The following is a 115343-nucleotide window of genomic DNA, read 5'->3' as shown; positions in this document are numbered from 1 at the left end:
CGACGATTTCCGGTGTCAGGCCGTAGCCATACTCAAAACGGTTCGGCACCAGGTAGTCGACATGAGCGGCGCCCAGCAGGCGCAATCCCAACACGCCCACGGTGCTGGCGGTCGCGCCATCGGCGTCGAAGTCGCCGACGATCAGAATCCGCTGCCGCTGCTCCAGCGCCGTCACCAGCAAATCCACGGCGGCATCGATGCCTTTGAGCTGCTGGAACGGAATCAGCCGCGCCAGGCTCTTGTCCAGTTCAGCCTCGGTGAGCACGCCCCGCGCCGCGTACAGGCGGGTCAGCAGCGGTGGCAGATCACCGAGAAATGGCAGAGTGGCAGGCAGTTGGCGAGGATCGATACGCATGGGGTGACGGAGGCTTCTCTTGAATACGTGGGATTAATCGGGTGTCGGCGCAGGATCAGCCGCGCTCACCTTGCAGCCATTGCAACTGGACTTCGTGCTGACCACGGTCGTCGGTCACGAAAATCGTCCCTTCGCTGATCATCACGTCCCACTTGATAACGCGTGGCATGTCCTTGGCCAGGGTTTCCAGGACTTCCTGCGGCACGGCGGCGATGTTGACGTTTTTCAGGGTTTTGATCGCCGGGATCACTTTGGTTTCCCAGACACGCAGGCTGCCGTAGGCCAGCAGGCTGGTGCGTTCGGTGCGACGCGAGCACCAGGTCAGGCGATCGGCATCTGGCTGACCGACTTCGATCCAGTGCAGGACACGGTCGTCCAGGCTCTTTTCCCACAGAGCGGGTTCATCCACGTCTGACAGACCACGACCAAATGACAGCTGCTCGTTGTACCAGAAGGCGTAGGCCAGCAGCCGCACGGTCATGCGCTCTTCGGTTTCCGAAGGGTGACGGGCGATGGTCTGCTTCACAGTCTGGTAAACGCTGCGGTCGAGGTCGGTGAGGTTCAGTTCAAACTTGTAGGTCGTGGACGGCTGGGCCATGAACGGGCTTCTTGATACGAGGAAAGGCGGCAAGTCTAACCGATGCTGTAGGCAATCAACGAATTGAAGGCGATGAACCTTGGTCGTCTGACGTTCGGCTATGTTAAAACGCTGTATCCGCTCAGCCTTTGTCCTACAGGATCCCGCATGCCGCTTACAGGAAAACCGCTCTCAGGTTTGAAAGTCATTGAATTGGGTACGCTGATCGCCGGGCCGTTTGCCTCACGCATTTGCGGCGAGTTTGGCGCTGAAGTGATCAAGATCGAATCCCCCGACGGCGGCGATCCGTTGCGTAAATGGCGAAAACTGTACGAAGGCACCTCGCTGTGGTGGTTCGTTCAGGCGCGCAACAAAAAATCCCTGACACTGAACCTGAAACACCCTGACGGCCTGGCGATTCTGAAAAAGTTGCTGGGCGAAGCCGACATCCTGATCGAGAATTTCCGCCCTGGCGTGCTGGAAAAACTGGGCCTCGGCTGGGAGACCTTGCACGCGCTGAACCCGAAACTGGTGATGGTGCGTCTCTCCGGCTTCGGTCAGACCGGGCCGATGAAAGACCAGCCAGGTTTTGGCGCGGTTGGCGAATCCATGGGCGGTTTGCGCTATATCACCGGTTTCGAAGACCGACCACCGGTACGCACCGGGATTTCCATCGGCGACTCGATCGCGGCGCTCTGGGGCGTGATCGGCGCACTGATGGCCCTGCGTCATCGCGAAGTGAACGGCGGTCTCGGCCAAGTGGTCGACGTGGCGCTGTACGAAGCGATCTTTGCCATGATGGAAAGCATGGTGCCGGAGTTCGATGTGTTTGGTTTCATTCGCGAACGCACCGGCAACATCATGCCGGGCATCACGCCCTCCTCGATCCACACCAGCGCCGACGGCAAACATGTGCAGATCGGCGCCAACGGCGATGCGATTTTCAAACGGTTCATGCTGATCATCGGCCGCGAAGACCTGGCCAATGACCCGGTGCTGGCCAGCAATGACGGGCGTGACAGCCGTCGCGACGAAATTTATGGCGTGATCGATCGCTGGGTCAACTCACTGCCGCTGGACACGGTTATCGAACAGCTGAATCAGGCCGACGTTCCGGCCAGCCGGATCTTCAGTGCCGAAGACATGTTCAGCGATCCGCAGTACCTGGCCCGGGAAATGTTCCTGCAGGCCAAGCTTCCGGACGGCAAAGATTTCAAGATGCCGGGAATCGTGCCGAAACTCTCAGAGACACCCGGCACTTCGCAATGGGTTGGGCCGCAACTGGGCGAGCACAACGCACAGGTACTCCAGGAACTTGGCTATGACGCGACGCAGATCGCACAACTGCGCAAAGACGGAGCTATCTGGGCTGAGGCGCCTGCTTGCGTTGCCCTTTACACCTCGCACGTCGTCCGACGCGCGGGTGACAGGCGCGTTGCTGTTGATATTTCTGCTCGGCGGCCTGGTCTCATCGGCGATGGCACAACCCAGGAAACCCTGGTCTGGTTGATGCGAGATCTACCGCCCCTGACCATTTTCGAAGGACCGAAAAAAGGCCAGGGCGTCATCGATCAACTGTTGCCCCTATTGATCGCCGGCATGCCGCAATACGAACACACCGTGATGCGGGTCAATCGCGCTCGCGGCCTGCAAATGCTCCACGAGCCTTCCCTGACCTGCGATGCGGCGTTGAACTGGAGCAAGGAGCGTGAAAGCTGGATCGCATTTTCCCTCCCGGTTTTTCGGGCCATGAGCAATGGTTTGGCGGTCAGACGGATAGATCAACCGGTGCTGGAGCCCTTTATTCGGGACGGTGAAGTAGACCTGGCGGCCCTGCTGGCCAGTGGTCGCGAGAAGTTGGGGATTATTGCCGAGCGCAACTACGGCGAATACCTCGATGCATTGCTCAAACAAGCACCGCCCGGTGCGTTGACGTTGCACTACGGAAACGACGCCTTGGGCAGTCTGTTGCAAATGCAACGCCTGGGGCGCTTGCGACTGTTGTTGGGCTACCGCCCGGAAATCCGCTATCAGGCCCAACAGCAAGGAATAGCGGAAGATGAATTGCAGTTTTATCCGATTCGCGGCACCGGCAAATACCTCTCCGGCTACATCGGTTGCACCGACACTCCCAAGGGTCGGCAGGCCATCGTCGAGATCAACCAATTGCTGCGCAAAATGCCGCGCGATCATTTGAGCGAGGCCTATGCGGCCTGGCTCGATCCGGAAAGTCGCGGCGCCTATCTGGAAGATACCCGGGCCTTTTTCGAGCATCAGGCCGGGCAGTGATAAATCGCAGGCAAAAAGAAACCCCGAGCAGTGGGGAGACAACTCGGGGTTAAACGTGGCCTACATAAAGACCCGTAACAGCAAGCGACAAGCACCGGAGCACAATGCTTGATCCTGCTGCTGTAGGGTCTGACTGATCTGTGCGCAGGAAGGTTCCCACAGATGTCACTTCAATTTCGGCTAGCCAGCATTTTGTCCTGAGCGGCATTGCGCAATGCCGCGATAACGCAAGGCTCCAGCCGTCCTTCGGCAATGAGCACGTCGCGGTGCAAGCCGTCGACGACGTCGGTCAGCAGACGTTTGTCGGTCAACTGAGCCTGATTGAAGGCTCGTTCGACGCATCAATGACGCCGATCGCATTTTTCAGTGTTACCAGGCATTCGCCATGGGCACCCGACGGGGACAGCGTGACCTGATACGGGCTCAGCGCTTCACCGAGCAACAGACTGATACTTTCCATCTCGATCACCACTCAATAGTCCGAAAACAAAGTGCCTGGGGCGTGCTCACAATTAGTGACCACTGGCCCGAGTAGAAAGTTCTGGATTCCAGTGTACACGCGCGTCGGCGCCTCTGGTTGTTAGAGCATGCACGGCAAAGATGACAGGGAAAAAACAAGCGCATCACCCGTCGCGGCTCCGCCCCCTGTCCGTCCAGCCGCCCAACAAACCACGCAATTGGCCATCGGCGCTATAGAACGGCACCGTCCACTGGTAGATATCCCTGATACCGTTCTTGAACTGCAATTGACGCTCGCTGAACCGCGCCTGCGCGTACTCAATTGGCTGATGAACTCGGCATGCAAACGTTCAGCAGTCGCTTTGGGCAAGACATCCAGTTCAATCAACTGTCGGCCCTGAATCTGCTCGAAACGGGTCGCCAGGCTCTCCTCGTAACTTTTGTTGCACATGATCAAACGCCCTTCCAGATCACGCACAAACATCGGATCGGGCATGGCATCCATCAAGGCGTGCTGAAAGGCGAGTTGGTCGCCGAGGCTTTTCTCCGCTTCCAGCCGTTTCTTGATCAACACCGTGAAGCGACGACTCCACAGCAACGACAGCAAGCCAAACAGACTGACGAAGACCACTCCCCAGCAACCCCACTGGCTTAGCCGCTGCCATACAGTGGGCGCGTGCACCGGGCTGATACCGTCGAGCCACTTCAAACGAATGGCGCGCAACTCGGCAGGCGGAAAAGCTTCGAGCGCTTTGTTGAGGATACTCAACAATTGCGCCTGGCCTTTGCGGACCGCCAGGTAATCGGGGTCCCACTTTCCCTCCAGGGTATGCCACACCTTAAGCTGTCCCGCGGGATAGAGATGCGCACCGATTTCGTTTTCGATGGTGGCATACGCTTCACCGCTCTCGACCAGCGCCCGGCCTTCGGCATAGGTTTTCACCGAGCGCAACACGATCGCCGGATGGTCACGACGAATCGTCGCCTCCAGCGCATGCCTGGCCGGTAGCACCAGCACCCGTTTTGCCATTTGATCCAGAGACTCAACGACAGGCATCCCCGCGCGCCCGATCAGCACCCAGCCAGCGCCCCCGAACGAGTGACTGAAATCCATAAACGTCTTGCGCTCGTCATTCATTGCCAGCGTCGTGGTCATGTCCGCGGCTCCACTTTCCAGACGCCCCATCAACTGATCAGTGGAAAACGTCTCTTCGTGAACAAATTGCAAGCCTGTCATGGCGCTGATGCGGTTGAGCAAATCGTTGTTCAAGCCGCTCCATTGACCGAGCTCATCCTTGAACAGATACAGCGGGTACTGCGCCGACGCGACAATCACCCGAGGGTGTGCAGCAATCCATTCACGTTCTTGGGCATCGAGCTCGATCATCGCTCTGACGGCAGGCTCCGCGGACTGCGGCACTGCCAATTGCGCTGCTGTTGCCCCTTGAGCAAAACCCAGGGCAATGAGTAAAAACATCCAGCACACGGCTGGTTTTAATCCTTTGAAAAACTGCATCACCACTTCCTTGCTGTTCAACTCGTCTGTCCGTCATAGGCGGCTCTTCATTAACGAAGTGGGACAAGTGTGGCATGCAGAAACGAGAAAGCCCGTCAGGAGACGGGCTTCAAAATGTGACAGCTTTTAGCGCTTACAAGGGTTTACCACGGTTGCCATGCTGACTGACAAAGGCCTGTACAGCTTTCAGGTCGTTCGGCAACACGGTGCAACGCTCATCTCGCTCAAACAAATCAGAAAGATGCAGGGAGCTCTGGCGCTTTTCCTACGCCAGCCTTCTCCACCGCGTCCGGGAATTTGACCGGATGGGCCGTCCCCAGAATCACCATTGGAATATCCAGGCTACGACGGCACTCGCGCGCAGCTTTCACGCCGATGGCCGTGTGCGGGTCCAGCAATTCGCCGGTCTGCTCGTACACTTCGGCGATGGTTTCGCAGGTTTGTGCATCATCCACAGCCAGCGAATCAAACAGCTTGCGGGCTTCGGTCCAGCGCTCCTCTTCAACGCTGAAACCGCCACCCTGTTTGAAGCTGTCCATCAGGCCGGCAATGGCTGCACCGTTGCGACCGTGCAGGTCAAACAGCAGGCGTTCGAAGTTCGACGACACCATGATGTCCATCGACGGTGACAGCGTGGCGTGCAGGGTTTCCTTGACGTACTGATTACCGCTCATGAAGCGGTGCAGGATGTCGTTGCGGTTGGTAGCGACGATCAACTGGTTGATCGGCAGGCCCATGTTGCGCGCCAGGTAACCGGCGAAGATGTCGCCGAAGTTGCCGGTCGGCACCGAGAACGATACCGAACGCGCCGGGCCACCCAGCTGCAGCGCTGCGTGGAAGTAGTAAACGATCTGGGCCATGATCCGCGCCCAGTTGATCGAGTTCACCGCCACCAGACGTGTGCCTTTGAGGAAGCTCTGGTCAGCGAAGCTCGCCTTGACCATTTCCTGGCAGTCATCGAAGTTGCCTTCGATGGCGATGTTATGGATGTTCTCGCCGAAGATAGTGGTCATCTGGCGACGCTGCACTTCCGACACGCGGTTATGCGGGTGCAGGATGAAGATGTCGACGTTTTCGCAGTGCTTGCAGCCTTCGATGGCGGCCGAACCGGTGTCGCCGGAAGTAGCGCCGACAATCACCACGCGCTCACCGCGCTTTTCCAGCACGTAGTCGAGCAAACGACCGAGCAGTTGCAGGGCGAAATCCTTGAAGGCCAGGGTCGGGCCGTGGAACAGTTCCAACACCCATTCATTGCCGTTCAGCTGACGCAACGGTGCCACGGCGTTGTGCGAGAACACACCGTAGGTTTCTTCAAGGATCTTTTTGAAATCGGCGTCGGGAATGCTGCCGGTAACAAACGGGCGCATGACGCGGAAAGCCAGCTCGTGATACGGCAGGCCGGCCCAGGAGGCAATTTCTTCCTGGGTGAAACGTGGCAGGTTTTCCGGGACGTACAGACCGCCGTCGGTGGCAAGACCTGCCAGCAGGACGTCTTCGAAATTCAGGGCCGGTGCCTGGCCGCGGGTACTGATGTAACGCATGACTGACTCCAATGGACAGTGTTCGTAGTGCGCGGCCCGCAAGCGGGCCCGGTCAACGATATCGGCTTAGTTCAGGTGCTCGACGCGGATCCGTACAACCGGACCGACGACGCCCGCCAGGGCTTCGAGAGCGGCGATCGCATCGTTGATGTGCTGTTCCAGCACGCGATGGGTCAGCAGGATCATCGGCACCAGGCCGTCGTGTTCCTCGGCTTCCTTCTGCATGATCGACTCGATGTTGATGCCGCGCTCCGACAGGATGCTCGCCACCTGGGCCAACACGCCCGGATGGTCCTTGGCCTGAATGCGCAGGTAGTAGGCGCTTTCGCAGGCTTCGATCGGCAGGATCGGGTGAGCCGACAGCGAGTCCGGCTGGAAGGCCAGATGCGGCACGCGGTTTTCCGGGTCGGACGTCATGGCGCGAACCACGTCCACCAGGTCAGCGATCACGGACGACGCCGTTGGCTCCATGCCGGCGCCAGCACCGTAGAACAAGGTCGAACCGGCAGCGTCGCCGTTGACCATGACCGCGTTCATCACGCCGTTGACGTTGGCGATCAGGCGATCAGCCGGGATCAGCGTCGGGTGTACGCGCAGTTCGATACCGCTGGCGGTGCTGCGTGCAACGCCCAGGTGCTTGATGCGGTAGCCCAGCGCTTCGGCATAGTTCACGTCAGCGGTGGTCAGCTTGGTGATGCCTTCGGTGTAAGCCTTGTCGAACTGCAGCGGGATACCGAACGCGATGGACGCCAGGATCGTCAGCTTGTGGGCTGCGTCGATGCCTTCAACGTCGAACGTCGGGTCAGCTTCGGCGTAACCCAGGGCTTGCGCCTCGGCCAGCACGTCTTCGAAGGTGCGACCCTTCTCGCGCATTTCGGTGAGGATGAAGTTGCCGGTGCCATTGATGATCCCGGCGACCCAGTTGATACGGTTGGCGGACAGGCCTTCACGGATCGCCTTGATCACCGGAATGCCACCGGCCACCGCCGCTTCGAACGCCACGATCACGCCTTTCTCACGTGCCTTGGCAAAAATTTCATTACCGTGAACGGCAATCAATGCCTTGTTCGCGGTGACCACATGCTTGCCATTCTCGATGGCCTTGAGTACCAGCTCGCGGGCAACGGTATAGCCGCCCATCAGCTCTATAACGATGTCGATCTCAGGGTTCGTGGCCACTTCGAAGACATCGTTGGTAATCGCAATACCGGTCGTCTGGAACTGAGGCTTTGGCGTGCGCATGGCAATTTGTGCCACTTCGATTCCACGCCCGGCACGACGAGCAATTTCCTCGGCGTTGCGCTGAAGTACGTTGAAGGTACCGCCACCGACGGTTCCTAACCCACAGATGCCTACTTTGACCGGTTTCACTGTGAACTCCCCATAAAACGGCCGACGCAAGGTCGGCCGTGAAAACAACCGCGTGCTCGCGGTTCTCTATTAATGGCCCGGCGATGTGGCTGCCGGACCATGATCGTCAATGGCTGACCGTGACGATGCGAATTTACTTCGCGCCCAGTGCCAGTTTGGCGACTTGTGGCGCCGGCTGGTAGCCCGGAATGACCTGACCGTCGGCCAAAACGATGGCCGGTGTACCGTTCACGCCGATCGACTGACCGAGGGCGAACTGCTTGGAAACCGGGTTATCGCACTTGGCGGCCTTGATTTCCTTGCCATCGACCATTTTGTCCATGGCCGCTTTCTTGTCCTTGGAGCACCAGACCGCTTGCAGCTGTTCGTCACCCGGCGAACCCAGGCCCTGGCGTGGGAACGCAACGTAGCGCACTTCAATGCCGCGCTTGTTCAGCTCAGGCACTTCGGCGTGCAGTTTGTGGCAGTACGGGCAGGTGGTGTCGGTAAATACGGTGATGTGCGACTTGGTTTCGCCAATGGCCGGGTAGACCACGGTTTCAGCCACAGGAATGTCGTTGACCAGTTTGGAAATACCCAGGCGCTCGGTCTTCTCGGTCAGGTTGACCGGTTTGCCATCCTTGAGCTGGAACAGGTAGCCCTGAACGACATACTGGCCGTCGGCGCTGGCATACAGCACACGGCTGCCCTTGAGTTTGACTTCGTACATCCCTGGCAACGGGCTGGCCGTAATGGTTTCGACGGGCACGTCGAGCTGGAGGTTTTCCAGGCTTTTACGAATGGCTTTGTCGGCCGCGTCATCGGCGACGGCAAAGGTGCTGACCAACGCAATGGCGGCGGCGGCGAAAATCTGGGTCAGACGCATGAGAACTCCTGAAGGCGGACAAATGGGACGATCAGAACGCCCGTGCCGAAACACCGGGTCATAAACGCCCATCGTGCAAACCGGCAAAGCCTACCACATAAGGTCCGTGTGGCCGAATGCGCCTGTCGTAAGTCATCTCACTCACCGTGCACGACGCTTTTATGTAGCAGCTGGCGAAGCCTGCGGCTACACAGTCCTGTGTTAACCGCGCGGGTGATGTTTGGCGTGCAGGTCTTGCAAGCGCGCCCGGGCTACATGAGTGTAGATCTGGGTGGTGGACAAATCGCTGTGGCCCAGCAGCATTTGCACCACCCGCAAGTCGGCACCATGGTTGAGCAGGTGCGTGGCGAAGGCATGGCGCAACGTGTGCGGCGACAGCGACTTGCCGATCCCGGCGACCTTGGCCTGGTGCTTGATGCGGTGCCAGAAGGTCTGGCGGGTCATTTGCTCGCCACGCAGACTCGGGAACAGCACATCGCTGGGGCGCCCGCCGAGCAGTTCGCCACGGGCATCGCGCATGTAGCGCTCAACCCAGACAATCGCTTCCTCCCCCATCGGCACCAATCGTTCCTTGCTGCCCTTGCCCATCACCCGCAACACGCCTTGACGCAAGTTGACTTGCTCCAGGGTCAGACTGATCAACTCGGTCACCCGCAAGCCACAGGCATACAGCACTTCGAGCATGGCGCGGTCACGCTGGCCGATCGCTTCGCTCAAGTCCGGCGCCTTGAGCAAGGCTTCAACGTCGGCTTCCGACAGGGATTTAGGCAAAGGCCTGCCCAACTGAGGCATGTCGACGCGCAAGGTCGGATCGACAGCGATCAACTTTTCCCGCAGCAGATAGCGATAAAAGCCACGCACACCCGAGAGAAATCGCGCGGTGGAACGGGGTTTGTAGTTCTGCTCCAAGCGCCAGGCCAGATGATCGAGGATCAGCTCACGACCGGCGTTGATCAGCTCCAGATCCTTCTCCTGCAGCCAACCGTTGAACAGGGCCAGGTCGCTGCGATAAGCATCGCGGGTATTGTCGGAAAGACCTTTCTCCAGCCACAGGGCGTCGAGAAACTGGTCTATCAGCGGATGATCGATAGCAGGCATGGGCGCTCTAGGCACACAGTCTCGGGACTGCGCGCGAAAAAAGGTGAACTGTAAAAATGGCCGCTAGTCTTTCATAGCCCGCCACTTCAAGGAACAGGAGCTTCAATGAGCGAACAGCAGATTCTGTTGGTTTTTGGCGGTATCGGTGCGGCAGCGTTGGGCTGCCAATGGTTGGCCTGGCGCCTCAAGTTACCGGCGATTCTGTTTCTATTGTTGACCGGGATTCTGGTCGGGCCGGTTCTGGGTCTGCTCGACCCGCTGGAAATGTTCGGACCATTGCTGATGCCGCTGGTATCGCTGGCGGTGGCACTGATCCTGTTTGAAGGCAGCCTGACCCTGCACCTTTCAGAATGGCGCGAGATTGGCCGCGTGGTGCATCGACTGGTCACCATCGGCGCGCTCTCGACCTGGTGGTCATCGCCGTCGCGACCCATTACTTGCTGGGTTTCGACTGGTTGCTCGCCATACTCTTCGGCAGCTTGACGCTGGTCACCGGCCCCACGGTGATCGTGCCGATGTTGCGCGTAGTGCGGCCGAAAGCCTCGATCGCCAACATCCTACGCTGGGAAGGCATCGTCATCGACCCGATTGGTGCCCTGCTCGCCGTGGTGGTTTACAGCTTTATCATCGCCCGCGCCTCGGGTGATGGCTGGAGCCAAAGCCTGCTGACTTTCGGTGGCGTGATTGTGTGCGGCAGCTTATGCGGGATCGCCGGGGGCTGGGTGCTCGGCACGATCATCCGACGCCAATGGCTGCCCGAATACCTGCACAACCTGGCAGCGCTCGCGGCGGTGCTGGGGATTTTCATTGCGGCCAATGAAGTCATGAACGAATCCGGATTGCTGGCGGTGACGTTGATGGGGATGTGGCTGGCCAACATGAAGGGCGTGGATGTGCGCGACATCCTGCACTTCAAGGAGAACCTCAGTGTGCTGCTGATCTCCGGGCTATTCATTCTGCTGGCCGCGCGGCTGGACTTGAACGCCTTGATTGCACTGGGGCCGCTGGTGCTGATTCTGCTGCTGATCATTCAGTTGATTGCCCGGCCATTGAACGTGATGCTTTCCACGGCGGGTTCAAGCCTGAGCTGGCGTGAACGTGCGCTGCTGGCCTGGATCGCACCGAGAGGGATTGTGGCGGCGGCGGTCTCGGCGATTTTCGCGATTCGTCTGGATGAAGCCGGCCATGAAGGTGCCTTGCTGCTGGTGCCGCTGACGTTTGCTGTGATCATCGGCACGGTGGTACTGCAAAGTGCCACGGCTCGACCGTTAGCCCGGTTATTGAAAGTCGCTGAACCAGCGCCCAGCGGCTTCCTCATCGTCGGCGCCAACGGCCCGGCGCGAACCGTGGGCAAAGCCTTGCAACAACTGGGCAGTCGAGTACTGCTGACGGATTCAAGTTGGGAGAACATTCGGGCGGCGCGAATGGACGGTCTGCCCACCTACTTCGGCAATCCGGCATCACAGCATGCCGATGCTCATCTGGATCTGGTTGGCCTGGGGCATTTGCTGACCCTGTCACCTTCGGGCGAATTGAACACGGTGGCGACCATGCGCTTTCGTCATGACTTTGGTCATCAGCGCATGTTCGGCGTAGCCAGCGGCCAGGACAGCCGCCGCACCGACAAGCATCGGGCGAGCCGCAAGCATCGTGGGCGCTTGCTCGGCAGCGAGGGAATGACCTACGGCAAACTGGCCAGTCTGCTCAGCCAGGGCGCCGAGCTCTACAGCACGCATCTGACAGAGGAATTTGATTTGGAAGACTACCGGGAACTGCACGGGGATCGGGCAACGTTGTTGTTCATCCGCGATGCCAGCGGATGGGTGCATGTGGTGACGCCTGGCAGTTCGCTGAAACCTTCGGCGGGGTGGACGCTGCTCGCGCTGATTCAGCCAGACACCGTCTGCGCCTGAGAAATCGCAGGCAACAAAAAAGCAGCCCGCAGGCTGCTTTTTTTGCATCGGAAGCTGGACTTAAGCCAGTTTTTCCTTGATGCGAGCTGCTTTACCGGACAGGTCACGCAGGTAGTACAGCTTGGCTTTACGTACGTCACCGCGACGTTTAACGGCCATGCTGTCGATTTGCGGGCTGTAGGTCTGGAAAGTACGCTCTACGCCAACACCGTTGGAGATTTTACGAACGGTGAATGCACTGTTTACGCCGCGGTTACGCTTGGCGATTACAACGCCTTCGAACGCTTGCAGACGTGCACGGTCGCCTTCCTTCACTTTCACCTGAACGACAATGGTGTCGCCCGGGGCAAAGGTAGGGATTTCTTTGGTCATCTGCTCTGCTTCGAGTGCAAGGATGATTTTGTTAGTCATGCTGTGCTCCTAAGGTAAATCAACGGATTTACCATCGATACGTTGTTAACTATCGTCCCGCTCGCGGATGTATTCCTCGAGCAGCTTCTTCTCTTCTCCAGAAAGCGAGCGGCTTTCCAGAAGATCGGCGCGTCGTTCAAAGGTCCTACCAAGGGACTGCTGTAAACGCCAACGCCGGATGTGCGCGTGATTGCCACTTAGCAATACGTCGGGAACACGCTGATCCGCATACACCTCCGGTCGGGTGTAGTGCGGGCAATCCAGCAAACCATCCGTAAAGGAATCTTCCTCGGCGGAGTCCGCATGCCCTAAAGCTCCAGGCAGCAGTCGTGTAACCGCATCGATCAGGACCATCGCCGGCAGCTCGCCGCCAGACAGTACATAGTCGCCAATCGACCACTCTTCATCGACATGAGCTTCAATAAAACGCTCGTCAATGCCTTCATAGCGGCCGGCAATCAGGATCAATGCATCCAGATTCGCCAACTCGCGCACCGCCGACTGAGTCAGTTGACGGCCTTGGGGGGACAGGTAAATTACCTTCGCCGCCTCCCCCGGCTGCTGCCTTGGCCTGAACCAGTGCATCTTCCAGGGGCTTGATCTTCATCACCATGCCCGGACCACCGCCAAATGGGCGATCATCCACAGTGTGATGTCGATCCGTCGTGTAGTCTCGCGGGTTCCAACAGGTGAGCTGCAACAGCCCCTGTTTCACCGCCCGACTGGTGATGCCGTACTCGCTGATGGCGGAGAACATCTCGGGAAACAAACTGATCACTTCTACGCGCAAGTTAGTCACGCTTAGAAATCCGCGTCCCAATCCACCTTCATCTCGCCTGCGGCCAGGTCGACAGCCAACACGCATTGCTCCGTATAGGGCAACAGACGTTCGCGATCATCCAGGCTGCCAGCGCAAGGCTTGACCACCATGACATCGTTCGAGCCAGTCTCTAACAGGTGATCGATCTTCCCGAACAATTGCCCGAGTGTGTCGATAACCTTGAGACCTTCCAGCTGGTACCAGTAGTACTCGCCGTCGGTCAGTTCAGGGAACAGGTTGCGCGGCACGCAGATCTCATAACCGGCCAGAAGACGAGCTTCTTCGCGATCATCGAGATCCTTGAGCTTTGCGACCAGGAATTTGTCATTCCCGCGTCCGCTGACCAGCTCTACCTGCTTTACATTACCGTCACGCTTGAGCGTCCAGGTTTTGTATTCCAGCAGGTTTTTAATTGGATCAGTAAAGGAGTACACCTTCACTTCGCCGCGAACGCCATGAACAGAATAAATTTTGCCAATAACGATCAAATCATCGGCAACAGCTGGCGTCGCGTTCATATTGCTCAGGCCGCAGCCTTAGCAGATTCCTTCAACAACTGAGCAACACGCTCAGAAGGTTGTGCACCAACGCTCAGCCAGTAGGCTACGCGCTCTTGGTTCACGGACAGACGGACTTCTTGACCACGAGCAACAGGGTTGAAGAAACCAACCTGTTCCTTGTGCGAACCGTCGCGCGGGTTGCGGCTGTCGGTTACGGTCAAGTGGTAAAACGGGCGCTTTTTGGAGCCGCCAAGGGCAAGACGGATTGTTAGCATGTGAACATCGTTCCTGTAGTCGGTGCTGCAAATCTAAAGGCACAGCGGGCATAGGTGCCTGAAAGGCCGCATATTCTAAGGAATATCCGGACTTTTGCAAATGACTTTTTCCGGCGGCCTATCGGACGCCATCCAGATTTGCTATAGAGCCGTCGTTGAAAACGGCCGGTCAGCTCCCGCCAAGTGCGGGTTTGCTGGAGATCCCGCATCCTTGCGGGTCTGCGCCGGTGCGATGACCGGCGCGGATTCTTTACATCTTCGGCATGCCGCCGCCGGGCAACATACCGCCCATGCCGCGCATCATTTTGGCCATTCCGCCTTTCGCGGAGAATTTCTTCATCATCTTCTGCATCTGCTTGTGCTGCTTGATCAAGCGACCGATGTCCTGCACCTGAGTGCCGGAACCCATGGCGATCCGGCGTTTGCGCGAACCACTGATCATCTCAGGGTCGCGGCGCTCGGCCGGGGTCATGGAGTTGATGATGGCTTCCATCTGCTTGAATTGCTTCTCTGCCGCACCCTGGGCGTTGCCCATCTGCGCCAGATTCACGCCGCCCATGTTCGGCAGCTTGTCCATGAGCCCGCCGAGGCCGCCCATGTTCTTCATTTGTTGCAACTGATCGCGGAAGTCTTCGAGGTCGAAGCCCTTACCCTTCTTCAGTTTCTTGGCCAGTTTGTCGGCCTTGTCCTTGTCGAGGGTCGCTTCGGCCTGTTCGATCAGGCTGAGCACGTCGCCCATGCCGAGGATGCGTGAAGCAATACGCTCAGGGTGGAACGGATCGAGCGCTTCGCTCTTCTCGCCCATACCGATGAACTTGATCGGCTTGCCGGTGATGGCGCGAACCGACAGGGCGGCACCGCCACGGGCATCGCCGTCGACCTTGGTCAGGATCACACCGGTCAGCGGCAGCGCATCGCCGAAGGCCTTGGCCGTGTTGGCGGCATCCTGGCCGGTCATGGCGTCAACCACGAACAGGGTTTCAACCGGGTTGATCGCGGCGTGCAGCGCCTTGATCTCGCCCATCATCTCTTCGTCGATGTGCAGGCGACCGGCGGTATCGACGATAACCACATCAATGAACTTAAGCTTTGCTTCTTTTATAGCCGCTTGCGCGATGTCGACCGGCTTCTGGCTCAGGTCGGACGGGAAGAAGGTAACGCCGACTTCACCCGCGAGCATTTCCAGCTGCTTGATCGCCGCCGGACGGTAAACGTCCGCGGACACGACCATGACCGACTTCTTCTTGCGCTCCTTTAGGAAGCGCGCAAGTTTGCCGGCGGTGGTGGTTTTACCCGCGCCCTGCAAGCCGGCCATCAGGATCACGGCGGGTGGAACGGCGCTCAGGTTCAGGTCTTCGTTGGCTGCGCCCATCAGGCTTTCGAGCTCGGCCTGGACGATCTTCACAAAGGCCTGGCCCGGCGTCAGGCTGCGCGACACCTCGGTGCCGACAGCGCGCTCCTTGACCGAGTTGACGAAGTCTTTGACCACGGGCAAGGCGACGTCAGCTTCGAGCAACGCCATGCGCACTTCACGCAGGGTGTCTTTGATGTTGTCTTCGGTCAGCTTGGCCTTGCCGGTGACATGGCGCAGCGTCTGCGAGAGACGGTCGGTTAAGTTTTCAAACATTGCGCGATCCTTTCAGGCCCTGTGTAGACCGGGATAATGGCGGCCCAGACCGGAATAAACATGTGCTCGGCGAGCCTGCGGCGTGGGCAGGTCGCGGATTATAGCGAAGACTGCGTCTGGCGGACACCTCGCACTTTCGTGCCGCGGGGGTTCTATGCCAAACTCAGCGCCTTTCGGGCCTGCCTAACAGGATTTATGCTCCCCTTGTCACCCAGTTTGCTTACTACCCTCGCCGCCGCCTGCTTATATGCCGCTGCGACTCTTTATCAGGGCTCTCGTCTGGCCACCGGCGCCAAGGCGAACAAGCGCCTGCTGGTCACGCTCGGCGTGCTGGCCGTCCTGGCTCACAGCGCCAGCCTGTTCACCCATCTGCTGACGCCGATCGGCCTGGGCCTGGATTTTTTCAGCGCCGCCAGCCTGATTGCCGCAGCGGTCATCGCACTGACCCTGCTGGCCTGTTCACGGATCCCGGTGGAAAACCTGCTTATATTGCTGTTCCCGCTGGGGGCCGCGACCGTGTTGCTGGCGCAGCTCGCCCCGGCCGGCACCGTACAGGTCATCGACGAAGAACCGGGCATCCTCGCCCATATTCTCTTGTCGATACTCGCTTACGGCATGTTTACCATTGCGGTGTTCCAGTCGTTGTTGCTGCTGGTTCAGGACCATCAGCTCAAGCACAAACATCCGTCAGGGCTGATCAAGAACTTCCCGCCGCTGCAAACCATGGAAAGCCTGCTGTTCGGTTTCCTGTGGGCTGGCTGGACCCTGCTATCGTTGTCGTTGATCTCCGGCTGGTTGTTTGTCGACAACCTGTTCGCCCAGCATCTGGTGCATAAAACCTTGCTGGCGTGCCTGGCCTGGGTTGTCTTCAGCGTTCTGTTGTGGGGCCGTAACCGCCTCGGTTGGCGCGGCCACAAGGCGATTCGCTGGACCCTCGCCGGTTTCTGCCTGCTGATGCTGGCGTATTTCGGCAGCAAGCTGGTTCGTGAATACATCCTGCATATCTGACGAGCGGCATTAATGGACGACTTGCCCATAGGGCCGATGCTCGCGGTATTGGCCCTGCTGATTTTATGGTCGGGGCTGTTTACCGCTATCGAAGTGGCACACCAGCATTTGCTGGCCCAGCGGACCGCATCGCGCTCGAGCGACAAACCGGTGGCGAAGCTGAGCTTTCCACTCAACAGCCTGATCTTCTGTAATACCCTGTGCCGCGCGCTGGTCATGGTCATCAGCACCTTGCTGGCGATCTTCACCTGGTCGGCCAATGGTCCGTGGGCTGCCTGCATCGGCGCCGGCGCCGCGCTGCTGATATTCGCTGACTACCTGCCACGCACCCTCGCCACTCGCTATCCGGACGCCGTGCTGAACCTGGGCAACACCTTGCTCGGCGCGCCCCTGAAAATCATCTACCCGCTCGCCTGGATGCTCAATGGCATCAGCCAGTTGCTGATGCGACCGTTCGCCCGCAAAGTCAAAGTGGTGCAGCAGAGCGAAGACGAAATGCCCACGGATCGCCATGACGATCAGGACCACGGCGTCTGCCGCCCGCATCCACTGTCCGGCATCCACGCGCTGGACAACATCACGGTCAACGACATTCTGGTGCCGCGCAGCGACGTCGACGGCATCAACCTCGACGACCCGATTGAAGAAATCATCGAGCAGTTGCGTCATAACAAGCGCACGCGCCTGCCGGTATTCCACAGCGATATCAACCAGGTCGAAGCCGTCCTCAACACCCGGCACATCCGTCACTTGCTAGGCGATGCAAGCTTGACCCTGGATGCGCTGATGGCGGCCAGCCACGACCCTTATTTCGTACCGGAAAGCACGCCGCTGCAGCTGCAGCTGCTGAATTTCCACAAGCAGCAGCGACGCTTGGGCATGGTGGTCGACGAGTACGGCGAAGTGCTCGGTATCGTGACCCTGGAAGACATTCTTGAAGAGATTGTCGGCGAGTTCGAAAGCCAACACAGCCTGAAGAATCCGCACATTCATCCACAGGCCGACGGGCGCCTGGTGATCGAAGGGGCGGCATCGATTCGCGAACTGAACAAGAGCCTGGGCTGGCATTTACCCAGCGATGGTCCAAAAACCCTTAACGGGTTGGTGACCGAGGCCCTGGAGACCATTCCGGACAGCGCCGTATGCCTGAAGATCGGACGCTATCGCCTGGAGATTCTGGAAACCGAAGATAACCGTGTCACGCGGGTGCTGATCTGGCATACCAGCTCAGTGCCAGCAATCCTCTAGCCTCAACCCCTGTAGCAGCTGCCGAAGGCAGCGTCCGGCTGCGCAGCAGTCGTAATACCGGACAATGCGGTGTTTCAGGGCGTCCGCGTGTACAGGGTTTACGACTGCTGCGTAGCCGGACGCAGCCTTCGGCAGCAGCTACAAGGATTTGCGCTTGTTTGATCGTTAGCAGCCTTCCTATAATCGAGTCGCTTACCCAAGCCCCGCCTTACTCCAGTGCTACCCGCACTCTGCGTTAAGCCCACATCCCTGGGTGTTCGACCATAATAACTCGCTCCACTGGGGCACATGACTGTCAGGGATAACCGCATGACGACCAGCACGACTTACACCCAAACCACACCTGCACAACCGACCAACTCCGCCACCCGCGTGGCCACCGCGAGTTTCATCGGTACCGCCATCGAGTTTTACGACTTCTACGTCTATGCCACGGCGGCCGCACTGGTGATCGGTCCGGTGTTCTTTCCGCAGACCTCCGGCACCGCGCAAATGCTGTCGGCATTCCTAACTTTCGGCATCGCCTTTCTTGCACGACCACTGGGCTCAGCGCTGTTCGGCCACTTCGGTGACCGTATCGGCCGAAAATCGACACTCGTTGCCTCGCTGCTGTTGATGGGCGTCTGCACCACGTTGATCGGCGTGTTGCCGGGCTACGACAGCATCGGTGCCTGGGCGCCGATCCTGCTTTGTGTGCTGCGCTTCGGCCAAGGCCTGGGACTGGGCGGCGAATGGGGGGGCGCGGCGTTGCTGGCGACCGAGAATGCCCCCAAGGGCAAACGCGCCTGGTTCGGCATGTTTCCGCAGCTTGGCCCTTCGATTGGCTTTCTGGCGGCGAACGGCCTGTTCCTGACACTGGCCATGACCCTGAACGACGAGCAATTCCGCTCGTGGGGCTGGCGCATTCCGTTCCTGCTCAGCGCCGCACTGGTCATGGTCGGCCTGTATGTGCGTCTCAAACTCCACGAAACCCCGGTGTTCGCCAATGCCATGGCCCGCCAGGAAAGGGTGAAGATCCCGCTGATCGAGTTGCTCAGCCAATACTGGGCGCCGATGCTGTTGGGTGCCGGCTCGATGGTCGTGTGCTACGCGCTGTTCTACATCTCGACCGTGTTTTCGCTGAGTTATGGCGTGTCGACCCTCGGCTATACCCGTGAAACCTTCCTCGCCTTGCTGTGCTTCGCAGTGCTGTTCATGGCGGCAGCCACCCCACTGTCGGCGTGGGCCAGCGACCGTTACGGACGCAAGCCAGTGCTGATCATCGGCGGTGTGCTGGCGATTCTGTCGGGGTTCTTGATGGAGCCGCTACTGACCCACGGTTCGACCTGGGGCGTGGCATTGTTCCTGTGCATCGAGCTGTTTCTGATGGGCGTGACGTTTGCGCCGATGGGTGCGCTGTTGCCTGAGCTGTTTCCGACTCACGTTCGCTACACCGGCGCATCGGCAGCGTACAACCTGGGCGGGATCGTCGGAGCCTCGGCGGCACCGTTCTTCGCACAGAAACTGGTGGCGATGGGGGGACTGAGTTATGTCGGCGGGTATGTGTCGGGGGCGGCGGTGCTGAGCTTGATTGCGGTGCTGTGCCTGAAGGAAACGCGTCACAACGATTTGAATCGGGTGGCCTGATAGTCAGTCATCGTCGGAACGCCGCCTGGAGCAAGCCCGGCGCCCACAGGAACCGCATTCTTTCTGACGGAATGCGATCTCTGTGGGAGCCGGGCTTGCCCGCGATGGCCTCGCCTCGGTTACAGCTCTACAACAACAGCCTGAGAAGCACGAGTCGCCTTGGCGCGAGCCGCTTCAATCGACTCATCACGCGCCAACGCCACACCCATCCGGCGCTGACCGTTCACTTCTGGCTTGCCAAACAAACGCAACGCCGTGTCCGGCTCGCTCAACGCAGCACCCAGGTTAGCGAAAGCGGTCTGGGTCGACTGCCCTTCCACCAGAATCACCGCAGAAGCCGAAGGACCGAACTGACGGATCAATGGGACCGGCAGGCCCAGAATTGCCCGTGCGTGCAGCGCGAACTGCGACAGGTCCTGGGAAATCAAGGTGACGAGGCCCGTGTCATGCGGACGCGGCGACACTTCGCTGAACCACACCTGATCGCCTTTGATGAACAACTCGACGCCGAAAATCCCACGACCGCCCAAGGCTTCAGTCACGGCTTTGGCAACACGCTCGGACTCAGCCAGGGCAACCGGGCTCATGGCTTGTGGCTGCCAGGATTCCTGATAGTCGCCTTTCTCCTGACGGTGACCGACTGGCGCGCAGAACGTGGTGCCGCCCACATGACGCACGGTCAGCAGGGTAATTTCGTAGTCAAAGTCGATGAACCCTTCGATGATCACCCGACCTTTGCCGGCACGACCGCCTTCTTGCGCGTAATCCCAAGCGGTCTTCACGTCATCAGCGCTACGCAGCAGGCTCTGGCCTTTACCCGACGAGCTCATGACCGGTTTGACCACACAAGGGAAACCGAGGTCTTCGACCGCTTTGCTGTAGTCCTCGAAGGTATCGGCGAAGTGGTACGGCGAAGTCGGCAGGTCCAGCTCTTCGGCGGCCAGGCGACGGATACCCTCGCGGTTCATGGTCAGCTGTGCAGCACGAGCGGTCGGGATCACGGTGAAGCCTTCGGCTTCCAGTTCGACCAGGGTGGCCGTGGCGATGGCTTCGATTTCCGGCACGATGAAGTGCGGCTTCTCGGCTTCGATCACTGCACGCAGGGCGGCGCCGTCGAGCATGTTGATCACATGGCTGCGATGGGCGACTTGCATGGCGGGTGCATTGGCGTAGCGATCCACGGCAATCACTTCAACGCCCAGGCGTTGCAGCTCGATCACCACTTCCTTGCCCAACTCACCACAGCCACACAGCAATACGCGGGTCGCGGTTGGCGACAATGGAGTTCCGATACGGGTCATCTCAGGTCCTCAAGAAGCGGATCATCGAGGGATGCGCCACGCGCTTCCCATGGGGAGAAAGCGCGGCATTTTACATGAACCAGAGGGTTTGGCTTCAGCTGACGACGGCCTGTTTGCGCAAGCGCCAGGCCATGATCAGCCACACGGCGGTCACGCCCGCGAACTTCGAGCCCATGGCCGTGAGGATCACGGCCGGGGTGAAGGCGTCGATCATGCCGAAGAAGATGAAAGTATCGAGGGGAATGCTCAGCGCCGAACTTATCCACAGGCGGTCGTGCAGCGGGCGCTTGGTGATGCTGAACACCAGCCAGTCGATGCACTCGGACACGGCAAACGCCGTGGCGCTGGCCAAGGCAATGGACGGATCGGAGGTGACATAGGACAGGACCAGCGCCGCCAGCATCGCGGCGATGGCGCCGTGACCGAAACGGGTCTGCACCATGTCGCGCAACACGAACACCAGACCACCCCAGGCCGACCAGATGATGTCCAGGTGCGGAGCGGTGGAAAAGGCGTAGTTGATCAGCACGACGCTGCTGATGTAAGCGATCAGGAAGAGCATGGGGCGTGGGGATACCTGTCAATTTGGCGCACAGATTACTTCAGCCCTGCCCAACAACCAAACCCGAACACGAACCTGTAGCAGCTGGCGCAGCCTGCGTCCGACTGCGAAGCAGTCGTAAAAACAGGCCATCGAGTCATTCAGGCAAACCTCACGCTCAGGATCTACGACTGCTACGCAGCCGAACGTCCGAACGCGGCCCGAGCCTTCGGCAGCTGCTACAGGTCCGGGGTTTTACCGATCATCCAGACCAGCCCGCTGGACTTGGCCCGTTCATGACACAACCCCAACACCGCGCGGCGCTCGTCGTTGGTCATCCGGCTCCAGCGGGTAATCTCTTCCACCGTGCGCTGGCACCCGGTGCAAATATCATCCTCGTCCAACGCGCAAATGTTCACGCAGGGCGATTGCACCGGTCGTTCAGTGGCGCTCATTCTTCCTGCTCGACCAGATCACGGGCATAGCGTTGCGAGTTATGCACATAGTGAGCGGCGCTGGCCTCCAGCATCTTTTTCTGCGGCTCAGTCAATTCCCGCACCACTTTGCCCGGCGAGCCCATGACCAGCGAGCCGTCCGGGATTTCCTTGCCTTCGCCGATCAGCGAATTGGCGCCAATGATGCAGTTTTTGCCGATTTTCGCGCCGTTGAGAATCACGGCATTAATACCGATCAAGCTGTAGTCACCCACGGTGCAACCGTGAAGCATGGCATTGTGGCCGATGGTCACGCCGGTGCCGATGGTCAGCGGGAAGCCCATGTCGGTGTGCATCACGGTGCCGTCCTGGACGTTGCTGTTCTTGCCGATCAGGATCAGTTCGTTGTCGCCGCGCAGTACGGCGTTGAACCAGACATTGGCACCCTCTTCCAGTTTGACCTTGCCCACCAGTACGGCATTGGGTGCGACCCAGCTCTGCGGGTGGGTTTCGACGCGGGCGTCGCCCAGGCGATACTTCATCTTGTTGTCCTCAAGGCCAGGCAGGCTTATGCACAGCACGGTTCACGCCATACGAACGATGGCTTCAGGTGTTGATAAAACTCTTGGGCGGTTGATGCAGGCTGATTTTCGCGTCATAGAGCAGATTGATCAACTCGACGATCATAATCGCCGTGAGGCCCCAGATTTTGTATTCGCCATACCGATAGCTCGGAACGTACCAGCTACGGCCCTGGTAATCGATGCGATGGGTGTGTTCGCGCGGGTCCTTGCGGAAAAACTCGAGCGGCACGCTAAAGACGGCGGCGATCTCGGCATCGTTGGCCCGGTACTCGACAAAATCCGGAATCACCCCGACATAGGGTGTGACCTTGATACCGTGCAGGGAGATCAGCGGGCTAAGCGGGCCGATCACTTCAACCAGACCCGGCGGCAAGCCAATTTCTTCTTCAGCCTCACGTAGCGCGGTGAAAATCAGGTCGGGGTCCTCGGGATCGCGACGACCACCGGGAAAGGCCACTTCGCCACCATGGGTCGAGAGCCCGCTGGCGCGCAGGGTCAGAACCAGTTCCGGCTCATCACTGCGAGTGATGGGCACCAGTACCGCGGCTTCCGGGAAACGCTTGTCGGTTTCCAGTGTGCGAGGGGTGTGGTTACTAACTCGATGCAGTAGCTCGTCCAGCATGAGACTTCTCGATTTATTCGCTACTTTGCATCATGCACCAATCGAACCGAGCGCCCAACCCCATAACCATTGCATGTCGCTAAACGACAACTTGCCGACAGACACCGCCGCACGCCAAGATAGGCGCAGCATTCAGGAACCCAAGCATGAAATTTTGCAGTCAGTGCGGCAACCCGGTGACCCAGCGCATTCCCGAAGGCGATTCGCGCCTGCGATTTGTCTGCGACAGCTGTCAGGCGATTCACTACCAGAACCCCAATATCGTCGCTGGCTGTGTCGCGACCTGGGGCTCGAAAGTGTTGCTGTGTCGACGTGCCATCGAGCCACGACTCGGTTACTGGACCCTTCCAGCCGGCTTCATGGAAAACGGTGAAACCATCGAGCAGGCGGCTATTCGCGAAACCGCCGAAGAAGCCTGTGCGCGGGTGCGCAACCTGAAGATCTATACGCTGATCGACGTACCCCACATCAGCCAGGTGCATGTATTCTTTCGCGCAGAGCTGGCGGACCTGGACTTTTCTGCCGGTCCGGAGAGCCTGGAGGTGCAGCTTTTCGATGAAGCCGACATCCCTTGGTCCGAGCTGGCTTTCCGCACAGTGGGCCGTACCCTAGAATGCTTCTTCGCTGACCGACGGACCGAGGTCTACCCCGTGCGTTCCGAGTCGATCCCGCCGCTCGCTCAGCCTGCCAATACTTAAAAAACACCTATAACTAAAAATAGCCGACACCTCCTAGGGATATCGTTTCAATGCGCTGGTTGCTTGCCCTGTTTTGCTTGTCGTTCGTCACGGTATCCCAGGCTTCTGCCGCGGGAACCCTGAACGGCAAAGCCATCGATAAAATTCTGGTCATCAAGTCCACCCACCAATTGCAATTGATCAATGACGGCCAGCCGCTCAAGACCTATCGCATTTCCCTGGGTAAACGCCCCAAGGGACCGAAGCTGATGGAGGGCGACAAACGCACCCCGGAAGGCTTCTACTGGGTGGATTGGCGCAAGACCAGCGACAATTTCAACCTGGCGATGCACATCTCCTACCCGAACATCAGCGACTCTGCGCGCGCTCGACGCGAAGGCGTCGCACCGGGTGGCATGATCATGATCCACGGAACTCCAGACACTGAAGACACCCCTGAAGACCTGTTCCACACCCTGGACTGGACCGACGGCTGCATTGCCATGCGCAACATGGACATGCGTGAAGTCTGGAACCTGGTGCCGGACGGCACGATGATCGAAATCCGCCCGTAATCCGTACCCTCAGTAGAAGCGCTGCATCCATCAATTCGCAGACAATAAAAAACCCGCTGAAATCGCTTTCAGCGGGTTTTTCGTTTAAGCGCTTGAAGGATCAGAAATCCTCCAGCCGCCACACCTCATAAGCCGGCGTCTCGTAGGGATGGCTCTCTTTCAGCGCCAACACCACCGCCCGAATCAACTCATCGCTGACCACCAGCTCAACCTTCCATTCCTCAACCTGCTCGACCTGCCCCGCTTCGCCAATGAACGGCTGACTACCATCCAACGGGCGAAACTGGCCGAGGCCGAGCACTTGCCAGGCGCAATGGTCGTAAGCGCCGATCCGTCCGCCACCGGCGGCGAATACGGCACTCTTCACGTCTTCGACGTGACTGGCTGGAACAAAAAAACTGAGTTTGTACACAGCTGTCAGTTAACCCGCTTTTAGTTTACCCAGACCCGAGCGTTACGGAACATACGCATCCAAGGTGCGTCTTCGTTCCAGTCTTCCGAACGCCACGAGTTCTGCACGGCGCGGAACACACGTTCCGGGTGCGGCATCATGATCGTTACGCGACCGTCGCGGCTGGTCAAACCGGTGATCCCGCGCGGCGAGCCGTTCGGGTTGGCCGGGTATTTTTCGGTGACCTTGCCGTGGTTGTCGACGAAACGCATCGCCACGCAACCCGACAGATCGGCTTCCAGCAGTGCTTCTTCGCTGGCGAACTCGGCATGGCCTTCGCCGTGAGCGATGGCGATCGGCATGCGCGAACCGGCCATGCCTTGCAGGAAGATCGAGTTCGACTCCTGGACCTGAACCATGGCCACGCGTGCTTCGAACTGCTCGGAGCGGTTACGCACGAAGTGCGGCCAGAACTCGCTGCCCGGGATCAGTTCGTGCAGGTTGGACATCATCTGGCAACCGTTGCACACGCCGAGGGTGAAGCTGTCGGTACGTTCGAAGAAACCCTGGAACGCATCGCGAGCACGGCTGTTGAACAGTGCGGACTTGGCCCAGCCTTCGCCGGCGCCGAGTACGTCGCCGTAGGAGAAACCACCGCACGCCACCAGACCTTTGAACTCGTTCAGGTCGACACGGCCGGCCAGAATGTCGCTCATGTGCACGTCGATCGCGTTGAAACCTGCGCGGTCGAACGCGGCCGCCATTTCCACCTGACCGTTGACGCCCTGCTCACGCAGCACGGCAACCTGTGGGCGGATGCCTTTCTTGATGTAAGGCGCGGCGACGTCCTGGTTGACGTCGAAGCTGAGCTTGACGCTCAGGCCCGGGTTTTCTTCTTCCAGCAGCACGTCGAACTCTTGCTCGGCGCAGTCGGCGTTATCACGCAGACGCTGGATCTGGTAGCTGGTTTCGGCCCACTGACGTTGCAGCAGACGACGCTGACCTTCGAACACGGTGTCGCCGTTGAAGGTGATGCTGATCTGGCCGTTGTTCATCGGCTGACCGATCACCGACACGCAGTCGCCCAAGCCAGCCGCGCTGAACTGCGCAAGGATGTCCGGGGTCGAGTCCTGACGAACCTGAATCACAGCGCCCAGCTCTTCGTTGAACAGGATCGCCGCGATGTCGGCGGAAGTTTCCGCCAGGCCGTCGAGGTTCAGGCTCAGGCCGCAGTGGCCGGCGAAGGCCATTTCCACCACGCTGGTCAGCAGACCACCGTCGGAACGGTCGTGGTAAGCCAGCAGGTGACCGTCGGCGTTGAGGCCCTGGATCACGGCGAAGAAGGCCTTGAGGTCTTCGGCATCGTCCACGTCCGGCGCTTGCGAACCGAGCTTGCCGTGAACCTGAGCCAGGATCGAGGCGCCCATGCGGTTCTGGCCACGGCCCAGATCGATCAGGATCAGGTCAGTGGTGCCCTTGTTCATGCGCAGTTCCGGCGTCAGGGTCTGACGGATGTCAGCCACAGGCGCGAAACCGGTCACGATCAGGGACATTGGCGAGGTCACGGTCTTGTCGACGCCTTCATCGCTCCAGCGTGTGGCCATGGACATGGAGTCCTTGCCCACCGGAATGGTGATGCCCAGCTCAGGGCACAGTTCCATGCCGACCGCTTTCACGGTGTCGTACAGACGCGCGTCTTCGCCCGGGTGACCGGCAGCGGACATCCAGTTGGCCGACAGTTTGATGTCGGAAATCTTGTTGATGCGCGAAGCCGCGATGTTGGTCAGGGTTTCGCCAATGGCCATGCGGCCCGACGCCGGAGCGTTCAGCAATGCCAGCGGAGTACGCTCGCCCATCGCCATGGCTTCACCGGTGTAAACGTCGAAGCTGGTGGCGGTGACGGCAACGTCAGCCACCGGAACCTGCCACGGGCCAACCATCTGGTCACGGGCCACAAGGCCGGTGATGGTGCGGTCGCCGATGGTGATCAGGAAGCTTTTGCTCGCCACGGCCGGGTGATGCAGAACGCGCTCGACGCAGTCGGCAATCGCCAGCGTCGACGGATCGAAGTCATCGCCCAGTTCGCTTTCGCGAACGGCCGAGCGGTGCATGCGCGGCGCTTTGCCCAGCAACACTTCCAGTGGCATGTCCACCGGGCTGTTGCCGAAGTGGCTATCCGTGACAGTCAGTTGCGGTTCGGCAGTGGCTTCGCCGACGACGGCGAACGGGCAACGCTCGCGTTCGCAGATCGCTTTGAAACGCTCGAAGTCAGCCGGGCCGACTGCCAGAACGTAGCGCTCCTGGGATTCGTTACTCCAGATTTCGTGCGGGGCCATGCCCGGCTCGTCGTTTGGAATGTTGCGCAATTCGAAACGGCCACCACGGTCGCCGTCGTTGACCAGTTCCGGGAAGGCGTTGGACAGACCGCCTGCGCCCACGTCGTGGATGAAGCTGATCGGGTTCTTGTCACCCAACTGCCAGCAACGGTCGATCACTTCCTGGCAACGGCGCTCCATCTCAGGGTTTTCGCGCTGTACGGAAGCGAAGTCCAGGTCAGCCGAGCTGGTGCCCGTGGCCATGGAGGAAGCAGCGCCGCCGCCCAGGCCGATCAGCATTGCCGGGCCACCCAGCACGATCAGCTTGGAGCCAACGATGATTTCGCCTTTCTGCACGTGTTCGGCACGGATGTTACCCATGCCGCCGGCCAGCATGATCGGCTTGTGGTAACCGCGAACTTCGTCGCCACGCGGGGTGGTGATCGATTGTTCGAAGGTACGGAAGTAACCGGTGAGGGCCGGACGACCGAATTCGTTGTTGAACGCGGCGCCACCCAGTGGGCCTTCGATCATGATGTCCAGCGCGGTCACGATGCGCTCAGGCTTGCCGTATGGCACTTCCCACGGCTGTTCGAAACCCGGGATTTGCAGGTTGGACACGGTGAAACCGGTCAGGCCAGCCTTTGGCTTGGCACCACGGCCGGTCGCGCCTTCGTCACGAATCTCGCCGCCACTGCCGGTGGATGCGCCCGGGAACGGGGCAATCGCAGTCGGGTGGTTGTGAGTTTCGACTTTCATCAGGATGTGCACCGGTTCCTGCACCGCGCCGTACTGGCGGGTTTCAGGGTCCGGGAAGAAACGGCCGGCAACGTTACCGACGATCACCGAAGCGTTGTCCTTATAAGCCGACAGAACGCCTTCGCTGTGCATCTGGTAAGTGTTCTTGATCATGCCGAACAGGCTTTTTTCCTGGCTCTGACCGTCGATGTCCCAACTGGCGTTGAAAATCTTGTGACGGCAGTGCTCGGAGTTCGCCTGGGCGAACATCATCAGTTCGATGTCATGCGGGTTGCGCTTCAAGCCGACGAAGGCGTTGACCAGGTAGTCGATTTCGTCTTCGGCCAGGGCCAGGCCCAGCTCGGTGTTGGCTTTTTCCAGCGCGGCGCGACCGCCACCCAGCACGTCGATCGCTGTCAGCGGTTTCGGTTCGGCGTGGCTGAACAGGCCGGCGGCTTGTTCAAGGTTGGCCAGAACGATTTGCGTCATGCGGTCGTGCAGGGCATCACTGATCAGTTGGGCCTGGGCGTCGCTGAATTGGCCGGCGACGTAGAACGCGATACCGCGCTCCAGACGCTGGATCTTGCCCAGGCCACAGTTGCGGGCGATGTCGCTCGCTTTACTGGACCATGGCGAGATGGTGCCGAAACGCGGCAACACCAGGAACAGACGACCGGTCGGCTCTTGTACCGGAACACTTGGGCCGTACTTCAGAAGGCGCGCGAGCACCTGCTGTTCGTCGCCGGTCAGGACGCCGGTAACTTCGGCGAAGTGAGCGAATTCAGCATACAAGCCGCTGACAGCCGGGACCTTCTGGCTCAGTTGCTCAAGGAGTTTGCTGTGGCGAAAGGCAGAAAGGGCAGGAGCGCCGCGCAGGATCAACATCTTCGGGACAGCCTCGGGAAGGGGTGTGCTTTGAGGCCGTGCATTCTAGCCTAAACCGCCCGCGACATCACCCGAAACGGTACGGGTGGCTGCACCCGGGTGTCGGACCGTAGATCCGGGTCTGCAAATGGCGCTTAAAAAGGGTTATTTTTTCTGTCACAAAATGCGCTGCGGACCCATTCCTGCGGGCTCTGGAGCCGTTTTCAATTGCCTAGCAGACAAGCCCTTCGCTGTCGAGATATGGCGGCCGTGGTCCTTTGCGTATACTGCGCAGATGTTTTCCCCAATGGCTTTGCGTCCGCGGTACGCCAAATGGCTGATCGCAACCGGACTCTTCCTGGTGCTCAGTGGATGTGTTGATAAACCCAACACGCTGGAGCGCGTAAAGGAGGATGGCGTGCTGCGGGTGGTTACCCGAAACAGTCCCGCCACCTACTTCCAGGATCGCAACGGTGAAACCGGCTTCGAATACGAGCTGGTGAAGCGCTTCGCCGACGATCTGGGGGTGGAGCTCAAGATCGAGACCGCCGACAACCTCGACGACCTGTTCAATCAGGTGGGCACGCCTAACGGCCCGGTGTTGGCGGCTGCCGGCCTGGTCAGCAGCGAGGCACGCAAAAAGCAGGTCAGGTTTTCCCACTCTTACCTGGAGGTCACCCCACAGGTCATCTACCGCAACGGTCAGTCACGGCCAACTGATGCGGGTGATCTGGTCGGCAAGAAGATCATGGTGCTCAAGGGCAGCACCCACGCCGAGCAGCTGGCTGCGCTTAAACAGAAATATCCCGGCATTGAATACGAAGAGTCCGACGCGGTTGAAGTGGTCGACCTGTTGCGCATGGTCGATGAAGGTCAAATCGACCTGACGCTGGTCGACTCCAATGAAGTGGCGATGAACCAGGTGTACTTCACCAACATTCGCGTCGCCTTCGACCTCGGCGACGCCAGCAACCAGAGCTGGGCGGTGGCCGCCGGCGAAGACAACAGCCTGCTCAACGAGATCAACGCCTACCTCGACAAGGTGCAGAAAAACGGCACCCTGCAACGCCTGAAAGACCGCTACTACGGGCATGTCGATGTACTCGGCTACATGGGCGCCACTACGTTCGCCCAACACCTGCAACAGCGGTTGCCCAAGTACGAGCAGCACTTCAAGGCATACGCCAAGAAAGAAAAAGTCGACTGGCGCCTGCTGGCGGCGATCGGCTATCAGGAATCGTTGTGGCAACCGGCAGTCACATCCAAGACCGGCGTGCGCGGCCTGATGATGCTGACCCAGAACACCGCGCAAGCCATGGGCGTGTCCAACCGCCTGGACCCCAAGCAAAGCATCATGGGCGGCGCCAAGTACCTGGCCTACATGAAGGATCAACTGGACGAGTCGATTCAGGAACCAGACCGCACATGGTTTGCCCTCGCGGCCTATAACGTTGGCAGCGGTCACCTGGATGACGCGCGCAAACTGGCGGCGAAGGAAGGGCTGAACCCGGACAAGTGGCTGGACGTGAAGAAAATCCTGCCACGCCTGTCAGAGAAGAAGTGGTACAGCAAAACCCGTTACGGCTACGCCCGTGGCGGCGAGCCGGTGCATTTCGTGGCGAACATCCGTCGTTACTACGACATCCTGACTTGGGTCACGCAGCCTCAGCTTGAAGGTGACCAAGTGGCTGAGGGCAAACTGCTTGTGCCTGGGATCGACAAGACCAAGCCTGCTCAAGAGCCTGCGCCGCTTTAACTATCACCAAAATACAATGTGGGAGCGGGCTTGCCCGCGATAGCAGAGTGTCAGTTAACGATTCTATTGACTGACACGACGCCATCGCGGGCAAGCCCGCTCCCACAGGGTTTTGTGTTTGCTCTTTAAGCTTTGCGGCGGCCAGGATCAACGCTTTCATCTCCGACACCGCCGACTTGAAGCCGACGAACAACGCATGCGCCACGAGCGCGTGGCCGATGTTCAGCTCATTGATGCCTTTGATTGCCGCCACCGCTTCCACGTTGTGGTAGTGCAGACCGTGCCCGGCGTTGACGATCAAACCCTGAGCCAGGCCAAACGCGACACCGTCAGCCACACGCTTGAGTTCCTCAGCCACATCCGTCGGCGTCTCGGCATCGGCGTAACGACCGGTGTGCAGTTCGATGGCGGGGGCACCGACGCGGCGTGAAGCTTCGATCTGCCGCTCATCAGCGTCGATGAACAGCGACACCTCACAGCCAATCTTGGACAGGCGATCGACGGCCGCTTTAATTCGCGCTTCCTGCCCTGCTACGTCGAGGCCACCTTCGGTGGTCAGTTCCTGACGAGTTTCCGGGACCAGGCAAATGTGCGCCGGACGGATGCGCTCGGCGAACACCATCATTTCTTCGGTGACGCCCATTTCGAAGTTCATGCGGGTTTGCAGAACGTCCTTGAGCACCAGAACGTCGCGCTCCTGGATGTGCCGACGGTCTTCGCGCAAATGCACGGTGATACCGTCAGCGCCCGCCTCCTCCGCATCCAGCGCTGCCTTGACCGGGTCCGGATAGCGAGTACCCCGAGCCTGACGCAGGGTGGCAACATGGTCGATGTTCACGCCAAGAAGAATGCGATTGCTGGTGGTCACGGAAGCGCTCCTGAAGAAGGGAAATTCGGTGCACAGCATACGGGGAGACTACGGCTTGCGAAACAACTCGCGACTGACCAGCGGACGACCGCCCAGATGGACAGCAAGCGCCTGACGCATCAAACGCTTGGCCGCTGACAGTGCGCCGGGGGCGGACCAGTCGGCGTCGGCCATGGCCAGCAGTTCGGTGCCATTGAACAGACCGGGTTGCAGCAGGTAGACCCGTTCCAGGCCCGCGTCCACCTGCAGACGGTAGAGCCCGTCCGGGGCAATAGGCTCGCCATGGAGGTCAGTGGTCAGTGCAAAACCGTAACCGAGATCGTCCAGCAAGCGCCATTCGAAGGAGCGCAACAACGGCTCCAGCGGACGACCCTCCGCTAACGCCAGCAACGTCGCAGCATAGTGATCGAACACAGCGGGATGAGGGTCTTCGGCGGGCAGCAGACGAATCAATAGCTCATTGAGATAGAGGCCACTGAACAGCGCCTCGCCATTGAGCCAGGTCGATACACCGGCGCTTTCCATGCGACCGACATTCTTCAACTCCCCCTCCCACGGAACTCGACCTCCAGCGGCACGAATGGCCGCGCCAACGTCCCGGCCTTGCCCCGCGCACTGCGCAACACCGCCCGCAGCCGACCTTGCGGCGTGAGGAAATCCACCAACGCACTGCTTTCGCGGTAGGCGCGGGAGTGGAGAACGTAGGCGAGTTGGCCGATGGGAGGGTGTGACATGGACGTCAGGGTTCTCTGTGAGCGAGCGCAATTTTACAAACAACCAAAACCAATGTGGGAGCGGGCTTGCCCGCGATGGCGGACTCACATTCAACATCTCTGCCGAACATTACATCCTCATCGCGGGCAAGCCCGCTCCCACAAGGTTCTACGGTGTCTCAGCAACCGAGACGTTACAGGTCGCCGTAACCCAACGAACGCAACGCGCGCTCGTCATCGGACCAGCCGCCTTTCACTTTGACCCAGAGGTTGAGCATGATCTTGGAGTCGAACAACAGTTCCATGTCCTTGCGCGCCTCGGTGCCGATGCGCTTGATGCGCTCGCCCTTGTCACCAATGATGATTTTCTTCTGGCCGTCACGCTCAACGAGGATCAAGGCATGAATGTGCAGGGTCTTGCCCTGCTGCTTGAACTCTTCGATTTCGACGGTGATCTGGTACGGCAGCTCGGCACCCATCTGGCGCATGATCTTCTCGCGCACCAGTTCTGCGGCGAGGAAACGGCTGCTGCGGTCAGTGATCTGGTCCTCCGGGAAGAAGTGATCGTTTTCCGGCAGATGCTCGGCGATCACGCGCTCCAGCGTTTCAAGGTTGTGCCCGTGCTGGGCCGAGATCGGCATGATCTGCGCGTTCGGCAGCTGTTCCTGCAACCAGGTCAGGTGCGGCATCAACTCGGACTTGTCTTCGATACGGTCGGTCTTGTTCAGCGCCACGATCAGCGGGCCGGTCACGTATTGGACGCGCTCGAGGACCATCTGGTCTTCGTCGGTCCACTTGGTGCGGTCAACCACGAAGATCACCACGTCGACGTCTTTCAACGCCGCCGAAGCGGTCTTGTTCATGTAGCGGTTCAGCGCCTTTTCGCCGCCCTTGTGCATGCCCGGGGTATCGACGTAGATCGCCTGCACGGCACCTTCGGTCTTGATCCCCAGCATGTTGTGACGGGTGGTTTGCGGCTTGCGCGAGGTGATTGCCAGCTTCTGACCCAGGATGTGGTTCAGCAGCGTGGACTTGCCCACGTTGGGACGGCCGACGATGGCAACATAGCCACAGCGAGTTGCGGTTGTATCAGTCATTGCCATTCTCCACACCCAGGGCAATCAGTGCTGCGGCGGCCGCTACCTGTTCGGCAATACGACGACTCACACCCTGACCTCGGCTTTTTTCGTTCAGTAAGGTGATTTCGCATTCGACGAAGAACGTCCGGCAATGCGGTTCACCCTGGATATCCACCACTTCGTAACGCGGCAGCTCACAGCCACGCGATTGCAGGAATTCCTGCAGGCGGGTCTTTGGATCTTTGTTGGTGTCGACCAGCGTCAAGCCCTCGAACTCCCCGGCCAGCCAGGCCAGTACGCGCTCACGCGCCACGTCCATGCCGGCGTCCAGGTAGATCGCACCAATCAGCGCTTCCAGGGCATCGGCCAGAATCGACTCGCGACGGAAACCGCCACTTTTCAACTCACCGGAACCCAGGCGCAGGTATTCACCCAGATCAAAACCACGGGCCAGTACGGCCAGGGTCTCACCTTTCACCAAGCGTGCGCGCAAACGCGACAGCTGGCCTTCGCGGGCCAGCGGGAAGCGATCGAACAGCGCCTCGCCTGCGACGAAGTTGAGGATGGCATCACCGAGGAATTCCAGGCGTTCGTTGTTGCGCCCGGCAAAGCTGCGGTGAGTCAGGGCCAGGACCATCAGTTCCTGATCCTTGAAGGTGTAGCCGAGCTGACGCTCTAGACGGCTTAAGGAGACGCTCACGGTTTACCCACGCTGAGTTCGTGGTTGGATTCCACCGCCATCGCCGAGAGTCGACGCAGGCCTGGGACAATTAACGCTGTGTTCAAAAATAACGTCCTGAATATCATTGGCTTCATGCTTCCGGCCCCGAAATCTATCGGTTCCAAAAATGCATTCGGCGCTGTGTTCAACAGCGCCGTGTGTGATTACTTGATCAGGCCAACCCGCGAAAAATTCGGCAGGTGACTGAGTTTAGGTTCCGGCCAGCTCATCCAGACTGCGAAGGCCTTGCCGACGATATTCTTGTCGGGAACCATGCCCAGCAGATCCTTGGGAATAGTTGGATCATCCCAATAGCGACTGTCATTGGAGTTGTCGCGGTTGTCACCCATCATGAAGTAGTGCCCGGCAGGCACGGTCCACGAATGGTCCGGTGTTGCGCGATAGCGGCTCATTTCCTTGCGGATCAGGTGCTCGGCAACGCCGAGTTTTTCCTTATAGAGCTCAGCGCTACCCAGCGTTCCCGGCTCGGAGCCGACCATTTGTTCGGCAATCGATTCGCCGTTGACGAACAGACGCTTGTCAGCAGTGTAGCGAATCTTGTCACCCGGCAGGCCCACTACACGCTTGATGTAGTTGACGTTCGGATCGCTCGGGTAACGGAACACCATCACATCGCCGCGCTGTGGATCACCGACTTCGATGACTTTCTTGTCGATCACCGGCAGGCGGATCCCGTAAGAAAACTTGTTCACCAGAATGAAGTCGCCAACGTCCAGGGTCGGTTTCATCGAGCCGGAAGGAATCTGGAACGGCTCCACCAGGAACGAACGCAGGACCAGCACGATGAACAACACCGGGAAGAACGACTTGCCGTATTCGACCAGCATCGGCTCTTTGTTCAGTTTCTCGACCACCTGCACATCAGGCTGGCTGACGCTACCCTGATAGGAGGCAATGGCGGCACGCCGACGCGGGGCCAGCAAAACCAGATCAAGCAACGCCAACAAGCCGCAGACGAACACGGCGATGACCAGCAACAGCGGGAAATTTAGTGACATAGGACCTAACTATCCAACCTGAGCACTGCAAGGAAGGCTTCTTGTGGAATTTCCACGTTGCCGACTTGCTTCATGCGTTTTTTACCGGCCTTTTGCTTTTCCAGCAGCTTTTTCTTACGGCTGACGTCACCACCGTAGCATTTGGCCAATACGTTCTTTCTCAGCGCCTTGACGGTTGTCCGCGCCACAATCTGCCCGCCAATGGCGGCCTGGATTGCCACGTCGAACATCTGCCGAGGAATCAGTTCCTTCATCTTCTCGGTCAACTGGCGACCTTTGTAGTGCGAGTTGTCACGGTGCACGATCAGCGCCAGGGCGTCGACCTTGTCACCGTTGATCAGCACATCCAGTTTCACCAGGCTGGCCGATTGATAACGATCGAAATGGTAGTCCAGCGAAGCATAGCCGCGACTGGTGGACTTCAGACGGTCGAAGAAGTCCAGCACCACTTCGTTCATCGGCAGGTCGTAGGTCACTTGTACCTGGGAGCCGAGGAACAGCATGTCGACCTGTACGCCGCGTTTCTCGATGCACAGGGTAATGACGTTGCCCAGGTGCTCTTGCGGCACAAGAATATTGGCCCGCACGATCGGTTCGCGCATGTCTTCAATCGAGGACAGGTCCGGGAGTTTCGACGGGTTATCGACGTAGATCGTCTCGCCGGTCTTGAGCAGCAGCTCGAAGATTACCGTCGGCGCCGTGGTGATCAGGTCCAGGTTGTACTCGCGCTCCAGGCGCTCCTGGATGATTTCCATGTGCAGCATGCCGAGGAACCCGCAACGGAAACCGAAGCCCAGAGCATCAGAACTTTCCGGGGTGTACTGCAGGGACGAGTCGTTGAGCGTGAGCTTTTGCAGGGCTTCACGGAAATCTTCGAAGTCGTCGGAGCTGACCGGGAACAGACCGGCGTAAACCTGCGGCTGGATACGTTCGAAGCCTGGTAGTACATCAACGTCCGGCGTCGAGCTCAAGGTCAGGGTGTCGCCCACTGGCGCGCCGTGAATGTCCTTGATGCTGGCGATGATGAAGCCCACTTCACCGGCCTTCAGGTCAACGGTAGGGGTGTGTTTCGGGTTGAATACACCGACGCTGTCCACCAGGTGGATCTTGCCGGTGGATTTGACCAGGATCTTGTCGCCCTTCTTCACACGCCCGTGGCGCACGCGTACCAGGGAAACAACGCCCAGGTAGTTGTCGAACCAGGAATCGATGATCAACGCTTGCAGCGGATCTTCGTAGTTGCCAGTCGGCGCAGGAATGGTGGCGACCAGACGCTCGAGCACTTCGTCGACGCCCAGACCGGTCTTGGCCGAGCACTCGACCGCATCGGTAGCGTCGATGCCAATGATTTTTTCGATTTCTTCTTTAACGCGATCCGGATCGGCCTGCGGCAGGTCGATCTTGTTCAGGACTGGCATGACTTCCAGGCCCTGCTCGATCGCCGTGTAGCAGTTGGCAACCGACTGCGCTTCAACGCCCTGACCGGCATCGACCACCAGCAATGCACCTTCACAGGCCGCCAGCGACCGGCTGACTTCGTAGGTGAAGTCAACGTGGCCGGGGGTGTCAATGAAGTTCAGCTGATACTTGATGCCATCGCGAGCGGTGTAATAAAGGGTAACGCTATGGGCCTTGATGGTGATCCCGCGTTCACGTTCCAGGTCCATGGAGTCCAGCACCTGGGCCTCCATTTCGCGCTCGGCAAGGCCACCGCACATTTGAATGAAGCGGTCGGCCAGCGTCGACTTGCCATGGTCAATGTGGGCGATGATGGAGAAATTGCGGATATGACTCAAATCACTCACGGATCAACACTCAAAAAGGCTGCAGGCATAGCCCGCCGAAAAATAGCCGGGAATTGTACCTGATCCACGGTGCAAGCGTCACGTTCACAGGTCAGACGGCAGGTAACAAAAACGCCCCGGTCTTGCGACAGGGGCGTTTCTTCATGACAGGCAACGACAGGAGAGGCCCGTAATCAACCGGCCCGGCGCAACAGCCAGACACCGGCCAGGGCACAGACACCGGCCGGGATCAGCACCGCAAACAGCGGCGAGAAACCGAACACCAGGCTCGAAGGCCCCAGCAAATCCTGGACGATACGGAAGGTGAACCCCACCAGTACGCCGGTGAATACTCGCTGACCGAGGGTCACCGAGCGCAAAGGACCGAAGATGAATGAGATCGCCATCAGGACCAGCGCGGCGGTGACCAACGGCTGCAATACCTTGACCCAAAACGCCAGCCAGTAACGGCCGTTGCTCAAGCCCTGGTCTGCCAGGTAGTGGATGTAACCCCACAGGCCGGAGATCGACAGCGACTCTGGCGCCATGACCACGGTATCCAACAACTGCGGGCTCAGGGCGATTTCCCAGCGCTCGACCGGCGTCGTCACCACTTCGGTGCTTTTTTCATGGAACACCGTGGTCGTGACGTCGGATAGCTGCCAGTGATCCTTGTCGAACTCGGCACGCTTGGCGAAGCTCGATGACAGCATGTGCCGCTCGTTATCAAAGCGATACCGCGTCACGCCATACAGCAGGCCGTTGGGCTGCACGGAGTTGACGTGAATGAACTCCTCGCCCTGGCGATGCCACAGGCCGTGCTTGGCGCTTTGCGCATCGCCGCTGCCTTGAGCCAGCGAGCGATTGGCCTGAGCCGTCACTTCGGTGGCCGGCGCGACGTATTCTCCGATCAGCACGCCTACGGCCATCAGGATCAGCATCGGTTTCATGACCGCCCAGACGATCCGGCCGATCGACACGCCAGCGGCGCGCATGATGGTCAGCTCACTGTTGCTGGCCAGGCTGCCCAGACCAATCAGGCATCCGATCAGCGCGGCCATTGGCAACATGTCGTAAAGACGGCGCGGCGCCGTCAGAAAGACGTAACTGGCAGCATCAAGCAAGGTGTAGGTATCGCTGATTTCCCCCATCTCATCGATGAAGGCGAACAGTGTCGCCAGGCCGAGAATGATCCCCAGTACGGCCAGAATGGCCATGAACACGCTGCTACCGATGTAGCGATCGAGCTTAACCACGAGCCACCTCCAACGCGCTGCGGCGACTCGCCATTTTCAAGCGCAACGGCTCCCAGTACAGCAACCCGAGACCAATGATCAGGAACAACCCGTGAACCCACCACAACCCCAGGGCAGCCGGAATCTTGCCCTTATCAAGGGCACCGCGGGCGGCAATCAGGATGGTCAGGTAAGCCATATAAAGAAGAATCGCCGGCAGCAACTTGAGGAAGCGACCCTGGCGCGGATTGACTCGCGCCAACGGCACCGCCATCAGAGTCACAATGAAAACCAGCAACGGCAGGGACAGCCGCCATTGCAGCTCAGCGCGCAAGCGAGTGTCGTCGCTGCCCATCAATGAACGGGTAGACATTGCATCACGGTCGGTTACTTCGTCGCTGACGTCCGGTTTTGGCAGCAGCACGCCATATTCGTCGTATTTGATCGCACGATAGTCAGCCTGCCCCGGATTACCGTCGTAGCGATAACCGTTGTCGAGAATCAGGTAGCGGTTGCCGTCCGGGCGGATTTCCTGACGGCCTTTTTCAGCCACCAGCACGGAAATCCCGCGATCCTTCTGGTCAGAGTTGGTGTTTTTTTGCGAAATAAACACGCCGCCCAGTTTGATGCGGTCATCTGTCAGCGTTTCGGTGTAGGTCACGCGGGTTCCGTCACGCAGGGCCTGGAAGCGACCCGGCTCGAGGGTGTCGAACTCCGTCAGCGCGTCCTGCTTGTTCAGCAGCAACTGGAACTGATTGGCACCTTGTGGCGCCAGGCTCAGGCTCAACCACGCCACCACCAGCGCAACCAGCGTGGCCGGAAACAGCGTCATGGCGAGCAGACGCTGCTGACTCATACCGGTAGCCGACAGCACCGTCATTTCGCTTTCAAGGTACAGGCGACCGTACGCCAGCAAGATCCCGAGAAACAGGCCCAGAGGCAGGATCAACTGCAGGAAGCCTGGCAGACGGAATCCCATGATCAGGAACAGAGAGCCGGGATCCAGCAGGCCAGCGGCCGCTTGTGCGAGGTATTTGATAAAGCGACCGCTCATGATGATGACCAGCAGCACGGCGCTGACGGCGCTCAAGGTCAACAGGACTTCGCGGGATAGATAACGGAAGACAATCAAACCAGACACTCCAGGGTTGTCAGGCTAAGGCGGCCAAACAAGCAAACGTATCAGGCGACCCACAGGACAGGGCCGCCGAAAAAGATGGCGCATTATCCTGTGATTGAGTGCGCCTGTCACTGCGCATGCTCAAGCTGGCGGTCAATGCGTTGAAGATCGTACAACCGAGGGTTGTCAGGCGCAGGGAGCGAGGTTCAAACTGCGGCCTTTGTCGCAGGCCGTGACCTGCGTCTTCCATCTATATAAGCAAGCGTCTGTGCGTCGCCGTTTTGCCCACGCACGTTGACCATTATTCAGGGACCCGGACATGGAACTGGTTGTAAAAAGCGTTAGCCCAGAAACGTTGAAGACCGCCACTCTGGTCGTCGCCGTCGGCGAAGGCCGCAAACTCGGTGTCGTGGCCAAACAACTGGACGAATTGAGCGGCGGTGCGATCAGCGCTGTACTCAAGCGTGGCGACCTCGCCGGCAAAGTCGGCCAGAGCCTGTTGCTGCACAGCCTGCCGAACCTGAAGGCCGAGCGCGTTCTGTTGGTAGGCGTGGGCAAGGACGAAGAACTGGGCGACCGCCCGTTCCGCAAAATCATTGCCGGCGTACTCAACACCCTCAAAGGCCTGGGCGGCAGCGATGCGGTACTGGCCCTGGATGAAGTCGTGGTCAAAGGCCGCGACAGCTACGGCAAGACCCGCTTGCTGGCGGAAACCCTGGTGGACGGCGAATACAGCTTCGACCAGTTCAAGAGCCAGAAAGCCGAACCCCGCGCCCTGAAGAAAGTCACCTTGCTGACCATCAAGGCTGCACAGGCTGAAGTCGAGCGCGCCGTGGCCCACGCCACTGCCATCGCCAACGGCATGGCCTTCACCCGTAACCTGGGCAACCTGCCGCCAAACATCTGCCACCCGACGTTCCTCGGCGAACAGGCCAAGAACCTCGGTAAAGAATTCAAGACCCTGAAAGTCGAAGTCCTTGATGAAAAGAAGATCAAGGAACTGGGCATGGGTTCGTTCTACGCCGTCGGCCAGGGCAGCGCCCAGCCACCGCGCCTGATCGTCATGCAATACAACGGCGGCAAGAAATCCGAGAAGCCATACGCGCTGGTCGGCAAAGGCATCACCTTTGACACGGGCGGCATCAGCCTCAAGCCTGGCTTGGGCATGGATGAAATGAAGTACGACATGGGCGGCGCCGCCAGCGTATTCGGTACCCTGCGCGCCGTGCTTGAGCTGAAACTGCCGATCAACCTGGTGTGCATTCTGGCCTGCGCCGAGAACATGCCGAGCGGCAACGCTTCGCGCCCGGGCGACATCGTCACCACCATGAGCGGCCAAACCGTGGAAATCCTCAACACCGACGCCGAAGGCCGTCTGGTGCTGTGCGACGCGCTGACCTACTCCGAGCGTTTCAAGCCACAAGCGGTGATCGATATCGCCACCCTGACCGGCGCTTGCGTCGTTGCCCTGGGCGCCCACACCTCGGGCCTGCTGGGCAACAACGACGAACTGATCGGCCAATTGCTCAGCGCCGGCAAGGCTGCCGACGACCGCGCCTGGCAACTGCCGCTGTTCGATGAATACCAGGAGCAACTGGACAGCCCGTTCGCCGACATCGCCAACATTGGCGGCCCGAAAGCCGGGACCATCACCGCTGCCTGCTTCCTGTCGCGCTTCACCAAGAACCTGAACTGGGCACACCTGGATATCGCCGGCACCGCATGGACCAGCGGCGGCAAGGACAAGGGCGCCACTGGCCGTCCGGTTCCATTGCTGACCCAATACCTGCTGGACCGCGCCAAAGCCTGAAACCGATGACCCTGAACGGCGTCACTTTAGGGTGACGCCGGTCAAGGCTCAGGAACCGCAATGACCAAAGTCGACTTCTATATCCTGCCCAGCGCCGATCCTTCGGCTCGGCTGGATTTCGCCTGCAAGCTCACCGAAAAAGCCTGGCGCATGGGCCACCGCATTTACTTGCACTGCAGCGATGCCGCCCAGCGCGAGGAGCTCGATGCACGTTTGTGGGCATTCAAGGGCGAAAGCTTCGTGCCTCATGGTCCTGCCGAAAGCGAACCGCAGAGTTTGATTGTGCTGGGGCTTGGCGATGACTGCGGTCAGCACCAGGATCTACTGGTCAATCTCGATCTGAAAGTGCCGGCATTCGCCAACAAATTCGCCCGCGTGGCGGAAGTGGTGGTGGAAGAGCCGACGATTCGTGCGGCTGCGCGGGAGAGTTTCCGTTTCTACCGCGAACAGGGCTATCCTCTGCAAGACCACCGTTTACAGCGACTCTGAGCATTCCGATGGACACTCCGAAACCGCAACAACAGTCCGCGCACCTGCTGGACGACCTCGAGTCGATCCGCCAACTGCTCGGCGATGACAACCTGCAACCACCGCTGCTGACCGACACGGTCGTTGACGGTGACCAGGAGCAGATTCCCATGTTGTTCGAATCTGTCGACAACGCGCCACAGCCCGTCGAACCCCCTTCACCGCCAGCCGCAGCCGCGCAACCATCACCGCCCCCGAGCAAAGGTCCCGACGCCCTGCTGCATCTGGACAGCGAATTGCGCGCTGCCGCGCTGTTGATCATGCAGGACGTGATCGACGACTTCGCCCCGCACATCGAAACCGAAATCAAACGCCGGCTGGATGCGCGGATGGAACGGTTGCTGAGCCAGTACGAATAACACCACCATTCCAATGTGGGAGCGGGCTTGCTCGCGAAAGCGGTTTCACATTCAGCATCGTTGCTGACTGGAAGACCGTATTCGCGAGCAAGCCCGCTCCCACATTGGATCTATGGTGCTGCTGGTGGTCAGGTTCATCCCGCGATCAACTCGCCCTCTGCCCCTTGCCCCGCTATACTTGCCGGCTTTTCCTGAATAAATGCCAATAGGGTCCCGCCGCGCATGGATAAGACCTACCAGCCGCACGCCATTGAAGCTTCCTGGTACAACACCTGGGAGTCAGAGAATTACTTCGCCCCGCAAGGCGCGGGCGAGTCCTACACCATCATGATCCCGCCGCCGAACGTCACCGGCAGCCTGCACATGGGTCACGGCTTCAACAACGCGATCATGGACGCCCTGATCCGTTTCCGCCGCATGCAGGGTCGCAACACCCTGTGGCAGCCGGGCACCGACCACGCCGGTATCGCCACCCAAATGCTGGTGGAACGCCAACTCGAAGCTCAAGGCCAGAATCGTCACGATCTGGGCCGCGAGAAGTTCCTAGAGAAAGTCTGGGAGTGGAAAGATCAGTCCGGCGGCAACATCAGCCGTCAGATCCGCCGCCTCGGCTCGTCCGTGGATTGGAGCCGTGAGCGCTTCACCATGGACGACGGCCTCTCGGAAGCCGTAAAAGAAGCCTTCGTACGCCTGCACGAAGACGGTTTGATCTACCGCGGCAAGCGTCTGGTCAACTGGGACACCAAGCTGCACACCGCGATTTCCGACCTTGAAGTGGAAAACCACGACGAGAAAGGTTTCCTGTGGAACCTCAAATACCCGCTGGCCGACGGCGTAAAAACCGCGGAAGGCAATGACTTTCTGATCGTCGCGACCACTCGCCCGGAAACCATGCTCGGCGACGCCGCCGTGGCCGTTAACCCGAACGACGAACGCTACAAAGCCCTGATCGGCAAATTTGTCGAGCTGCCTCTGGTTGGCCGCCGCATTCCGATCATCGCCGACGATTACTGCGACCCTGAATTCGGCACCGGCTGCGTGAAAATCACCCCGGCCCACGATTTCAACGACTACGAAGTCGGCAAACGCCACAACCTGCCGCTGCTGAACATCTTCGACAAGAACGCGGCCGTACTGCCGGCCTGCCAGGTGTTCAACCTCGACGGCACGCTGAACGACAGCATCGACGGCAAGATCCCGGCCGAGTACGCCGGCCTCGACCGTTTCGAAGCGCGCAAGCAAATCGTTGCTGCATTCGACGCTGCAGGCCTGCTGGTCAGCGTCAACGATCACGCCCTGAAAGTGCCGAAAGGCGACCGTTCCGGCACCATCATCGAGCCGTGGCTGACCGACCAGTGGTACGTGTCGACTAAGCCATTGGCCGAGCCGGCCATCGCCGCCGTTGAAGACGGCCGCATCGCCTTCGTGCCAAAACAGTACGAGAACATGTACTTCTCGTGGATGCGTGACATCCAGGATTGGTGCATCAGCCGTCAGCTGTGGTGGGGCCACCGGATTCCGGCCTGGTACGACGAGTCGGGCAAAGTCTACGTCGGTCGCGACGAAGCCGAAGTTCGCGCCAAGAACAACCTCGGTCCGGACGTTGTACTGCAACAGGACAACGACGTTCTCGACACCTGGTTCAGCTCGGGGTTGTGGACCTTCTCCACACTCGGCTGGCCTGAGCAGACCGAATTCCTGAAGAAATTCCACTCCACCGACGTGCTGGTGACGGGCTTCGACATCATTTTCTTCTGGGTTGCCCGGATGATCATGCTCACCATGCACTTGGTGAAAAACGAAGACGGCACACCACAGGTTCCGTTCAAGACCGTCTATGTTCACGGCCTAGTGCGTGATGGCCAAGGCCAGAAAATGTCCAAGTCCAAGGGCAACGTCCTGGACCCACTGGACATCATCGACGGCATCGAGCTGGAAGAGCTGGTGCAGAAACGCACCTCCGGCATGATGCAGCCGAAACTGGCGAAGAAGATCGAGAAGCAGACCCGCGAGGAGTTCGCCGACGGCATCGCCAGCTATGGCACCGACGCCCTGCGTTTCACCTTCTGCTCGCTGGCGTCCACCGGTCGTGACATCAAGTTCGACATGGGCCGCGTTGAAGGCTATCGCAACTTCTGCAACAAGATCTGGAACGCCGCGCGCTATGTTCTGGACAAGGGCGAAGACTGCGGCCAGAACGGCGAAGCCTTTGAGCTGTCCCTGGCGGATCGCTGGATCATTTCGCAGTTGCAACGCACCGAAGCCGAAGTGACCCGTCAACTCGACCAGTTCCGCTTCGACCTGGCGGCACAAGCCTTGTACGAGTTCATCTGGAACCAGTATTGCGACTGGTACCTGGAACTCTCCAAGCCTGTGTTGTGGGACGAGAACGCACCGGTCGAACGCCAGCGTGGCACCCGTCGCACGCTGGTTCGGGTACTGGAAGTTGCGTTGCGCCTGGCGCACCCGTTCATGCCATTCATCACCGAAGAAATCTGGCAGCGCCTGGCGCCGCTGGCCGGTATCGAAGGCAAGACGATCATGCTGCAACCTTGGCCAGTGGCTAACGAAGCACGCATTGATCAGGCCGCCGAAGATGACATCGAATGGCTCAAGGGCTTGATGCTCGGCACGCGCAACATCCGTGGCGAAATGAACATTGGCCCAGGCAAGCCGCTGCCATTGTTCCTGAAGAATGTCAGCGCCGAAGACCAGCGTCGCCTCACCGAGAACGATGCCCTGCTGAAGAAACTGGCGCGTCTCGAATCGATCACTGTTCTGGCTGCCGGCGAAGAAGCACCGCTGTCCGCCACGGCACTGGTTGGCGAGATGGAAGTGCTGGTACCAATGGCCGGCCTCATCGACAAAGGTGCGGAACTGGCGCGTCTGGACAAGGAAATCCAGCGTTTGCAAGGTGAAGTGCAACGCGTCGGCGGCAAGCTGTCCAACGCTGGCTTCGTCGACAAGGCCCCGGCCGAAGTGATCGACAAGGAGCGCGCCAAACTGGCTGAAGCCGAACAGGCTTTGAGCAAGTTGGCCGAGCAGCATGCGCGGATTGCCAGCCTGTAACGGCAAATCGCAATGAAAAAGGGAGGCCCGCAACGGCCTCCCTTTTTTGTGCCCGCCCCTTTCCCTAATCCACCAAAAATCCCTGTGGGAGCGGGCTTGCCCGCGATGGCGGAGTATCAGAAAACCACTTTATACCCTGACACACCGCCATCGCAGGCAAGCCAGCTCCCACAGGAAAGCTTTTCAATGCGAGGAATGTGGGACAATACCCCCCACTTTTAGCCATACCCGAATCGACCTCGCCCATGAACGCCCCCCGCACACCTAGACCTGCGCGTAAAAGCCTGACACCGCGACCCCGGCCAAAGCCGTGGAACCGCGCGAAAAAGCCAGCCTTCACCCGCGCAACCGCCATCAGGGTCGTTACGACTTCCCGGCGCTGATCAAAACCACGCCGGAACTGGCGAAGTACGTGATCATCAACCCGTACGGCAAAGAAAGCATTGACTTCGCCAGCCCCGATGCGGTGCGTGTGTTCAACCGGGCGTTGCTCAAGTCGTTCTATGGCATCGCGCATTGGGACATCCCGGCTGATTACCTGTGCCCACCGGTTCCGGGTCGTGCCGACTACGTGCACTTCCTCGCCGACCTGTTGGCCAGCGTCAATGACGGTGAAATCCCTCGCGGCGCGCCAGTCAAAGTGCTCGATATCGGCATGGGCGCCAACTGCGTTTATCCGTTGATCGGCTACAGCGACTACCGCTGGCACTTCCTCGGCTCGGAAATCGATCCGACGGCCGTGGCCGCTGCCAAAGCCATCGTGCAGTCCAACGGGCTGAACAAAGCCATCCAGCTGCGCCAGCAAACCAACCCCAAGCACATTCTGCTGGGCCTGCTGGAGCCGGGCGAACGTTTTGACCTGACCATGTGCAACCCGCCGTTCCACGCCTCGATGGACGAAGCGACCAAGGGCAGCGAGCGTAAGTGGCGCGCCTTGGGCCGTGCCGACCCGAAACGTAAATTGCCGGTGCTGAACTTCGGCGGACAATCGGCTGAGCTGTGGTGCGAAGGGGGCGAGGCGCGGTTTGTCACGCAACTGATCGCCGAGAGCGCCCATTTCCAACACAAAGTGCTGTGGTTCAGCACCCTGGTGTCGAAGGCTTCAAATCTGCCAGCGATCCAGACCGCCTTGAAAAAGGCCGGCGTCCTGGAAAGCCAGGTGGTGGAAATGTCCCAAGGACAAAAGCAAAGCCGCTTCGTTGCCTGGACCTTCCAGACAAAATCCGAACAGCAAGTGTGGCGCGAGCGCTGGGTTAAAAAAAGCTGATTACCTGACCGCCGCAAATCAAATGTGGGAGCGGGCTTGCTCGCGAAGGCGGTGGGTCAGTCGACTTCAATGGTGACTGACCCACCGCTTTCGCGAGCAAGCCCGCTCCTACATTGGTTTAGCGGTGCTGCAGGACAATCGCTGAATCGCAGACACAAAAAAACCGTGCCCGGATTGCTCCGGAGCACGGTTTTTTTTAACAAGTCTTACTTGTTAACAGCGTCGGTCAGGCCTTTGGCCACAACCAGCTTGATAACTTTCTTGGCAGCGATTTCGATGGCAGCGCCAGTCGAAGGGTTACGGCCAGTACGGGCAGGACGCTCAGTCACTTTCAGTTTGCCGATACCTGGCAGAGTGATTTCGCCGCCGTTTTCCAGCTGATCAGCAACGATTTGGCCCAGTTGGTCCAGAGCGTTACGCGCGGTGGTTTTTGGCGCGTCGATGGCTTCAGCGATGTCGGCGATCAGTTGGTCTTTAGTAAGAGCCATGTAGTGTTCCTTCCCTATCAAATTCATATGGATTGCAGAGTGCAGTGTCAGCCATCGAGCCCGATCTTCTGGATCTGGCACCCTCGGCCAATAACCACTGGATCGGGGTTATAGATACCGAAATCAGGGTTTGGTTCGACCTGACAAATGCTGAATGCACGCTTAACGCAGTGACTTCGCGTAAGACGGGGCAAAACTAGCACAGAGACGGGGAAATATCCGCCTCTAGCTACCCATTTGGTCAGCTTTATTGCTCTAAATCGGGAAAAAAACGCATAAGCACCGTCGGTCGCCCGGGATTTGCCCTTCATGCCGCGCCAAAACCAGTGGTTGCGGTACACTTGGCACTTTTTCGGGGAGCACGCCCTCCTCTCTTCATTCAGCCGAGAAGCCCATGCCGATCCGTCATTGCATCGTCCACCTGATCGACAAAAAACCCGACGGCACACCCGCAGTTCTTCACGCCCGCGACTCTGAACTCGCCGAGTCGAGCGCGATCGAGAACATGCTTGCCGACCTCAATGAGAGCTACAACGCCAAACAAGGCAAGGCGTGGGGGTTTTTCCATGCCGAATCCGGCGCGCACCCGTTCAGCGGCTGGCTGAAGGAATACTTCGAGGGCGGCAAGGACTTCACGGCGTTCAGCCGGGTGGCAGTAGAGCACCTGCAAAAGCTGATGGAAGAGTCGAACCTCTCGGTGGGCGGCCACGTGCTGTTTGCCCATTACCAACAAGGCATGACCGATTACCTGGCCATCGCGCTCCTGCACCACAGTGAAGGCGTTGCAGTGACCGATCAGCTGGATGTCACCCCGTCCCGCCATCTGGATTTGGGCCAATTGCACCTCGCGGCGCGGATCAACGTGTCCGAGTGGCAGAACAACAAGCAATCCAAGCAGTACATTTCGTTCATCAAAGGCAAGAACGGGAAAAAGGTTTCGGAGTATTTCCGCGACTTCATCGGTTGCCAGGAAGGTGTCGACGGCCCTGGTGAAACCCGCACTTTGCTCAAAGCCTTCAGCGACTTCGTGGAAAGTGAAGATTTGCCGGAGGAGTCTGCCCGCGAGAAGACCAAGACCCTGGTCGATTACGCCAGCAGCCAGGCCAAACTCGGTGAGCCCATGGGCCTGGAAGAACTCTCGGAGCTGATCGACGAAGAGCGCCCGAAAGCCTTCTACGATCACATCCGTAACAAGGACTACGGCCTGTCCCCGGAAATCCCGGCGGACAAACGCACCCTGAACCAGTTCCGCCGCTTCACTGGCCGCGCCGAAGGCTTGTCGATCAGCTTCGAAGCACACCTGCTGGGTTCGAAGATCGAGTACGACGAAGAAGCCGGCACGCTGATCATCAAAGGCCTGCCCACCCAACTGACCGACCAGCTCAAGCGACGCAACTGATGCTGAACAGCATCCTGAAGAAATTCCTGCTGATCGTGTTGGTGGTCGTGGTCTACCAGAACTGGGGCAAGATCGAGCGGGTGTTCAACCCCTCACAAGTCGTGTCAGAGCAGACGCAGGCCAAGGCCAACGTCGTGCTCTACGCGACCGACTGGTGCGGCTACTGCAAGCTGACCCGGCGTTTTCTCGACCAGAAAGGTATTCCGTACAAGGAATTCGACATCGAGAAAGATGCCGAGGCGCGCAAGGCTTATGAAGCCTTGGGGGGTGGCGGAATTCCGATCATCGACGTGAATGGTACGTTGATTCGCGGGTATGACCCGGATGCGATCCTCGCCGCATTGAAGTAACTCTTCGCCTCACACAATTCCTGTAGGAGCCTGGCTTGCCCGCGATGGCCGCGACTCGGTCTAACAGTCACACCGCGTAATCGTTCATCGCGGGCAAGCCACGCTCCCACAGGGGCAGGTCAGTGTTTCTCGATGCGGAATCCGAACCGTGGAAAGTGCACATGCACCACGCCGCCACGCTCGTCTTCACGACGCAGAATCAATTCCTCGCTGCCCGCGAACACTAATTCCCCGGCCACCGGATCAACGCCATAATCGGTTGCGGCAATGACCACCTGCTGGCCCGCCTCAAATCCATTGGGCTCATCGAACTGCTCATCCGGCAGTGCCGCTGGCGTGCTATTGCGCGCGATCTCCAGCGCCTCTTCGGAGGTCATCTCGCTGAAGGCACCGTGCCCGAAACCCAATACTCGCGCGTGCCACGCGGCAACCGCCGGGTAAGCATCCACCAGCGGTGCAGTGACCGGGGTGGCTTTGAGGAACCAGAGGCAATGCGCCAGGGCGAAGTCGGCAATCGACGGTTCGCCGAACAGGAAGTCACCCTGCTCGCGCTGCAATTGCAGCTCCAGCCGCGACATGATCGTGGGCCACTGGTGCCGCGCCTGCTCGGCGGACAATCGGGTCGCACTACCGCCACTGAACAATCCAGCGCGGTCAGCGAGAAACGCCTTGATTGCTTCCGGCGACAACCTGCCAAATCTGACGGCGATCGATTCCGGCTGAAACACCAGGCTGACCGCATGCTGGAACACCACCGAATCGGCCCATGCAGCGAGGGTCGCGGCAATCATTTCCTGACCTTCCGGGAAGAACGCCGGCAAGGCTTTTTCCTGTTCCAGTCGACGGGCGATCAGCGACGTGTCGCAGTAAATATCCGCCCCGATCTGCAATACCGGCGTCTTGCGGTAACCGCCCGTCAACGCCGTCAGATCGGGTTTTGGCATCACCGGCGAGATGTTCACCGAGCGCCAGGACAGCCCCTTGAAGCCCAATAACAGACGGGCCTTTTCGGCAAAGGGGGACGTCGGGTAATGGTGAAGAATCAACTCGGACATGCTCGGCTCCGCCGCACGGATTAGGAATCCGCAGCTTAGCGCGCAATCCGCACGCGGCCTACAGATCTGCCTGATGGGAACCTATCAGTCAGGTTGATAAGCCCGCAGCAGCGCTCGCCACCAGACATTCCTTGGCACTTTTCTTGAGTTTTTTGATCAGCCGTTCCTGTCGTAGCGCTTCGCTTTTATCGCGACAGATTTCGGTGTAGACCAAGGCCATGGCAGGGCTGGACAGGAAAAACCGCGCGCCCTTGCCGCTCTGGTGAGTGGCGAAGCGACGCACGGGATCGTCGCTGATCCCGCAGTAGAGCGAGCCATTGGCCGCACGAACGAGGTAGACGAACCAGGGTTTGCTGACGGGCAGCGCCGGCTCGGCGGCAATGTCGGAAGATTCGCTCTGGGTGTTCACGTGACGATCAAGGCTTGTAGGAAACAAGCCGCGATCTTATCAGCGACTGGCCTGGAATGCCTTCAGCCCCTTCAGGGCTTGCGCACGCACGGCGTTTCTGACCAGAGGTGTCCAGCCCAGAATCAGCCCTTTGAAACCCAGCGCCTGGCGGGACCAGGTCCACAGGTCGAAGCTGTCGTGATGTTCGCAAATCTTGCCATCGCGAAATATGAAGCGGGCCTGAATGTCGTTGACCACGGTGTTGCCAGTCTGGCTGAACAGATACGTCGCGACCCAATGCGCACCGCCGGTGCGCTCGTCGGCCCGCACGTTATCGAACGTCAGGGAGAAATCCTTCGCCCGAGTGGTGAGCATGCGCCACATGTCGCCGGCGTCGCGGCCGCGCAGTTCACCGAACGCCGGATCACTGAACACCACGTCGTCGGTATAGCAGGCACTCATGGCCTCGGCATCCAGACGCTGGAAAGCTTGATAGAACCGGGTGATCAATTCGTTGTGGGCATCACTCATGGGCAGACTCCCTGTGCTTGCAAAATGGCCTTGAAAGATTGCCTGCACGATAGTCTGCAACGGAGCGAAACACTATCGGCATTCGCGGGCCGAATACCGACAGTGCGCAGGCGTCAGATTTTTTCGCTTTCGACTCGAACGTACAGCGAACGTCCTGCACCGAGCCCGGCAATAATCGCACCGAGACCAATCACGCCAAAGATCCAACCCAGCGCCGTCCAGCCGCCGGTCCAGTCATGCACGATACCCACCGCGAACGGTCCCATTGATGCCAGGGTGTAGCCGAACCCCTGGGCCATGCTCGACAGGTTGGCCGCGACATGCGAGTCCCGCGAGCGCAGCACAATGAGGGTCAACGCCAGGCTGAACGTGGCACCCTGCCCCAGACCGAGCAGAATCGCCCAGCCCCACAGGCCTTCAATCGGCGCATACAGACAGCCGAACAGGCCGCCGAGGGTCATCAGCATCACCACCACAATCGCCAGGCGCTGATCCTTGCCGCGTGTCGCCAGCCAAGGCGCCGCCAGTGAACTGACCAACTGAACAATCACCGAACCTGACAGCACCAGACCGGCTTGTGTCGGCGTCAGGCCACGGCCGATCAGGATCGACGGCAACCAGCCAAACACGATGTAGGCCAGGGAGGATTGCAGCCCCATGTACAAGGTCACTTGCCACGCCAACGGATCACGCAGTAGCCCGCGAACCCGGTAAGCGACATTGTGTGCACCGTGTTTCTGGCCGCCCACTTGCGGCAACCAGAAGATCGCCGCGATCAATGCTGGCAACACCCAGAAGCCAAGACCCAAGGCCCAGCTTTTGTCGAAATGCTCGCTCAGTGGCACGGTCGCACCTGCGGCCATCGCCGCCCCCAGACACAAAGCCATGGTGTAGACACCGGTCATGGTGCCGGCCTGTTTCGGGAAATCTCGCTTGACGATACCGGGCAACAAAACACCGATCACACCAATGCTCGCACCAGCCAGCACACTGCCGGCGAACAAGCCTGTCTGGCCAAATGAGCTGCGCAAAATGATCCCGCCCGCCAGCATCAGCAGAATGCCCAACACCACCCGCTCGGCACCAAACCGTCGCGCCAGCACCGGCGCCAACGGCGCGAACAAGCCGAGGCACAGCACCGGTAAAGTCGTCAGCAGGCCGGCCTGGGCAGCCGACAAACCGAGGGTCTTCGAGACCTCGCTGAGCATCGGCGCCATGCTCGACAACGCCGGGCGCAAGTTCAACGCCACCAGGATCAGACCCAGTAACAACAGCCATGGCCGGCGCAGTATCGGGTGACTTTGCTGGACTTGTTCGTCATCCGCTTCGGCGTCGATCAGCAGCTCTTCGAGCTCCGTCGTGCGCTTGGATTGGGCGAGGTTGTTTTCGCTGCTGGACATGGGCTTCCCGGTTTCAAGGTTCATTGATCAACTGCCTCGACAAGGCTTTGGCCCGCTCCGGGTCACGTTGTTCGACGGCATCCAGCAGCTCGATATGCAGGTCGAATACTTCCTGGCGTCGCGGGGTGATATTCAGGGTCTGGCGCAATTGCGCGCCGATGACGCTGGAGAAATAGCGATACAGCTCGCTGAGCGTCGGGTTGTGCGCGGCATCCACCAGACGGCGGTGGAAGACCAGGTCGCAGGCGATGTAACTGTCGAGATCGCCGTGGTAATGACGGCCGCTGACGCCGAGTGCCTCGCGCAACGCCACCAGGTCTTCATCCGTTCTGCGTAACGCAGCGAGACCGATGGCTTCAACTTCGAGGATGTGCCGCGTTTCGCGGGCCTGCTCATGGGAGCAGCGGGACAAGGCTTTCATCGTGTCCAACGGATCGATCACGGCCCGCAGGTAACTGCCGTCGCCCTGGCGGATTTCGATCAAGCCTGAAAATGCCAACACGCGCATGGCTTCACGCACGGTATTGCGGCTGATGCCCAGCTCGGTCGCCAGTTCCGGTTCGGTGGGTAGACGTTGGCCGACGACCCAGACGCCTTGCGTGATGCGAAGGCGTAACTGGTCCAGCGCTTGGTCGACCAAGGATCGCTTGGTCAATGGAGAAATGTCTGACATGGAATTCGCCCTTTCATCCAATCATAGGATGAATTTTCTGACATGTTAGTCAGCTACCTGTAGGACGGCAACCGCCTACGGTCAGAGAGAAGGAAATGGAGCGGGATTTTCGATTGGTCAAAATTACCCTTTAAGGGTAATTTCAGGGATAGGGTTCACAGCTTCTTATGGAAAAGAACACACCCCACTACGCCTTGTCAGTCATCAAGGACGAGGTAAGAAGGCAAGGAGCCAAAGCGTTTACTCAAGTCGCATTGAGATCTGGCACGCAATTGGGATTGCACCTGCGAGATATGGAATCAATCATTTGCTCGCTGGAACGCCGAATGCTCTACAAGTCAATGACGTGCTACTCCGATCACCGAAGGTGGCAGGATGTTTACCACACTACATTTCGTGAAATGGAGCTCTACATCAAAGTGACCTACTGCCCCAACGGTGGGCCCCCGGTGATCTCTTTCAAGGAGCGGAACTTATGAACACGCGGCAATGCATGAGTTGTGGCACTCGACATGCCATGCAACATTTCGAAGGTCGCAGCCTCAGTGTCGACTACAAGAACGTATCACGCTGGGTGCACGATATCGCCGGCTGGGAGTGCAAGGTATGCGGTGAAATCATTTTCGATAATGAAACTGACAGCGCCGAGCGCTATTCCGACGCTGGCGATAAATTGCTCGAAGACTGCTTTCAGACCATGGGCGCGGAGATGAAACGCATCCGCCGAAAATTACATCTCACGCAGAAGGAAGCGGTGAAGCAGCTTTCCGGTGCTGGCCACAATGCGTTCTCACGTTACGAACGCGGCGAACTTCCCCCACCTCAAGCGTTATTCACGCTAATGCGTCTGTTGGATCGTCATCCGCATTTACTTGCTGAAATACAAGCGATGAACGAAGGCACTGACTTGAGGCGATTGCTCGCTGCTCGATTCCCGGAACAGGAAACAGTATTGGCGTCCTGACCTCAAACCCCAGCCAAAAAATAAACCCGGAACACTGTCCGGGTTTATTTTACTGCCTGGCTTCGATCAATGCAGGATCTGGCTCAGGAACATCTTGGTCCGCTCATTCTGCGGGTTATCGAAGAAGTCGTTCGGCGCGGCCTGTTCGACGATTTCACCCTTATCCATGAAGATCACGCGATTGGCCACGGTACGGGCGAAGCCCATTTCGTGGGTTACGCAGAGCATGGTCATGCCGTCTTCAGCCAGGCCGATCATGGTGTCCAGCACCTCTTTCACCATCTCGGGGTCGAGCGCGGAAGTGGGTTCATCGAACAGCATGATTTTCGGTTTCATGCACAGCGCGCGGGCAATCGCCACACGCTGTTGCTGACCACCGGACAGTTGCCCCGGGAATTTATGCGCCTGCTCCGGAATGCGTACGCGCTCCAGGTAATGCATGGCGATTTCCTCGGCCTGGCGCTTGGGCATTTTGCGTACCCACATCGGCGCCAAGGTGCAGTTCTGCAGGATGGTCAGGTGCGGAAACAGATTGAAGTGCTGGAACACCATGCCGACTTCACGGCGCACCGACTCGATCTGCTTGAGGTCGTTGGTCAGTTCCACGCCATCGACCACGATGCGCCCCTGCTGGTGTTCTTCCAGACGGTTGAGGCAACGGATGGTGGTGGATTTGCCCGAACCCGACGGGCCGCACAACACAATACGCTCGCCCTGTTTCACGTTCAGGTTGATGTCTTTCAACACGTGAAACTGGCCATACCACTTGTTCACGCCCTGCATCTGAATAATGCCTTCAGGGCTCACAGGCTTTTTGATTGCTTCGCTCATTACAGAACTCCTAACGCTTGTGGCCAGTGTCGAGCTTGCGTTCCAGATGCATGGAATAGCGCGACATACCAAAACAGAAAATCCAGAACACCAGGGCCGCGAACACATAACCTTCAGTAGCCATGCCCAGCCATTTCGGGTCGGCGGCGGCTTGTTTGACGCTGTTTAGCAGGTCGAACAGGCCGATGATGATCACCAGGCTGGTGTCCTTGAACAGCGCAATGAAGGTGTTGACGATGCCGGGAATGACCAGCTTCAGGGCTTGCGGCAGGATCACCAGGCCCATGCTGCGCCAGTAACCGAGGCCCATCGCGGCAGCCGCTTCGTACTGACCTTTTGGAATCGCTTGCAGACCACCGCGCACCACTTCGGCCACATAGGCCGACTGGAACAGGATCACGCCGATCAGCGCCCGCAACAGTTTGTCGAAGCTCATGCCTTCAGGCAGGAACAACGGCAGCATCACCGACGACATGAACAGCACCGTGATCAACGGCACGCCGCGCCAGAATTCGATGAAGGTCACGCAGACCACGCGAATCGCCGGCATGTTCGACCGACGGCCCAACGCCAGGACAATCCCCAGCGGCAACGCACCGGCAATCCCCACGGTGGCGATCACCAGGGTCAGCATCAGCCCGCCCCACTGGCTGGTTGCCACGTTGGTCAAGCCGAAGATGCCGCCATGCAACAGGAAGTAGGCAATGATCGGGTACAGCACCAGGAAGCTCAGCGCGTATACCGCTTTACGGTGAAAGCGCGAGATGAACAACGGTGCAATGCCGATGACGGCCAGCCACACGGTCAGGTCCACGCGCCAGCGCAGTTCCGGTGGGTAGTAGCCGTACATGAACTGACCAAAACGCTGTTGGATAAACACCCAGCAGGCGCCTTCCTTGGTGCAGTCGGCGCGGGTCGTGCCCACCCAGTTGGCGTCGAGGATGGCCCAGTTCAGGATCGGTGGGACGACCAGGTAAATCAGGTAAAACGCGAACAGGGTCAGCAAGGTGTTGAGCCAGCTGGAAAACATGTTCGCGCGCATCCATGCGACCACACCGATGCTGCTGCTCGGTGGAGGCATGTCAGGTTTGAAAGTATGAGTACTCATGCGCTTTTCCTTACCGCTCGATCAGCGCAATGCGCTTGTTGTACCAGTTCATCAGCAGGGAGATGCTGATACTGATCGCCAGGTACACGCTCATGGTGATGGCAACCACCTCGATCGCCTGCCCGGTCTGGTTCAGCACCGTACCGGCAAACAACGAAACCATTTCCGGATAACCGATACCGGCCGCCAGCGAGGAGTTTTTCGCCAGGTTCAGGTATTGGCTGGTGAGCGGTGGAATGATCACGCGCAAGGCTTGCGGGATGATCACCTTGCGCAGCGTCGGACCGTTGCGCAGGCCAAGCGAATGCGCCGCTTCGGTCTGGCCGTGGCTGACCGACTTGATGCCCGAACGCACGATTTCGGCGATGAACGCCGCGGTGTACACCGTCAGGGCCAGGGTCAACGCCAGCAATTCCGGGATCAGTACCCAGCCACCGACGAAGTTGAAGCCTTGCAGCTTCGGCATTTCCCAGTGCAGCGGTGCACCGAAGATCAATGCGCACAGCGCCGGGATCACCAGGAACATCGCCAGGCCAACCCAGAACTTGTGGAACGGAACGCCGGTCTCTTCGAAGCGCTTGGTCGCCCAGCGGCTCATCAGCACGATGGCGACGATGGCCACCACAACGCTCGCCACAAACGGCCAGAACCCGTCCGACATCTGGGCGGCCGGCATATTCAGGCCACGGCTGCTGACGTAGAAGGTGTCGCCGAAATTATGACTGTTACGCGGCCCCGGCATGGTCAGGAACACCGCGAAGTACCAGAACAGGATTTGCAGCAGTGGCGGAATATTGCGGAAGACTTCCACATACACCGTCGCTACCTTGCTGATGATCCAGTTCTTCGACAGCCGTGACACGCCGACGATGAACCCGAGGATCGTCGCCAGGATCACGCCGATGAAGGTCACCAGCAGCGTGTTGAGCAAGCCGATGACAAACACTCGGGCATAGGTGTCCGATTCGGTGTAGTCGATCAGGTGTTGAGCGATGCCGAAACCGGCACTGCGCTCCAAAAAGCTGAAACCGGAGGTAATGCCCCGGTGCTGAAGATTGGTCTGGGTGTTATCAAACAGATACCAGCCCATCGAGACCACCGCCACGATGGTGATGATCTGAAATAGCCACGCACGCACTTTGGGATCGCTGAGGCTAAGCCTCTGCTTTGGTGCGCCGATTGAATTTTGCATGAAGTGCCCCGGATGTAATGGAACAGAACATCACCCGGTGGTTGGCCCACCGGGTGATAGAACCATCAGCGCACTGGTGGTGCGTATTGAATGCCGCCAGCGTTCCACAGAGCGTTCAGCCCGCGGTCGATTTCCAGCGGAGTGTTCTTGCCGAGGTTCTTCTCGAACACTTCGCCATAGTTACCGACTTGCTTGACGATCTGGACGACCCAGTCTTTTTTCACTTTCAGGTCTTTGCCGTATTCACCGTCGGTGCCCAGCAGACGAGCAACGTCCGGGTTCTTGGTGCCTTTGGCTTCAGCTTCGACGTTTTTCGAAGTGATACCGGCTTCTTCAGCGTTGAGCATGGCGTAGCCAGTCCAGCGCACAATGGCCAGCCATTCGTCGTCGCCGTTACGCACGACAGGGCCCAGAGGTTCTTTGGAAATGGTTTCCGGCAGAACCACGTAGTCCTTCGGCGAGGCCAGCTTGCTGCGCTGGGCGAACAGCTGAGACTTGTCGGAGGTCAGTACGTCGCAACGACCGGACTCGAGCGACTTGGCGCTTTCGTCAGAGGTGTCGAACGTGATCGGGGTGTATTTCAGACCGTTGCCGCGGAAGTAGTCGGAAACGTTCAGCTCGGTGGTGGTACCGGCCTGGATGCAGATGGTTGCACCGTCCAGTTCTTTGGCACTCTTGACGCCCAGCTTGTTGTTAACCAGGAAGCCGATGCCGTCGTAGTAAGTGATGAAGCCAGGGAATTTCAGGCCCATGCCCGCGTCACGAGAGCTGGTCATGGTGGTGTTGCGCGACAGGATGTCGATTTCGCCCGACTGCAGCGCAGTGAAGCGCTCTTTGGCGTTCAACTGGCTGAACTTCACTTTGGTCGCGTCGCCGAAAACGGCAGCGGCCACAGCACGGCAATAGTCAGCATCGATACCAACGATCTTGCCAGTGGAGTCCGGAACCGAGAAACCCGGCAGACCGTCACTTACACCGCACTGTACGAAACCTTTCTTCTGCACTGCATCCAGGGTTGCACCCGCCTGAGCGAACCCGCTGACACCGAGTACTGCGGCTGCAGTCACGATGGCCAGGGTGGATTTCAACATCTTCATTCAAACCTCCAGTTTTGCTCTTGTTGTGTCGGAGCTTGAGTCCTGCCGCACCCTTTTGAGGCGTAATTGACCCCTGTTGATTTTTTTTAGGGTCAACCGACGTAAGGACCTGCGCTATGAGTCTAGTAGGAGAAAACCCACATCATGGATTACTCACTTCTCACCAATCGGCCGAACGGGCTGTAGCCCTTTCACGCTCGCTAAGCCCGTAACGGCCACTGGCGAACATCCATCACCGGATTCTTTGCTATCCCACCACCAACAATGGCCTGATAGTGTTACCGACAGGCGTGGGATTGTTCGTGCAGGTTTTCCCATAGCAAGGCCCGTACCAGACCGCCTGCTGAAGCGTTTACGCGACAGGTCAATAGCAAAACTTGTAGCCTTGCGACATCTTATTAACTGATCAACCAGACGCGCACCCGGATCTCGCACTCAATGAGAGCGCGCGCACAACTATGGAGCAGCCATGACCGAGCCCCTTATCCTTGAACCCGTGAAGGCCGCAGACGCCTGCGTTATATGGCTTCACGGCCTGGGTGCCGACCGTTACGACTTCCTGCCGGTGGCGGAAGCGTTGCAGGAAACCCTGCTGAGCACCCGATTCGTTTTGCCCCAGGCGCCGACCTGTACCGTCACCATTAACGGCGGCTACGAGATGCCGAGCTGGTACGACATATTGGCCATGAACCCAGCGCGCGCGATCAATCGTGATCAACTGGAAGCATCGGCGGACAAGGTCATTAAATTGATCGAAGCACAACGAGCCAGCGGAATAGACGCCTCGCGGATTTTTTTGGCAGGTTTTTCCCAAGGCGGCGCCGTGGTGTTGCACACCGCATTCCTGAAATGGCAGGGGCCATTGGGTGGCGTACTTGCCCTCTCCACTTATGCCCCGACGTTCAGCGATCAGCTTGAGCTTTCAGCCAGCCAGCAACGCATTCCCGTGCTGTCGTTGCACGGTCAATACGATGACGTGGTGCAAAACGCCATGGGCCGCTCTGCCTATGAGCATTTGAAGCAGCGTGGTGTCACCGTGACATGGCAAGAGTACCCAATGGGTCACGAAGTGTTACCCGAAGAGATTCACGACATCGGCACCTGGCTTACAGAGCGTTTGCGTTAACGTTCAGGTGAAATACCGCCCTTTGATCATCCCACTACGCCGCGCCCGATTCTTGCATTACACTGGCCGGCGTACATTCCTTAACCAATTGATGAGATGACCGTGCTCAAAGCACTCAAGAAAATGTTCGGTAAAAGCGAGGCTGAGCAGCTCGCGCCAGTTCCCAGCGCTCCGTCTCATACTCCCAGCCACCGCACCGACGGTAATCAGCCTGGCCGGACCGCAACCGTAGCGGCACCGAAACACGAGCCGATGACCACACCGGCCACTCCTCTGCCCCGGCGACTGTCGATGAGCAGCCGCGTAGCGAAGCGCCAAAACCGGCAAAACCGCGTCGCGAACCCAAGCCAAAGGCCTCTGTCATTCCCTGGAAACTCGAAGATTTCGTCGTCGAACCCCAGGAAGGCAAAACCCGCTTCCACGATTTCAAACTTGCCCCGGAACTGATGCACGCCATCCAGGACCTTGGCTTTCCGTACTGCACGCCCATTCAGGCGCAGGTGCTTGGCTTTACCCTGGCGGGCAAAGACGCCATCGGTCGCGCCCAGACCGGCACCGGCAAAACCGCGGCGTTCCTGATTTCGATCATCACCCAACTGCTGCAAACCCCGCCGCCGAAAGAGCGCTACATGGGTGAGCCGCGGGCGCTGATCATTGCGCCAACCCGCGAACTGGTGGTGCAGATCGCCAAAGACGCAGCGGACCTGACCAAATACACCGGCCTCAACGTCATGACGTTTGTCGGTGGCATGGACTTCGACAAGCAACTCAAGCACCTCGAAGCCCGCCACTGCGACATCCTCGTCGCCACCCCGGGCCGCTTGCTCGACTTCAACCAGCGCGGCGACGTGCACCTGGACATGGTCGAAGTCATGGTGCTGGACGAAGCCGACCGCATGCTCGACATGGGTTTCATCCCGCAAGTGCGTCAAATCATTCGCCAGACGCCGCCGAAGAACGAGCGTCAAACGCTGCTGTTCTCCGCAACCTTTACCGAAGACGTGATGAACCTCGCCAAGCAATGGACCACCGACCCGTCGATCGTCGAGATCGAAGCGCAGAATGTGGCCAGCGAAAACGTCGAGCAGCACATCTACGCCGTTGCCGGTGCCGACAAATACAAATTGCTCTACAACCTGGTCAACGACAACGGTTGGGAGCGGGTGATGGTCTTCGCCAACCGCAAGGATGAAGTGCGACGCATTGAAGAGCGTCTGGTGCGTGATGGCGTCAACGCCGCGCAACTGTCTGGCGATGTACCGCAGCACAAGCGCATCAAGACCCTGGAAGGTTTCCGCGAAGGCAAGATCCGCGTTCTGGTCGCCACTGATGTGGCCGGTCGCGGCATTCACATCGACGGCATCAGCCACGTGATCAACTTCACCCTGCCGGAAGTCCCGGACGACTACGTGCACCGCATCGGCCGTACCGGTCGGGCGGGCGCTGATGGCGTGTCCATCAGTTTTGCCGGGGAGGACGACTCCTACCAGTTACCGTCCATCGAGGCGCTGCTGGGTCGCAAGATCAGCTGTGAAACACCACCGACGCATCTGTTGCGGGCGGTTGAGCGCAAGCGCCCATAACCGGGCACTTGAAGAAAGAGGCGCAGCCGGCAACGGACTGCGCTTTTTTTTCGTCTGGTTTTTTTCAACAGGAGCTTGCCCGATACAACTAAAAGTCCATAATGGACAAATTAGTTTAGTTCAGTGTCCGGAGCCGACCATGTCCAGTACGCCTTATGTGATCACCCAACCTCAGGCTCGCGAGCTGCTGGCCAGGGTCGATGTGCCGCAAATTCTGCGCAAGCTGTTCCGCGACCTGGCTGCCGGGCAAGCGGTGCAACCGGCACAGCAACTGGTGGAATTCCCTCAGGGCGCGGGCGATTTCATCAACTACCTCGGCGTACTGGCGCAAGACGGTGTCTACGGGGTTAAAAACCTCACCGTACATCGTCCGCGAACAAGGCCCGCTGGTGACCGCGTGGACCCTGCTGATGTCGATGCAGACCGGCCAGCCGCTACTCCTTTGCGATGCCGGTGAATTGACCACCGCACGCACGGCCGCCACCACCGCCGTGGCGGTCGATGCACTCGCCCCTTTAAAGGCTCGGCGTCTGGCGATCATCGGCAGCGGCAAAGTTGCCCAGGCACACCTGCACTACGTCAAAGACCTGCGCGACTGGCAGAGCATCACGCTGTATTCGCCAAGTCTGAGCGACAAGCAACCCGAAGTATTGGCGCACCTCAACAGTCTCGACCCACGCCTGGTCATCGTCGACAGTCGCGAAGCGGCCACCGGGGACGCCGACGTGATCATGCTGTGCACCTCGTCCGCAGGGCCGGTGATCGACCCGTCAAGCTTGAGTAAACCGGCGCTGATCACCTCCATCAGCACCAATGCCCCACGCGCCCACGAAGTCCCGCCGCAGAGCCTCAATGACATGCAGGTGTTCTGCGACTACCGTGTGACCACACCAGGGTCGGCCGGCGAAATGCTGATTGCCGGCGAGCAACATGGCTGGGACAAGCAGGCGATTGTCGGCGACTTGCCTGACTTGCTGAGCGAAAAGGTACAGCGTCCTGATTACAGCCGGCATGTGTTCTTCCGCTCCATCGGCCTGGGCCTGGAAGACATTGCGCTGGCCAATGCCATTTACCAATTGCAGCGCTAACACCTGACCCTGTGGGAGCGGGCTTGCCCGCGATGCAGACGCCGCACGCTGCCAGGCACACGCGGTGATGCAATCGCGGGCAAGCCCGGCTCCCACAGGTTTCCTCTATTTCAATGGCATTTGCGCCCCATCAGGAGACGTTCATGAGCCAGGCAGACTTCATCATCATCGGCGGCGGGATTGCCGGGGCTTCCACCGGTTTTTGGCTCTCGCAGCAAGCCAGGGTGATTGTGCTCGAACGCGAATCGCACCCGGCCTATCACTCCACCGGACGTTCCGCTGCGCTGTACACCGCCGCCTACGGCACTCCCCAGGTTCGCGCACTGACCCAGGCCAGCCGCGACTTCTTCGACGCACCACCGCCCGGTTTCTGCGAACACCCGTTGTTGACACCACGGGGTGAGATGACCGTGGATTTCACCGGCGATCCCACTGAATTGAACAATCAATACCTCAGCGCCAAAGCCACCGTACCTGAGATGCAACTGCTCAGCGCCGACGAAGCCTGCGCGCGCCTGCCGATTCTGCGCCGGGAAAAAGTCCATGGCGCGATCTACGACCCCACCGCCAGCGACATCGACACCGACGCCCTGCATCAGGGGTACTTGCGCGGCATTCGACGCAACAAAGGCGAAGTCCTGACCGACACCGAAGTGCTAGGCCTGGCCCGGAACGCCGAAGGGATGTGGCAGGTAACCACTAACGGCCAGACCTTCAGCGCCCCCGTCATCATCAATGCCGCCGGTGCCTGGGCCGACAAAATCGGTGCACTGGCCGGCGCCCGGCCGCTGGGCCTGCAACCGAAACGACGTGCCGCGTTCATCTTCGCCGGTCCCGACGGCGTGGACATCCACCATTGGCCGATGCTGGTCAGTCTCGACGAATCGTTCTACATGAAACCCGACGCGGGGATGTTCCTCGGTTCGCCCGCCAATGCCGACCCAGTAGAGCCGCACGACGTGCAGCCCGAGGAGTTGGACATCGCGATGGGCATCTACCAGATCGAAGAAGCCACCACCTTGACCATTCGCCGTCCGACCCGCACCTGGGCTGGCCTGCGCAGCTTCGTACCCGACGGTGATTTGCTCTCCGGCTTCGACCCGACAGTGCCAGGGCTGTTCTGGGTCGCTGCACAAGGCGGTTATGGCATTCAGACGTCACCCGCCATGGGCCAGGCCAGCGCAGCATTGGTGCGCGGCGAAGCCTTGCCGGAGCCACTCAGCCGTTTCGGGCTGGACGCCGGCATGCTCTCCCCCGCTCGCCTGGGCTGATCACCTGCTCAGGTGACGTGTCGACACGATTGCGGCAAACTTCACGCGCCCTTTTTGCAGGGCGCTGACGCTGCCTGGAGCTCCACTGTATGAACGCACCTGAAAAAGACCCGGCGCTGGACAATTACCGAGCGATCGCCGATGCCATCGCCACGCTGTTTTTCCTCATGCCGAGGTGGTGCTGCATGACCTGCGCACGCAAAAGATCGACTACATCGCCAACAATCTGTCAAAACGCGAAATCGGCGATGACGCCGCGCTGGAGGACATGCTCAGCGACGATGTCAGCGAAACCAACATCGGCCCTTACGAAAAGCTTAATTGGGACGGTCAGAAGATTCGCAGTTTGAGCACGGTATTGCGCGACGCTGAAGGTCACCCGCTCGCGGTGCTGTGCGTCAACCTGAACATCTCGCTGTTCGAAAATGCAAAAGCGGCGCTCGATCTATTCCTGTCGCCGACCAAATTGATCCCGCAACCGGATTCACTGTTTCGAGATGACTGGCAGGAGCGGATCAATACCTTCCTGCACGCCTGGCTGCGCGAACGTCAGTTGAGCCTTAACCTGCTGACGCGCGATCACAAACGCGAACTGGTGCTGGCGCTGCACGCCGAAGGCGCCTTCAAGGGCAAGAGTGCTTCGAACTATGTGGCCAATGTGCTGAACATGGGACGGGCGACGGTTTACAAGCATTTGAAGGAATTGAAGGGCTGAAGATTTGCAGTGATTGCTCCGGCCCAATCGCGGGCAAGCCCGCTCCCACAATGTTCGAGTCGTGCACAACATACATGTGCATCACTGAACCTGTGGGAGCGGGCTCGCCCGCGAAAGCGATTGATCAGTCGCCGTAGATATCGGACTTGAAGTACTTGTCGGAAATCTTCTGATATTCGCCACTGGCACGAATACCATCAATGGCAGTGTTCAGCTCACTGACCAGTTCACCATTGCCCTTGCGCACCGCGATCCCCGCACCCTCGCCAACGTATTTCGGGTCCTTCAACTCTGGCCCGACAAACGCATAGCCTTTGCCGCGCGGCATCATCAGGAAGTCATTGAGGGGAATGGTGTCGGCAAAAATGGCATCGAGACGACCGGCGGCCAGGTCCATGTAGATTTCTTCGTTGTTGCCATAGCGCTTGACGTTGATGCCCTTGGGTTCAAACACCTCGGTGGCATATCGGTCGGTGGTGGTTGCCCGCTGCACGCCGACAGTCTTGCCCTTGAGGCTGGCGTACTGGTCATCCACTACAGCGCCGTCCTTCATGACCAGACGCGAGGAAGTGAAGTAATACTTGTGGGTGAAATCCACCGACTTCTTGCGGTCTTCGTTAATGGTCATGGACGACAGGGCCATGTCGATTTTCTTCACCTTCAGAGAAGGAATCAGACCGTCGAACTCACCTTCGACCCACACACATTTGACCTTCATCTGCGCGCACAGGGCATTACCGATGTCGTAGTCGAAACCGACGATCTCGCCTTTGTCGGTTTTGGAAGCGAACGGCGGATAGGCGGCTTCGATACCGATGCGCAGGGTTTTATCAGCGGCGAACAGCGAGCTGCACGCCAACAGGCTCAGCGCCAGACCGGTAATGAGGGGGAGTTTCTTCATGTTCGTTCTCTCGCAGGTTGTTGTTGGTTTGGCAAGACAGAGGAAAGAGCTGAAACAGGGAAATATCTTTTTTGTACTTATATTTCCATACTGGACTTTAATGTACAAATCGTCAATCAGGCGCGCGCACCTCGCACCGGCCGATGGTCGGGAGGCGAGTCAGCGAGAATTCCGGTGTTATTGATGACGCCATCGCGGGCAAGCCCGCTCCCACAGTTTCTGTGTCGTACGCAAACTTTGCGCTCACTGAACATCATTGTGGAGCGGGCTTGCCCGCGATGACTGACGGGGGAACGCTGCGGGATCTACTGCTTCCAGCGATCCGCCGCCGCATGATCGCTGTCACGCCCTTCCACCCAACGCGGGCCGTCGCTGGTGTTTTCCTTTTTCCAGAACGGCGCGCGGGTTTTCAGGTAATCCATGACAAAGGCACAGGCATCGAAGGCGGCCTGACGATGGGCGCTGGCGGCACCAACGAAGACGATCGGCTCCCCTGGCTCCAGGGCACCGATGCGGTGCAACACTTCCAGCTTCAACAGCGGCCAGCGTTGCTCGGCTTCGATGGCAATTTTGCCAAGCGCTTTTTCGGTCATGCCCGGGTAGTGTTCAAGAAACATCCCGGCCACATCGAGGCCGTCATTAAAGTCGCGCACGTAGCCGACAAAACTCACCACCGCGCCCACGCCCACATTGGCAGCGTGCATGGCGTTGACTTCGGCACCCGGATCGAACGGCGCAGGCTGCACGCGAATCGCCATGGCTCAGCCCCCGGTCACGGTCGGGAAAAACGCCACTTCATCGCCATCGCTGACAGGCTCGTCGAGCTGGCACAGGTCTTCGTTGCGGGCGCACATCAAGTTCTGCTCGCTCAATACATCGGCGCCGTCACGTTGGGCCAGCAGCGCGCGCACGTCATCAACCGTAGCGAAATCGCCTTGAACCTTTACCGAGTCCACACCGAGCGCTTCACGGTAACGAGCAAAAAACTTCACGGTGACGTTCATGATGGATCCGCCTGGAAATGACCGCTCTTGCCGCCGACCTTCTCCAGCAGTCGCACGCTTTCGATGGTCATGCCGCGATCCACAGCCTTGCACATGTCATAGATAGTCAGGGCTGCCACGCTGGCGGCGGTCAGCGCTTCCATCTCGACGCCGGTCTGCCCGGACAATTTGCAGCGCGCAACGATGCGCACGGTATCGTCGCCTTCGGCACTGAGTTCGACTTTGATCCCAGTCAGCATCAGCGGATGGCACAGAGGAATCAGATCGCTGGTTTTCTTCGCCGCCTGAATGCCGGCAATACGCGCCACGGCAAACACATCCCCTTTGGGATGACCGCCACTGACGATCATCTGCAACGTTTCGGGCAGCATGCGCACCAGCGCTTGGGCCGTCGCTTCACGGAACGTCACGGCTTTTTCGGTGACGTCGACCATGTTGGCGCGACCTTGGGAATCGAGATGAGTCAGCACAGGGTTACTCCTGATCAGGAGCGTCGATTGTAAACCTGCGGGTCAATTTTCCGCACGTTTGATTGCAAGATCATATTGAACCCTGTGGGAGCGTGGCTTGCCCGCGATGGGATCAACGCGTTATGCCTGAGGCACCGCGGTGTCTGCATCGCGGGCAAGCCACGCTCCCACAGGGTTTGCATTCATCCATAAAAAAACCGGGCGACCTTCGGGGGCCGCCCGGTTTGGGTTGAGCAGTTACAAATGCGATTCGGCGTATTCGGCCAGAATCGAACGAGGCACCCCTTGCAGGGTGATGTGCACACCGTTGGGGAAGTCTTTGAAGCGTTCGGTCAGGTAGGTCAGCCCGGAGCTGGTCGCGGACAGGTAAGGGGTGTCGATTTGCGCCAGGTTGCCCAGGCACACCACTTTGGAACCGGCGCCGGCACGGGTGATGATGGTTTTCATCTGGTGCGGCGTCAGGTTCTGGCATTCATCGATCAAAATCAGGCTCTGCTGGAAGCTGCGACCTCGGATGTAGTTGAGGGATTTGAACTGCAACGGCACTTTGCTGAGGATGTAGTCGACACTGCCATGGGTGTTTTCGTCATCCATGTGCAAGGCTTCGAGGTTGTCGGTGATAGCGCCCAGCCATGGCTCCATTTTTTCCGCTTCGGTGCCGGGCAGGAAGCCGATCTCCTGGTCCAGGCCCTGCACGCTACGAGTGGCAATGATTCGGCGATAGCGTTTACTGACCATGGTCTGCTCGATCGCCGCCGCCAGCGCGAGGATGGTTTTACCCGAACCGGCTGCACCGGACAGGTTGACCAGGTGGATATCAGGATCGAGCAAGGCATACAGCGCCAGGCTCTGATAGATGTCACGCGGTTTCAGGCCCCAAGCTTCCTGATGCAGCAGCGGTTCCTGGTGCAGGTCGAGGATCAGCAAACGGTCTTCTGCAATTTCCTTGATCCAGCCGACAAACCCCTGCTCATCAATGATGAACTCGTTGATGTGCACCGCCGGCAGGTTGTCGATCAACTGCACCTCGTGCCATGTGCGGCCATGGTCCTGACGGGTTTCAACCTTGCTCACACGGTCCCAGAAAGAGCCGGTCATGTTGTGGTAGCCGTTGGGCAGCAATGAAACGTCGTCAACCAGTTGGTCGGTGCTGTAGTCCTCGGCCGCGATCCCGCACGCCCGGGCCTTGAGGCGCATGTTGATGTCTTTGGTGACCAGCACGACGGGCAGCTTGGGCGAGCGCGCGTGCAGATCGATCAACTGGTTGATGATGATGTTGTCGTTCAGGTGCTCGGGCAGAATGATATTCGGCTCGGTGCGCTTGCTCATCAGAATTGACAGCAAACCCTTGGGCCCACTTTTGCCGCGCTGGATCGGTACACCAAGCTCTACGTCTTCAGGACTGGCATCGCCCAGCGTCTTGTCGATCAGGCGAATCGCCTGACGGCATTCCGCAGCCACGCTGTGATGCCCGCTCTTGAGCTTGTCCAGCTCTTCAAGGACGGTCATCGGGATGGCGACGTGGTGTTCTTCGAAATTGAGCAGCGCGTTTGGATCGTGAATCAATACGTTGGTATCGAGTACATAAAGGATTGGCTGGTTGGAAGAAGAGCTACGTCCGTGATCATCCATACTCGGTCACCTTTGTGGGAGCCAGTAGACGCAATACCTGGGCGGTGCTGCGCCTCGAAGTGGCCGCCGAATCTCACCTGCGGAGAATCCAGTGACTGCAAACAAACGGGTCTTGGAAGACGCCACCTGTGTTGCAGGTTTCGGCGGTCTGTCTTCGTAATACTCCAAAACATGTGACAGAAAAAAGCACTTTGACGTTTTTTTGAAGTTTATTTTTCAGAATGACCAATAGCACTTGGCGGACTGCCACCACCCGTTTAAAGTCGGAAGTCCGCCTGCTGCGAAACCCCTCAAAAAACCGCCTTTAGCCCAATGTTTACGGGCACTTTCCATTTTCAGCGAAACGCGTCCTGACAATCCTCCCAACCGATCCCGCTTTGCGCCGTTTGCGTAATGAGCCAGGGCATCGCCGTTTTCACCGCGTCCTGCTTCACATTGAAATTGATCACGCCGTGGCGCCACAGCAGCATCAGCGTCAGCACGCGCTGCGCACTGGGGTTGCCCTTGAGCTTGCCCGCCCCGTCCTGGGCATCGATATCCCATAACGCCACCTGCAAGCCCTGGGCGTTGAAGAAGCCTTCGGCATCGGAGCGACGTTGACCGTCGGGCGGACGAAACAGTGGCACATAGTTTTCCGGCATTTTGCTTTTGACCAACTCGACGCTGCGTCGCACCGAATCCTGCCAATCCTGCCAGTGGCTGTGGGAGCGGAACTCCCAGCCCTGCACACCGATGCATTGCTGCGAGTACATCGCTTGCAGGCCCGCCACCGAGCGCTCGGCCAGACGCGCCTGAATATCCTTGCCGAGGACGAAGAACGTGCCGCTCATGTTCGATTTTCGCAGGTACTCGGCGACCCAGCCGGTGTTGTCGGGGGCGACGTTGGCCGCGCTGTCGAAGGTCAGCAAAAACAACCGGTCATGCATCGCATCGCCGTTGCGCTCGTAGTCGCCAAAACGATCGACTTCACTGCTGGTCTGCGGAAACAGAGCAGCCTTGCGCAGTTGCTCGTCCAGGTACTGTGCGTGGAACAAACGGCTCGGCTCGGCCCACTTGATGTAGTAGCTCTCGTCGCTGACCTGGAACTTGGCCGCTTGCCCGCGCAGGGTTTCCATGTCCTCGACCAGGAAACAGAACGAAGCATCCTGATCACAGCTTTGCTGGGCGAAGTTGTAGTTGGTCAGCAGGCGCTGCCACAGACGCTGGCGCAGTTGGTTGACCGCTTCCAGATTGATCTTGCGCAACCCCAGGCGCTGGGCCAGTGCCGGCTCATCCAGCGATTCGCTGGCCAGCAGCACCCGCGAAAACATGAGGATTTCGGCCCGCGACGCTACGTCGAACAGGGTCGGGCTGGTGAGCTTTTCAGGCCAGGTGCTGCGATCAAACGTCGCCAGATCGCCCGGCGCCGCCAAGGCACCAAAGCTCAACAGCCAGGCTGAAAAAATAAAAACGATACGCAATGGGATGTCTCCATAACAAAACCCGCGCCGCACTATATATCGAGACGATCAAAAGAGCGCAGCCTCGCGTTGCTCGACAGCGGCTACACCTTGATTGATCGCTCCCACGCAGAGCGTGGGAACGATCACCGTCCGGCACCTATCACGTTGATAGCTGGAGTCATCCGGCTCTACCCCCTGAATCGCGCCCACGATTAAAGGAGACGACTTCATGCTGATGGTGATTTCCCCCGCCAAGACCCTCGATTACGAAACACCGCCGGCAACCCAGCGCTTTACCCAGCCGCAGTACCTCGATCATTCCCAGGAATTGATCATGCAGCTGCGCGATCTGACACCAGCGCAAATCAGCGAGTTGATGCACGTCTCCGACAAGATCGGCGGGCTCAACGCCGCGCGTTTCGAAGCTGGACGCCAGCGTTTACCCCGGAAAACGCCAATCAAGCGTTGCTGGCTTTTAAAGGCGACGTGTACACCGGCCTGAATGCACAAACCTTCAGCGAAGCCGATTTCGACTACGCCCAACAGCATCTGCGCATGTTGTCCGGCCTGTATGGCCTGCTGCGTCCTCTGGACCTGATGCAACCGTATCGGCTGGAGATGGGCACCAAACTGGCCAATGCCCGTGGCAAGGACCTGTATGCCTTCTGGGGGACGCGAATCAGCGAATGGCTGAACGAAGCCTTGGCCGATCAAGGTGATGACGTGCTGCTGAACCTGGCGTCCAACGAGTACTTCTCGGCCGTCAAACGCAACGCCCTGAACGCACGCATCATCAATACCGACTTCAAGGACCTGAAGAACGGCCAGTACAAGATCATCAGTTTCTACGCGAAAAAAGCCCGCGGCATGATGAGCCGCTTCGTCATTGAAGAGCGCATCAACAACCCTGCCGACCTCAAGCAATTTGACGTTCAGGGTTACCGCTACAGCGCCGAGCAGTCCAAACCGGACAACCTGGTGTTCCTGCGCGATCACGCTCCCGAATAGAACCACTCGACGACGCACGACATCCATAACCTCGTCGTGCGCCGACGGCCGATCGTCCAACAATCCCCTCCCGAACAGTCGTTTTATTGGCGTCAAAAATACATCACCTCGTTTTTTAACTTTAGTTTCACTCGACTTCGAACTTTTTTTTCAGTAGTGGCACTGAAAATTTTTATCGGTAGTGGCATAAAACTATCGAACTCGGTTATCACCCTATGTATCAAGGGTGAAACAGCAAGTGCCATCACAATGAAAGTAGTGCCATCTTTCTCAATATTTCAAGAAATTTCAGATTCCGCGATGAGTGGGCTGGAACTATGTCCAAATGCGTCGCTCATACCACCGGTAACGATTATCAACGTGCTTGTACGAGATAACTTACGCAGACAAGCGATTCACGTAGCGAAGTTGTCACATTAACTTCTGAACATGAGTCACTTATTTGGACAACACACAAAGGACAGGAGATACGCATCATAAATATCCCCTGCACGGCCAAGGCAGCGCCCCTATAAACGTGCTCACCTGAGCACCCAACCGCTTGATTTACGGGCTTTTTGCCTGGCATTGAGCGCGCAAGACCTTTGCACAAGCGTCCTCAGGCCAGAGGATCGGCTGCATAACAGGGCACGTCATAATAATAAGGCCTAGTTACGCACATCTTGAGTGCACTTATTTAGACACTCGGAACTTATGTATGCCTGCACACGGCATTGTGTAGCCTGCACGGCGAACTTTCGAGCGCACTATGACCGCTGAACACCATTAACTCCGGCCATCTAATGGCTCGTTGAATACAGTCTTGATAACAGTGAGGTAATTGCGATGCGCATCAGCATATTTGGTTTGGGTTACGTCGGCGCAGTGTGTGCCGGTTGCCTGTCTGCACGGGGCCATGACGTCGTTGGCGTCGATGTTGCCAAAGACAAAATCGATATGATCAACGCTGGTAAATCACCGATCGTTGAACCGGGCCTGGGCGAACTTCTGCGCAAGGGTATCGATACGGGCCGCCTGCGCGGCACCACCAACTTCGCCGAGGCGATTCGTGACACCGACTTGTCGATGATCTGCGTCGGTACGCCGAGCAAGAAAAACGGCGACCTGGAACTGAACTACATCGAAGCCGTGTGCCGCGAAATCGGTTTTGTCCTGCGCGACAAGACCACCCGCCACACCATCGTGGTTCGCAGCACCGTACTGCCGGGCACCGTGGCCAACGTCGTGATCCCGATCCTCGAAGATTGCTCCGGCAAAAAAGCCGGCGTTGACTTCGGCGTTGCAGTGAACCCTGAGTTCCTGCGTGAAAGCACCGCGATCGCCGACTACGACCTGCCGCCAATGACCGTTATCGGCGAGTTCGACAAAGCATCGGGCGACGTTCTGCAATCGCTGTACGAAGAACTCGACGCACCGATCATCCGCAAGGACATCGCCGTTGCCGAGATGATCAAGTACACCTGCAACGTGTGGCACGCCACCAAGGTCACCTTCGCCAACGAAATCGGCAACATCGCCAAGGCAGTCGGCGTCGATGGTCGTGAAGTGATGGAAGTGGTCTGCCAGGACAAAACCCTGAACCTGTCCCAGTACTACATGCGCCCAGGCTTCGCGTTCGGCGGCTCTTGCCTGCCAAAAGACGTGCGTGCCCTGACCTACCGCGCCGGTTCCCTGGACGTGGAAGCACCTCTGCTGAACTCGCTGATGCGCAGCAACGAATCCCAGGTGCAGAACGCCTTCGACATCGTTTCCAGCCACGACAAACGCAAAGTCGCCCTGCTGGGCCTGAGCTTCAAGGCCGGCACCGACGACCTGCGCGAAAGTCCGCTGGTGGATCTGGCAGAAATGCTGATCGGCAAGGGTTACGACCTGAGCATCTACGACAGCAACGTCGAATACGCCCGTGTCCACGGCGCGAACAAGGATTACATCGAGTCGAAAATCCCTCACGTCTCGTCCTTGCTCAACTCCGACTTCGACGACGTGATCAACAACTCCGACGTGATCATCCTCGGCAACCGTGACGAGAAATTCCGCGCCCTGGCGCAGAACGCCCCGCACGGCAAGCAAGTGGTCGACCTGGTGGGCTTCATGACCAAAGCCACCAGCGTCAGCGGTCGCACCGAAGGCATCTGCTGGTAATACGGAATCCCGTCTCTGACACCGCGCTTTCGCGGATGAAACACCTGTAGCAGCCCGGCTTGCCGGCGATGACGTACTTGAGATCGCCATCGCCGGCAAGCCGGACTCGTACAGGGGCGCGGGGCTTGTAACTGACTTTAGGATTCCGATTATGCACAGGCTAAAGCACGGCCTGCTTCAGGCCGCCGGTTGGCTGTTTTACCTAAGTTTACTGATGGGCATCGCCATGGCGTTGCCTGCGTCCACGTTCGACTCCGAGTCGAAGGACTTCATTTTCCTGATCGGCTTCATCGGGATCTGGCGCTACTCGATGGGTGCCACGCACTTTCTGCGCGGCATGCTGTTCCTGTACGTGGTCTACCCGCACCTGCGGCGCAAAGTGCGCAAGCTGGGCAAAGCGGCAGACCCTTCCCATGTATTTTTGATGGTCACCAGTTTCCGTATCGACGCGTTGACCACCGCGCAGGTCTACAGCTCGGTGATCCGCGAAGCTATTGACTGCGGCTTGCCGACCACCGTGGTCTGCTCGATCGTGGAAATGTCCGATGAGTTGCTGGTCAAAAGCCTCTGGTCGCGGATGAACCCGCCGGCCCGGGTCAAGCTCGACTTCGTGCGCATTCCCGGCACCGGCAAGCGCGACGGCCTGGCCTACGGTTTCCGCGCCATCTCGCGCCACTTGCCGGACGACCGCGCCGTAGTGGCCGTGATCGACGGCGACACCGTGCTCGGCGAAGGCACGGTGCGCAAGACCGTGCCGTGGTTCCAGCTGTTCGGCAACGTCGGCGGCCTGACCACCAACGAGTTCTGCGAGGTGCGCGGCGGCTACATCATGAGCGAATGGCACAAGCTGCGTTTCGCCCAGCGCCACATCAACATGTGCTCGATGGCCCTGTCCAAGCGCGTATTGACCATGACCGGGCGCATGTCGGTGTTCCGTGCCACGGTGGTCACCAACCCGGAATTCATCGCCGACGTGGAAAGCGACTCGCTGCAACACTGGCGCCTGGGCCGTTTCAAGTTCCTTACCGGTGACGACAAGTCGAGCTGGTTCAGCCTGATGCGCCTGGGCTACGACACCTTCTACGTGCCGGACGCCGCGATCAACACCGTGGAACACCCGCCGGAAAAGAGCTTCATCAAGGCCAGCCGCAAGCTGATGTTCCGCTGGTACGGCAACAACCTGCGCCAGAACTCCCGCGCCCTGGGCCTGGGGATGAAACGCCTCGGCCTGTTCACGTCGGTGGTGCTGTTCGATCAGCGCGTGTCGATGTGGACGTCCTTGCTGGGCCTGACCGTGGCGCTGATTGCCAGTTTCAAATACGGCACTGCGTTCATCCTGGTTTACCTGCTGTGGATCGGCATTACCCGCCTGATCCTGGCCGTGCTGCTGTCCCTCTCCGGTCACCGGATCGGCCCGGCTTACCCGGCGATTCTCTATTACAACCAGATCGTCGGCGCGCTAGTGAAGATCTACGTGTTCTTCCGCCTCGACCAACAGTCCTGGACTCGCCAGCCCACTTCTCTGACCCGTGATCTCGCCAGCTTTCAACGTTGGTTCAACACCTGGTCGTCTCGGACCATGACCTTCTCCGCCGGCAGCATTTTTGTCGCCGTGCTGCTGATGATGGTCTGACCGCCCCTCTATTGAATTAACCAGGAAATCGCCCCTATGAATACCGCCGTCAACGCCAATGTAGTGCATGAATCCGAAGCCCAGCGCCAACACGCCCGAGTGAAAATTCCGGCCAAGCTGCGTTTCTTCGGTCCAGACCGGACGCCGGTTGAAGCCCGCGTCATCGACCTCTCCGCCGGTGGCCTGGCGTTCAACGCCGGGCAATTGCCGCTCAAAGCCGGCGATGTGTACAAAGCCCGCCTGCAGTTCGTCATCGACAACCTCGGCCTGGCCATGGACGTCGAATTGCAGGTCCGCTCCTATGATCGCGAGACCGGTCGTACCGGATGCCAGTTCCAGAACCTGGAGCCGCGCGATATTTCCACCCTGCGTCACCTGATCACCTCTCACCTGGCCGGCGACATCGTCAGCATGGGTGAAATGCTGGCGACCCTGCAGCGCGACAACTTCACCAAGGCGCGCAAGGTCAAGGATGGCGGCCACGGCATGACCGCGTTCGGTCGTCTGCGTGCAGTGACCTTCAGCCTGGGGATTTTCATCGTCGGCGTGGCGGCGTTCGGCTTCATTTTCAAATCGGTGTACGGCATGTACTTCGTCAGCCACGCCCAGGCCGGCCTGGTCAGCGTGCCCGGCATGAACATCACCATGCCGCGTGACGGCACCGTGCAAAGCCTGATCAAAGCCGACGGCGTTGCCGCCAAGGGCGCACCACTGGCAACGTTCAGCACCAGCATGCTCGACGTGCTCAAAGGTCATCTGGACGAAGATCAACTGCAACCGGCCAAGGTTGAAGAACTGTTCGGCAAGCAAATGACCGGCACCCTGACCTCGCCGTGCGATTGCACCGTGGCGCAACAACTGGTTGCCAACGGTCAGTACGCCAGCAAGGGCGACGTGATCTTCCAGTTGGTGCCACGCAACAGCGAAGCCAACGTTGAAGCCCGCTTCTCCTATCGCCAGTTCCGCGACGTGCGCCCGGGCACCCCGGTCAGCTTCCAGATCGCCGGCGAAGACAAAACCCGCACCGGCAAAATCGTCAGCAGCACCAGCCTGAAAAGCGCTGACCTGTCATCCGACATCCGCGTACTGATCCAGCCTGACGAAGCCCTGGACAGCAGCCTCGCCGGTCGCCCGGTGGAAGTGAACAGCGATCGTGGCCCGAACCTGAACTGGCTGATCGACAAAGCCATGGCTGCCGGTCTTTAAATCGAGGACATGCCTGTGACTATCATCAGCCTCCTGAGAACACCGAGATCCCTGTGGGAGCGGGCTTGCCCGCGATGGGATCACTGCGGTGTTTCTGAAGAACCGCGTCAAGCGAATCGCGGTCAAGCCCGCTCCCACAGGGGTTATATGGTGTGCTCGCTGGCGCTGGCAGTCAGCCTGGCCGGTTGCGCCGGCCTGCCCGACCAGCGTCTGGCCAACGAAGCCCTCAAGCGCGGCGACACGGCGCTGGCTCAGCAGAACTACAAACAACTGGCCGACCTCGGCTACAGCGAGGCGCAAGTGGGCCTGGCCGATATCCAGGTCGACAGCCGTGACCCGGCGCAGATCAAGCAAGCCGAGGCGACTACCGCGCCGCAGCCGACGTCTCGCCGCGAGCGCAGGCCCGCCTCGGTCGCCTGCTGGTGGCCAAACCCGGCTCCACCGAAGCCGAACAGCACGAAGCCGAAGGCCTGCTGAAAAAAGCCTCGGCTGCTGGCGAAGGTAATACGCTGATCCCGCTGGCCATGCTCTACCTGCAATACCCGCACAGTTTCCCGAACATCAACGCGCAGAAACAGATCAGCCAATGGCGCGCCGAAGGCAAACCGGAAGCGGGTTTGGCTCAGGTGCTGCTCTACCGCACTCAAGGCACTTACGACCAACATCTGGATGAAGTCGCCAGCATCTGCAAAGCGGCACTGAACACCACCGACATCTGCTACGTCGAACTGGCCACGGTTTATCAGAAACAGGCCAAGCCCGAGCAACAGGCCGAGCTGATCAAGCAGATGCAAGCCGCACACGCCCGCGGCACCGTTTCCGCGCAGCGGGTGGACAGCGTCGCCCGTGTACTCGCGGACCCGACCCTGGGCAAAACCGACGAGAAAACCGCGCAGTCTCTGCTCGAACCCATCGCCCCGGGCTACCCGGCGTCGTGGGTCACCCTTGCGCAATTGCTCTATGACTTCCCCGAACTGGGCGATCTCGACCAGATGATGAAGTACCTGGACAACGGTCGCGCCGCCGACCAACCGCGCGCCGAACTGTTGCTGGGCAAGCTCTACTACGAAGGCAAAATGGTCCCGGCCGACGCCAAGGTCGCCGAAGAACATTTCCAGAAAGCCGTCGGCCGCGAAGTCGCCGCCGATTACTACCTCGGCCAGATCTACCGCCGTGGTTACCTGGGCAAGGTCTATTCGCAAAAAGCGCTGGACCACCTGCTGACCGCTGCACGCAACGGTCAGAACAGCGCCGACTTTGCCATCGCCCAGCTGTTTTCCCAAGGCAAGGGCACCCGGCCCGACCCGCTGAACGCTTATGTCTTCAGCCAATTGGCCAAGGCTCAGAACACCCCGCAAGCCACTGAGCTTGCGCAAACACTCGAAGCACAACTGCCGCCTGCCCAGCTCGCCGAGGCCCAACGCCTGTTGAAACAAGAACAGGCCGTTCGCGGGTCCTTGAGCCAGAACACGCTGGAACTGCATGCCCTGCAAGAAGAAGACGGCGAGGAATCCCTATGAAGTTGAATCCATTCATGAAGGCCGGCATCGGCCTCACGTTCGCGCTGATCTGGTCTTGCCCGACACTGGCCGCGATCACTGAAACCAAAAACTTCGGCCTCGAAGTGAAAGTCACCGGCCAGTCCGAAGACGACAGCGACCTGGGCACCCAGAGCGGTGGCGACGTCAACGGCGTCGGCCTCGACCTGCGTCCGTGGATCTATGGCGAGAGCGGCGCGTGGAGCGCCTACGCCATGGGCCAGGCCGTGACCGCCACTGACATCATCGAGACGGATACCTTGCAAGGGACCGCCGGCGACGGCACCACGCCGACCACCAACGATGATCGCAAGACCAAGAAAAACTACCTGGCGATGCGCGAATTCTGGGTCGGCTACAGCGGCCTCACGCCGTATCCGGGCGAGATGCTCAAGTTCGGCCGCCAACGTCTGCACAATGCTGACGGCCAATGGCGCGACACCAACATCGAAGCCCTGAACTGGACCTTCGACACCACCCTGTTGCGCGCCAACGTCGGTGTCGCCGAACGCTTCAGCGAGTACCGCACCGACCTCACGGAACTGGCCCCCAAAGACAAGGATCGCCTGCACGTCTACGCCGACGCGGAGTATCAGTGGACGCCGGGTAACTGGGTCGGCATTCGCGGTCATCACACCCACGATGACGGTAAGCTCGACTACCCGCAACCGGGTGTACCCACCGATTCGCTGGACAAAAAACAGAACGGCGACATCAGCTGGCTGGGCCTGACCGCCGACAGCGACGCCTACAACTGGCGCAACACCAACACCGTCAATTACTGGGGCAGCATCACCGGCATGAGCGGCGACACCGACACGGTCAACCCGCTGAACGCCAACGGTACGCCTCCGGCCGAAGCCAAGCGCGGTCAAGACCTCAATGGCTGGGCCACGGATGTCGGCGTCCGTCTGCGCCTCGATCCGCAATGGCAAGTCGGTGCCGCCTATGCCCGCGCCAGTGCCGAGTACGAACAGAACGGCCTGGAAAGCAACCGCTCGAACTACACCGGTACCCGTTCGCGGGTTCACCGTTTCGGCGAAGCCTTCCGCGGTGAAATGCAGAACATGCAAACCGCGACCCTGTTCGGTTCGTGGATGCTCAACGACGAATACGACGCCAGCGTGATCTACCACAAGTTCTGGCGCGTCGACGGCAACAAGCCGATCGGCAGCAACGGCATCAACGCGGTCGAGAACAACACCGACGACCCTACCGGCGCGATTCTCTCCACCACTTCCCTGCCGCTGAACGATGGCGAAAAAGACCTCGGTCAGGAAATGGACCTGGTCGTGACCAAGTACTTCAAGCAAGGCCTGTTGCCGGCGGCGTTGAGCCAGTCGATCGACGAGCCTTCGGCACTCGTGCGTTTCCGTGGTGGTGTGTTCAAGCCGGGTGATGCGTACGGCAAGGAAGTCGATTCGTACATGCATCGCGCGTTTATCGACGTGATCTGGCGCTTCTGATGCGAACCGCGAAGGGAGTGCCCGACATGAACAATTCGAAGCGAGGTTCGCTCACCTTGCTGGCCAGCGCGATGTTGCTGGCCAGTGCGGCTGCCTTCGCCAATGTGGAGCCGGTCACACCCGTCCAGAAAGGACACCCGGCGACCCTTGCCAAAGGTTTGCAACAAGCCAAGACCTACACCGTCAGCAGCGCGCCGACCGCGCCGCTGGAACTGGCCAAACCAAAACTGCCGGACCTGTCCGGTTACACCGCCGAAGCCATTGCCGCGAAGATCGTGCGCAGCAAGGCCGGCAAAATCAGCGTGCGCCGGATGATGCAGGAAGACGCCCTGAAGGACTTCATCGGCGGTGACAACAAGATGGCCGAGTGGGTGGTGCGCCAGCACGGTATCCCGCAGGCAATCTTCGTCGACGACGGCTACATGAACCTCAAGGACCTGGCGAAGAAACTGCCCAAGCAGTACTTCAGCGAAACCTCGCCGGGTGTGTTCCTGGCGAAGTTGCCGATCGTGGTCGGCCGTCACGGCATTCTTGAAATCGACAAGCAGACCCAGGAATTGCGCCTGTCGCAAGAAGCCGGTTCGTTCCTGGTCAACGACGGCCAGCTGTTTGTGCGTGACACCAAAATCACTGGCTGGCGCGAAAAGGACAACGGCCCGGCGACGTTCACTTCGCCGAAGGAATTCCGTCCGTTCCTGCTGTCCTGGGGCGGCACCGAGACCTACATCGCCAACAGCAAGATCGCCAGCTTCGGCTACGCCAACAGTAAGTCCTATGGCGTGAGTATTTCCCAATACACGCCGAACATGGCCAAGGTCCTTAAGCGCCCTGAACCGACCGGCTGGATCGTCGGTTCCGAGTTCTCGGACATGTGGTACGGCTTCTACTGCTACGAGACCCGCGACTTCGTGGTCAAGGGCAACACCTACAAAGACAACATCGTCTACGGCATCGACCCGCACGACCGTTCCCACGGTCTGATCATTGCCGACAACACCGTCTACGGGACCAAGAAGAAGCACGGGATCATTATTTCCCGTGAGGTCAACGACAGCTTCATTTTCAACAACCGCAGCTACGACAACCACCTCTCGGGGCTGGTGATCGACCGTAACAGCGTGAATAACCTGATTGCCTACAACGAGATCTACAAGAACCACACCGACGGCATCACCCTCTACGAGAGTGCCGACAACCTGATCTACGGCAACAAGGTAATCAGCAACAAACGCCACGGCATCCGCATTCGTAACAGCGTGAACATTCGCCTCTACGAAAACCTGTCCCTGGCCAACGGCCTGACCGGCGTCTACGGCCACATCAAAGACCTGAGCGACACCGATCGGGACATCAAGCTCGACCCGTTCGACGCCCAGGTGTCCTTGATCGTGGTCGGCGGTGAACTGGCCGGCAACGGCAGCGGCCCGCTGTCCATCGACTCGCCGTTGAGCGTCGAGTTGTATCGCGTGTCCATGCTCTCTCCGACCAAAGCCAGCGGCATCAGCTTCAGCGGCATTCTCGGCGAGCGTCAGGATGAAATTCTCGACCTGCTGGTGCGCCAGCAGAAAGCCGTGCTGATCGACCCTGTCGAACGCCAGACCGAAATGCGGGACTGAGGATTATTTTATGCACCCACACTTGATCAAATTACTCAGCCTGTCGGCCCTGACCGCCGGCATTCTCGCGGCCAGCGGCGGTGTTCGCGCCGATGAAGCCCAGGCACCAAAATTCACGGCTGATCCGTGCTGCAACCTGTGCCCCGAAGCCCATGACGCGAAGAATTACACCACGCGTTATCAACAAAACTTCACCACCCTGGTGCAGGCTCAGGGCGACTGGCTGTTCCGTACGCAAGAAGACTTGCGCACCGAATTCGACACCACCCCCGCCGGCTACAAACGCATGAAAGAGCTGCACGATGCGTTCAAGAGCAAAGGCGTTGAACTGGTCGTCGTCTACCAGCCGACCCGTGGCCTGGTGAACCGCAACAAGCTCAACCCGGAAGAAAAAGCCAAGTACGATTTCGACAAGGCGCTGAAGAACTACAAGGGCATGCTCGGTCGTTTCGCCGCCATGGGTTACGTGGTGCCGGACCTTTCGCCGCTGACCAACGAATCACTGCCCGATACCTTGCCGGCCCACGATTTCTACTTCCGCGGCGACCAGCACTGGACACCGTATGGCGCCCAGCGCACGGCGAAAATCGTCGCCGAAAAGGTCAAGCAGATTCCGGCCTTCGCCGGCATTCCCAAGCGTGAATTCGAGACCCACAGGTCGGGTCGCATGGGCAAGACCGGAACGTTACACAACATGGCCGGTCAACTTTGTGGCACCAGCTACGCGATCCAGTACATGGATCAGTTCACCACCGAGCCCAAGGGCGAAGCCGCCGACGGCGACCTCTTCAGTGATGCCGGCAACCCGGAGATCACCCTGGTTGGCACCAGTCACAGTGGCAAGAACTACAACTTCGCCGGTTTCCTCGAAGAGGCCATCGGCGCCGACATCCTCAACGTGGCGTTCCCTGGCGGTGGCCTGGAAGGTTCGATGCTGCAATACCTGGGCAGCGAAGAGTTCCAGACCAAGCCGCCGAAAATCCTGATCTGGGAATTCTCGCCGCTCTATCGCCTCGACCAGGAAACCATCTACCGCCAGATGATGGCGCTGCTGGACAACGGTTGCGAAGGCAAGGATGCACAGATGTCCGGTAGTGCCACGCTGAAACCGGGCAAGAACGAATTGATGGTCAACAGCAAGAACCTGAACCTGCAAAACAGCAGTCACCAGGTCGACATCCGCTTCGCCGATCCGTCGGTGAAAACCCTGCAAGCCACCCTCTGGTACATGAACGGTCGCCACGAGGACATCAAGATCGACAAACCGGAAACCTCCGACACCGACGGGCGTTTCGCCTTTGAGTTGCGCACGGACGAAGACTGGGCCTCGCAGAACTTGCTGGCCGTTGAAGTCCAGGGCCCCGAAGCCGGCGCCGCGCCACAAAAAGTCGAAGCGAAAATCTGCAAACGCAACGTGTTCCCGAGCGCCGAGCAGCGTACCGCTCAGGCCGGGCAATGAGGTCTGCTATGCGAAATCCGAAATTGAAGAATCTGTTGGCACCGACGCTGTTGAGCCTGGCGATGTTCGCCGGTGCCACCCAAGCCGCCGCGCCCCTGCGCCCGCCCCAGGGTTACTTCGCGCCGATTGAAAAAGTCAAAACCGGCGACAGCAGCGAAGGGTGTGATGCGATGCCGACGCCGTACACCGGCTCACTGCAATTTCGCAGCAAATACGAAGGCTCGGACAAGGCCCGCGCGACCCTGAACGAGCAATCGGAAAAGGCCTTCCGCGACAGCACCGCCGACATCACCAAAATCGAACGCGGCACCAGCAAGCGTGTGATGCAGTTCATGCGTGACGGTCGCCCGGAACAACTGGAATGCACACTCAACTGGCTCACCGCCTGGGCCAAGGCCGATGCCTTGATGTCCAAGGACTTCAACCACACCGGCAAGTCCATGCGCAAATGGGCGCTGGGCAGCATGGCGTCGTCGTACATTCGCCTGAAGTTCTCCGACTCGCATCCGCTGGCCAACCATCAGCAAGAGTCGCAGTTGATCGAAGCCTGGTTCAGCAAAATGGCCGACCAGGTGGTCAGCGACTGGGACAACCTGCCGCTCGAACAAACCAATAACCACTCGTACTGGGCGGCCTGGTCGGTGATGGCAACGTCCGTCGCCACCAACCGTCGCGACCTGTTCGATTGGGCGGTCAAGGAATACAAGGTCGGCGCCAATCAGGTCGACGCCCAAGGCTTCCTGCCGAATGAACTCAAGCGTCAGCAACGCGCCCTCGCCTACCACAACTATGCCCTGCCGCCACTGGCGATGATCGCCAGTTTCGCTCAGGTCAACGGTGTGGACTTGCGCCAGGAAAACAACGGCGCACTGAAACGCCTGGGTGATCAAGTGCTGGCCGGGGTGAAAGACCCGGACATCTTCGAGAAGAAGAACGGCAAGGAACAGGACATGACCGATCTGAAGATCGACTCGAAATTCGCCTGGCCTGAACCGTTCTGCACGCTCTACACCTGCGCGCCGGATGCGCTGAAGAAGAAGCACGGGATGCAGCCGTTCAAGTCCTTCCGCCTCGGCGGCGACCTGACCAAGGTCTACGACCCGGCCAATGAAAAAGGCAACAAGGGTTCTTGAAGACAGACATAAAACCTGTGGGAGCGGGCTTGCCCGCGATAGCGGTGGGTCAATCGACATCAATTTGAATGTCAGACCCAATCGCGGGCAAGCCCGCTCCCACAGAGTTAATTGTCAGCGGTGAGATGTGAGTTACGCCCCCGGATTTTCGTGGGGGGTTTGGGGGGCCGTTGGCCCTTGACTGTTGGTTAAACATGGAGAGATCAGGATGGTATTTTCATCCAATGTGTTCCTGTTTCTGTTCTTGCCGATCTTTCTCGGCTTGTACTACTTGAGCGGAATACGCTATCGCAACCTGCTGCTGCTGATCGCCAGCTACGTGTTCTATGCCTGGTGGCGCGTGGACTTCCTCGCGCTGTTCGCCGCCGTCACGCTGTGGAATTACTGGATCGGCCTGAAAGTCGGTGCCGCCGGCGTGCGCACCAAACCGGCCCAACGCTGGCTGCTGCTCGGCGTGGCCGTCGACCTGTGCATCCTTGGCTACTTCAAGTACGCCAACTTCGGCGTCGACAGCATCAACGCGATGATGACGTCGCTCGGTCTGTCGCCGTTCATCCTGACCCACGTGCTGTTGCCGATCGGGATCTCGTTCTACATTTTCGAGTCCATCAGCTACATCATCGACGTCTACCGTGGCGACACCCCGGCGACCCGCAATCTGATCGACTTCGCGGCGTTCGTGGCGATTTTCCCGCACCTGATTGCCGGCCCGGTATTGCGCTTTCGTGACCTCGCCGACCAATTCAACAACCGCACCCACACCCTGGACAAGTTCTCCGAGGGCTGCACGCGGTTCATGCAGGGTTTCATCAAGAAAGTCTTCATCGCCGACACCCTCGCGGTGGTGGCCGACCATTGCTTCGCCTTGCAAAACCCGACCACGGGCGATGCCTGGCTCGGGGCGCTGGCCTACACCGCGCAACTGTATTTCGACTTCTCCGGCTACAGCGACATGGCCATCGGCCTGGGCTTGATGATGGGTTTCCGCTTCATGGAAAACTTCAAGCAGCCGTACATCAGCCAGTCGATCACCGAGTTCTGGCGGCGCTGGCACATCAGCCTCTCCACCTGGCTGCGTGACTACCTGTACATCACGCTGGGCGGTAATCGCAAAGGCACGTTGATGACCTATCGCAACCTGTTCCTGACCATGCTGCTCGGTGGTCTGTGGCACGGCGCGAACATCACCTACATCGTCTGGGGTGCGTGGCACGGCATGTGGCTGGCGATTGAAAAAGCCCTGGGCCTGAACACTTCGCCGCGCAGCATCAACCCGATTCGCTGGGCCCTGACTTTCCTGCTGGTGGTGATGGGCTGGGTGATCTTCCGCGCGGAGAACCTGCACGTTGCCGGCCGCATGTATGGCGCGATGTTCAGCTTCGGCGACTGGTCGCTGTCGGAACTCAACCAGGCCAGCCTCACCGGCCTGCAAGTGGCAACACTGGTGGTGGCCTACGTGACGCTGGCGTTCTTCGGCATCCGTGATTTCTACACCAACCAGCCGCCGGTCAAGACCAAGCCTGCCGTCAACATCGACGCCGATGGTCCTGCCGCAGCCACACCGGGAATGATCAAAGCCGTACCGGGCGACAACCCGGCCAGCATCCATGAACCGGGTTACAACTTCGGCGTTGATGCGACCGTGCAACCGGCCTACTGGACCGCTGACTGGTCGCGTTACGTGATGCGTGCGCTGGTACTGCTGCTGTTCATTGCCTCGATCCTCAAACTCTCGGCGCAAAGCTTCTCGCCGTTCCTTTACTTCCAGTTCTGAGGGATCTGACCATGACCCGCTCATTACGCATTTTCTACATTGCCCTGTTCCTGCTGACCTTGTTGGCACTGGGCCTGTGGTCCACGCGCAGCTTCTTCGGCTTCAGCACCAACGCCGACGCGACGGTGCTCAACGGTCGCTGGACCAAAGCCGTGGAGACGCACTACGACGACGAGTTCCCGATCAAGCGCCTGGGCACCAACCTCTGGGCCGCGCTGGATTTCAAACTGTTCAACGAAGGTCGTCCGGGCGTGGTGCTCGGTCGCGATCAGTGGTTGTACAGCGATGAAGAGTTCCACCCGGTCGTCAACGAAGAGCTGAACCTGCAAGGCAACTACGCACTGGTCGAAGGCGTGCGCCAGACCCTCAAGGCCAAAGGCGTGCAACTGGTGATGGCGGTGGTGCCGGCCAAGGTGCGCTTGTACCCGGAACACGTGGGTGAGGTGAAACCGGCCAGCATCCACGCCAACCTCTACAAGGATTTCCACCAGCGCCTGGCCGCCGACCGGATTCCTGCGCCGGACCTGCTCGGCCCGCTGCAACAGGCAAAACAGAACGGCCAGCAAGTGTTCTTGCGCACCGACACCCACTGGACCCCGGAAGGCGCCGAGATCGCCGCCAACCGTCTGGCCAGGACCATTGCCGACAAATACCCGTTGAGCGGCGAGCCGCAAAACTTCGTCACCCAAGCGGCAGAGAACATCACGCACAAGGGTGACTTGCGCCTGTTCCTGCCACTGGACCCGCTGTTCGAAAACCTGATGCCGGCGCCGGAGCCTTTGCAAAAGCGCAACACCGTGGCCGCTGAAGATCAACCGGCCGGTGACGACGCCCTGTTCGCCAACACCGAAGTGCCGGTGGCCCTGATCGGCACCAGCTACAGCGCCAACCCGAACTGGAACTTCGTCGGTGCGCTAAAACAAGCGCTGCACAGCGACGTGGTCAATTACGCCGAAGACGGTCACGGCCCGATTCTGCCGATGCTCAGCTACCTGAAAAGCGATGCTTTCAAGAACAGCCCGCCACAGGTGCTGATCTGGGAGTTTCCTGAACGCTATCTGCCTGTGAACAACGAAATCGGTGACGCCGACCCGCAGTGGGTCGCAGAGCTCAAAGAAGCCGGCGCTCGAACCGGGCTGGGTGGAAGCGTCGCGAGCGAAGGCAAGACAAGGCAAAAACAGGCGAGGACGCGGAGTTTACGGGCTGTAAATGAGCAGTCCGAGCCTGTTTTTAACGCCGGATTGCCGAGCGCAGCAGCTTCCACCCAGTCCGGCCAACAAAACGTAGCTGCAAACACTACATCCGAGACGCCCGACCGGGCGCAAAACTGAAAGAGAGGTACACCATGACTTTCACTACGACTACTCCTCGCCGTCTCGCCAAGACCTTTGCTCTCGTCGCTGGCATGAGCGTGCTGTCCATGTCCGCCTTCGCCGGCGACGCCGCGCTTTACGGTCCAACTGCACCGAAAGGTTCGACCTTCGTGCGCATCTACAACGCCAGCAACGCCGAAGTCAGCGCCACCGTCGGCAGCACCAGCCTGAGCGACGTTGCGCCGCTGTCCAGCACTGACTTCAGCTTCATGCCGGGCGGCGATTACAGCGCCAAGGTCGGCAGCCAGACCCTGCCGGTGAAACTGGCCGGTGATCACTATTACACCCTGGTCAACAACGCCAGCGGCGCGCCGCAGCTGATCGAAGAGCCGCCGTTCAAGAACAAGCAGAAGTCCCTGGTGCGCGTACAGAACCTGAGTGACAAACCCCTGACCCTGAAGACCGCCGACGGCAAGACCGATGTGGTGCCGAACGTGGCCGCCAAGGGCCGTGGCGAGCGTGAGATCAACCCGGTGAAAGTCAGCCTGGCGCTGTTTGAAGGCGACAAGAAAGTCGGCGACGTCAAACCGGTTGCCCTGGAACGCGGTGAAGCCGCCGTGCTGTACGTCACCGGCACCGGCAGCAGCCTGTCGCCAGTCTGGGTAAAACGCCCCGTCTCGACGCGCTAACACATTCATCAGGACGGAGATCCCCCTGTAGCAGCTGGCGAAGCCTGCGTCCGACTGCGCAGCAGTCGCAATCCAGACAACTCGGTTTTTCTGAATGACCGCGTTGAACGGATTGCGACGGCTGCGCCGCCGAACGCAGCCTCGCAGGCTCGGCAGCTGCTACATCGGTGAAACGGCCTGGTTACGGAATAAAAACAAGAGTGAAACGACAGAACGTTCGTAGCTCTAACCAATCGATTTTAAAGGAGTAACAACATGATTCCGGTGATCTTGTCAGGTGGTAGCGGCTCACGTCTTTGGCCGCTTTCGCGTAAACAGTTTCCCAAGCAATTCCTCGCCCTGACCGGCGAACACACGCTGTTCCAGCAAACCCTGGAACGCCTGGTGTTCGAAGGCATGGACACGCCGATTGTGGTCTGCAACAAGGACCACCGCTTCATCGTCAACGAACAGTTGAGCAACCGCAAACTGGAAGCCCAGCGCATCCTGATGGAGCCGTTCGGTCGCAACACCGCGCCGGCCGTAGCCCTGACCGCGATGATGCTGGTCAATGAAGGTCGTGACGAGCTGATGCTGGTGCTGCCGGCAGACCACGTGCTGGAAGACCAGAAAGCCCTGCAACGCGCCCTGGCCCTGGCCACCGTTGCAGCTGAAAACGGCGAAATGGTGCTGTTCGGCGTACCGGCCACCAAACCGGAAACCGGCTACGGCTACATCAAGTCGACCAACGATTCGCTGTTGCCGGAAGGCGTCAGCCGCGTCTCGCACTTCGTCGAAAAACCCGACGTGAAACGCGCCACCGAGTTCGTCGAGTCCGGCGGTTATTTCTGGAACAGCGGCATGTTCCTGTTCCGTGCCAGCCGCTTCCTCGAAGAACTGAAGAAGCACGACCCGGACATCTATGACACCTGCCTGCTGACCCTTGAACGCAGCGAGCAAGATGCCGACACCATCACCCTCGACGAAGCCACCTTCGCCTGCTGCCCGGACAATTCCATCGACTACTCGGTGATGGAAAAAACCCAGCGCGCCTGCGTGGTGCCGTTGACCGCCGGCTGGAGCGATGTCGGTTGCTGGTCGTCGCTGTGGGAAGTGAACGAAAAAGACGCCAACGGCAACGTCACCAAAGGCGACGTGGTCATTCAGGACAGCAAAAACTGCATGATTCACGGCAACGGCAAACTGGTGTCGGTGATCGGCCTGGAAAACATTGTGGTGGTCGAAACCAAAGACGCCATGATGATTGCGCACAAGGACAAGGTCCAAGGCGTCAAACAGATGGTCAACACCCTCAACGAACAGGGCCGCAGCGAAACCCAGAACCACTGCGAAGTCTATCGTCCGTGGGGTTCCTACGACTCGGTGGACATGGGCGGGCGTTTCCAGGTCAAGCACATCTCGGTCAAACCGGGCGCATGCCTGTCGCTGCAAATGCACCACCACCGTGCCGAACACTGGATCGTGGTCAGCGGCACCGCTGAAGTGACCTGCGACGAAAACGTGTTCCTGCTGTGCGAGAACCAGTCGACCTACATCCCGATTGCCTCAGTCCACCGTTTGCGCAACCCGGGCAAGATTCCACTCGAGATCATCGAAGTGCAATCGGGCAGCTATTTGGGTGAAGACGATATCGAGCGCTTTGAAGATATCTACGGTCGGTCGACACCGGTCGAGCGCGGCGTGTCGGTGAAAACCATCGCGCAGTAAGCGTTCAGCAAAATAAAAGCCCCCGTCCAGCCCGCTGCGTTCCCTATCCGCAGCGGGTTGGGCGGGGGCTTTTTTTACACGGTCATGCTGCCTTCTTGCCAACAGCCGGCATTGTGTTTTTTTTATGCCAGGTTTTGACGTTTATCGAACCAGGGATTTTGATCTCGAGGCTTCCACCAAACGCATTATCAATAGTATTGAGCAACGACTTCGAATCCATTCGTCCTACTTGTACGGGAGAAATTCCCGAGTTACCCAGCAGCAGAGCCTTCAAATCCATCAAACGTCCTTTTACCATTGCAACCTTGGACAGGTCTGAGGAATGTTTCGGATCCAGAACATCAGGCGAAGCAAAAAACTCTACATTCTCAAAATCTGCTCCCAGCGCAGCTTTCATCCCCACATCATCCTCCAGATCGAATTCCGCGAAATGAGTCATGGAGCCAAGAAATTTACGCTCATTCACCTCACCGTCCACCGCCAGAAGAAAGAAGGTGAAAGCGCTGTTTCCTGCCTTCGTCCAGTCCTTCTCGTTAGTATTCCCACCTTTTCCGCCCAGCGTTTTCACGTTTTTATGGACCAGCGAAAAGTTTGACGCTATTTCCATAAAGGGTGGCGCATCACCTTTACTTCCGAAAACGGTGTAGTGCCTCAAAGTGAAGCGCTTGGTGCTGGTCTTTTCGAGCACTCCGGCGGGTGCTTTGTTTGTTTTGAAAGTCAATTTGTTGCCGGTAATCTCCGCCATCATTTTGAAGGGTAGCTGCCGATCAACATCGTTGTAGTCTTCCTTGTAAGCTTCAAAAATACCGGTCGCGGTTGTTAACGAAGTTTTCGACTGAGGCTCTTTGCCCTGTTCGTCAAAAAACGTCAACGGGTTGTTGCGAACCATTCGATAAAGATTGTGCCCGTCTACCTCACCTGCCGGATCAGGACTGAGCCAGCGCTGCAACCACGGTATGTAGTACCGAAAACCATAGTAATAAAGCCCTGTCGCATCCCTTTCCTTCCCTGAATACCGAACGGTTTTATAGTCAACGTCAATCGCATCCCCGCCGGCAAACCACGCGGTCTCACCGAAGGGATAAAAGATTTCGCGGCTGATGATTTGTGCATCGCCAGACAGCTCCACGGTGCAGGACCCCAGATGATCGACCAGGTTGTAACGGTACTGATCGTTGCTGCCGGACGGAGGGTCGCTTTCCCAGTGCAACACCCGAACGGTGTTGAGCCCGGCCTGGGTGGTGACCACGTGCAGCACCTCCCCGGTACCGCTGTTGGTGCGCAATTCCAGCCCCGGCAAGTAGCGCACCTCGGCCACCAGACTTCGGGCATGGGACTGCAACGAGCGAATTTGCGCACCCGCTGGCCACCGCCATCATAGAAATAGAGCTCAGCGTCATTGCGCCCGGAGTCACGCTCCACCGGACTGACCGATTGCAATTGATTGCGCAGGTCCCACTTCAAGAACCGCCCCGGATCCAGCTCCAGCAAATTGCCGTTGGCGTCGAACGCAGTCGCTATTTCTACTTCAGTCGGCGGAACACCGTTGCGCCAGGGCAGACAGCGATTGCTGTATTGGGCTGCTTTCAGGTCGCGTCCTGGACTTTGGGCACCGACATGCACCAACTTCAGCAAATTACCGCTTTCGTCATAGCGGCAGGTTTGATGATAGTTACTGAATGCCGCAGGATCAGTGCGCCCGATGGACTCCGGCCCTTGGTTAGGAGCGCCCGCCTCCCAGCCAAACGCCTCGATCAATTGATAAAGACTGTCGTAGACAAAGCGACCGACAGGCTCGATGCGCTGATTATTGAAGTAACGCACCGGCAACGCCTTGTCTTCAATGCTCAGCACATTGCCCATTCGGTCATAGGTGTAAGACAGGTGTTGCAGCAGGCCGGTGCGATCGCTGTGTGCCCACCGCTCGATCAGTCGCCCGTCTTGCGGGGAATACGTGAGAACAGTCTGTACGTCGTTACCCGCCACTTCGCGAGTGATCTGCCCGTCAGCGTTGTACTCGATGTCACTCACCAGGGTTTGCCAGGTGGGCAAGCCTGCGAGCTTCAAGGCACTTTGGCGTAGCCGACCATCAAGGGTGAAGCCGAAGGCCTGACTGTTCTGCCGGGCATCGACCGACGCCAGCACATTGCCCAACGGACCAAACCGCCACGTCGAGACCGCGCCATCGCCCGCTTCCAACCATTCATTGCGTTCAGCAATCGGCTGCGGCCAATCTGGAGCAACGGCGTCCTCGGTAAAGTGTTGAATGTGCCTTATGCATAGGCCAGTGACTCCAAACGATTCAAACAATACCGTGCCCCCGGGGCCATCCTGCCGAATGAGCTGGCCAGACCGGTTGTGACCCTGACCGGGCCGAGCATATTCCAGGCGCTGCGCACAACGTCGTGGCGCTGTAGCGAGGTGCTCAAACTCCGCCACGGGACGCAGCAAGTCGTCGTATTCAATCTGGCGTCGAGTGCCACGACTGTCCCAGCTTTGCAGCACCTCATTGGCGAGGCCGAGAAGTTTGATCTGCAAGCCCGCATCCACGCTGAGCGTCGATACAGCAACACCGGACAATGAGTGCACCTTCACTAGATTGGCGGGCGCCAGCGGGTTTTCTATCTGTAGCAACCAAAGCCTTGGGTCCCACTGTTTGACGGCGAACCCCGTGGCATTGTGGAGGGTGCGGTTAATGCGGGCCTGCGTCGGCTCGCCAGCCACCTCGCGCCAATAATCAATTGAACGGATCGGCAGCGCTCGCGGGTCGACGACGGACACTGTGGGGGTTTTGTAGTGCATGCCGGCGCGTCCTTGTAAGCCAGTGATCAGCTAATCGCTTATGGCGCGAGCCGGCTACTGTCAGAAATTACAGTTCCGACCAATGGCACCAGCGCTTGATCCACGAATGTCCATTCGCGCAGCCCTTCGGTAGGATGGAGGCCATGAGTTCAAGGAGCGTACACACATGTTCATAGGCGTCCTGCTGGTCATCACCTGGCTGATCCTGCTGCTGCGCTACCCGTCCAAGGCGTTTCCAGTGTCCGTGGCAGCCGCCGTCGGTTTGGGCCTGGTAGCCACGTGGGTAGTCTGGCTGGACAACCGCGAGATCAAGCAACTGGCGCGACTGGAATTGCGCATCGCCTACGCCCCCGATCAATGCCCGGCAGATCGCCCCTTGCAGCTGAAAATGAACAACGGCAACGACGTGCCGCTGACCGAATTGCGCTGGCGCATCGCGGCGTATGCGCCGGGTGACACGGTCAATCTGGCTGACAATCAATACGAAGCCCCCCGTTATCGCGGCCCCGGCGAACTGCAAGCCGGCGCCAACTGGGAAGACTGTTTGCCACTGCCGCCGCTGCGTCCTGGCTACCGCCCGCAAACCCTGGAGTTTCGCGCCGAGCGATTGCAGGGTAGTTTCTCCGATTAATCCCCTTTTTTCTGCACAAGGACCGCGCCATGCCCGTTGCGTTGATTACCGGTTGCTCCAGCGGCATTGGCCGCGCCCTCGCCGACGTGTTCAAAAACGCCGGCTACAAAGTCTGGGCCAGTGCCCGCAAGGCTGAAGACGTCGCGGCCCTGGCCGCCGCCGGTTTTACCGCCGTGCGGCTGGACGTCAACGACGGCGCGGCACTCGAACAGCTGAGCGAGCGCATCAACCAGCAACATGGCGGCCTCGATGTACTGATCAACAACGCCGGTTTCGGCGCGATGGGGCCGCTGCTCGACGGCGGTGTGCCGGCGATGCAGCGCCAGTTCGAAACCAATGTGTTTGCTATCGTCGGTGTCACCCGCGCACTGTTCCCGGTGTTGCGTCGCGCCAAGGGCCTGGTGGTGAACATCGGCAGCGTTTCAGGAATCCTGGTCACGCCGTTCGCGGGCGCCTACTGTGCTTCGAAAGCCGCCGTTCATGCGTTGAGCGATGCGCTGCGCATGGAATTGGCGCCGTTCGGTGTGCGCGTGATGGAGGTCCAGCCGGGCGCCATCGAATCCAGCTTCGCCAAAAATGCCGGCCACGAGGCGGAACAGTTAATCACCGAACAATCGCCGTGGTTTCCATTGCGCGAAGGCATTCGCGCACGGGCCAAGGCATCGCAGGACAATCCAACACCGGCCAGGGCGTTTGCCGAAGGGGTGCTCAAGGCTGTTCAGCAGAGCAAACCACCACGCTTGATTCGCCTGGGCAATGGCAGCCGGGCGTTGCCGTTGCTGGCGGGGTTGCTGCCCAAGGGCTTGCTGGAAGCGGGATTGATGAAGCGGTTTGGGTTGCGCGGGCAACTCTGAGACCGAGTCGACACCATCGCGGGCAAGCCCGCTCCCACAGGGATCTTGGGTGTGAATGCTATTTATGCCACCCAACAGAACCTTGTAGGAGTGAGCCTGCTCGCGATGGCGTCAGAACTAACACAGAAAAAATTCAGGAAACACGATGACCGATTACACCCACTACTTCGACGAAGTCATCCAGGCCCACATCGCCATCGAACAATGGCTGGCCGAAGAACAAGACCCGTCTGCGCTGGAACACTTGCTGACCCGGTTTTCACCACAGTTCTCCATGGTCTCGCCGTTGGGCCGGGTGTTGGATTTCGAGGCGTTGAGGGAGTTGTTTCAACTGGCGGGCGGCAAGAAACTCGGGTTCAGGATTCAGCTTAGTGAATTGCGCGGTGTCGCCCTGCATGACGGTGGCGCGACCGTGAGTTATCGCGAGCAGCAGACCGATGCCACCGGGCTGCACTCTGATCGGCGCTCGACGGTGGTGTTTGAGAAAGACGCTGATGGCAGGCTGATCTGGCGGCACTTGCATGAGACGTTTTGCAAGGGCTGAGATCGCGTCGCTCCATTCGCGAGCAAGCCCGCTCCCACAGGGAATTTGCGCCGTTCACTGAATCCGCGTCCGACTCGGTCAATGTGGGAGCGGCGGTGCGACGATTCGACTTGCCCGCGAAGGCAGGCGACGCGGTCCAACGACTAGTTAACCACCACCGTGCACGTAATCCCCGCTGCCAACAACACCCCTTCCGGCACTTCATCAATGTGAATCCGCACCGGCACCCGCTGTGCCAGGCGCACCCAGTTGAAGGTCGGGTTCACATCGGCAATCAGCTCGCGACTCTCCGGGTTGTCGCGGTCATAGATGCCGCGAGAAATACTCTCCACGTGCCCTTTCAGCACTTCACCGCTCATCAACTGCATGTCGGCCTTATCGCCCACGCGAACGTGCGGCAACTTGGTTTCTTCGAAAAAGCCGTACACCCAGAACGAGTTCATATCGACCACGGCCATTTTCGCTTCGCCGATGCGCGCGTAGTCGCCGCGATGCACGTTGAGGTTGGTCACGTAGCCGTCCACCGCTGCCCGCACTTCGGTGCGCTTGAGGTTGAGTTCGGCGGCTTCGAGTTGTGCCTGCGCGTGTTGATAATCGGCCAGTGCCGAGTCGGCGATATTGCTGGCGTCGTCACGGTTTTCCCTGGAGATCACCAGGTTGTCCATGTCGGCACGACGATGGGCATTGACCTTGCGCATCTCCCAGGTCGACTTGCGTGAAGCCACCAGCGACTGCGCCTGCTTGACCGCGATGCGGTAGTGCTCGGGGTCGATCTGCATCAGCAAATCGCCCTTCTTCACCAATTGGTTGTCGCGCACCGGCACGTCCACCACTTCACCGGTGACGTCGGCGGCGACGTTGATGATGTCGGCGCGCACCCGGCCATCGCGGGTCCAGGGGGTGTTCATGTAGTGCTCCCACAAGGTCCGGCCGATCCATAGCGCGAGGGCTAGCACCAGCAAGGTGGCGAGCAGGCTGAAAAGCTTTTTCATCAGGGCCTTCTTCAGTGATAGAGGGTCAGTGATAGACAGTCAGCGCCAGGGCGCCAAACAGACAGGTAAACAGGCTCAGGCGCAGCAGCGCCGGGTGCCAGAAGAAGCGGTACAGATCGAACCCGGACAAGAATCGGTCCAGCGCCCAGGCCAGTGCCGCCGCGATGAAAAACATCAGGGTCATGGTCGGCATGTACACGCCGTGGAAGGCGATCTCACGAGGCATGTTCAAGTCCTTTGGGCTCGGTTTTCGTGAAGCCCGCGAGCGGTGACTGCGGGTCCAGCAACGACGTACGAATGAAGTGCAGGTAACTCTTCACCCGGCGTAGGGCCGAGGTGTCGAAGTGCGGCGCGAAAGGCTCATCCGTGGCTTGCACGCGACTGATCGCATGGTCGACCGCGATCAGGCTGCGCTCCAGGTTGCTCTGGCTCGGTTGCAAAAACAGCCGCATCAGTGAACGCCCCATCACCCGGATGGCCTGGCGCCACGGCTGCGTTTCGGCGTAGGCCGGGTGCACCGGCAGAATCGCCTGTTCCTTGCGCAATTCGATGATCGCGTGCCCCACCTCCAGCACCACGAACATCCAGCGCAACAAGTCGCTTTGGACTTGCGGCTGACCCGCCGCAAGGCCGTAAGCCTGGTGCAGCAAGTCTCGTGTACGGCTTTCAAAACTCGACGCCAGCCCCTTGAGTTTGCCGCTGATGGCGTACACCACTTGCCCGCGCAAATCCTGCTCCAGCCGACGCCACAACCAGCGGCTGTTAGGCGGCAAAATGATTGCCCCGGCGGCCGCGCATACCAGCATGCCGAGCACCATGGCGATGTAATCGTTGATGAAGGTGTACGGGTTGTAGACCGTGAGGTTGTCCGGCACTGAACCGGTGCTGAAGAAGATCAACAAACCGAGGCCGACACCAGCGTATTGCGGCCGCGACGTGAGGAACGAACCGAGCACGATCACCGGTGCGAGCATCACGCACAGCAACGGAAAACCATCGATCCACGGGAAGATGAAAAACATCTCGACGAAGCCGATCAACGCCCCGAGCAGCGTCCCGCACGCCATCTGAAACGCCATGCGCTTAGGGTTGGGTGTCGCCGCAGAAAGCCCCACGGTGGCGGCGGCTATCAGGGTCATGGTCGCGCCACTCGGCCAGGCCGTGGCCACCCAGTAACTGCCGAGCACCACCAGAATGAACGCCGCGCGAATCCCCGAAGCGGCGGACGCCATCCAGTTGGTTTGCGGGGTGAACGGCTCATCCCATTGCTCCCGTTCATGGCTGTGTTCAGCCAGCGAGGCGTGGGTCTGTGCATAACTGTGCAGGTCATCGACGAAGCGGTAGAGCAACTCGTACGCGGTGTGGAAATCCAGCAACTCGGCGTCGCTCGGCCGGGTCTCCTGAAAGTGCGCACGCAAGTTGCGCACCCGGGCCGGCAAACCCTCTTTATAAGCGCTCAACTCGGCGACCAGGCGGGCCGCGTCCGCATGGGTCAAGGCCCGGCCACTGAAGCCGTCGAGCACTTCCGCCAAGTCCTGCAACCCCGGTTTGATCGCCGCGACCACGGGGTCGGCACCACTGCTGCGCAAGCGTTCGAGCAACTGATGCAAGGCGTTGAATCGCGTGGTGATGCCCATGAACTCGCTGTTCAAGCGATTGAGCCGTCCGTTGCGTCGACGCATGTGCGGGTCTTCAAACACGGTGACGCTGCGCAGCCCTTCCAGCCCGACCGCCTCGGCGATGAAGCGCACGTTGCTGGCCTCAAAAGCCTCCCGTTGACTGCGACCGCGCAAGCCATCGGTGACGAACAAGGCGAACACGCCGAAGCGCTGATACAAAGCGTTGCGCATCGCGGCGCTGGCGGTTTGCGGCAGGATGGCGGCGCTGACCAGCGTCGAGCAGAGAATCCCGAGGGAGATCTCCAACACTCGCCAGACTGCCGCCATGAAGGCGCCGTCCGGGTGTGCCAAGGCAGGCAAACCGACCATTGCGGCGGTGTACCCGGCGAGCACAAAACCGTAGGCGCGAAAGTTGCGATACCGCGCCGCGCCGGCCGAGCAAATGCCGACCCAAATCGCCAGCGAGCCGAGGAACAGCTCAGTGTTCTGCGCGAACAAGGCGATCAGCGCGACCATCACCGCCGACCCGGTCAACGTGCCGAGAAAGCGGTAAAAACTCTTGGCGAACACCTGACCGCTCTGCGGCTGCATCACGATAAACACCGTGATCATCGCCGTGCGCGGCTGCGGCAATTCCAGGCGCATCGCCAGCCACAGCGTCAGGAATGCGGCGAACAGCACCTTGAAAATGTAGACCCAGGTCACGCCATCACTGCGCGCCCAATCAAAGAACCCCCGGCGCCATTCAAGGGAATACAGCCAGCGCAAAGGTGCGGGCAAGGGCGTCATGAAATCCTGCTCAGTGAGATTCGATTAAGACGCAGAACCTGTGGGAGCGAGCTTGCTCGCGATGGCGGAGTGTCAGGCGACACATGCATTGACTGACACGGCCTCATCGCGAGCAAGCTCGCTCCCACAGGGTCCGTGTTCAATTTGTGAGGCTCTGAAGCAGGGCCGGGGTTTTCGGGGCCTGGGTTTGTTCGGTGGTTGGCACATCATTGCCCGCCCCCAATCCTCCACCGAGCGCCGTCACCAGTTCTGCATGAGCACTCAACCGCGCCGCCTGAACCTGTTGCTGAACCTGTTGCTGTTTGAACAACAGCGTCTGGGCATTGAGCACGTTGAGGTAATCGGTGAGCCCGCGCTGGTAGGCGATCATCGCGATGTCATAGGTCTGCTGCGCGGTGGCTACCGACTCGGCGGCGAAGGCCTGCTGCTTGTCCATGGACTCGCGGCGGATCAACTGGTCAGAGATGTTTTTCAGCGCATTGACCAGCGTCTGGTTGTACTTGGCCACGGCGATGTCATACCCGGCCGAGGCTTCACCCAACTCCGAACGCAAACGCCCGCCATCGAAAATCGGCAACGAAATCGCCGGGCCGACGCTGTAGTTGAGTTTCTTGCCGGTCAAAAACTCCAGCGCCCCGCCGCCCGTGGCCATGTAGCCGAGGCTGCCGACCAAATCGACGTTGGGATAAAAACCGGCGTGCGCGACATCAATGCCCCGCGCTTGCGCGGCCACTTGCCAGCGACTGGCGACCACATCCGGGCGTTGACCAAGCAATTGCGCGGGTAACGCCGACGGCAATTTCAGCGCCATGCCCAACGACAATGTCGGCCGCTGCAATTGCGCACCCGCCCCCGGACCGGAGCCAGCCAATGCCGCGAGCTGGTTGCGGCTGAGGGCGATTTCTTCGTCCAGCGCATCAATCTGCCGATGGGTTTCCGGCAGCGGCGTTTGCGCCTGGCTGACTTCGAAATGCGTGCCGATGCCACCGTTCAGGCGCTTTTGCGCGAGGTCGAGAATCTGTTGTTGCTGTTTCAGCGTCGCTTCGACGATGTCGCGCTGCGCGTAATGCAGCGACAGTTCGATGTAGGCACGCACGATGTTGTTCTGCAATTCGAGCTGCGCCAGGCGCGCTTCGGCGGCGCTCATGTGCGCCATGTCCACGGCGCGTTCCGTGGCATTGCTTTCGCGACCCCAGAGGTCCAGCGCATAGCTGAAACCCAGGGCGGCGTTGTTATCCCAAGTGGTGGTGTTGGCCAGCTCACCCGGCCCGTAGAACTGATCGGTCGGCCAGTTGTGGCGCTTGAGGGTGGATTCGCCATTGATCTGCAACGACTCGGCGGATTCGGCGATGCCGGCCATGGATTTGGCCTGGCGCACCCGTGCGGCGGCCATGGCCATGGTCGGGCTGCCTTGCACGGCGCGGTCGATCCAGCGGTTCAGTTGCGGGTCGCCATAAGCCTGCCACCATTGTGCGGTGGGCCAGTGCGCGTCTTGTGCGGCGCTCTGGATGGCTGCGTCGGTGGCCAATGAATCGGCCTCCAGTGCCTTGCCCTGCGGGGCGATCCCTGCGGTACCGATGCAGCCACTGATTGCCAGGGTTAAAGCCAAAACACTGAGCGGCTGAAGCGCTCTGCTGATGCGACGCGGCACTGCTGCGATTTCCTGAAAGAGGGGAGGTACGAGTTCCTGTAGGAGCCGGGCTTGCCCGCGATGGCATCACCGCGGTGGGTCTGGATGACCGCGGTGATGCCATCGCGGGCAAGCCCGGCTCCTACAGTGGCGCAATTCTAGGGGTGGGTCTGGTTGGCGATAAGCTGGGATTCCTGTGAATCTTTGTTACCGTTAACGCGATAATCCCTTTGTCGGGGGTCTCAGCCCCTGAAACTTCGTGTCACAATTTGCCATCGAACCCGAGAGCACCCCATGGACACTTTGCAAAACATGCGCGCCTTCAGTTACGTGGCCGAGGCCGGCAGCTTCACCGCCGCCGCCGTGCAACTGGACACCACCACGGCCAACGTCTCGCGCGCGGTCTCCAACCTGGAAGCCCACCTGCAAACCCGCCTGCTCAACCGCACCACCCGCCGCATCGCCCTGACCGAAGCCGGCAAGCGCTACTTGTTGCGCTGCGAGCAGATCCTGGCCTACGTCGAAGAAGCCGAAGCCGAGGCCAGCGACGCCCATGCGCGGCCGGCCGGGCAGCTCAAGGTGCACACCATGACCGGCATCGGTCAGCACTTCGTGATCGACGCCATCGCCCGCTATCGCAAGACCCACCCGGACGTCACCTTCGACCTGACCATGGCCAACCGCGTGCCGGACCTGCTCGACGAGGGCTACGACGTGTCCATCGTGCTGGCCAGCGAATTGCCGGACTCGGGTTTTGTGTCCCAGCGCCTGGGTATCACCTACAGCATCGTCTGCGCCTCGCCGGCCTATGTGAAAGCCAACGGCTGCGCGCAAAAGCCCAGCGACTTGCTCAACCACATGTGCCTGCGCCTGGTAAGCCCGGTGATCCCGCTGGAGAAATGGGCCTTCGACGGCCCGGATGGCCAGGAAATGGTGACCATCAACAGCTCACCGTTTTTGGTGAACTCGGCGGATGCGATGAAGACCGCAATCACCAGCGGCATGGGCGTTGGCGTGTTGCCGGTGTACGCGGCGATTGAAGGGCTGCGCAACGGCTCGCTGGTGCGGGTGATGCCCAAGTACCGGTCGCAGGAGCTGAACCTGTACGCAATCTACCCGTCGCGCCAGTATCTGGATGCGAAGATCAAGACGTGGGTCGAGTACTTGCGCGGGTCGTTGCCGGAGATTCTGGCGGCGCATCAGGCGGAACTGGCGGCATATGAATTGAGCGGGAGCCTGGCTGGCGCCCGGGTGGCGAACTGATTTCACGGTCCTACAGACGCGGAGAATTTGGGGAAGGTTTCCGACGGGTTCTGTCGGTTGTTGGGTCAGACGGGAAATGGGTAGGCTTTGGGCGTCGCTGGCTTTTCAGCGATCGGGCCTGGAAAACCCGAAGATAGGGTCACAGCACATGACATAATGCGGCGCTTTTTCAGCTCCGCGATTTAAGTTATGGCGGCTGTGCGTGGGAGACCTTCGGGTCTGCCGGGTTTGATCCTTCTCGGTTTTTCCAGTCCGCGTACAGCTGCCACCCAATCGTCTGGAAAACGGAAAGTGGCGGCTCCTCGACTTCAAGGATCTTTGCCAATGATTAAAGAATCACCGAATCCTCCGGAAACCGACGACGTTTCCCCCTACGAATCCATCGATTCGAAAAAACTCAACGAAGCCGCCGAACGCGCGCTGAATCACTACCTCAACCCCGCTGCCCTCAAATCACCCGCGACTCGCAAGCCCAGCACGATGTTCGTGCTTGCGCCCAATATCAAAGACGAGGACTTGCTGGCCCACACTTGTGAATCGTTGGCCCAGGCCAGTGTGATGGCCGGCGATTTTGCCGCCTATCTGGAAGGCCCGCATCGCAACACCGCCATGGCGATTCAGCAGATCGTCATGCTGGCGGAACTGGCAGCGAACCGGATGATGGATAACCTCGAAATCCCCAAACCCACGCCACACCGCTAATCTCCGGGCAGAAACCAATCCTCCCTGTAGGAGTGAGCCTGCTCGCGATGACGGTGTGTCAGTCGACTTCAATGTTGAATGTGAGTCCGCCATCGCGAGCAGGCTCGCTCCTACAATTGGACCGGGGCCGTCTGGAAGAGATTGGTCGGCTGTCAGGCCGCCATCGCTGGCAAGCCATGCTCCTACAGGGACTGGGTACATCTGGAAGAGACTGGTTGGCTGTCAGGCCGCCATCGCTGGCAATCCTAGTTCCTACAGGGAATGGGGACATCTGGAAGAGATTGGTTGGCTGTCAGGCCGCCATCGCTGGCAAGCCATGCTTCTACAGGGAATGGGTACATCTGGAAGAGATTGGTTGGCTGTCAGGCCGCCATCGCTGGCAAGCCATGCTTCTACAGGAATGGGTACATCTGGAAGAGATTGGTTGGCTGTCAGGCCGCCATCGCGAGCAGGCTCGCTCCTACAATTGGACCGGGGCCGTCTGTTAGAGACTGGTTGGCTGTCAGGCCGCCATCGCTGGCAAGCCAAGCTCCTACAGGGAATGGGTACATCTGGAAGAGATTGGTCGGCTGTCAGGCCGCCATCGCTGGCAAGCCAAGCTCCTACAGGGAATGGGTACATCTGGAAGAGATTGGTCGGCTGTCAGGCCGCCATCGCTGGCAAGCCAAGCTCCTACAGGGAATGAGTACACCGGCCGCTTCTCACCACTCAACAGGCCGAGCGTTAGCTCGCCTACCGCTTTTGATCTTGATCCACCCGCCCCTTCGGGAGGCTGAGTGGAGGTGTTCATCCGGGGAGGGCGCGCAGCGCCGTTCGACGCAGTCGAACACGCTGCATGTAGGTCGAAGCGAAGCCGACCGGAGGGCAGTGTCCCCGGAGGGATACCGGAGCGAAGGAACGCCGAGCCCCAGCGAGGGGCCGGACGCTCGGGGCGAGCCTTTTTTTGCTTACTTTTTTTTGGCGTTTGAAAAAAAAGTGAGTCGCCGTAAGGGCGAAACCCTAAGCGGCCGTTACCGCAGAAACGGATATGTACACAACCCACAAAAACATGGTCGGCCCAAAGGCCGCCAAGTTCAAAAGCTCACAACCACGAAAAAGAATGTTAGCGTGCTTGGCATTCTCCAAGCCAAATCAAGCCAAGCCCGACGAGCCCTCCTCCCATGAAAAAGACCGTCCTCGCCTTCAGCCGCATCACCCCCGAAATGGTCGAACACCTCAAGCAAGACTTCGAAGTCATCGTGCCAAACCCGAAAAACGGCGACATCAACGCCCAATTCAACGAAGCCCTGCCCCACACCCACGGCCTGATCGGCGTCGGCCGCAAACTCGGTCGCGCCCAACTCGAAACCGCCGCCAAACTCGAAGTCGTCTCCAGCGTCTCAGTCGGCTACGACAACTACGACCTCGCCTACTTCAACGAACGCGGGATCATGCTCACCAACACCCCCGACGTCCTCACCGAAAGCACCGCCGACCTCGCCTTCACCCTGCTCATGAGCAGCGCCCGCCGCGTCGCCGAACTGGACGCCTGGACCAAGGCCGGCCAATGGCAAGCCACCGTCGGCGCACCACTGTTCGGCACCGACGTGCACGGCAAAACCCTAGGCATCGTCGGCATGGGCAACATCGGCGCGGCCATTGCCCGTCGCGGTCGCCTGGGGTTCAACATGCCGATCCTCTACAGCGGCAACAGCCGCAAGACAGACCTGGAACAACAACTCGGCGCCCAGTTCCGCACGCTCGATCAACTGCTGGCCGAAGCCGATTTCGTTTGCCTGGTGGTGCCACTCAGCGAAAAGACCAAACACCTGATCAGCCACCGCGAACTGGCACTGATGAAACCCGGCGCCATCCTGGTGAACATCTCACGCGGCCCGGTCGTGGACGAACCAGCCCTGATCGAAGCGCTGCAAAACAACCGCATTCGCGGCGCCGGTCTGGACGTCTACGAAAAAGAACCGCTGGCCGAGTCGCCGTTGTTCCAACTGAAAAACGCCGTGACATTGCCGCACATCGGCTCGGCCACCCACGAAACCCGTGAAGCCATGGCCAACCGCGCCCTGGCCAACCTGCGCAGCGCGCTGTTGGGCGAGCGGCCGCAAGACCTGGTCAACCCGCAAGTCTGGAAAGGCTGACGAAAAACGGGCAGACGTGTCCAAACGTCTGCCCGTACGATCAAGCCAGTTTTCCACTTCCCCCCAGCATCGGTGCCTTGGGTTTACGAAATACCAGCACGTTGCCCAGCATCACCAGCACCAACCCCACCAGCGCCGGCGCGGTCCATTGGTAGCCTTCGGCAAACGCCGACACATTCAGCGCCACCACCGGAAACAACACGGTGCAATACGCCGCGCGCTCCGGGCCCATGCGCCCGACCAGCGTCAGGTAAGCGGTGAAACCGATCACCGAACCCGGGATCACCAGGTACAGCAGCGAACCGATGTAGCGCGCGTTCCATTCCATGTCGAACGGAATGCCTTTGACCAGGCACCACACCGACAGCATCGCCGCACCATAGGCCATACCCCAGGCGTTGGTCGTCAGCGGTTTCAATCCGGCCTTCTGCTGCAAACTCGACAGCATGTTGCCAGCCGAGAAGCACAAGGTCCCGAGCAAGGCCAGGCCCAGGCCGAGCAGCGTTTCCGGGCTGGCGGTATGCCCGGCCAGTTCCGGCCAGAACAACAGGCCAAGCCCGAACAACCCCAGTGCCCCGCCCATCAACACATTGCGAGCGATTTTTTGACCGAAAAACACCCGCGCATTCAGCGCATTCCACAGGGTGGCGGTGGAAAACACCACGGCAACCAAACCACTGGGAATCCACTGGCTGGCCGTCAGGAAGCACATGAAGTTGACGCAGAACAGGCACAGCCCCTGCGCCAGACAGATCAAATGCCCACGCCGGTTCATCACTTGCAGACGCCGACTCAGCAGCAACATCGCGAACAGCACCAGCGCCGCGAGGCCGAAGCGATAGACGATCGACACCGGAATCGCCACCACGCCCAGTTGCCATTTCAAGGCAATCCAGGTGGTGCCCCAGATCAGCACGGTCAGCAAGTACAACGACAGGTTCATGGCAAACACTCCTCAATAGAGGTTCAGTGTCCCGCGCCCGCTCGCCCCGCACTTGCATAAACTTGCGCTTTTGTCGGCGCAGAGGCTGGCAGGCCAACGTCTACGGAGTAGGATGCAAGGCGTTGGAGAGAACCGATCATGCCCGCACTGGAAACACTGCAAGTCTTTCAAGCCCTCAACCGCTCGCCCAATGCTCGCCTTGAGCACAGCGCCGAGCTCGGTGACGGCATGGCTGCAGCCTTGTGGAGCAACCATCACGACGCGCAGGATTACGAAGCGCCGAGTCATCACACGCTGTCGTGCTACATCGCCGGCGGCACCGGCACGTTTCGCCGCGACCAACCCGGCACCAAGGGCGGCCCCGACAAGTTGTGCATTCTGCCCGCCGAGCATCAATCCGGTTGGGTGATCAACGGCGACATTCGCCTGGCCCACGTGTATTTCAGCCCCGAACAATTCGCCCTCGGCTGCGTCACGCTGCTGGACCGTGAACCGCGCGAACTGCAATTGCGCGAAGGCACTTTTCTCGACGATCCGGCGCAAGCCCGGCGCTTTCGGCAGATGCTCACCCTCAACTGGAACGAACCCGGCGAACGCGTGCTGACCAGCAGCCTGGCCCACGAAATGCTCAGTCACGTGCTGCTTGGCCAGGTCGGCTTGCGTGAGGGGTTGCGACTCAAGGGCGGACTCGCGGCGCATCAGCGGCGGCAGTTGGTGGAGTTCATCGACAACCAGTTGGCGGAGGCCATCAGCCTTGGGCAATTGGCCGCGCTGTGCGCGCTATCGGAATACCACTTTGCGCGGATGTTCAGAGAAAGCTTCGGCTTGCCGCCGCATCAATATGTGTTGGCGCGAAGACTGAGCCGGGCAAGGGAGTTGCTGCGCTCGACGTCGCAGCCGTTGGGGGAGATTGCATTGGCCTGCGGGTTTGCCAGCGCCAGTCATTTCACCAATCGGTTTCGGCAGGCATTGGGCGGGACGCCTGGGGACTATCGCCAGGCGTTTTTGCGCTAAGGCCCAAGAGAGTCGGTGCCTGTCAGGATGCCATCGCGGGCAAGCCCGGCTCCTACAGGAATAGGTGTCGGAGCACGCTGCTGTGAACGACACTATTCCTGTGGGAGCCGGGCTTGCCCGCGATGAACGATGACGCGGTCTCGGTCAGAACTCCAAAGTGCTGGAAAACAACACCTGCCGCGAATCGCCCATCGACACAAAGAACCGGCTCGCCGCCGAGGTGTAGTAGGTGCGGTCGAACATGTTCTTCACGTTGAGCTGGAACTTGACCTTCTGCCCTTCGACCTTGGTGTCGTACGTGGCGAATGCATCGGCCACGGTGTAGGCCGGCAGGTCGAAGTCGTTGACGGCGTTACCCGCCCGCTCGCCGACATATCGCGCACCGGCGCCGACGCGCAACTGATCGCCACCGACGATGGCGCCGAAGTCGTAGACCGCCGACAGCGAGCCGCTGTTCTTGGCGACGTTTTGCAGTTGCTTGCCTTTGTAGTCCGGGTCTTCGGTGACTTCGGCATCGGTGTAGGCGTAGCTGCCGATCATGCTCCAGCGGTCCGTGAGCTGGCCGGTCAAATCCACTTCCAGGCCTCTGGAACGCACTTCGCCGGCAGCACTGTAAATCGTCACCGGGCCTTCGGCGTTGGCCACCAGTACGTTGCGTTTCTTGATGTCGAACAGCGCGATATCAGCCGTGATGCGGCCCGGCATGTCGAGTTTGGCCCCAACCTCCCAGGACTTGGCTTCTTCCGGCGCAATGCTGCCGTCGAGCACGGTGCTGCTGCCGCTCAACGGCGCGATGGTGGAGTTGGGTTTGAACGATTCGGTGTAGCTGCCGTAGAACGACAGTTCGTCGGTGTAGCGGTACACCAGGCCCGCACGCGGCACCCATTTCTGGCCGTTGTTGTCCGTGTTGGCCTTGAACGGCACACCTTTGCCGGCGTACTGGTCGTATTCCTGGAAGCGCCCGCCCGCGACGAAAATCCATTGGTCGGTGAGGTGGATCGAGTCCTGAAGGAAGATCGAGTTGCTGCGCAATTCATCGGTTTGATTACTGTCGGCCGCACTGACGGTGGTGCCCGGCACTTCAAGGCCGTAGATCGGGTCGACGTAGCTGAAGATACTCCGGCTTTTCTGGCGGATCAGGTCTTCGCGGTAAATCTTGCGGTACTCGTCATCGAGGCCGAACACCAGGTCGTGTTTCATCCCGGCCCATTCGACATTGCCTTCGAGGCCGACGGTGGTGAAACGGTCGGTGCTGATGGCGTTTTGCGTGCCGTCCATGCTGCGGGTCAACGTGCCTTTGTCGGTGTCGATGGCGGTCACGCGCACCTGGCTGGCGTCGTAGGTTTCACGGTTCCAGCTGTAGCCGAAGTGAGCTTTCCAGTTGTCGTTGAGCTCGTGATCGGCCTCGAAGTGGTACAGGTCCGAACGGCCTTCCATGTTGTTGAACGGCTCGTCGAGGCGCAGGTTGCGCGAGATGTCCAACGGATGATTGGTGTTCGGATCGATGACTGTGCCACGGTCAAACGGGGTCAGAAACTCACGGTGTTCATAGGAGAACAACAGCGTGGTGCTTTCGCCGAACCAGGCCAGCGACGGCGCGATCATCGACTCGCGGTGGGTGCCGAAATTGCGCCAGTAATCTTCGTCTTCATGGTCCAGCACCATGCGATAAGCGAGGCCCGATGTGCCCAGTGCGCCGGTGCTGTCGAGGGTGCCACCGCTGCCGTTCTTGCCATCGTCGTAGGTCGAGCCGCGCAGAGTCAGGGCGTTGTACTGTTCCAGTTGCGGCTTCTTGCTGACCATGTTGACCACGCCGCCCGGGTCCTGGATGCCGTACAGCAAGGACGCCGGCCCCTTGAGCACTTCGACGCGTTCGACACTCTCACTCAGGCCACGCCCCTGCACGATCGGCATGCCGTCGCGCATGATCGAGCCGTTGCGGTTGTCACCGAAACCACGCGTCATCACCGAGTCCTGGGTGCTCGCCAGTGTGTTGCCCTGGGTGATGCCGCTGACGTTGGCCAGCGCGTCATCCAGATTGCGCGGCACCTGATCGCGAATGACTTGGGCCGGGACCACATTGACGGTCTGCGGGACTTCCTGGAGCAAGGCCGAAGAACGCATCACCGAACTGGTGGGCGGCGGCTGATAACTCATGGATTGATCGGCCACCGAGGTGATGGTGGTGGCGCCCAGGTTCAGGGTGCCCGCCGTCGGCACGGGCTCAAGGATCAGGGTGTTGGGGTCGGTACGGCGGAAGGTCAGTCCCGAACCGCTGAGCAAACGCTGCAGGGCTTGTTCGGCGCTCAACGGGCCGTTGATCGCCGGGGCGGTGACGCCGTAGGGCGCTTCATCGGTGTAGACCACACTGATGCCGGTCACCCGGCTGAAGTCGCTCAGGGCCTGGGGCAGCGGTTTGGCGGCAATGGCGAAGTTGAACGGCGCCCGTTGTTGCGTGCTGCCCGTGTCAGCGGCCGAGGCGATGCTCAAGGGCAGCAACGCCAGCGCCGACATACTCAGTGCCGAGGCACCCAACCACTGTTTGACCCAACCCGATTTTGCCCTGGACTTCATTGCTCGATAGACCTGTGTAGAACCGCAACGGATGCGAATGACTCGCAGTTTCAGTCACTACACGGATGGGGCTTGGTTTTACCTCATCAAAATGTTGAAAATAATTTTTGTTCTGAAAGATGCGGTGTCTGATCGGTCCTCATCGCGGGCAAGCCCGGCTCCTACAGGGATCGGGTTCCTTCATGAGAATGCGGTCAAGTGTGGGAGCCGGGCTTGCCCGCGATGGGGCCAGCAGCTTTAACGCAAAATAATCAGCTGCCCCAACACGCTGTGCTGCTCAAACCCCAACACCCCTTGCAACGAACTCAACACGACCTGCGGATCCCTGCTCGGAAAGCTGCCACTGATTCGCCGCGCCGCCAGTTCATCATTGAGCAACACGATCCGCCCCGGGAAGTAACGCCCCAAATCCTGCACCACCTCGGCCAGCGTCGCCTTGTAGTAATTGAGCCAACCCTGGCGCCAGGCCAATTGCGCTTCGCTGTCCACCGCATGGGATTGTTGCGTTGCGCCGTTGCCATAGGCCACTTGCTGGCCGGCGGTGAGGATTTGCTGCTCCGCGTGCTTGTCCGCAGTCACGCCCACCCGTCCGGACAACACCGTGACTTGCGCCCCCTGCGGTTGCAGGCGCACTTCAAACTGCGTGCCCAGCACTCGCGCCTGCCCCTGTTCGGCATCGACCACAAACGGGTCGCCGGTGTGCGTCACGCTGAAAAATCCGGCGCCGCGTCGCAGCTGGACGCGCCGTTCACCGCGACTGAAATCCACGGCAATGGCGCTGTCGGCATCCAGCGTGACTTGCGATTGATCGGCCAGTGTCACGGTGCGAATTTCGCCCGGTGCCGAGACATAATCGGCACCCAGATCATCGACCCAACGCATCGGCTGCCAACCGACCCCTACGCCGATCATCAGCACCAGACACGCCGCCATGGCCAGCGCACCCGACCAGCGCCGCACGCTGTTGCGAGGCGATTGATTCATCGCATTGAGATAACCCTGCAAGGCCAATGCATCTTCATCGGCCAGCGTTCGCGCCGGCGCTTCGCTCAACTCCCACACGACTTGCGCCTGTGCATAAGCCTCGGCGTGGGCAGGATCAGCCTGCAGCCAGTGACTGAACGCAAGTTGATCGCCACTGCTGGGCTGGTCGTGCAACAAGCTCAGCCAAGCGTAGGCGGCCTGCTCCTGAGCGGGCGTCGGGGTGACGCGTTCGGGCTGATTCACGGTGCTTTCCCTGGCGTGCGCATGGGCGATTCCTGCAGGCTGGCCTTGCAGGCATCGAGGGCGCGCATCATATGTTTTTCCACGGCGCTTTGGGACAAGCCCATGGCCTTGGCGATTTCGGCGTATTTGCGACCGTGGATGCGGTTGAGCAGGAAGATCTGCCGCGTGCGCTCCGGCAAGGCACGCAAGGCCGCTTCGACGTGACGCAAATCATTACCGGCTTCCAGCGCGGCTTGCGGTTCGCTGCCGTGGCTGTCTGGCGCCTCCGGCATCCAGCCTTCGTTGACCCGCACCCGCGTGCCTTCGCTGCGCAAATGGTCAATGGCGATGTTGCCGGCGCAGCGCAGCAAGTAAGTGCTGAGCTCTTCGACTTGTACCAGCGGCCGCCGCCAGAAACGCAGGAACAAGTCTTGCACCAGGTCCGCAGCCGTCGCCCGACAGCCCACGCGCCGGTTCACCAAGGCTTCCATCTGCGAACGCTGGGAAAGGAACACCTGCAGGAAATGCGCGCGCGCCCCGCGATGTTCTTCGTCGTGTGGTTCGGGTGGGAGGGTGATCATCGGCTCAGCTCTGCGCAAACGTGGTGACGATAGAGGCACCAACGAGGGCGAGATATTAATGATAAATATTCTCATACGCAAAGAGACCCGATTGCCGGATCCCGTTTTACCGAGGAGGCATGAACCTGTTCCTGATGGTTCCCACACCTGCATGGGAATGCAGCTTGGGACGCTCCTCGTCCCAACAGCGGACGCAGAGCGTCCATCGAGGCGTTCCCACGCAGAGCGTGGGAACGATCAGTATCTGCGTGGGAACGATCAGAAATCAGTGCTCAAACAAAAACGGGCCTGCAATCGCAGGCCCGTTTTTTGGGGAGGGTAAAAGTGAATCAGGCTTCAGCCGTTTTGCGCTGCCTGTTCGTTCTCGAGAAATTCGTCTTCCAGCAGCGCATCGGCTGCGTTTCTCTCGAACGGCACCACCACGGCACGTGGTTTGCCTCGCAGTTTGCCGAACAGGTGCTCTAGCGCGTGTTCGAGTTTTTCGGCTGCACCGTCGATCGCCAGTTCCAGATTGGCGGCTTTATGGGTGACAGAAATCGGTTGGTGGCCTTTTGGCCTCGCTTCCAGTTGGCAGCGTATGTCGTGCGGTCCGGGCTTCTCGCCGTTTTCGTCCCGCAGGTGAACCTCGACGCGGGTCAGGTCCTCTTCATATCGTTCGAGCGTGCTCTCAATGGTCGTACGTACCCACTCCTCCAGTCGTTTACTGCCTTGAATATGGTTATCGCTATTGACTTGGATTTGCATAGTTCTTCCCTTATTTCAGCTAGCTCGCGAGAGGCCGGTCAGCTAAGCCCTTGGGCGTCATCACCGTGACCTCTTAACTACACAATCGGTCTGTACGCTGAACAATTCAACCCCTTAAAAAAGATAAATATCTAATCGCAAAAAAAGCCGGACAACGGCCAAAAGCGCTGCTAAGGTCGGGAGTTGGGTCGCCTCACTTCTTTGTCACAATTACTCACATCTGCTGCTCCGCCAGCGGGTGCACACTTCGAAATATTCCCGCCTCCTCCACCAGCCAGTCATGCACCGCCCGCACGCCTGGATGGCTCAATGCGCCCGGCGCATACAGCAGCATATAGCGCTTGTGATTGGGCACCGTCAGCCCGAACGGCACGATCAATGTCCCTCGCTCCAGCTCATCGTTGAGCAGCGTACGCCGCGCAATCGCCACGCCCATCCCGGCGATGGCGGCTTCGATGGTCAGGTGATTGCGATTGAAGGTGTGCCCGCGCCGCACGTCCGCGCCCTCGAAGCCGATGGCATTGAGGTAGAACTCCCATTCCGCGTATTCGTAGCTGCCGCGCCAGGCGGTGATGTCGTGCAGCAACGGGAAATGCATCAGGTCCGCCGGGCCATGCAGCGGTGGCCGCCCTCGCAACAGGCTGGGGGCACAGACCGGAAAGATCTGTTCGTCGAGCAAGGCTGTGGATAACAGGCCGGGGTAGCTGCCATCGTTCAGGTCGATGGCCAGATCGAAATCCCCCTCGTGCAGCGGCACGCTGCTGTCCTCGGCCACCAGGCGCAATTGAATGTCCGGAAAGCGCTGCTGCAAACGTGGCAGGCGCGGGGTCAGCCATTTACTCAGGAACGACGGAATCGAGCGTAACCGCAAAGTGCCGCTGATCATTCCGGCGTCCAGACGGCGTAATTCGGCATCGATGCTGCCGTACGCCTCGTTGACCGTAATGGCCAGGCGCTGGCCTTCTGCGCTCAGTTCCACACCGCGAGCGCGACGATGAAACAGGCGAAAACCCAAGCGCTCTTCCAGTTGCCGAATTTGCTGACTGACCGCCCCCGGCGTGATGTGCAGTTCTTCGGCGCAACGGGTGAACGACAAGTGCCGCGCGGCACAGGAAAACACGTGCAGCCAGACGTAGGTCTGGGCATGCAATTGACGACTCATCGTTTAGTCCTGCTAAAGGCTGTCTTAGGAAGTTTCGTTGGTCACGATGGACCGAGGGAGTCAGTATCGCCGACATTGCGCTTGTCCTACAAAAATGGCAGCGATTTCTCCTCCATTACTTGTATAGGCTTTAGCATGGCTATCAGTGTTTTCGATCTCTTCAAAGTTGGCATCGGTCCTTCCAGCTCCCATACCGTCGGCCCGATGCGCGCCGCCGCGACCTTCGCCCAGACACTGATTGACCACGGTTTGCTGGACGCCGTGCGCCGGGTAGAAATCCGCCTGTATGGTTCGCTGTCCGCCACCGGCGTCGGCCACGCCACCGACCGGGCCTGCGTTATGGGCTTGATGGGTGAATGGCCGGACAGCATTGATCCGGGCAGCATCGACAGCCGAATCAACACGTTGCTCGAAACCGGTGAACTCGCGCTGGCCGGCAAAAGAACCATCGCCTTCAACTGGCAGCGCGATCTCTTGTTGCTCGATGAGAGCCTGCCCTATCACCCCAACGCCATGTCCCTGACAGCCTTCGGCGAAACCGGCGAATTGTCGGAGCAAACGTATTACTCCGTTGGCGGCGGTTTTATCATCGAAGCGGCGCAAGCCGAGTCCGGCATCGCCCCTGCCAGCGATGTGGTGCTGCCGTATGATTTTTCCAGCGCCGCCGAACTGCTCAGACTCTGCAACCAGCACGGCTTGCGTGTGTCCGAATTGATGATGGCCAACGAATTGGCCTGGCGCAGCGAAGCCGAGATCCGCCAGGGTCTGCTGCACATCTGGTCGGTGATGCGTGAGTGCGTCGAGCAAGGTTTACGTCACGAAGGCATCCTGCCAGGTGGCCTGAATGTGCCACGTCGTGCCGCGAAACTGCACCGCAGTCTGTTGGAAATCGGCAAACCGAATGTCATCACGTCCACCCTGTCGGCCATGGAGTGGGTCAACCTGTTTGCCCTCGCCGTAAACGAAGAAAACGCCGCAGGCGGGCGCATGGTCACGGCACCGACCAACGGCGCGGCGGGGATTATTCCAGCTGTGCTTCATTACTACATGAAGTTCAACCCGGACGCGTCGGACGATGACGTAGTCGCGTTCTTTCTGGGCGCGGCGGCGGTCGGGATTCTGTGCAAGAAAAACGCCTCGATCTCCGGCGCTGAAGTCGGTTGCCAGGGCGAAGTCGGTTCCGCCTGCGCGATGGCCGCTGCCGGCCTGGCCGACGTGCTCGGTGCCACCCCGGAGCAACTGGAAAACGCCGCCGAAATCGGCCTGGAACACAACCTTGGCCTGACCTGCGACCCGGTCGGCGGCCTGGTGCAAGTGCCGTGCATCGAGCGCAATGCGATTGCCGCCGTGAAAGCGATCAACGCCACACAAATGGCCCTGCGCGGCGACGGTAAACACTTCATTTCCCTGGACCGGGTCATCCGCACCATGCGCGATACCGGCGCCGACATGCATGACAAGTACAAAGAGACTTCACGGGGCGGCCTGGCGGTGAGCTGGGTAGAGTGCTGATTGCACTGTCTGCGGTCATCGCTTCATTTATGCCCTGAAACGGGCAGGCGCAATAGCACTTCGTAGCAGCTGGCGCAGCCTGCGTTCGGCTGCGCAGCAGTCGTGAAATAAGACGATGCGGTATTTCAGCAAGACCGCACACTCAGGTTTTACGACTGCTTCGCAGCCGAACGCAGGCTGCGCCAGCTGCTACAGAGAACGGTGTGGTTTAGTGAGCTTGGATGAGCCAGGACGTCCGTCGCTTTTTTGCCGAGATAGTTGTTCGACAACTTTGTGCGGCATGCCCCTTGCTACGTCACCGATGAGGCAAATGGACTTTTGAAACCTCAGCGAGCGATCTGCCGATGGTCTGGTGGTGCGAACCAACCCGGACATGGCCGGTCAACAACTGCACGTTCAATCAAGCGGTGACGCATCATGGACAACCCCTTTCAGGTCATTACCGATGCCTTTGCACCGGATTACCAGATCAACCTGAGCATTCAGGGTCTGGACGGCAGCATCATGCTGACCCTTTCCAACGCGGGCCGCGTGGTCGCCAAACGCATGATCAGCGCCGACCAGCGCAATGACCCCAAACGCCTCAAACGCCTCGTGCAAAGCATCCAGTTCGGCATTGCCATCGAACAGGGCCACAGTGCCATGGCCATCCTCGAAGCCATGACCGACGGCGACGATCACACGCTGCCGCCGCCCTACATCAATGGCCAGCCCCGACACGCGGTCCGGCTCTAAAGCTCGCCCTTTTCCACTTCCGGATGCTCACCGGACCCCACACCGATCTTGCGTTGCGGGTGTTCGATTTTCACCGAAGGAAACTGCGACGAAGCGTAACGCACCACCAGGATCGAAAACGCCAGCAGCAAAATCCCGCCGCACAGGTAGATGATCCCCAGGTCCGGCGGGTTGTGGTGCGAGACGTTGGAAATCAGCAAGCGCGTCAGCGCGGTGATCGCCACGTAGATCAGGAAACGCACCGGCATGTGGTTGGTCTTGAAATAAATGCCGACCATCGCACCCAGTTCCAGGTAGATGAACAGCAGCAAGATGTCATCGATCTTGATGTGCCCTGCTTCGATCATCCCCATAAACTCCATCACCGCGGCATACGCGGTCACGGCACCGATGGCGAACAGCGCCAGGTAATGGAAGGTTTCGACGAACAGGTTGCCCAGGGATTCGGCCAGTTGGTGCACGTTCTGCCGCAGGTTTTCGGCCCAGTTGATTTTCACGATGATGCTTCCTTAGCTCGGTTCGAGCGGATGATGCGCGATTGACGTGACGGTTGTTCTGCATGCAGAAAAAAGGCCAGCCGCTCTCGGTGAGAAGATGATGAGTTGTTGCTGGACACTTTTGTGGTGAATTCACTGACGCCATCGCGAGCAAGCTCGCTCCCACAGGGGATCTGTGGTGTTCACAAAACCACTGTGGGAGCGAGCTTGCTCGCGATTGGGGACAACACGGTTCACCTGACAAACGCCAATTTCGGTCTACATTAAAAAGCCACTACCCAAAGCGCAGGGATTCGCTTATCCTTTTCGCTGTATATAAATACAGTGGTCGAAACAGACAACTATTGTGAAGGCATGTGAGGTGGTGAATGGCCGTCGAAGTGGTATACCGCAGCAGCCGAGATCTGGAGCGCTTGTTCATGGATAAAGCCGAAGCTGACCGTCATGACAAAATGCTCGAACTGGCTGAATTGCTGGCTGAAGTGTTGCAAAAAGCCGTTCCGTCCCTGACCGAGCAGCAAGTGGAAGAAGCCGGGATCTACATGGCAAAGAATCGCGATGTATTTGCCAAGGCGTTCAAGAGCCAGCCGGATGCCTTGTCCGAGCTGCTGAATGCGCCGGCTGAAGTCATTGAAACGGCCGAAGCTGTCGAAGTGGCTGTTGACGCGCCTGACGCTGCGCCGACCAAGCCAGCCAAAGCGGCCAAGGCACCGAAGTAAGACACGCCCGAATTGAATAGGCCCTGAGTCGAATGACTCAGGGCCTTTTTCATGTCTTGGGCAATAGCAGAATTCAGCGGTACAACACTTTCTCCGCCAGTTCGTCCGCCACCCTCGCAGGCGAGCGTTTTTCCGCCTGGGCATGGGCGAAGACTTCGGTCAGTCGCGAGGCGATTTTCGACAGGTGCGCGGTGATGGTCGTCAGCTCTTCGCCACGGTGCTTGAGCGAAACGTAGATCAGCCCGCCCGAATTGATCACGTAGTCCGGCGCATACAGGATGCCGCGTCGCTCCAGTTGATCGGCGACTTCCAGGTGCGTCAGTTGATTGTTGGCAGAGCCGGCCACCGCCGAGCAGCGCAGTTGTGTCACGGAGTGGCTGTTGAGCACGCCGCCCAGGCCACACGGCGCGAGGATGTCACACGGCGTGCTGAGCAGTGCGTCGTTGGCAATCGGGTGCGCGCCCAATTGTTCCATCGCCAGTTGCACCTTGCCGTGATCGATATCGCTGACCAGCAGTTCAGCGCCTGCCGCATGCAGTTGTTCAGCGAGCGCGTAACCGACATTGCCCAACCCTTGGATGGCCACACGCAGGCCCTCCAGATTATCGCTGCCCAGACGGGCCATCGCGGTCGCTCGAATGCCGGTGAACACGCCCATGGCGGCATGCGGTGCAGGGTCGCCCGCTGACGTAGTGCTGGTGACGTGTTGGGTTTGCTGGGCGATGCAATCCATGTCGGCGACTGAAGTGCCACTGTCGATAGCCGTGATATAGCGGCCGTCGAGCTGGTCGATGCAGCGCCCGAAAGCTTCGAACAATGCACCGCGATTTTCCACATGGGCCGGGCGAACAATCACCGCCACGCCGCCGCCCTGGGCCAGACCGGCCAGCGCAGCTTTGTAACTCATGCCTTGTGCCAGGCGTATGGCATCCTCGACCGCCGATTCGTCGCTGGGGTAGGCAAGGTAACGACAGCCGCCCAGGGCAGGTCCCAGCCGGCTGTTATGAATGGCAATCACCGCCTTCAACCCGGTGACCGGGTCGACGCTCAGATGCAGCGATTCAAGGCGAGTGCTTTGCATGAGAGCGAACATCGTGGGGCTCCCGAATCACTTCTTGTAGTCGCCAGTATAGGCTTGCGCCCAAAAATTGCAGAAGCGCACCGGAATAAGCGGCGCTACTTTGCAGGCTTTCGGACATAACCTGAAACCGCATGTGTGCAGCACTGGACGAATGCCGGAGACGGGGCTAAAACGAGGCATCCGCCGGAGATTTTGATGACGCCCCGACAATGCTTCTTCGATTGCCTGCAACGTTCACCGCCCGCGCTGTTCGAGGCAGGGCTGTGGATGGCGGTCGAGCACGATGCCAGGCTGGCCCCCGAGGCAGTGCTGGCCGACCTCAACGACCTGACACAGCAGGTCAGCCAGGGTTTGCCGATGTTGCCGGTCGCCGAACTGGCCCAGCCGTTGTTGCGGCGGATGAATGACCTGGGGTTCGCCCAGGACGACTTCACTCCGTTACGCCCTCAAGTCGCCTTGCTCAACAGAGTGCTGGAGCTGCGACGTGGCCAGCCGTTGTCCCTTGGGCTGATTGCATTGGAGTTGGCCAAACGACTGGAAATCCCGCTGGTGGGCGTCAACTTCCCCGGGCACTTCCTGTTGCGGGTTCCCGGTGCCGATCATCTGCTCGACCCTTGTGGCGGGCGCCGGTTATACCCCAACGACTGCCGTGAACTGCTGCATCGACAGTACGGCCCGAACATGAAACTCAGCGCTGACCATTTACTGACGGCTGACCCGGTGCAGATGATGCAGCGCCTGTCGCGAAACCTGCGTCAGCTGCACCTGTCCCACGATGACTACATCGGTGCCCTGATCGACGCCGAACGCGTACTGGAACTGGGCAACGCCAACGCCGCCGACTACCTGGCCAGGGCCAGCCTCTATCAACGGCTGGACTGTCCGAATGCCGAGCGATTTGATCTGGAGCATGCGCTGTTGCTCAGCGACGACCCGATCCAGCGGATTCGCCTGACGGAACGGCTGGGGCATTTGCCGCCCAACTCGATCGTCCATTGATTAATCGCCGGCTCCTACAGGGGTCAACATGAGGCTTTATGGGGTATCAGGCTGGTTGGCCGGGTGGGCCTTGATGAACGCTGGATGGGTGGCTGCCAGTGCCGCTACTCGGCGAATACGTGGATACGCTTCGAGGGAAATATTGAATCGCTCGGCCGCGTACAGCTGCGGAATCAGGTAGACATCCGCCAATCCCGGTTCATCGCCAAAGCAATACCCTTCATCACCGATCAACCGTTCCACCGTCGCCAGCCCCTGGCTGATCCAGTGCCCGATCCACTCCACCACTTGCGGCTCGTCATGACCCAATTGGCGCAGCTTGTTGAGCACGCTGACGTTATGCAATGGATGCAC

Annotated in this window: 86 protein-coding genes and 19 pseudogenes (2 of these 105 only partly in view); 47 read left to right on the top strand and 58 right to left on the bottom strand. The window is 59.4% G+C overall.

Features of this window, described 5'->3' with window-relative positions; genetic code table 11:
- Both recJ and AB4N76_RS19500 read right to left on the bottom strand, forming a co-directional pair.
- Positions 1-355, bottom strand: a pseudogene (gene recJ / locus AB4N76_RS19505) (single-stranded-DNA-specific exonuclease RecJ) (it extends 1355 nt beyond the left edge of the window).
- A 55-nt stretch (positions 356-410) separates the two neighbouring features.
- Positions 411-953 (bottom strand): YaeQ family protein, encoded by a 543-nt coding sequence (locus tag AB4N76_RS19500; protein ID WP_046029054.1) that lies wholly within the window; start codon positions 951-953, stop codon positions 411-413.
- 147 nt (positions 954-1100) lie between these two features.
- Between AB4N76_RS19500 and AB4N76_RS19495 the strand changes: the two are divergent.
- Positions 1101-2297 (top strand): annotated as a pseudogene (locus AB4N76_RS19495) (CaiB/BaiF CoA transferase family protein); the annotation flags it as partial.
- A 112-nt stretch (positions 2298-2409) separates the two neighbouring features.
- Positions 2410-3221 (top strand): annotated as a pseudogene (locus AB4N76_RS19490) (TIGR02285 family protein).
- A gap of 170 nt (positions 3222-3391) precedes the next feature.
- Here AB4N76_RS19490 and AB4N76_RS19485 read toward each other — a convergent pair.
- From AB4N76_RS19485 to xerD, 6 genes and pseudogenes are all read right to left on the bottom strand, one after another.
- Positions 3392-3681, bottom strand: a pseudogene (locus AB4N76_RS19485) (DUF3509 domain-containing protein).
- A 163-nt stretch (positions 3682-3844) separates the two neighbouring features.
- Positions 3845-5196: pseudogene (locus tag AB4N76_RS19480) on the bottom strand (transporter substrate-binding domain-containing protein).
- A gap of 133 nt (positions 5197-5329) precedes the next feature.
- Positions 5330-6737, bottom strand: a pseudogene (gene thrC / locus AB4N76_RS19475) (threonine synthase).
- A 66-nt stretch (positions 6738-6803) separates the two neighbouring features.
- Complete coding sequence (locus tag AB4N76_RS19470) at positions 6804-8108, bottom strand: homoserine dehydrogenase (protein ID WP_046029043.1); 1305 nt, start codon at positions 8106-8108, stop codon at positions 6804-6806.
- 133 nt (positions 8109-8241) lie between these two features.
- Complete coding sequence (gene dsbC / locus AB4N76_RS19465; protein ID WP_046029041.1) at positions 8242-8973, bottom strand: bifunctional protein-disulfide isomerase/oxidoreductase DsbC; 732 nt, start codon at positions 8971-8973, stop codon at positions 8242-8244.
- 201 nt (positions 8974-9174) lie between these two features.
- Entirely contained in the window at positions 9175-10071 is an 897-nt protein-coding gene (gene xerD / locus AB4N76_RS19460) for a site-specific tyrosine recombinase XerD (protein ID WP_046029039.1), read from the bottom strand.
- A gap of 105 nt (positions 10072-10176) precedes the next feature.
- Here xerD and AB4N76_RS19455 point away from each other — a divergent pair.
- A pseudogene (locus AB4N76_RS19455) lies at positions 10177-11984 on the top strand (cation:proton antiporter).
- A 60-nt stretch (positions 11985-12044) separates the two neighbouring features.
- Here the strand turns inward: AB4N76_RS19455 and rplS are convergent.
- The 5 genes and pseudogenes from rplS to ffh form a co-directional block, all read right to left on the bottom strand.
- On the bottom strand, positions 12045-12395 hold the full coding sequence (gene rplS, locus AB4N76_RS19450; protein ID WP_030139558.1) for a 50S ribosomal protein L19: 351 nt from the start codon (positions 12393-12395) through the stop codon (positions 12045-12047).
- A gap of 45 nt (positions 12396-12440) precedes the next feature.
- A pseudogene (gene trmD / locus AB4N76_RS19445) lies at positions 12441-13152 on the bottom strand (tRNA (guanosine(37)-N1)-methyltransferase TrmD).
- Positions 13153-13196: 44 nt separating this feature from the next.
- Entirely contained in the window at positions 13197-13733 is a 537-nt protein-coding gene (gene rimM / locus AB4N76_RS19440) for a ribosome maturation factor RimM (protein WP_109786040.1), read from the bottom strand.
- Between the two features lie 5 nt (positions 13734-13738).
- On the bottom strand, positions 13739-13990 hold the full coding sequence (rpsP, locus tag AB4N76_RS19435; protein WP_003198088.1) for a 30S ribosomal protein S16: 252 nt from the start codon (positions 13988-13990) through the stop codon (positions 13739-13741).
- A 250-nt stretch (positions 13991-14240) separates the two neighbouring features.
- Complete coding sequence (gene ffh, locus AB4N76_RS19430; RefSeq protein ID WP_034149000.1) at positions 14241-15617, bottom strand: signal recognition particle protein; 1377 nt, start codon at positions 15615-15617, stop codon at positions 14241-14243.
- 195 nt (positions 15618-15812) lie between these two features.
- On the opposite strand from ffh, the gene AB4N76_RS19425 reads away from it, so the two are divergent.
- The 3 genes from AB4N76_RS19425 to AB4N76_RS19415 all read left to right on the top strand — a co-directional run bounded on the left by AB4N76_RS19425 (position 15813) and on the right by AB4N76_RS19415 (position 19499).
- Positions 15813-16625, top strand: coding sequence for a cytochrome C assembly family protein (locus AB4N76_RS19425; protein WP_046029026.1), 813 nt, complete (start codon positions 15813-15815; stop codon positions 16623-16625).
- Positions 16626-16637: 12 nt separating this feature from the next.
- Complete coding sequence (locus AB4N76_RS19420) at positions 16638-17873, top strand: transporter associated domain-containing protein (protein ID WP_046029025.1); 1236 nt, start codon at positions 16638-16640, stop codon at positions 17871-17873.
- 309 nt (positions 17874-18182) lie between these two features.
- Positions 18183-19499: an MFS transporter gene (locus AB4N76_RS19415; RefSeq protein WP_046029023.1), complete on the top strand. Its 1317-nt coding sequence runs from the start codon at positions 18183-18185 to the stop codon at positions 19497-19499.
- A gap of 119 nt (positions 19500-19618) precedes the next feature.
- Here the strand turns inward: AB4N76_RS19415 and purT are convergent, their stop codons facing one another.
- From purT to AB4N76_RS19390, 5 genes are all read right to left on the bottom strand, one after another.
- A complete protein-coding gene (gene purT / locus AB4N76_RS19410) occupies positions 19619-20800 on the bottom strand; it encodes a formate-dependent phosphoribosylglycinamide formyltransferase (protein WP_046029021.1) in 1182 nt (393 codons plus the stop codon).
- Between the two features lie 94 nt (positions 20801-20894).
- Complete coding sequence (locus AB4N76_RS19405) at positions 20895-21362, bottom strand: 7-cyano-7-deazaguanine/7-aminomethyl-7-deazaguanine transporter (protein WP_008151608.1); 468 nt, start codon at positions 21360-21362, stop codon at positions 20895-20897.
- Between the two features lie 218 nt (positions 21363-21580).
- On the bottom strand, positions 21581-21796 hold the full coding sequence (locus AB4N76_RS19400; RefSeq protein ID WP_460163406.1) for a DUF1289 domain-containing protein: 216 nt from the start codon (positions 21794-21796) through the stop codon (positions 21581-21583).
- Positions 21793-22317: a gamma carbonic anhydrase family protein gene (locus tag AB4N76_RS19395; RefSeq protein ID WP_034154816.1), complete on the bottom strand. Its 525-nt coding sequence runs from the start codon at positions 22315-22317 to the stop codon at positions 21793-21795. Before AB4N76_RS19395 ends, AB4N76_RS19400 begins: the two co-directional genes overlap by 4 nt.
- 64 nt (positions 22318-22381) lie before the next feature.
- A complete protein-coding gene (locus AB4N76_RS19390) occupies positions 22382-22981 on the bottom strand; it encodes a CoA pyrophosphatase (protein WP_007944856.1) in 600 nt (199 codons plus the stop codon).
- A gap of 146 nt (positions 22982-23127) precedes the next feature.
- Between AB4N76_RS19390 and AB4N76_RS19385 the strand changes: the two genes are divergently transcribed.
- Both AB4N76_RS19385 and AB4N76_RS19380 read left to right on the top strand, forming a co-directional pair.
- Positions 23128-23679: an NUDIX hydrolase gene (locus tag AB4N76_RS19385; protein WP_046029009.1), complete on the top strand. Its 552-nt coding sequence runs from the start codon at positions 23128-23130 to the stop codon at positions 23677-23679.
- A gap of 50 nt (positions 23680-23729) precedes the next feature.
- Complete coding sequence (locus AB4N76_RS19380; RefSeq protein WP_046029007.1) at positions 23730-24233, top strand: L,D-transpeptidase family protein; 504 nt, start codon at positions 23730-23732, stop codon at positions 24231-24233.
- A 100-nt stretch (positions 24234-24333) separates the two neighbouring features.
- Here AB4N76_RS19380 and AB4N76_RS19375 read toward each other — a convergent pair whose 3' ends face one another.
- Both AB4N76_RS19375 and purL read right to left on the bottom strand, forming a co-directional pair.
- On the bottom strand, positions 24334-24645 hold the full coding sequence (locus tag AB4N76_RS19375; RefSeq protein ID WP_046029005.1) for a YqfO family protein: 312 nt from the start codon (positions 24643-24645) through the stop codon (positions 24334-24336).
- Between the two features lie 20 nt (positions 24646-24665).
- Positions 24666-28562, bottom strand: coding sequence for a phosphoribosylformylglycinamidine synthase (gene purL / locus AB4N76_RS19370; protein ID WP_046029002.1), 3897 nt, complete (start codon positions 28560-28562; stop codon positions 24666-24668).
- 274 nt (positions 28563-28836) lie between these two features.
- On the opposite strand from purL, the gene mltF reads away from it, so the two are divergent.
- Complete coding sequence (gene mltF, locus AB4N76_RS19365) at positions 28837-30297, top strand: membrane-bound lytic murein transglycosylase MltF (protein WP_077430822.1); 1461 nt, start codon at positions 28837-28839, stop codon at positions 30295-30297.
- Between the two features lie 133 nt (positions 30298-30430).
- On the opposite strand, the pseudogene pdxJ reads toward mltF, so the two are convergent.
- The 8 genes and pseudogenes from pdxJ to lptF form a co-directional block, all read right to left on the bottom strand.
- Positions 30431-31165: pseudogene (pdxJ, locus tag AB4N76_RS19360) on the bottom strand (pyridoxine 5'-phosphate synthase); the annotation flags it as partial.
- Positions 31166-31213: 48 nt separating this feature from the next.
- A pseudogene (gene recO / locus AB4N76_RS19355) lies at positions 31214-31899 on the bottom strand (DNA repair protein RecO).
- Positions 31900-32072: 173 nt separating this feature from the next.
- Positions 32073-32975, bottom strand: a complete 903-nt coding sequence (era, locus tag AB4N76_RS19350) for a GTPase Era (protein WP_046028999.1) — start codon at positions 32973-32975, stop codon at positions 32073-32075.
- A complete protein-coding gene (gene rnc, locus AB4N76_RS19345; RefSeq protein WP_017340629.1) occupies positions 32968-33657 on the bottom strand; it encodes a ribonuclease III in 690 nt (229 codons plus the stop codon). Before rnc ends, era begins: the two co-directional genes overlap by 8 nt.
- Before the next feature lie 185 nt (positions 33658-33842).
- Complete coding sequence (lepB, locus tag AB4N76_RS19340; RefSeq protein ID WP_046028998.1) at positions 33843-34697, bottom strand: signal peptidase I; 855 nt, start codon at positions 34695-34697, stop codon at positions 33843-33845.
- 5 nt (positions 34698-34702) lie between these two features.
- On the bottom strand, positions 34703-36502 hold the full coding sequence (gene lepA / locus AB4N76_RS19335) for a translation elongation factor 4 (protein WP_460163405.1): 1800 nt from the start codon (positions 36500-36502) through the stop codon (positions 34703-34705).
- Positions 36503-36675: 173 nt separating this feature from the next.
- Positions 36676-37737 carry an LPS export ABC transporter permease LptG gene (gene lptG, locus AB4N76_RS19330; protein WP_046028996.1) on the bottom strand — a complete coding sequence of 354 codons (1062 nt, stop codon included), beginning with the start codon at positions 37735-37737 and terminating at the stop codon, positions 36676-36678.
- Positions 37730-38848 carry an LPS export ABC transporter permease LptF gene (gene lptF / locus AB4N76_RS19325; RefSeq protein WP_046028995.1) on the bottom strand — a complete coding sequence of 373 codons (1119 nt, stop codon included), beginning with the start codon at positions 38846-38848 and terminating at the stop codon, positions 37730-37732. Before lptF ends, lptG begins: the two co-directional genes overlap by 8 nt.
- Positions 38849-39155: 307 nt before the next feature.
- Here lptF and AB4N76_RS19320 point away from each other — a divergent pair, with 307 nt between their 5' ends.
- The 5 genes and pseudogenes from AB4N76_RS19320 to rlmF all read left to right on the top strand — a co-directional run bounded on the left by AB4N76_RS19320 (position 39156) and on the right by rlmF (position 45869).
- Complete coding sequence (locus tag AB4N76_RS19320) at positions 39156-40646, top strand: leucyl aminopeptidase (RefSeq protein ID WP_046028994.1); 1491 nt, start codon at positions 39156-39158, stop codon at positions 40644-40646.
- A gap of 60 nt (positions 40647-40706) precedes the next feature.
- Positions 40707-41135, top strand: a complete 429-nt coding sequence (locus tag AB4N76_RS19315; RefSeq protein WP_046028993.1) for a DNA polymerase III subunit chi — start codon at positions 40707-40709, stop codon at positions 41133-41135.
- 8 nt (positions 41136-41143) lie between these two features.
- On the top strand, positions 41144-41533 hold the full coding sequence (locus tag AB4N76_RS19310) for a hypothetical protein (RefSeq protein WP_046028992.1): 390 nt from the start codon (positions 41144-41146) through the stop codon (positions 41531-41533).
- A 222-nt stretch (positions 41534-41755) separates the two neighbouring features.
- A complete protein-coding gene (locus AB4N76_RS19305) occupies positions 41756-44602 on the top strand; it encodes a valine--tRNA ligase (protein ID WP_046028991.1) in 2847 nt (948 codons plus the stop codon).
- Between the two features lie 245 nt (positions 44603-44847).
- Positions 44848-45869, top strand: a pseudogene (gene rlmF / locus AB4N76_RS19300) (23S rRNA (adenine(1618)-N(6))-methyltransferase RlmF).
- A 206-nt stretch (positions 45870-46075) separates the two neighbouring features.
- Here rlmF and AB4N76_RS19295 read toward each other — a convergent pair.
- Complete coding sequence (locus AB4N76_RS19295; RefSeq protein ID WP_007905514.1) at positions 46076-46357, bottom strand: HU family DNA-binding protein; 282 nt, start codon at positions 46355-46357, stop codon at positions 46076-46078.
- Positions 46358-46751: 394 nt separating this feature from the next.
- Here AB4N76_RS19295 and yejK point away from each other — a divergent pair, with 394 nt between their 5' ends.
- Entirely contained in the window at positions 46752-47756 is a 1005-nt protein-coding gene (gene yejK / locus AB4N76_RS19290) for a nucleoid-associated protein YejK (protein WP_007944833.1), read from the top strand.
- Positions 47756-48106, top strand: coding sequence for a glutaredoxin family protein (locus AB4N76_RS19285; RefSeq protein ID WP_046028989.1), 351 nt, complete (start codon positions 47756-47758; stop codon positions 48104-48106). The genes yejK and AB4N76_RS19285 overlap by 1 nt, the downstream gene beginning before the upstream one ends.
- Positions 48107-48225: 119 nt before the next feature.
- Here AB4N76_RS19285 and AB4N76_RS19280 read toward each other — a convergent pair whose 3' ends face one another.
- The 5 genes from AB4N76_RS19280 to AB4N76_RS19260 all read right to left on the bottom strand — a co-directional run bounded on the left by AB4N76_RS19280 (position 48226) and on the right by AB4N76_RS19260 (position 52153).
- On the bottom strand, positions 48226-49161 hold the full coding sequence (locus tag AB4N76_RS19280) for a glutathione S-transferase family protein (RefSeq protein WP_046028987.1): 936 nt from the start codon (positions 49159-49161) through the stop codon (positions 48226-48228).
- An 88-nt stretch (positions 49162-49249) separates the two neighbouring features.
- A complete protein-coding gene (locus tag AB4N76_RS19275) occupies positions 49250-49570 on the bottom strand; it encodes a GIY-YIG nuclease family protein (RefSeq protein ID WP_460163404.1) in 321 nt (106 codons plus the stop codon).
- Between the two features lie 39 nt (positions 49571-49609).
- Complete coding sequence (locus AB4N76_RS19270) at positions 49610-50080, bottom strand: nuclear transport factor 2 family protein (protein ID WP_046028983.1); 471 nt, start codon at positions 50078-50080, stop codon at positions 49610-49612.
- A 113-nt stretch (positions 50081-50193) separates the two neighbouring features.
- Entirely contained in the window at positions 50194-51504 is a 1311-nt protein-coding gene (locus AB4N76_RS19265) for a CynX/NimT family MFS transporter (RefSeq protein ID WP_460163403.1), read from the bottom strand.
- Positions 51494-52153: a FadR/GntR family transcriptional regulator gene (locus AB4N76_RS19260; protein WP_046028979.1), complete on the bottom strand. Its 660-nt coding sequence runs from the start codon at positions 52151-52153 to the stop codon at positions 51494-51496. Before AB4N76_RS19260 ends, AB4N76_RS19265 begins: the two co-directional genes overlap by 11 nt.
- Positions 52154-52320: 167 nt before the next feature.
- Here AB4N76_RS19260 and AB4N76_RS19255 point away from each other — a divergent pair, with 167 nt between their 5' ends.
- A complete protein-coding gene (locus AB4N76_RS19255; RefSeq protein ID WP_046028977.1) occupies positions 52321-52632 on the top strand; it encodes a type II toxin-antitoxin system MqsR family toxin in 312 nt (103 codons plus the stop codon).
- Positions 52629-53117, top strand: a complete 489-nt coding sequence (locus AB4N76_RS19250) for a type II toxin-antitoxin system MqsA family antitoxin (protein ID WP_077430829.1) — start codon at positions 52629-52631, stop codon at positions 53115-53117. The genes AB4N76_RS19255 and AB4N76_RS19250 overlap by 4 nt, the downstream gene beginning before the upstream one ends.
- Positions 53118-53183: 66 nt before the next feature.
- On the opposite strand, the gene AB4N76_RS19245 is transcribed toward AB4N76_RS19250, so the two are convergent.
- The 4 genes from AB4N76_RS19245 to AB4N76_RS19230 all read right to left on the bottom strand — a co-directional run bounded on the left by AB4N76_RS19245 (position 53184) and on the right by AB4N76_RS19230 (position 57345).
- On the bottom strand, positions 53184-53948 hold the full coding sequence (locus tag AB4N76_RS19245) for an amino acid ABC transporter ATP-binding protein (RefSeq protein ID WP_007944823.1): 765 nt from the start codon (positions 53946-53948) through the stop codon (positions 53184-53186).
- A gap of 10 nt (positions 53949-53958) precedes the next feature.
- A complete protein-coding gene (locus AB4N76_RS19240; protein WP_046028973.1) occupies positions 53959-55056 on the bottom strand; it encodes an amino acid ABC transporter permease in 1098 nt (365 codons plus the stop codon).
- Positions 55057-55066: 10 nt separating this feature from the next.
- Positions 55067-56248: an amino acid ABC transporter permease gene (locus AB4N76_RS19235; RefSeq protein ID WP_046028971.1), complete on the bottom strand. Its 1182-nt coding sequence runs from the start codon at positions 56246-56248 to the stop codon at positions 55067-55069.
- Between the two features lie 65 nt (positions 56249-56313).
- Positions 56314-57345 (bottom strand): amino acid ABC transporter substrate-binding protein, encoded by a 1032-nt coding sequence (locus AB4N76_RS19230; protein ID WP_046028970.1) that lies wholly within the window; start codon positions 57343-57345, stop codon positions 56314-56316.
- A gap of 469 nt (positions 57346-57814) precedes the next feature.
- Here AB4N76_RS19230 and AB4N76_RS19225 point away from each other — a divergent pair, with 469 nt between their 5' ends.
- The 5 genes and pseudogenes from AB4N76_RS19225 (at position 57815) to AB4N76_RS19205 (ending at position 63128) form a co-directional block, all read left to right on the top strand.
- Positions 57815-58471: an alpha/beta hydrolase gene (locus AB4N76_RS19225; RefSeq protein ID WP_046028968.1), complete on the top strand. Its 657-nt coding sequence runs from the start codon at positions 57815-57817 to the stop codon at positions 58469-58471.
- A gap of 96 nt (positions 58472-58567) precedes the next feature.
- Positions 58568-60054 (top strand): annotated as a pseudogene (rhlB, locus tag AB4N76_RS19220) (ATP-dependent RNA helicase RhlB).
- Between the two features lie 139 nt (positions 60055-60193).
- Positions 60194-61142, top strand: a pseudogene (locus AB4N76_RS19215) (ornithine cyclodeaminase family protein).
- A gap of 143 nt (positions 61143-61285) precedes the next feature.
- On the top strand, positions 61286-62413 hold the full coding sequence (locus AB4N76_RS19210) for an NAD(P)/FAD-dependent oxidoreductase (protein WP_046028964.1): 1128 nt from the start codon (positions 61286-61288) through the stop codon (positions 62411-62413).
- Between the two features lie 89 nt (positions 62414-62502).
- Positions 62503-63128, top strand: a pseudogene (locus AB4N76_RS19205) (helix-turn-helix transcriptional regulator).
- Between the two features lie 124 nt (positions 63129-63252).
- On the opposite strand, the gene AB4N76_RS19200 reads toward AB4N76_RS19205, so the two are convergent.
- The 6 genes from AB4N76_RS19200 to AB4N76_RS19175 form a co-directional block, all read right to left on the bottom strand.
- Positions 63253-64029: an ABC transporter substrate-binding protein gene (locus AB4N76_RS19200; RefSeq protein ID WP_077430834.1), complete on the bottom strand. Its 777-nt coding sequence runs from the start codon at positions 64027-64029 to the stop codon at positions 63253-63255.
- 305 nt (positions 64030-64334) lie between these two features.
- A complete protein-coding gene (gene moaE, locus AB4N76_RS19195) occupies positions 64335-64787 on the bottom strand; it encodes a molybdopterin synthase catalytic subunit MoaE (RefSeq protein WP_046028957.1) in 453 nt (150 codons plus the stop codon).
- A gap of 3 nt (positions 64788-64790) precedes the next feature.
- Entirely contained in the window at positions 64791-65033 is a 243-nt protein-coding gene (moaD, locus tag AB4N76_RS19190) for a molybdopterin converting factor subunit 1 (RefSeq protein WP_046028955.1), read from the bottom strand.
- Positions 65030-65503 carry a cyclic pyranopterin monophosphate synthase MoaC gene (gene moaC, locus AB4N76_RS19185; protein WP_046028954.1) on the bottom strand — a complete coding sequence of 158 codons (474 nt, stop codon included), beginning with the start codon at positions 65501-65503 and terminating at the stop codon, positions 65030-65032. Before moaC ends, moaD begins: the two co-directional genes overlap by 4 nt.
- A gap of 237 nt (positions 65504-65740) precedes the next feature.
- Positions 65741-67135, bottom strand: coding sequence for a PhoH family protein (locus AB4N76_RS19180; RefSeq protein WP_046028950.1), 1395 nt, complete (start codon positions 67133-67135; stop codon positions 65741-65743).
- A gap of 335 nt (positions 67136-67470) precedes the next feature.
- The gene (locus AB4N76_RS19175; RefSeq protein WP_460163402.1) at positions 67471-68595 is read right to left on the bottom strand and encodes a polysaccharide deacetylase family protein; all 1125 of its coding nucleotides are present in this window, start codon (positions 68593-68595) and stop codon (positions 67471-67473) included.
- 211 nt (positions 68596-68806) lie between these two features.
- Here AB4N76_RS19175 and yaaA point away from each other — a divergent pair.
- From yaaA to AB4N76_RS19110, 13 genes and pseudogenes are all read left to right on the top strand, one after another.
- Positions 68807-69585 (top strand): annotated as a pseudogene (yaaA, locus tag AB4N76_RS19170) (peroxide stress protein YaaA).
- Positions 69586-70410: 825 nt separating this feature from the next.
- Positions 70411-71727, top strand: coding sequence for a nucleotide sugar dehydrogenase (locus AB4N76_RS19165; RefSeq protein ID WP_046028946.1), 1317 nt, complete (start codon positions 70411-70413; stop codon positions 71725-71727).
- A gap of 151 nt (positions 71728-71878) precedes the next feature.
- Positions 71879-73360 carry a mannuronan synthase gene (gene alg8 / locus AB4N76_RS19160; RefSeq protein ID WP_046028944.1) on the top strand — a complete coding sequence of 494 codons (1482 nt, stop codon included), beginning with the start codon at positions 71879-71881 and terminating at the stop codon, positions 73358-73360.
- 36 nt (positions 73361-73396) lie between these two features.
- Complete coding sequence (locus tag AB4N76_RS19155) at positions 73397-74566, top strand: alginate biosynthesis protein Alg44 (RefSeq protein WP_046028942.1); 1170 nt, start codon at positions 73397-73399, stop codon at positions 74564-74566.
- A gap of 9 nt (positions 74567-74575) precedes the next feature.
- Positions 74576-76086, top strand: a pseudogene (gene algK / locus AB4N76_RS19150) (alginate biosynthesis TPR repeat lipoprotein AlgK).
- Positions 76083-77570, top strand: coding sequence for an alginate export family protein (locus AB4N76_RS19145; protein ID WP_046028937.1), 1488 nt, complete (start codon positions 76083-76085; stop codon positions 77568-77570). The pseudogene algK and the gene AB4N76_RS19145 overlap by 4 nt, the downstream one beginning before the upstream one ends.
- Positions 77571-77596: 26 nt before the next feature.
- Complete coding sequence (gene algG / locus AB4N76_RS19140) at positions 77597-79186, top strand: mannuronan 5-epimerase AlgG (RefSeq protein WP_460163401.1); 1590 nt, start codon at positions 77597-77599, stop codon at positions 79184-79186.
- Between the two features lie 10 nt (positions 79187-79196).
- Entirely contained in the window at positions 79197-80645 is a 1449-nt protein-coding gene (locus tag AB4N76_RS19135) for an alginate O-acetyltransferase (protein ID WP_460163400.1), read from the top strand.
- Positions 80646-80653: 8 nt separating this feature from the next.
- Positions 80654-81778 carry a mannuronate-specific alginate lyase gene (locus AB4N76_RS19130; RefSeq protein WP_460163399.1) on the top strand — a complete coding sequence of 375 codons (1125 nt, stop codon included), beginning with the start codon at positions 80654-80656 and terminating at the stop codon, positions 81776-81778.
- Positions 81779-81986: 208 nt separating this feature from the next.
- The gene (locus AB4N76_RS19125; protein WP_460163398.1) at positions 81987-83552 is read left to right on the top strand and encodes an MBOAT family O-acyltransferase; all 1566 of its coding nucleotides are present in this window, start codon (positions 81987-81989) and stop codon (positions 83550-83552) included.
- Positions 83553-83563: 11 nt separating this feature from the next.
- A pseudogene (locus AB4N76_RS19120) lies at positions 83564-84682 on the top strand (alginate O-acetyltransferase); the annotation flags it as partial.
- 215 nt (positions 84683-84897) lie between these two features.
- The gene (locus AB4N76_RS19115) at positions 84898-85554 is read left to right on the top strand and encodes an alginate O-acetyltransferase AlgF (RefSeq protein ID WP_046028929.1); all 657 of its coding nucleotides are present in this window, start codon (positions 84898-84900) and stop codon (positions 85552-85554) included.
- 255 nt (positions 85555-85809) lie between these two features.
- On the top strand, positions 85810-87261 hold the full coding sequence (locus AB4N76_RS19110; RefSeq protein ID WP_077430846.1) for a mannose-1-phosphate guanylyltransferase/mannose-6-phosphate isomerase: 1452 nt from the start codon (positions 85810-85812) through the stop codon (positions 87259-87261).
- An 82-nt stretch (positions 87262-87343) separates the two neighbouring features.
- Here the strand turns inward: AB4N76_RS19110 and AB4N76_RS19105 are convergent.
- A pseudogene (locus tag AB4N76_RS19105) lies at positions 87344-90063 on the bottom strand (RHS repeat domain-containing protein).
- A 166-nt stretch (positions 90064-90229) separates the two neighbouring features.
- Here AB4N76_RS19105 and AB4N76_RS19100 point away from each other — a divergent pair.
- The 3 genes from AB4N76_RS19100 (at position 90230) to AB4N76_RS19090 (ending at position 92092) form a co-directional block, all read left to right on the top strand.
- Complete coding sequence (locus tag AB4N76_RS19100) at positions 90230-90694, top strand: hypothetical protein (protein ID WP_046028924.1); 465 nt, start codon at positions 90230-90232, stop codon at positions 90692-90694.
- Positions 90695-90723: 29 nt separating this feature from the next.
- Entirely contained in the window at positions 90724-91548 is an 825-nt protein-coding gene (locus AB4N76_RS19095) for an SDR family oxidoreductase (protein WP_460163397.1), read from the top strand.
- A gap of 145 nt (positions 91549-91693) precedes the next feature.
- A complete protein-coding gene (locus tag AB4N76_RS19090; protein WP_460163396.1) occupies positions 91694-92092 on the top strand; it encodes a DUF4440 domain-containing protein in 399 nt (132 codons plus the stop codon).
- A 143-nt stretch (positions 92093-92235) separates the two neighbouring features.
- Here AB4N76_RS19090 and AB4N76_RS19085 read toward each other — a convergent pair whose 3' ends face one another.
- From AB4N76_RS19085 to AB4N76_RS19070, 4 genes are all read right to left on the bottom strand, one after another.
- The gene (locus AB4N76_RS19085; protein WP_460163395.1) at positions 92236-93084 is read right to left on the bottom strand and encodes an efflux RND transporter periplasmic adaptor subunit; all 849 of its coding nucleotides are present in this window, start codon (positions 93082-93084) and stop codon (positions 92236-92238) included.
- 25 nt (positions 93085-93109) lie between these two features.
- Entirely contained in the window at positions 93110-93310 is a 201-nt protein-coding gene (locus AB4N76_RS19080; protein ID WP_008153498.1) for a DUF1656 domain-containing protein, read from the bottom strand.
- Positions 93300-95492 carry an FUSC family protein gene (locus AB4N76_RS19075; protein WP_460163394.1) on the bottom strand — a complete coding sequence of 731 codons (2193 nt, stop codon included), beginning with the start codon at positions 95490-95492 and terminating at the stop codon, positions 93300-93302. The genes AB4N76_RS19080 and AB4N76_RS19075 overlap by 11 nt, the downstream gene beginning before the upstream one ends.
- Before the next feature lie 139 nt (positions 95493-95631).
- Positions 95632-97143 (bottom strand): efflux transporter outer membrane subunit, encoded by a 1512-nt coding sequence (locus tag AB4N76_RS19070; protein ID WP_077430851.1) that lies wholly within the window; start codon positions 97141-97143, stop codon positions 95632-95634.
- A 273-nt stretch (positions 97144-97416) separates the two neighbouring features.
- Here AB4N76_RS19070 and AB4N76_RS19065 point away from each other — a divergent pair, with 273 nt between their 5' ends.
- The 3 genes from AB4N76_RS19065 to AB4N76_RS19055 all read left to right on the top strand — a co-directional run bounded on the left by AB4N76_RS19065 (position 97417) and on the right by AB4N76_RS19055 (position 101222).
- Positions 97417-98385: a LysR family transcriptional regulator gene (locus tag AB4N76_RS19065; RefSeq protein WP_046026746.1), complete on the top strand. Its 969-nt coding sequence runs from the start codon at positions 97417-97419 to the stop codon at positions 98383-98385.
- Between the two features lie 324 nt (positions 98386-98709).
- Positions 98710-99087, top strand: a complete 378-nt coding sequence (locus AB4N76_RS19060) for a DUF6124 family protein (protein ID WP_046026749.1) — start codon at positions 98710-98712, stop codon at positions 99085-99087.
- A gap of 1160 nt (positions 99088-100247) precedes the next feature.
- Positions 100248-101222, top strand: coding sequence for a 2-hydroxyacid dehydrogenase (locus AB4N76_RS19055; RefSeq protein ID WP_460163393.1), 975 nt, complete (start codon positions 100248-100250; stop codon positions 101220-101222).
- A gap of 40 nt (positions 101223-101262) precedes the next feature.
- Here AB4N76_RS19055 and AB4N76_RS19050 read toward each other — a convergent pair whose 3' ends face one another.
- Positions 101263-102165: a DMT family transporter gene (locus AB4N76_RS19050; protein WP_046026751.1), complete on the bottom strand. Its 903-nt coding sequence runs from the start codon at positions 102163-102165 to the stop codon at positions 101263-101265.
- A 138-nt stretch (positions 102166-102303) separates the two neighbouring features.
- Between AB4N76_RS19050 and AB4N76_RS19045 the strand changes: the two genes are divergently transcribed.
- The gene (locus AB4N76_RS19045) at positions 102304-103179 is read left to right on the top strand and encodes a helix-turn-helix domain-containing protein (RefSeq protein ID WP_460163392.1); all 876 of its coding nucleotides are present in this window, start codon (positions 102304-102306) and stop codon (positions 103177-103179) included.
- Between the two features lie 144 nt (positions 103180-103323).
- Here the strand turns inward: AB4N76_RS19045 and AB4N76_RS19040 are convergent, their stop codons facing one another.
- The 5 genes from AB4N76_RS19040 to AB4N76_RS19020 form a co-directional block, all read right to left on the bottom strand.
- Entirely contained in the window at positions 103324-105753 is a 2430-nt protein-coding gene (locus AB4N76_RS19040; RefSeq protein WP_460163391.1) for a TonB-dependent siderophore receptor, read from the bottom strand.
- A 237-nt stretch (positions 105754-105990) separates the two neighbouring features.
- The gene (locus AB4N76_RS19035; RefSeq protein WP_460163390.1) at positions 105991-106980 is read right to left on the bottom strand and encodes a FecR family protein; all 990 of its coding nucleotides are present in this window, start codon (positions 106978-106980) and stop codon (positions 105991-105993) included.
- Positions 106977-107540: an RNA polymerase sigma factor gene (locus tag AB4N76_RS19030; RefSeq protein ID WP_046026757.1), complete on the bottom strand. Its 564-nt coding sequence runs from the start codon at positions 107538-107540 to the stop codon at positions 106977-106979. Before AB4N76_RS19030 ends, AB4N76_RS19035 begins: the two co-directional genes overlap by 4 nt.
- 336 nt (positions 107541-107876) lie before the next feature.
- Positions 107877-108284, bottom strand: a complete 408-nt coding sequence (locus tag AB4N76_RS19025) for an HPF/RaiA family ribosome-associated protein (RefSeq protein ID WP_046026758.1) — start codon at positions 108282-108284, stop codon at positions 107877-107879.
- A 214-nt stretch (positions 108285-108498) separates the two neighbouring features.
- Complete coding sequence (locus AB4N76_RS19020; protein WP_046026759.1) at positions 108499-109446, bottom strand: LysR substrate-binding domain-containing protein; 948 nt, start codon at positions 109444-109446, stop codon at positions 108499-108501.
- Between the two features lie 135 nt (positions 109447-109581).
- Here AB4N76_RS19020 and AB4N76_RS19015 point away from each other — a divergent pair, with 135 nt between their 5' ends.
- On the top strand, positions 109582-110958 hold the full coding sequence (locus tag AB4N76_RS19015; RefSeq protein WP_046026760.1) for an L-serine ammonia-lyase: 1377 nt from the start codon (positions 109582-109584) through the stop codon (positions 110956-110958).
- A gap of 417 nt (positions 110959-111375) precedes the next feature.
- Positions 111376-111693: a DUF3509 domain-containing protein gene (locus AB4N76_RS19010; protein ID WP_046026761.1), complete on the top strand. Its 318-nt coding sequence runs from the start codon at positions 111376-111378 to the stop codon at positions 111691-111693.
- On the opposite strand, the gene AB4N76_RS19005 is transcribed toward AB4N76_RS19010, so the two are convergent.
- Entirely contained in the window at positions 111690-112190 is a 501-nt protein-coding gene (locus AB4N76_RS19005; RefSeq protein ID WP_046026762.1) for a phosphate-starvation-inducible protein PsiE, read from the bottom strand. The genes AB4N76_RS19010 and AB4N76_RS19005 overlap by 4 nt on opposite strands.
- A 368-nt stretch (positions 112191-112558) precedes the next feature.
- Here AB4N76_RS19005 and AB4N76_RS19000 point away from each other — a divergent pair.
- Positions 112559-112813: pseudogene (locus AB4N76_RS19000) on the top strand (YebG family protein); the annotation flags it as partial.
- A gap of 169 nt (positions 112814-112982) precedes the next feature.
- On the opposite strand, the gene AB4N76_RS18995 reads toward AB4N76_RS19000, so the two are convergent.
- On the bottom strand, positions 112983-114002 hold the full coding sequence (locus tag AB4N76_RS18995; RefSeq protein WP_046026764.1) for a Glu/Leu/Phe/Val dehydrogenase family protein: 1020 nt from the start codon (positions 114000-114002) through the stop codon (positions 112983-112985).
- A gap of 183 nt (positions 114003-114185) precedes the next feature.
- On the opposite strand from AB4N76_RS18995, the gene AB4N76_RS18990 reads away from it, so the two are divergent.
- Positions 114186-114989 carry a SirB1 family protein gene (locus tag AB4N76_RS18990; RefSeq protein ID WP_109786089.1) on the top strand — a complete coding sequence of 268 codons (804 nt, stop codon included), beginning with the start codon at positions 114186-114188 and terminating at the stop codon, positions 114987-114989.
- Between the two features lie 36 nt (positions 114990-115025).
- Here the strand turns inward: AB4N76_RS18990 and maiA are convergent, their stop codons facing one another.
- A protein-coding gene (gene maiA / locus AB4N76_RS18985; RefSeq protein ID WP_460163389.1) for a maleylacetoacetate isomerase crosses the window boundary here: on the bottom strand, positions 115026-115343 show its final stretch. Its footprint extends 318 nt past the window's final position; 318 of the gene's 636 nt are visible here — the last part of the coding sequence; its start codon lies off the right edge, out of view — the gene reads right to left on this strand; it ends in the stop codon at positions 115026-115028.

This window comes from Pseudomonas sp. S2_F03 (assembly GCF_054668335.1).
This window is presented reverse-complemented; position numbering and strand designations above follow the sequence as displayed.

Coding starts and splice junctions, on each gene's coding strand:
- AB4N76_RS19200 (WP_077430834.1), bottom strand. CDS start 64,029: ATGAAGAAACTCCCCCTCATTACCGGTCTGGCGCTGAGCCTGTTGGCG.
- ffh (WP_034149000.1), bottom strand. CDS start 15,617: ATGTTTGAAAACTTAACCGACCGTCTCTCGCAGACGCTGCGCCATGTC.
- AB4N76_RS19500 (WP_046029054.1), bottom strand. CDS start 953: ATGGCCCAGCCGTCCACGACCTACAAGTTTGAACTGAACCTCACCGAC.
- AB4N76_RS19130 (WP_460163399.1), top strand. CDS start 80,654: ATGCGAAATCCGAAATTGAAGAATCTGTTGGCACCGACGCTGTTGAGC.
- AB4N76_RS19210 (WP_046028964.1), top strand. CDS start 61,286: ATGAGCCAGGCAGACTTCATCATCATCGGCGGCGGGATTGCCGGGGCT.
- rplS (WP_030139558.1), bottom strand. CDS start 12,395: ATGACTAACAAAATCATCCTTGCACTCGAAGCAGAGCAGATGACCAAA.
- AB4N76_RS19050 (WP_046026751.1), bottom strand. CDS start 102,165: ATGAACCTGTCGTTGTACTTGCTGACCGTGCTGATCTGGGGCACCACC.
- AB4N76_RS19110 (WP_077430846.1), top strand. CDS start 85,810: ATGATTCCGGTGATCTTGTCAGGTGGTAGCGGCTCACGTCTTTGGCCG.
- mltF (WP_077430822.1), top strand. CDS start 28,837: ATGTTTTCCCCAATGGCTTTGCGTCCGCGGTACGCCAAATGGCTGATC.
- era (WP_046028999.1), bottom strand. CDS start 32,975: ATGACTGATACAACCGCAACTCGCTGTGGCTATGTTGCCATCGTCGGC.
- AB4N76_RS19395 (WP_034154816.1), bottom strand. CDS start 22,317: ATGAAGTATCGCCTGGGCGACGCCCGCGTCGAAACCCACCCGCAGAGC.
- yejK (WP_007944833.1), top strand. CDS start 46,752: ATGCCGATCCGTCATTGCATCGTCCACCTGATCGACAAAAAACCCGAC.
- AB4N76_RS19400 (WP_460163406.1), bottom strand. CDS start 21,796: ATGAGCGCCACTGAACGACCGGTGCAATCGCCCTGCGTGAACATTTGC.
- lepB (WP_046028998.1), bottom strand. CDS start 34,697: ATGTCACTAAATTTCCCGCTGTTGCTGGTCATCGCCGTGTTCGTCTGC.
- AB4N76_RS19295 (WP_007905514.1), bottom strand. CDS start 46,357: ATGGCTCTTACTAAAGACCAACTGATCGCCGACATCGCTGAAGCCATC.
- AB4N76_RS19260 (WP_046028979.1), bottom strand. CDS start 52,153: ATGTCAGACATTTCTCCATTGACCAAGCGATCCTTGGTCGACCAAGCG.
- AB4N76_RS19235 (WP_046028971.1), bottom strand. CDS start 56,248: ATGCAAAATTCAATCGGCGCACCAAAGCAGAGGCTTAGCCTCAGCGAT.
- AB4N76_RS19320 (WP_046028994.1), top strand. CDS start 39,156: ATGGAACTGGTTGTAAAAAGCGTTAGCCCAGAAACGTTGAAGACCGCC.
- alg8 (WP_046028944.1), top strand. CDS start 71,879: ATGCACAGGCTAAAGCACGGCCTGCTTCAGGCCGCCGGTTGGCTGTTT.
- AB4N76_RS19280 (WP_046028987.1), bottom strand. CDS start 49,161: ATGTCCGAGTTGATTCTTCACCATTACCCGACGTCCCCCTTTGCCGAA.
- AB4N76_RS19310 (WP_046028992.1), top strand. CDS start 41,144: ATGGACACTCCGAAACCGCAACAACAGTCCGCGCACCTGCTGGACGAC.
- AB4N76_RS19100 (WP_046028924.1), top strand. CDS start 90,230: ATGTTCATAGGCGTCCTGCTGGTCATCACCTGGCTGATCCTGCTGCTG.
- AB4N76_RS19385 (WP_046029009.1), top strand. CDS start 23,128: ATGAAATTTTGCAGTCAGTGCGGCAACCCGGTGACCCAGCGCATTCCC.
- AB4N76_RS19095 (WP_460163397.1), top strand. CDS start 90,724: ATGCCCGTTGCGTTGATTACCGGTTGCTCCAGCGGCATTGGCCGCGCC.
- AB4N76_RS19420 (WP_046029025.1), top strand. CDS start 16,638: ATGGACGACTTGCCCATAGGGCCGATGCTCGCGGTATTGGCCCTGCTG.
- AB4N76_RS19045 (WP_460163392.1), top strand. CDS start 102,304: ATGCCCGCACTGGAAACACTGCAAGTCTTTCAAGCCCTCAACCGCTCG.
- rpsP (WP_003198088.1), bottom strand. CDS start 13,990: ATGCTAACAATCCGTCTTGCCCTTGGCGGCTCCAAAAAGCGCCCGTTT.
- AB4N76_RS19085 (WP_460163395.1), bottom strand. CDS start 93,084: ATGAAAAAGCTTTTCAGCCTGCTCGCCACCTTGCTGGTGCTAGCCCTC.
- AB4N76_RS19090 (WP_460163396.1), top strand. CDS start 91,694: ATGACCGATTACACCCACTACTTCGACGAAGTCATCCAGGCCCACATC.
- AB4N76_RS19055 (WP_460163393.1), top strand. CDS start 100,248: ATGAAAAAGACCGTCCTCGCCTTCAGCCGCATCACCCCCGAAATGGTC.
- AB4N76_RS19015 (WP_046026760.1), top strand. CDS start 109,582: ATGGCTATCAGTGTTTTCGATCTCTTCAAAGTTGGCATCGGTCCTTCC.
- purL (WP_046029002.1), bottom strand. CDS start 28,562: ATGTTGATCCTGCGCGGCGCTCCTGCCCTTTCTGCCTTTCGCCACAGC.
- algG (WP_460163401.1), top strand. CDS start 77,597: ATGAACAATTCGAAGCGAGGTTCGCTCACCTTGCTGGCCAGCGCGATG.
- moaD (WP_046028955.1), bottom strand. CDS start 65,033: ATGAACGTCACCGTGAAGTTTTTTGCTCGTTACCGTGAAGCGCTCGGT.
- AB4N76_RS19390 (WP_007944856.1), bottom strand. CDS start 22,981: ATGCTGGACGAGCTACTGCATCGAGTTAGTAACCACACCCCTCGCACA.
- dsbC (WP_046029041.1), bottom strand. CDS start 8,973: ATGCGTCTGACCCAGATTTTCGCCGCCGCCGCCATTGCGTTGGTCAGC.
- purT (WP_046029021.1), bottom strand. CDS start 20,800: ATGACCCGTATCGGAACTCCATTGTCGCCAACCGCGACCCGCGTATTG.
- AB4N76_RS19240 (WP_046028973.1), bottom strand. CDS start 55,056: ATGAGTACTCATACTTTCAAACCTGACATGCCTCCACCGAGCAGCAGC.
- AB4N76_RS19080 (WP_008153498.1), bottom strand. CDS start 93,310: ATGCCTCGTGAGATCGCCTTCCACGGCGTGTACATGCCGACCATGACC.
- AB4N76_RS19425 (WP_046029026.1), top strand. CDS start 15,813: ATGCTCCCCTTGTCACCCAGTTTGCTTACTACCCTCGCCGCCGCCTGC.
- AB4N76_RS19115 (WP_046028929.1), top strand. CDS start 84,898: ATGACTTTCACTACGACTACTCCTCGCCGTCTCGCCAAGACCTTTGCT.
- AB4N76_RS19060 (WP_046026749.1), top strand. CDS start 98,710: ATGATTAAAGAATCACCGAATCCTCCGGAAACCGACGACGTTTCCCCC.
- AB4N76_RS19155 (WP_046028942.1), top strand. CDS start 73,397: ATGAATACCGCCGTCAACGCCAATGTAGTGCATGAATCCGAAGCCCAG.
- xerD (WP_046029039.1), bottom strand. CDS start 10,071: ATGCCTGCTATCGATCATCCGCTGATAGACCAGTTTCTCGACGCCCTG.
- AB4N76_RS19315 (WP_046028993.1), top strand. CDS start 40,707: ATGACCAAAGTCGACTTCTATATCCTGCCCAGCGCCGATCCTTCGGCT.
- AB4N76_RS19025 (WP_046026758.1), bottom strand. CDS start 108,284: ATGCAAATCCAAGTCAATAGCGATAACCATATTCAAGGCAGTAAACGA.
- rimM (WP_109786040.1), bottom strand. CDS start 13,733: ATGAACGCGACGCCAGCTGTTGCCGATGATTTGATCGTTATTGGCAAA.
- AB4N76_RS19030 (WP_046026757.1), bottom strand. CDS start 107,540: ATGATCACCCTCCCACCCGAACCACACGACGAAGAACATCGCGGGGCG.
- AB4N76_RS19270 (WP_046028983.1), bottom strand. CDS start 50,080: ATGAGTGATGCCCACAACGAATTGATCACCCGGTTCTATCAAGCTTTC.
- AB4N76_RS19230 (WP_046028970.1), bottom strand. CDS start 57,345: ATGAAGATGTTGAAATCCACCCTGGCCATCGTGACTGCAGCCGCAGTA.
- AB4N76_RS19020 (WP_046026759.1), bottom strand. CDS start 109,446: ATGAGTCGTCAATTGCATGCCCAGACCTACGTCTGGCTGCACGTGTTT.
- AB4N76_RS19415 (WP_046029023.1), top strand. CDS start 18,183: ATGACGACCAGCACGACTTACACCCAAACCACACCTGCACAACCGACC.
- AB4N76_RS19250 (WP_077430829.1), top strand. CDS start 52,629: ATGAACACGCGGCAATGCATGAGTTGTGGCACTCGACATGCCATGCAA.
- AB4N76_RS19265 (WP_460163403.1), bottom strand. CDS start 51,504: ATGAACCTTGAAACCGGGAAGCCCATGTCCAGCAGCGAAAACAACCTC.
- AB4N76_RS19040 (WP_460163391.1), bottom strand. CDS start 105,753: ATGAAGTCCAGGGCAAAATCGGGTTGGGTCAAACAGTGGTTGGGTGCC.
- AB4N76_RS19135 (WP_460163400.1), top strand. CDS start 79,197: ATGCACCCACACTTGATCAAATTACTCAGCCTGTCGGCCCTGACCGCC.
- AB4N76_RS19285 (WP_046028989.1), top strand. CDS start 47,756: ATGCTGAACAGCATCCTGAAGAAATTCCTGCTGATCGTGTTGGTGGTC.
- moaE (WP_046028957.1), bottom strand. CDS start 64,787: ATGGCGATTCGCGTGCAGCCTGCGCCGTTCGATCCGGGTGCCGAAGTC.
- AB4N76_RS19075 (WP_460163394.1), bottom strand. CDS start 95,492: ATGACGCCCTTGCCCGCACCTTTGCGCTGGCTGTATTCCCTTGAATGG.
- AB4N76_RS19145 (WP_046028937.1), top strand. CDS start 76,083: ATGAAGTTGAATCCATTCATGAAGGCCGGCATCGGCCTCACGTTCGCG.
- AB4N76_RS19125 (WP_460163398.1), top strand. CDS start 81,987: ATGGTATTTTCATCCAATGTGTTCCTGTTTCTGTTCTTGCCGATCTTT.
- AB4N76_RS19225 (WP_046028968.1), top strand. CDS start 57,815: ATGACCGAGCCCCTTATCCTTGAACCCGTGAAGGCCGCAGACGCCTGC.
- AB4N76_RS19255 (WP_046028977.1), top strand. CDS start 52,321: ATGGAAAAGAACACACCCCACTACGCCTTGTCAGTCATCAAGGACGAG.
- AB4N76_RS19380 (WP_046029007.1), top strand. CDS start 23,730: ATGCGCTGGTTGCTTGCCCTGTTTTGCTTGTCGTTCGTCACGGTATCC.
- AB4N76_RS19180 (WP_046028950.1), bottom strand. CDS start 67,135: ATGGATGATCACGGACGTAGCTCTTCTTCCAACCAGCCAATCCTTTAT.
- AB4N76_RS19010 (WP_046026761.1), top strand. CDS start 111,376: ATGGACAACCCCTTTCAGGTCATTACCGATGCCTTTGCACCGGATTAC.
- AB4N76_RS19305 (WP_046028991.1), top strand. CDS start 41,756: ATGGATAAGACCTACCAGCCGCACGCCATTGAAGCTTCCTGGTACAAC.
- AB4N76_RS18990 (WP_109786089.1), top strand. CDS start 114,186: ATGACGCCCCGACAATGCTTCTTCGATTGCCTGCAACGTTCACCGCCC.
- AB4N76_RS18995 (WP_046026764.1), bottom strand. CDS start 114,002: ATGTTCGCTCTCATGCAAAGCACTCGCCTTGAATCGCTGCATCTGAGC.
- AB4N76_RS19165 (WP_046028946.1), top strand. CDS start 70,411: ATGCGCATCAGCATATTTGGTTTGGGTTACGTCGGCGCAGTGTGTGCC.
- AB4N76_RS19245 (WP_007944823.1), bottom strand. CDS start 53,948: ATGAGCGAAGCAATCAAAAAGCCTGTGAGCCCTGAAGGCATTATTCAG.
- AB4N76_RS19405 (WP_008151608.1), bottom strand. CDS start 21,362: ATGCTCTTCCTGATCGCTTACATCAGCAGCGTCGTGCTGATCAACTAC.
- AB4N76_RS19065 (WP_046026746.1), top strand. CDS start 97,417: ATGGACACTTTGCAAAACATGCGCGCCTTCAGTTACGTGGCCGAGGCC.